Origin of the sequence: uncultured Erythrobacter sp., from assembly GCF_947499705.1 — a bacterium.
Lineage (GTDB): Bacteria > Pseudomonadota > Alphaproteobacteria > Sphingomonadales > Sphingomonadaceae > Erythrobacter.
Genome location: NZ_CANMPJ010000002.1, coordinates 280,874 through 392,068, shown reverse-complemented (window position 1 = coordinate 392,068; position 111,195 = coordinate 280,874). Strand labels below are relative to the sequence as shown.

Annotated in this window: 114 protein-coding genes and 1 tRNA gene (2 of these 115 only partly in view); 43 read left to right on the top strand and 72 right to left on the bottom strand. The window is 60.1% G+C overall.

The features are described from left to right. The 14 genes in view from Q0837_RS14745 to pseB are tightly spaced (at most 50 nt apart) and all read right to left on the bottom strand, a layout consistent with a single transcriptional unit that may run on beyond the window. On the bottom strand, positions 1–694 hold the 5' portion of the coding sequence (locus tag Q0837_RS14745; RefSeq protein WP_298470647.1) for a zinc-binding alcohol dehydrogenase. It extends 299 nt beyond the left edge of the window; only the first 694 of its 993 coding nucleotides appear in the window; it begins with the start codon at positions 692–694; the stop codon falls past the left edge of the window. Continuing rightward, positions 691–1,431 carry a GDSL-type esterase/lipase family protein gene (locus Q0837_RS14740; protein WP_298470645.1) on the bottom strand — a complete coding sequence of 247 codons (741 nt, stop codon included), beginning with the start codon at positions 1,429–1,431 and terminating at the stop codon, positions 691–693. The genes Q0837_RS14745 and Q0837_RS14740 overlap by 4 nt, the downstream gene beginning before the upstream one ends. Continuing rightward, a complete protein-coding gene (locus Q0837_RS14735; RefSeq protein WP_298470643.1) occupies positions 1,428–2,165 on the bottom strand; it encodes a GDSL-type esterase/lipase family protein in 738 nt (245 codons plus the stop codon). The genes Q0837_RS14740 and Q0837_RS14735 overlap by 4 nt, the downstream gene beginning before the upstream one ends. A 13-nt stretch (positions 2,166–2,178) precedes the next feature. Further along, positions 2,179–3,105, bottom strand: coding sequence for a hypothetical protein (locus tag Q0837_RS14730; protein WP_298470641.1), 927 nt, complete (start codon positions 3,103–3,105; stop codon positions 2,179–2,181). Positions 3,106–3,109: 4 nt separating this feature from the next. After that, a complete protein-coding gene (locus Q0837_RS14725) occupies positions 3,110–4,543 on the bottom strand; it encodes an MBOAT family protein (RefSeq protein ID WP_298470639.1) in 1,434 nt (477 codons plus the stop codon). Between the two features lie 50 nt (positions 4,544–4,593). Further along, entirely contained in the window at positions 4,594–5,469 is an 876-nt protein-coding gene (locus tag Q0837_RS14720) for a hypothetical protein (protein WP_298470637.1), read from the bottom strand. Then, positions 5,450–5,977 (bottom strand): GNAT family protein, encoded by a 528-nt coding sequence (locus Q0837_RS14715; RefSeq protein ID WP_298470635.1) that lies wholly within the window; start codon positions 5,975–5,977, stop codon positions 5,450–5,452. The genes Q0837_RS14720 and Q0837_RS14715 overlap by 20 nt, the downstream gene beginning before the upstream one ends. Positions 5,978–5,979: 2 nt before the next feature. Beyond that, on the bottom strand, positions 5,980–7,257 hold the full coding sequence (locus Q0837_RS14710; RefSeq protein ID WP_298470633.1) for a DegT/DnrJ/EryC1/StrS aminotransferase family protein: 1,278 nt from the start codon (positions 7,255–7,257) through the stop codon (positions 5,980–5,982). Next, positions 7,254–8,252 (bottom strand): Gfo/Idh/MocA family oxidoreductase, encoded by a 999-nt coding sequence (locus tag Q0837_RS14705; RefSeq protein ID WP_298470631.1) that lies wholly within the window; start codon positions 8,250–8,252, stop codon positions 7,254–7,256. The genes Q0837_RS14710 and Q0837_RS14705 overlap by 4 nt, the downstream gene beginning before the upstream one ends. Positions 8,253–8,259: 7 nt before the next feature. Then, positions 8,260–9,303, bottom strand: coding sequence for a pseudaminic acid synthase (gene pseI, locus Q0837_RS14700; protein ID WP_298470629.1), 1,044 nt, complete (start codon positions 9,301–9,303; stop codon positions 8,260–8,262). 12 nt (positions 9,304–9,315) lie between these two features. Next, positions 9,316–10,833, bottom strand: a complete 1,518-nt coding sequence (gene pseG, locus Q0837_RS14695; RefSeq protein ID WP_298470627.1) for a UDP-2,4-diacetamido-2,4,6-trideoxy-beta-L-altropyranose hydrolase — start codon at positions 10,831–10,833, stop codon at positions 9,316–9,318. Between the two features lie 5 nt (positions 10,834–10,838). After that, on the bottom strand, positions 10,839–11,537 hold the full coding sequence (gene pseF / locus Q0837_RS14690) for a pseudaminic acid cytidylyltransferase (RefSeq protein ID WP_298470625.1): 699 nt from the start codon (positions 11,535–11,537) through the stop codon (positions 10,839–10,841). A gap of 1 nt (position 11,538) precedes the next feature. Then, the gene (gene pseC / locus Q0837_RS14685) at positions 11,539–12,711 is read right to left on the bottom strand and encodes a UDP-4-amino-4,6-dideoxy-N-acetyl-beta-L-altrosamine transaminase (protein WP_298470624.1); all 1,173 of its coding nucleotides are present in this window, start codon (positions 12,709–12,711) and stop codon (positions 11,539–11,541) included. A gap of 16 nt (positions 12,712–12,727) precedes the next feature. After that, positions 12,728–13,954, bottom strand: coding sequence for a UDP-N-acetylglucosamine 4,6-dehydratase (inverting) (pseB, locus tag Q0837_RS14680; RefSeq protein WP_298470623.1), 1,227 nt, complete (start codon positions 13,952–13,954; stop codon positions 12,728–12,730). Between the two features lie 135 nt (positions 13,955–14,089). Here pseB and Q0837_RS14675 point away from each other — a divergent pair, with 135 nt between their 5' ends. Then, positions 14,090–15,385, top strand: a complete 1,296-nt coding sequence (locus tag Q0837_RS14675; protein WP_298470621.1) for a sugar transferase — start codon at positions 14,090–14,092, stop codon at positions 15,383–15,385. A 3-nt stretch (positions 15,386–15,388) separates the two neighbouring features. On the opposite strand, the gene fabI is transcribed toward Q0837_RS14675, so the two are convergent. The 3 genes from fabI to Q0837_RS14660 are packed head-to-tail and all read right to left on the bottom strand — an operon-like array spanning position 15,389 to position 18,207. Continuing rightward, positions 15,389–16,195, bottom strand: coding sequence for an enoyl-ACP reductase FabI (fabI, locus tag Q0837_RS14670; RefSeq protein ID WP_298471770.1), 807 nt, complete (start codon positions 16,193–16,195; stop codon positions 15,389–15,391). Between the two features lie 8 nt (positions 16,196–16,203). After that, positions 16,204–17,220: a YihY/virulence factor BrkB family protein gene (locus tag Q0837_RS14665; RefSeq protein ID WP_298470619.1), complete on the bottom strand. Its 1,017-nt coding sequence runs from the start codon at positions 17,218–17,220 to the stop codon at positions 16,204–16,206. 12 nt (positions 17,221–17,232) lie between these two features. Beyond that, positions 17,233–18,207 carry a J domain-containing protein gene (locus Q0837_RS14660; protein WP_298470616.1) on the bottom strand — a complete coding sequence of 325 codons (975 nt, stop codon included), beginning with the start codon at positions 18,205–18,207 and terminating at the stop codon, positions 17,233–17,235. 174 nt (positions 18,208–18,381) lie between these two features. On the opposite strand from Q0837_RS14660, the gene pdxH reads away from it, so the two are divergent. Genes pdxH through Q0837_RS14645 form a run of 3 tightly spaced genes read left to right on the top strand, consistent with a single transcriptional unit; the run spans position 18,382 to position 20,779 of the window. Then, on the top strand, positions 18,382–19,050 hold the full coding sequence (pdxH, locus tag Q0837_RS14655) for a pyridoxamine 5'-phosphate oxidase (protein WP_298470614.1): 669 nt from the start codon (positions 18,382–18,384) through the stop codon (positions 19,048–19,050). Further along, complete coding sequence (locus tag Q0837_RS14650) at positions 19,047–19,976, top strand: cation diffusion facilitator family transporter (RefSeq protein WP_298470612.1); 930 nt, start codon at positions 19,047–19,049, stop codon at positions 19,974–19,976. The genes pdxH and Q0837_RS14650 overlap by 4 nt, the downstream gene beginning before the upstream one ends. A 5-nt stretch (positions 19,977–19,981) precedes the next feature. Continuing rightward, the gene (locus Q0837_RS14645) at positions 19,982–20,779 is read left to right on the top strand and encodes a PhzF family phenazine biosynthesis protein (protein ID WP_298470610.1); all 798 of its coding nucleotides are present in this window, start codon (positions 19,982–19,984) and stop codon (positions 20,777–20,779) included. Here Q0837_RS14645 and Q0837_RS14640 read toward each other — a convergent pair. Next, positions 20,770–21,912, bottom strand: a complete 1,143-nt coding sequence (locus Q0837_RS14640; RefSeq protein ID WP_298470608.1) for a serine hydrolase — start codon at positions 21,910–21,912, stop codon at positions 20,770–20,772. The two genes, Q0837_RS14645 and Q0837_RS14640, sit on opposite strands and share 10 nt — an antisense overlap. A 35-nt stretch (positions 21,913–21,947) precedes the next feature. On the opposite strand from Q0837_RS14640, the gene Q0837_RS14635 reads away from it, so the two are divergent. Beyond that, positions 21,948–22,289 carry a hypothetical protein gene (locus Q0837_RS14635; RefSeq protein ID WP_298470607.1) on the top strand — a complete coding sequence of 114 codons (342 nt, stop codon included), beginning with the start codon at positions 21,948–21,950 and terminating at the stop codon, positions 22,287–22,289. Here Q0837_RS14635 and mnmA read toward each other — a convergent pair. Beyond that, positions 22,286–23,458, bottom strand: coding sequence for a tRNA 2-thiouridine(34) synthase MnmA (mnmA, locus tag Q0837_RS14630; protein ID WP_298470605.1), 1,173 nt, complete (start codon positions 23,456–23,458; stop codon positions 22,286–22,288). The genes Q0837_RS14635 and mnmA overlap by 4 nt on opposite strands. 174 nt (positions 23,459–23,632) lie before the next feature. Here mnmA and Q0837_RS14625 point away from each other — a divergent pair, with 174 nt between their 5' ends. The 8 genes from Q0837_RS14625 (at position 23,633) to Q0837_RS14590 (ending at position 32,574) form a co-directional block, all read left to right on the top strand. Next, entirely contained in the window at positions 23,633–24,001 is a 369-nt protein-coding gene (locus Q0837_RS14625) for a hypothetical protein (protein WP_298470603.1), read from the top strand. Continuing rightward, the gene (locus Q0837_RS14620) at positions 24,001–24,300 is read left to right on the top strand and encodes a DUF1153 domain-containing protein (RefSeq protein WP_298470601.1); all 300 of its coding nucleotides are present in this window, start codon (positions 24,001–24,003) and stop codon (positions 24,298–24,300) included. Before Q0837_RS14625 ends, Q0837_RS14620 begins: the two co-directional genes overlap by 1 nt. 106 nt (positions 24,301–24,406) lie before the next feature. After that, on the top strand, positions 24,407–24,673 hold the full coding sequence (locus tag Q0837_RS14615; RefSeq protein WP_298470599.1) for a GlsB/YeaQ/YmgE family stress response membrane protein: 267 nt from the start codon (positions 24,407–24,409) through the stop codon (positions 24,671–24,673). A 209-nt stretch (positions 24,674–24,882) separates the two neighbouring features. Continuing rightward, complete coding sequence (locus Q0837_RS14610) at positions 24,883–26,082, top strand: efflux RND transporter periplasmic adaptor subunit (protein ID WP_298470597.1); 1,200 nt, start codon at positions 24,883–24,885, stop codon at positions 26,080–26,082. Positions 26,083–26,165: 83 nt separating this feature from the next. Next, positions 26,166–29,948, top strand: a complete 3,783-nt coding sequence (locus Q0837_RS14605) for an efflux RND transporter permease subunit (RefSeq protein WP_298470595.1) — start codon at positions 26,166–26,168, stop codon at positions 29,946–29,948. 60 nt (positions 29,949–30,008) lie between these two features. Next, positions 30,009–31,304 (top strand): DUF445 domain-containing protein, encoded by a 1,296-nt coding sequence (locus tag Q0837_RS14600; protein WP_298470593.1) that lies wholly within the window; start codon positions 30,009–30,011, stop codon positions 31,302–31,304. Positions 31,305–31,366: 62 nt separating this feature from the next. Then, complete coding sequence (locus Q0837_RS14595; RefSeq protein WP_298470591.1) at positions 31,367–31,849, top strand: hypothetical protein; 483 nt, start codon at positions 31,367–31,369, stop codon at positions 31,847–31,849. A 71-nt stretch (positions 31,850–31,920) separates the two neighbouring features. Continuing rightward, the gene (locus Q0837_RS14590) at positions 31,921–32,574 is read left to right on the top strand and encodes a sigma factor (protein WP_298470589.1); all 654 of its coding nucleotides are present in this window, start codon (positions 31,921–31,923) and stop codon (positions 32,572–32,574) included. A gap of 9 nt (positions 32,575–32,583) precedes the next feature. Here Q0837_RS14590 and Q0837_RS14585 read toward each other — a convergent pair whose 3' ends face one another. From Q0837_RS14585 to Q0837_RS14570, 4 genes are all read right to left on the bottom strand, one after another. Continuing rightward, positions 32,584–33,513 (bottom strand): energy transducer TonB, encoded by a 930-nt coding sequence (locus Q0837_RS14585; protein ID WP_298470587.1) that lies wholly within the window; start codon positions 33,511–33,513, stop codon positions 32,584–32,586. 92 nt (positions 33,514–33,605) lie between these two features. Further along, the gene (locus tag Q0837_RS14580; protein WP_298470586.1) at positions 33,606–34,490 is read right to left on the bottom strand and encodes a TonB family protein; all 885 of its coding nucleotides are present in this window, start codon (positions 34,488–34,490) and stop codon (positions 33,606–33,608) included. A 67-nt stretch (positions 34,491–34,557) separates the two neighbouring features. Further along, positions 34,558–35,490 (bottom strand): electron transfer flavoprotein subunit alpha/FixB family protein, encoded by a 933-nt coding sequence (locus Q0837_RS14575; protein WP_298470585.1) that lies wholly within the window; start codon positions 35,488–35,490, stop codon positions 34,558–34,560. A gap of 32 nt (positions 35,491–35,522) precedes the next feature. Further along, complete coding sequence (locus tag Q0837_RS14570; protein WP_298470584.1) at positions 35,523–36,269, bottom strand: electron transfer flavoprotein subunit beta/FixA family protein; 747 nt, start codon at positions 36,267–36,269, stop codon at positions 35,523–35,525. 204 nt (positions 36,270–36,473) lie between these two features. Here Q0837_RS14570 and Q0837_RS14565 point away from each other — a divergent pair, with 204 nt between their 5' ends. Beyond that, positions 36,474–37,376, top strand: coding sequence for a DUF6265 family protein (locus tag Q0837_RS14565; RefSeq protein WP_298470582.1), 903 nt, complete (start codon positions 36,474–36,476; stop codon positions 37,374–37,376). Positions 37,377–37,439: 63 nt separating this feature from the next. Here Q0837_RS14565 and sucC read toward each other — a convergent pair whose 3' ends face one another. Beyond that, positions 37,440–38,654: an ADP-forming succinate--CoA ligase subunit beta gene (sucC, locus tag Q0837_RS14560; RefSeq protein ID WP_298470580.1), complete on the bottom strand. Its 1,215-nt coding sequence runs from the start codon at positions 38,652–38,654 to the stop codon at positions 37,440–37,442. A 146-nt stretch (positions 38,655–38,800) separates the two neighbouring features. Between sucC and Q0837_RS14555 the strand changes: the two genes are divergently transcribed. Further along, a complete protein-coding gene (locus tag Q0837_RS14555) occupies positions 38,801–39,577 on the top strand; it encodes a 3'(2'),5'-bisphosphate nucleotidase CysQ (protein ID WP_298470578.1) in 777 nt (258 codons plus the stop codon). Positions 39,578–39,734: 157 nt separating this feature from the next. Here Q0837_RS14555 and Q0837_RS14550 read toward each other — a convergent pair whose 3' ends face one another. Then, positions 39,735–40,430, bottom strand: coding sequence for an OmpA family protein (locus Q0837_RS14550; RefSeq protein ID WP_298470576.1), 696 nt, complete (start codon positions 40,428–40,430; stop codon positions 39,735–39,737). Positions 40,431–40,630: 200 nt separating this feature from the next. On the opposite strand from Q0837_RS14550, the gene Q0837_RS14545 reads away from it, so the two are divergent. Continuing rightward, positions 40,631–41,944 carry a hemolysin family protein gene (locus Q0837_RS14545; protein ID WP_298470574.1) on the top strand — a complete coding sequence of 438 codons (1,314 nt, stop codon included), beginning with the start codon at positions 40,631–40,633 and terminating at the stop codon, positions 41,942–41,944. A 276-nt stretch (positions 41,945–42,220) separates the two neighbouring features. Here Q0837_RS14545 and Q0837_RS14540 read toward each other — a convergent pair whose 3' ends face one another. The 11 genes from Q0837_RS14540 to Q0837_RS14490 are packed head-to-tail and all read right to left on the bottom strand — an operon-like array spanning position 42,221 to position 52,476. Next, positions 42,221–42,631 (bottom strand): DUF3035 domain-containing protein, encoded by a 411-nt coding sequence (locus Q0837_RS14540; protein WP_298470572.1) that lies wholly within the window; start codon positions 42,629–42,631, stop codon positions 42,221–42,223. Positions 42,632–42,633: 2 nt separating this feature from the next. Next, positions 42,634–43,182 carry a signal peptidase II gene (gene lspA / locus Q0837_RS14535; protein ID WP_298470569.1) on the bottom strand — a complete coding sequence of 183 codons (549 nt, stop codon included), beginning with the start codon at positions 43,180–43,182 and terminating at the stop codon, positions 42,634–42,636. Continuing rightward, the gene (gene ileS, locus Q0837_RS14530) at positions 43,179–46,166 is read right to left on the bottom strand and encodes an isoleucine--tRNA ligase (protein ID WP_298470567.1); all 2,988 of its coding nucleotides are present in this window, start codon (positions 46,164–46,166) and stop codon (positions 43,179–43,181) included. The genes lspA and ileS overlap by 4 nt, the downstream gene beginning before the upstream one ends. 53 nt (positions 46,167–46,219) lie before the next feature. Next, complete coding sequence (locus Q0837_RS14525; RefSeq protein WP_298470565.1) at positions 46,220–47,272, bottom strand: glycerophosphodiester phosphodiesterase family protein; 1,053 nt, start codon at positions 47,270–47,272, stop codon at positions 46,220–46,222. Next, a complete protein-coding gene (locus tag Q0837_RS14520) occupies positions 47,269–48,192 on the bottom strand; it encodes a bifunctional riboflavin kinase/FAD synthetase (protein ID WP_298470564.1) in 924 nt (307 codons plus the stop codon). The genes Q0837_RS14525 and Q0837_RS14520 overlap by 4 nt, the downstream gene beginning before the upstream one ends. Continuing rightward, positions 48,192–49,475, bottom strand: a complete 1,284-nt coding sequence (locus tag Q0837_RS14515) for a dipeptidase (protein WP_298470562.1) — start codon at positions 49,473–49,475, stop codon at positions 48,192–48,194. Before Q0837_RS14515 ends, Q0837_RS14520 begins: the two co-directional genes overlap by 1 nt. Beyond that, positions 49,472–49,999, bottom strand: coding sequence for a dihydrofolate reductase (locus Q0837_RS14510; protein ID WP_298470560.1), 528 nt, complete (start codon positions 49,997–49,999; stop codon positions 49,472–49,474). The genes Q0837_RS14515 and Q0837_RS14510 overlap by 4 nt, the downstream gene beginning before the upstream one ends. Beyond that, the gene (locus Q0837_RS14505) at positions 49,996–51,063 is read right to left on the bottom strand and encodes a 5-(carboxyamino)imidazole ribonucleotide synthase (RefSeq protein ID WP_298471767.1); all 1,068 of its coding nucleotides are present in this window, start codon (positions 51,061–51,063) and stop codon (positions 49,996–49,998) included. Before Q0837_RS14505 ends, Q0837_RS14510 begins: the two co-directional genes overlap by 4 nt. Positions 51,064–51,077: 14 nt before the next feature. After that, positions 51,078–51,572 carry a 5-(carboxyamino)imidazole ribonucleotide mutase gene (gene purE / locus Q0837_RS14500; RefSeq protein WP_298470558.1) on the bottom strand — a complete coding sequence of 165 codons (495 nt, stop codon included), beginning with the start codon at positions 51,570–51,572 and terminating at the stop codon, positions 51,078–51,080. Between the two features lie 10 nt (positions 51,573–51,582). After that, positions 51,583–52,269: a 2,3-diphosphoglycerate-dependent phosphoglycerate mutase gene (gene gpmA, locus Q0837_RS14495; RefSeq protein ID WP_298470556.1), complete on the bottom strand. Its 687-nt coding sequence runs from the start codon at positions 52,267–52,269 to the stop codon at positions 51,583–51,585. Positions 52,270–52,326: 57 nt separating this feature from the next. Then, positions 52,327–52,476, bottom strand: a complete 150-nt coding sequence (locus tag Q0837_RS14490; protein ID WP_298470555.1) for a hypothetical protein — start codon at positions 52,474–52,476, stop codon at positions 52,327–52,329. Between the two features lie 90 nt (positions 52,477–52,566). Here Q0837_RS14490 and Q0837_RS14485 point away from each other — a divergent pair. Further along, positions 52,567–52,641, top strand: a tRNA-Thr gene (locus Q0837_RS14485). A gap of 36 nt (positions 52,642–52,677) precedes the next feature. Here Q0837_RS14485 and Q0837_RS14480 read toward each other — a convergent pair. Then, on the bottom strand, positions 52,678–53,625 hold the full coding sequence (locus Q0837_RS14480) for a cupin domain-containing protein (protein ID WP_298470553.1): 948 nt from the start codon (positions 53,623–53,625) through the stop codon (positions 52,678–52,680). Positions 53,626–53,707: 82 nt separating this feature from the next. Between Q0837_RS14480 and Q0837_RS14475 the strand changes: the two genes are divergently transcribed. The 6 genes from Q0837_RS14475 to Q0837_RS14450 are packed head-to-tail and all read left to right on the top strand — an operon-like array spanning position 53,708 to position 58,091. After that, complete coding sequence (locus tag Q0837_RS14475; protein ID WP_298470551.1) at positions 53,708–54,541, top strand: SDR family oxidoreductase; 834 nt, start codon at positions 53,708–53,710, stop codon at positions 54,539–54,541. Between the two features lie 30 nt (positions 54,542–54,571). Then, positions 54,572–55,552, top strand: coding sequence for a thiamine pyrophosphate-dependent dehydrogenase E1 component subunit alpha (locus tag Q0837_RS14470; RefSeq protein WP_298470549.1), 981 nt, complete (start codon positions 54,572–54,574; stop codon positions 55,550–55,552). Further along, on the top strand, positions 55,552–56,538 hold the full coding sequence (locus Q0837_RS14465) for an alpha-ketoacid dehydrogenase subunit beta (RefSeq protein WP_298470547.1): 987 nt from the start codon (positions 55,552–55,554) through the stop codon (positions 56,536–56,538). The genes Q0837_RS14470 and Q0837_RS14465 overlap by 1 nt, the downstream gene beginning before the upstream one ends. A 3-nt stretch (positions 56,539–56,541) precedes the next feature. Then, entirely contained in the window at positions 56,542–56,772 is a 231-nt protein-coding gene (locus Q0837_RS14460) for a lipoyl domain-containing protein (RefSeq protein WP_298470545.1), read from the top strand. 7 nt (positions 56,773–56,779) lie between these two features. After that, positions 56,780–57,166, top strand: a complete 387-nt coding sequence (locus Q0837_RS14455) for a nuclear transport factor 2 family protein (RefSeq protein WP_298470543.1) — start codon at positions 56,780–56,782, stop codon at positions 57,164–57,166. 4 nt (positions 57,167–57,170) lie between these two features. After that, the gene (locus Q0837_RS14450) at positions 57,171–58,091 is read left to right on the top strand and encodes an SDR family oxidoreductase (protein ID WP_298470541.1); all 921 of its coding nucleotides are present in this window, start codon (positions 57,171–57,173) and stop codon (positions 58,089–58,091) included. Here Q0837_RS14450 and Q0837_RS14445 read toward each other — a convergent pair. Genes Q0837_RS14445 through Q0837_RS14435 form a run of 3 tightly spaced genes read right to left on the bottom strand, consistent with a single transcriptional unit; the run spans position 58,083 to position 61,020 of the window. Next, positions 58,083–58,823, bottom strand: a complete 741-nt coding sequence (locus tag Q0837_RS14445) for a class I SAM-dependent methyltransferase (protein WP_298470539.1) — start codon at positions 58,821–58,823, stop codon at positions 58,083–58,085. The two genes, Q0837_RS14450 and Q0837_RS14445, sit on opposite strands and share 9 nt — an antisense overlap. Before the next feature lie 11 nt (positions 58,824–58,834). Then, positions 58,835–59,587 carry an SDR family NAD(P)-dependent oxidoreductase gene (locus Q0837_RS14440; protein ID WP_298470537.1) on the bottom strand — a complete coding sequence of 251 codons (753 nt, stop codon included), beginning with the start codon at positions 59,585–59,587 and terminating at the stop codon, positions 58,835–58,837. Positions 59,588–59,595: 8 nt separating this feature from the next. After that, positions 59,596–61,020, bottom strand: a complete 1,425-nt coding sequence (locus Q0837_RS14435; protein ID WP_298470535.1) for an aromatic ring-hydroxylating dioxygenase subunit alpha — start codon at positions 61,018–61,020, stop codon at positions 59,596–59,598. A gap of 101 nt (positions 61,021–61,121) precedes the next feature. On the opposite strand from Q0837_RS14435, the gene Q0837_RS14430 reads away from it, so the two are divergent. Next, positions 61,122–61,658, top strand: a complete 537-nt coding sequence (locus tag Q0837_RS14430; RefSeq protein WP_298470533.1) for a VOC family protein — start codon at positions 61,122–61,124, stop codon at positions 61,656–61,658. A gap of 115 nt (positions 61,659–61,773) precedes the next feature. Here Q0837_RS14430 and Q0837_RS14425 read toward each other — a convergent pair whose 3' ends face one another. Beyond that, a complete protein-coding gene (locus Q0837_RS14425; RefSeq protein ID WP_298470531.1) occupies positions 61,774–62,583 on the bottom strand; it encodes a LuxR C-terminal-related transcriptional regulator in 810 nt (269 codons plus the stop codon). 136 nt (positions 62,584–62,719) lie between these two features. Between Q0837_RS14425 and Q0837_RS14420 the strand changes: the two genes are divergently transcribed. After that, the gene (locus Q0837_RS14420; protein WP_298470529.1) at positions 62,720–64,342 is read left to right on the top strand and encodes an AMP-binding protein; all 1,623 of its coding nucleotides are present in this window, start codon (positions 62,720–62,722) and stop codon (positions 64,340–64,342) included. A 281-nt stretch (positions 64,343–64,623) separates the two neighbouring features. On the opposite strand, the gene Q0837_RS14415 is transcribed toward Q0837_RS14420, so the two are convergent. From Q0837_RS14415 to Q0837_RS14355, 13 genes are all read right to left on the bottom strand, one after another. After that, positions 64,624–65,118 carry a hypothetical protein gene (locus Q0837_RS14415; RefSeq protein ID WP_298470527.1) on the bottom strand — a complete coding sequence of 165 codons (495 nt, stop codon included), beginning with the start codon at positions 65,116–65,118 and terminating at the stop codon, positions 64,624–64,626. A gap of 112 nt (positions 65,119–65,230) precedes the next feature. Continuing rightward, the gene (locus Q0837_RS14410; protein ID WP_298470524.1) at positions 65,231–66,133 is read right to left on the bottom strand and encodes an SDR family oxidoreductase; all 903 of its coding nucleotides are present in this window, start codon (positions 66,131–66,133) and stop codon (positions 65,231–65,233) included. 124 nt (positions 66,134–66,257) lie between these two features. Then, complete coding sequence (locus Q0837_RS14405) at positions 66,258–67,466, bottom strand: acyl-CoA dehydrogenase family protein (RefSeq protein WP_298470522.1); 1,209 nt, start codon at positions 67,464–67,466, stop codon at positions 66,258–66,260. Positions 67,467–67,482: 16 nt separating this feature from the next. Next, complete coding sequence (locus Q0837_RS14400) at positions 67,483–68,238, bottom strand: ThuA domain-containing protein (protein WP_298470520.1); 756 nt, start codon at positions 68,236–68,238, stop codon at positions 67,483–67,485. A gap of 1 nt (position 68,239) precedes the next feature. Further along, on the bottom strand, positions 68,240–69,001 hold the full coding sequence (locus tag Q0837_RS14395) for an SDR family oxidoreductase (RefSeq protein ID WP_298470518.1): 762 nt from the start codon (positions 68,999–69,001) through the stop codon (positions 68,240–68,242). 21 nt (positions 69,002–69,022) lie between these two features. Beyond that, positions 69,023–70,183: a thiolase family protein gene (locus Q0837_RS14390; protein WP_298470517.1), complete on the bottom strand. Its 1,161-nt coding sequence runs from the start codon at positions 70,181–70,183 to the stop codon at positions 69,023–69,025. After that, positions 70,180–70,605: an OB-fold domain-containing protein gene (locus Q0837_RS14385; RefSeq protein ID WP_298470515.1), complete on the bottom strand. Its 426-nt coding sequence runs from the start codon at positions 70,603–70,605 to the stop codon at positions 70,180–70,182. The genes Q0837_RS14390 and Q0837_RS14385 overlap by 4 nt, the downstream gene beginning before the upstream one ends. 10 nt (positions 70,606–70,615) lie before the next feature. Continuing rightward, positions 70,616–71,704, bottom strand: coding sequence for an acyl-CoA dehydrogenase family protein (locus tag Q0837_RS14380; protein ID WP_298470513.1), 1,089 nt, complete (start codon positions 71,702–71,704; stop codon positions 70,616–70,618). After that, positions 71,701–72,957, bottom strand: coding sequence for a cytochrome P450 (locus Q0837_RS14375; protein ID WP_298470511.1), 1,257 nt, complete (start codon positions 72,955–72,957; stop codon positions 71,701–71,703). Before Q0837_RS14375 ends, Q0837_RS14380 begins: the two co-directional genes overlap by 4 nt. A 101-nt stretch (positions 72,958–73,058) precedes the next feature. Then, entirely contained in the window at positions 73,059–73,439 is a 381-nt protein-coding gene (locus Q0837_RS14370) for a limonene-1,2-epoxide hydrolase family protein (protein ID WP_298470509.1), read from the bottom strand. Continuing rightward, positions 73,436–74,212, bottom strand: a complete 777-nt coding sequence (locus Q0837_RS14365) for a ThuA domain-containing protein (protein WP_298470507.1) — start codon at positions 74,210–74,212, stop codon at positions 73,436–73,438. The genes Q0837_RS14370 and Q0837_RS14365 overlap by 4 nt, the downstream gene beginning before the upstream one ends. Before the next feature lie 3 nt (positions 74,213–74,215). Continuing rightward, complete coding sequence (locus tag Q0837_RS14360; protein WP_298470505.1) at positions 74,216–75,229, bottom strand: NADP-dependent oxidoreductase; 1,014 nt, start codon at positions 75,227–75,229, stop codon at positions 74,216–74,218. Between the two features lie 30 nt (positions 75,230–75,259). Beyond that, positions 75,260–77,410 (bottom strand): molybdopterin-dependent oxidoreductase, encoded by a 2,151-nt coding sequence (locus tag Q0837_RS14355; protein WP_298470503.1) that lies wholly within the window; start codon positions 77,408–77,410, stop codon positions 75,260–75,262. 215 nt (positions 77,411–77,625) lie between these two features. On the opposite strand from Q0837_RS14355, the gene Q0837_RS14350 reads away from it, so the two are divergent. Beyond that, on the top strand, positions 77,626–78,627 hold the full coding sequence (locus Q0837_RS14350) for an NADP-dependent oxidoreductase (protein WP_298470501.1): 1,002 nt from the start codon (positions 77,626–77,628) through the stop codon (positions 78,625–78,627). Here Q0837_RS14350 and Q0837_RS14345 read toward each other — a convergent pair. Genes Q0837_RS14345 through Q0837_RS14335 form a run of 3 tightly spaced genes read right to left on the bottom strand, consistent with a single transcriptional unit; the run spans position 78,624 to position 79,903 of the window. Beyond that, positions 78,624–79,133: a molybdenum cofactor guanylyltransferase gene (locus Q0837_RS14345; RefSeq protein WP_298470499.1), complete on the bottom strand. Its 510-nt coding sequence runs from the start codon at positions 79,131–79,133 to the stop codon at positions 78,624–78,626. The two genes, Q0837_RS14350 and Q0837_RS14345, sit on opposite strands and share 4 nt — an antisense overlap. A gap of 9 nt (positions 79,134–79,142) precedes the next feature. After that, complete coding sequence (locus Q0837_RS14340; protein ID WP_298470497.1) at positions 79,143–79,484, bottom strand: putative quinol monooxygenase; 342 nt, start codon at positions 79,482–79,484, stop codon at positions 79,143–79,145. Continuing rightward, entirely contained in the window at positions 79,484–79,903 is a 420-nt protein-coding gene (locus Q0837_RS14335) for a nuclear transport factor 2 family protein (RefSeq protein WP_298470495.1), read from the bottom strand. Before Q0837_RS14335 ends, Q0837_RS14340 begins: the two co-directional genes overlap by 1 nt. A 128-nt stretch (positions 79,904–80,031) precedes the next feature. Between Q0837_RS14335 and Q0837_RS14330 the strand changes: the two genes are divergently transcribed. Further along, positions 80,032–80,844, top strand: a complete 813-nt coding sequence (locus tag Q0837_RS14330) for an SDR family NAD(P)-dependent oxidoreductase (RefSeq protein ID WP_298470493.1) — start codon at positions 80,032–80,034, stop codon at positions 80,842–80,844. Here the strand turns inward: Q0837_RS14330 and Q0837_RS14325 are convergent. Next, positions 80,841–81,119 carry a ribosomal protein L7/L12 gene (locus tag Q0837_RS14325; protein WP_298470491.1) on the bottom strand — a complete coding sequence of 93 codons (279 nt, stop codon included), beginning with the start codon at positions 81,117–81,119 and terminating at the stop codon, positions 80,841–80,843. The two genes, Q0837_RS14330 and Q0837_RS14325, sit on opposite strands and share 4 nt — an antisense overlap. A 12-nt stretch (positions 81,120–81,131) precedes the next feature. Continuing rightward, entirely contained in the window at positions 81,132–81,920 is a 789-nt protein-coding gene (locus tag Q0837_RS14320; protein WP_298470489.1) for an SDR family NAD(P)-dependent oxidoreductase, read from the bottom strand. Between the two features lie 103 nt (positions 81,921–82,023). Here Q0837_RS14320 and Q0837_RS14315 point away from each other — a divergent pair, with 103 nt between their 5' ends. Next, complete coding sequence (locus tag Q0837_RS14315; protein ID WP_298470487.1) at positions 82,024–83,643, top strand: FAD-dependent oxidoreductase; 1,620 nt, start codon at positions 82,024–82,026, stop codon at positions 83,641–83,643. Positions 83,644–83,751: 108 nt separating this feature from the next. Here the strand turns inward: Q0837_RS14315 and Q0837_RS14310 are convergent, their stop codons facing one another. Further along, positions 83,752–85,032, bottom strand: coding sequence for a cytochrome P450 (locus Q0837_RS14310; RefSeq protein ID WP_298470485.1), 1,281 nt, complete (start codon positions 85,030–85,032; stop codon positions 83,752–83,754). Positions 85,033–85,121: 89 nt separating this feature from the next. On the opposite strand from Q0837_RS14310, the gene Q0837_RS14305 reads away from it, so the two are divergent. Continuing rightward, entirely contained in the window at positions 85,122–85,646 is a 525-nt protein-coding gene (locus Q0837_RS14305; RefSeq protein WP_298470483.1) for a nuclear transport factor 2 family protein, read from the top strand. Between the two features lie 7 nt (positions 85,647–85,653). Here Q0837_RS14305 and Q0837_RS14300 read toward each other — a convergent pair whose 3' ends face one another. Further along, a complete protein-coding gene (locus tag Q0837_RS14300; RefSeq protein ID WP_298470481.1) occupies positions 85,654–86,007 on the bottom strand; it encodes a nuclear transport factor 2 family protein in 354 nt (117 codons plus the stop codon). 120 nt (positions 86,008–86,127) lie between these two features. On the opposite strand from Q0837_RS14300, the gene Q0837_RS14295 reads away from it, so the two are divergent. Together Q0837_RS14295 and Q0837_RS14290 are read left to right on the top strand one after the other, a co-directional pair. After that, a complete protein-coding gene (locus Q0837_RS14295; protein ID WP_298470479.1) occupies positions 86,128–86,667 on the top strand; it encodes a hypothetical protein in 540 nt (179 codons plus the stop codon). Beyond that, positions 86,664–87,044 carry a hypothetical protein gene (locus Q0837_RS14290; RefSeq protein ID WP_298470477.1) on the top strand — a complete coding sequence of 127 codons (381 nt, stop codon included), beginning with the start codon at positions 86,664–86,666 and terminating at the stop codon, positions 87,042–87,044. Before Q0837_RS14295 ends, Q0837_RS14290 begins: the two co-directional genes overlap by 4 nt. 1 nt (position 87,045) lies before the next feature. Here Q0837_RS14290 and Q0837_RS14285 read toward each other — a convergent pair whose 3' ends face one another. Together Q0837_RS14285 and Q0837_RS14280 are read right to left on the bottom strand one after the other, a co-directional pair. After that, positions 87,046–87,576: a VOC family protein gene (locus tag Q0837_RS14285; RefSeq protein ID WP_298470475.1), complete on the bottom strand. Its 531-nt coding sequence runs from the start codon at positions 87,574–87,576 to the stop codon at positions 87,046–87,048. 1 nt (position 87,577) lies between these two features. After that, positions 87,578–89,167: a fatty acid--CoA ligase gene (locus Q0837_RS14280; protein ID WP_298470473.1), complete on the bottom strand. Its 1,590-nt coding sequence runs from the start codon at positions 89,165–89,167 to the stop codon at positions 87,578–87,580. A gap of 88 nt (positions 89,168–89,255) precedes the next feature. Here Q0837_RS14280 and Q0837_RS14275 point away from each other — a divergent pair, with 88 nt between their 5' ends. Beyond that, on the top strand, positions 89,256–89,672 hold the full coding sequence (locus Q0837_RS14275; RefSeq protein ID WP_298470472.1) for a PaaI family thioesterase: 417 nt from the start codon (positions 89,256–89,258) through the stop codon (positions 89,670–89,672). On the opposite strand, the gene Q0837_RS14270 is transcribed toward Q0837_RS14275, so the two are convergent. Continuing rightward, the gene (locus tag Q0837_RS14270) at positions 89,669–90,208 is read right to left on the bottom strand and encodes a nuclear transport factor 2 family protein (protein ID WP_298470471.1); all 540 of its coding nucleotides are present in this window, start codon (positions 90,206–90,208) and stop codon (positions 89,669–89,671) included. The genes Q0837_RS14275 and Q0837_RS14270 overlap by 4 nt on opposite strands. Further along, a complete protein-coding gene (locus Q0837_RS14265) occupies positions 90,205–91,206 on the bottom strand; it encodes an NADP-dependent oxidoreductase (protein WP_298470469.1) in 1,002 nt (333 codons plus the stop codon). Before Q0837_RS14265 ends, Q0837_RS14270 begins: the two co-directional genes overlap by 4 nt. 128 nt (positions 91,207–91,334) lie before the next feature. On the opposite strand from Q0837_RS14265, the gene Q0837_RS14260 reads away from it, so the two are divergent. Both Q0837_RS14260 and Q0837_RS14255 read left to right on the top strand, forming a co-directional pair. After that, positions 91,335–92,282, top strand: coding sequence for an SDR family oxidoreductase (locus Q0837_RS14260; RefSeq protein ID WP_298470467.1), 948 nt, complete (start codon positions 91,335–91,337; stop codon positions 92,280–92,282). 3 nt (positions 92,283–92,285) lie between these two features. After that, positions 92,286–92,750: a nuclear transport factor 2 family protein gene (locus Q0837_RS14255; protein WP_298470465.1), complete on the top strand. Its 465-nt coding sequence runs from the start codon at positions 92,286–92,288 to the stop codon at positions 92,748–92,750. A 3-nt stretch (positions 92,751–92,753) separates the two neighbouring features. On the opposite strand, the gene Q0837_RS14250 is transcribed toward Q0837_RS14255, so the two are convergent. From Q0837_RS14250 to Q0837_RS14240, 3 genes are all read right to left on the bottom strand, one after another. Then, positions 92,754–93,977, bottom strand: a complete 1,224-nt coding sequence (locus tag Q0837_RS14250) for an aromatic ring-hydroxylating dioxygenase subunit alpha (protein WP_298470463.1) — start codon at positions 93,975–93,977, stop codon at positions 92,754–92,756. 136 nt (positions 93,978–94,113) lie between these two features. Further along, positions 94,114–96,537 carry a TonB-dependent receptor gene (locus Q0837_RS14245; RefSeq protein ID WP_298470461.1) on the bottom strand — a complete coding sequence of 808 codons (2,424 nt, stop codon included), beginning with the start codon at positions 96,535–96,537 and terminating at the stop codon, positions 94,114–94,116. A 223-nt stretch (positions 96,538–96,760) separates the two neighbouring features. Beyond that, entirely contained in the window at positions 96,761–98,074 is a 1,314-nt protein-coding gene (locus Q0837_RS14240) for an SRPBCC family protein (protein ID WP_298470459.1), read from the bottom strand. Between the two features lie 133 nt (positions 98,075–98,207). Here Q0837_RS14240 and Q0837_RS14235 point away from each other — a divergent pair, with 133 nt between their 5' ends. Then, on the top strand, positions 98,208–98,987 hold the full coding sequence (locus Q0837_RS14235; RefSeq protein WP_298470457.1) for an SDR family oxidoreductase: 780 nt from the start codon (positions 98,208–98,210) through the stop codon (positions 98,985–98,987). Then, on the top strand, positions 98,959–100,278 hold the full coding sequence (locus tag Q0837_RS14230) for an MFS transporter (protein WP_298470455.1): 1,320 nt from the start codon (positions 98,959–98,961) through the stop codon (positions 100,276–100,278). The genes Q0837_RS14235 and Q0837_RS14230 overlap by 29 nt, the downstream gene beginning before the upstream one ends. 8 nt (positions 100,279–100,286) lie before the next feature. Here Q0837_RS14230 and Q0837_RS14225 read toward each other — a convergent pair whose 3' ends face one another. Both Q0837_RS14225 and Q0837_RS14220 read right to left on the bottom strand, forming a co-directional pair. Then, a complete protein-coding gene (locus Q0837_RS14225) occupies positions 100,287–101,054 on the bottom strand; it encodes an SDR family oxidoreductase (RefSeq protein ID WP_298470453.1) in 768 nt (255 codons plus the stop codon). Beyond that, the gene (locus Q0837_RS14220; RefSeq protein WP_298470452.1) at positions 101,054–101,710 is read right to left on the bottom strand and encodes a glutathione S-transferase family protein; all 657 of its coding nucleotides are present in this window, start codon (positions 101,708–101,710) and stop codon (positions 101,054–101,056) included. Before Q0837_RS14220 ends, Q0837_RS14225 begins: the two co-directional genes overlap by 1 nt. Positions 101,711–101,853: 143 nt before the next feature. Here Q0837_RS14220 and Q0837_RS14215 point away from each other — a divergent pair, with 143 nt between their 5' ends. Genes Q0837_RS14215 through Q0837_RS14205 form a run of 3 tightly spaced genes read left to right on the top strand, consistent with a single transcriptional unit; the run spans position 101,854 to position 105,227 of the window. Then, positions 101,854–103,023, top strand: a complete 1,170-nt coding sequence (locus tag Q0837_RS14215; RefSeq protein WP_298470451.1) for an acyl-CoA dehydrogenase family protein — start codon at positions 101,854–101,856, stop codon at positions 103,021–103,023. A 39-nt stretch (positions 103,024–103,062) separates the two neighbouring features. Beyond that, complete coding sequence (locus tag Q0837_RS14210) at positions 103,063–103,644, top strand: PH domain-containing protein (protein ID WP_298470449.1); 582 nt, start codon at positions 103,063–103,065, stop codon at positions 103,642–103,644. Beyond that, complete coding sequence (locus tag Q0837_RS14205) at positions 103,641–105,227, top strand: PH domain-containing protein (RefSeq protein ID WP_298470447.1); 1,587 nt, start codon at positions 103,641–103,643, stop codon at positions 105,225–105,227. Before Q0837_RS14210 ends, Q0837_RS14205 begins: the two co-directional genes overlap by 4 nt. Here Q0837_RS14205 and Q0837_RS14200 read toward each other — a convergent pair. Beyond that, positions 105,224–105,553 carry a GNAT family N-acetyltransferase gene (locus Q0837_RS14200; protein ID WP_298470445.1) on the bottom strand — a complete coding sequence of 110 codons (330 nt, stop codon included), beginning with the start codon at positions 105,551–105,553 and terminating at the stop codon, positions 105,224–105,226. The two genes, Q0837_RS14205 and Q0837_RS14200, sit on opposite strands and share 4 nt — an antisense overlap. Before the next feature lie 53 nt (positions 105,554–105,606). Here Q0837_RS14200 and Q0837_RS14195 point away from each other — a divergent pair, with 53 nt between their 5' ends. Then, the gene (locus Q0837_RS14195) at positions 105,607–106,614 is read left to right on the top strand and encodes a low specificity L-threonine aldolase (RefSeq protein WP_298470443.1); all 1,008 of its coding nucleotides are present in this window, start codon (positions 105,607–105,609) and stop codon (positions 106,612–106,614) included. Positions 106,615–106,624: 10 nt separating this feature from the next. After that, the gene (locus Q0837_RS14190; protein WP_298470441.1) at positions 106,625–107,545 is read left to right on the top strand and encodes a DMT family transporter; all 921 of its coding nucleotides are present in this window, start codon (positions 106,625–106,627) and stop codon (positions 107,543–107,545) included. 109 nt (positions 107,546–107,654) lie between these two features. Here the strand turns inward: Q0837_RS14190 and Q0837_RS14185 are convergent, their stop codons facing one another. Next, positions 107,655–108,437, bottom strand: coding sequence for an SDR family NAD(P)-dependent oxidoreductase (locus tag Q0837_RS14185; RefSeq protein WP_298470439.1), 783 nt, complete (start codon positions 108,435–108,437; stop codon positions 107,655–107,657). 52 nt (positions 108,438–108,489) lie between these two features. Here Q0837_RS14185 and pepN point away from each other — a divergent pair, with 52 nt between their 5' ends. Further along, complete coding sequence (gene pepN / locus Q0837_RS14180; RefSeq protein ID WP_298470437.1) at positions 108,490–111,156, top strand: aminopeptidase N; 2,667 nt, start codon at positions 108,490–108,492, stop codon at positions 111,154–111,156. After that, a protein-coding gene (pgeF, locus tag Q0837_RS14175; protein ID WP_298470436.1) for a peptidoglycan editing factor PgeF crosses the window boundary here: on the top strand, positions 111,149–111,195 show its 5' portion. The gene runs 709 nt beyond the window's last position; 47 of the gene's 756 nt are visible here — the first part of the coding sequence; the start codon lies at positions 111,149–111,151; the stop codon falls past the right edge of the window. The genes pepN and pgeF overlap by 8 nt, the downstream gene beginning before the upstream one ends.

Genomic DNA, 111,195 nt, shown 5'->3' with positions numbered 1-111,195 from the left:
GGAAGCCGAGGCAAGCGATCGTGCCGTTCTGTGCCGCGACCCGCTGAGCGAGTACAAAGTCGTCCCAGCCGTTGGTAGTCGAGATGATCACGTCGGCATCGTTGCCAAGCGAAGCCGCCTCCTCGCGCGAGACGACGGTCGTCGCTCCAAACTCTTTGGCAATCTTGGCAGGAGTGCTCTGGCCCGACACTGCAACGACTTCGGCCCCAGCGAGCGATGCCATCGCCACCGAAGTGAGGCCCAGCGCGCCCAAACCAATCACCATCACGCGGTGCCCCGCGCGAATATCGCTGCGCAGCACCGCATTGTAGCCAAGATGGAAAAGATAGGCGGAGACCACCATATCGGCGTCGGCGCTGTCGGGCAGTTTGTACAACGCGCCGCTTACAGGTGTCACAAAATGGCTGCGATGCGATTGCAGGGTCAGCACCCGGTCGCCCGGTTCGAATTCATCGACGGCGTCACCGCATTCCAACACCCTCGCGACATTGCAGTACCCTTGCAGTCGCGGATAGACGACGCCGGGGCGCAAAGGCGGATCGCCTCGCCATGCGGCCAGTTCGGTGCCGGGTGAAATCGCGGTGACGATGGTCTCGCACAGGATCTCGCCCGCTCCAGGAGCCTCAAGCGCTTCTTCACGCAAGGCAACCTCTCCCGGCGCTTCGAGCCAGACAGTCTTGGCGGTGATGCTCATTCGGCGGCCTCCGCTTGCGGCTGGGCCGTGATATGCGGCGCGAGAATATCGCGCCACGCCTTGTAGCCCGACACCGTGGGATGCACACCGTCCGCGCGATATTCCGTCCCGTTTGGGAATTCCGCTGCAAGATCGATCAGGACCACACCCTGTTCACGGGCCAGGCGCGCGATCCCTTCGTTCAATGCCGCTTCGGCTTCGCTCCGCTTGCCGGTGCAGATTTCGAGCACCGGCTCGCAGGGAGGGACAGTCTGGATCGTCACGTCTGCGCCTGCAGACTTCAGCCGTTCGATCACGCGAGCATATCGCGTAAGCACTTCATCTATCGGATTGCCGAGATTTAGATCATTGGTTCCGATCAGCACAAAAACGCGTTCCGGCTGAGCGCGCAGGATCGCATCGAGCCTCGCTTCAACCCCGCTCACCGTATCGCCTGAAGCCCCGCGACCAAGGATATCGGCATCGGGGAACATATCTTTCCAAGGGGCCATTTCGGTGATTGAATCGCCGATCATCACGATTTCCGCCTGAGTATCCCAATCGGCCATCGCCAACCCGCGCTCCGTCGCCGGAGTGTTGTCGCGGTAGGCGCCGTCGCCGCCCGAGGCGCTCGTTGTCGTCACGGCCTCATGCAGCGCCTGAACCTGCGCGAACGGGAAAATCTTGTAGGTGCCCGCAGCAAGGCCCCAGACAAATGCGCCCAGCACGACCACGGCGATCACAATGAGCTTGATCATTCGGGCTCACCATCGATGTGAGGCGCGACCAGCCTGCGCCATTCCTCGAAGCCCGCGCTGCCCGGGTGGATGCCGTCGATGCTATAGCGCTTGAGCACGCCGTTCTGGTCCGAAAAGGTCCCGTCCAGATCGACGAAGGTCGCACCCTTGCGGCCGACCATTTCGAGCAGCGACACGTTCAGCTCAGCAATCTGAGCGCGCATCGTCTGATCACAAGGACTGTATTCGGTGTCGCGGCAGGTGATTACCGATTGCACGAACACCTTGGCGCCGCCTTCAGAAAGCCGGTCCACCAAGGCTTCGTAACGCTTGACGATCTGCGGGTTGGTGTTGCGCGCAGCGACATCGTTGATCCCGATCATCACAAACACTTTGGACGGTTGGGCCTTCAGAATGTCGTCTGTCCGCGCCAGTAATCCACCCACCCGGTCTCCCGGCACGCCGCGATTGATGATCGAGGCGTCGGGAAACAGCTCGCTCCAGCGACCGCTCGCCGTGATCGAGTCGCCTGCCATGACGATCTCGGCTTTGGTATCAAGCGCCGAATAGCGCTCGGCAGAGATCGCGGGGACGTCACTTAGCTGGTATTCGGTATTGGCCGTGTCAGCTGCGCCAAAAACCGCCGCCTTGACCGCACGCGCCTGCGGATACGGGAACAGGTCATACGCTCCGGCGGAGAACCCCCAGCCGAACGCGGCAAGCACCAGCGCAGCAAGACCTATCGTGCGAAACATGCGCGCGCCCCTGTCAGTTTGTCGCATATTTCGCAAGCGCAGTGCGCACGTTGCGGGTTTGGACTTGGCGACCCTCGCGACCCAGATGACCTGCCCCGTCGAAGAACAGATCGGCGGCCAGGCAGAAGCGGGAAAGGTCGTGCTGCACGACGACACCCGTGCCGAGTGCGCTCAATTGCGCGGTGATCGCGTCCACCTCGCGCCAACGGCATGCCGGGTCTGGCATGGCAGCGGGAATGTAGAGCACCTCAAACCCGCGCTCGATCAGCTTGTCCTCCACATAGTTCTCAAACCGGTCGAGCTCCTCCGGGGTGATATCCGGCAATCGGTAGTCGCTGAAATCGGGCGGAGACCGGTCGATGGTGAGGTGCGAGGTCAGGTCGCCTACTGCGTTGAACCCTGAGCGACGGTAGACTTCATCGACGGCAGTGTTGCCCGTGATGTGGTGGCGCACCTCCTGATAGGTCCGGTGGATGACATGCGGGACGCATCTTGGCTGGCCGATAAGGCGCCCTAGGTCTTTGCGCAGGTAAACCACATCGCACCAAGGCGCCGAGTATCGTTCGTCCTCGGCAAGGAGTTCAAGTTCCGGCAGCAGCACGATCAGGTCATTTTCCGGGTCGAGATGCGGCGCGTAGAGGTCCATCAGGTTGCGAAATCCGATCCCCGCCTGAATGCCACCATTGTAAACGGGCCGGTCGAGCTCCTGCCCCAAAGTCTCTGCAGAGATCGAGAATGCTGCGCCCGATCCGCCGATCAGAATAATCCGGCCTTCCTCTCCTTTACTCCGCTCCAGCATGGCGATGTGATCGTCGACTGCCGCGAGGTAGCGCCCCTCGCTCACTGGAGTGAACGGGATCGCCTGCCACACGGCGATCAGCGCTGCGTTGAGCAGCACGAATACGCCGATCAGCGCGATCAGGGCGCGTTTGGCGCTCATTCCGTCAGAACTGGAAGTAGATGAAGGCACTGGCTTCCTGTCGGGTTGTGGCGTTGACGAGCACGAGAATGAGCGCGGCGGCGAAGAGGACGGTTTCGGTGAAGTTCTTGCCCGCGCGGCCGAGCCACGCAAGCTTGAGACCCTGATCCAGTCTGGTCTGTCCGCGCCATAGCGCATCGACGGCGAAGGCGAGAGTCACGAACAGCAGACCGAAGCGCTCGCTTTGCGGCAGGCCGAACTCGGTGACCGAGCGCGCGTACATCGTCCAGGCGGTGCCGAAATCAGGACTGCGGAACAGGGCGGAGAGCACGACGAACAGCCCGAATGTGTAGAGCCAGCCCGACAGCTTCAGCCACGCTTTCTCACCCAACGTCACCGCCGCACGCCAGCGCCGCTCCAGCACCAGCAGCACCCCGTGCGCGGTGCCCCAGACAATAAAGGTCCAGTTCGCACCATGCCACAACCCGCTGACGAAGAAGGTCGCAATATTGGCGAGCGCGATGCGGCTTTCGGTACGCTTGCCCTTCCTCAGCTCGGCATAGACATAATCGCGGAAAAACAGCGTCAGCGTGATGTTCCATCCGCGCCAGAGCGCGCTGATCGAACTGGCGAGAAACGGGGTGGCAAAGTTGGTCGAAAGCCGGATCCCCATCATTGCCGCCAGCCCGATGGCAATCGAGGAATAGCCTGCGAAGTCAGCGTAGATCTGGATCGAGAAATACAGCATCCCAAGCAGCAGTTCGCCGCCGCCTAACGTGGCGTGCGCGCTCCAGATACGGTCGACATAGGGCGCAAGATTGTCGGCAATCACGATCTTGAGGAACAGGCCTGCGATGACCAGCCGTACGCCTTGGTTGATTGTCTCCCATGTCGGCTGTGCGAGTGACGCGAATTGCGGGATCAGCTTGCGCGCCCGCTCGATTGGTCCGGCGACAAGCTGCGGGAAGAACGCGACATAGGTGGCGTAGCGGAGCAGGTTCGGTTCGGGCTTGGTGCGCTTGTAATAGACGTCGATCGAGTAGCTGAGCGTTTGGAGCGTGTAGAACGATATGCCGACCGGCAGGATGATATTGAGAGTGGACCAGTCGGCGCTCACTCCGGCGGCAGTGAGGCCTGCTTTCAGCTCGCCTGCGAAGAAATTGAAGTATTTGAAGAGGCCGAGGATCGACAGATTGGCGAACACCGAGAGGTGGAGCCAGCGTTTGCGAGCGGGACCGTCACCGCTGCGCTCCATCCCCCGTGCGGCAACATAGTCGATCAGCGTTGATACGATGATCAGGCCGAGAAAGCGCCAATCCCACCAGCCGTAAAAGGTATAACTCGCGCCGAGTAGCACCGCGTTCTGCACCGCGACCGAGCGCAGGATCAGCCGGTTCGCCGCCAGCAGCGCGAGCACCACCGGGAAGAACAGCCAGAATGTGCCGGTCGAAAAAAGCATGCGCCCCTTGGATCCCTTGGCCTCGCTTTGGCGGATGCCGCCCGCAAAGGCTAGATGTCACAGAGCCTTGTGATGGCCGCGTGCGGCAGGACGCAAGGCGGCGCATGCGGCGGAAGGGCGCTGAAGACGCTTCGCCCGGCTGCGAGCGCGATGACGAGACCAGCGGAGTTCATGCCTACGACCCAGCGTGCTTGGGCGAGGGCGCTGCCCATGTCGTGGGAGGCGTCGAGTGTCGTGCCGGGGTGAGCGCTTACCCATTCGTCGAACTTGCCCGCCGGATCAGACGGGTGAGGGCGAACGCGCACGGTTGTTGTCGCAGGGATGCCCGCCGCCTCGCGCTGCTCCATAAAGTAATCGAGCGACTGAAATTCGCCCGGTGCATCCTTGCCCCAATCACTGCGCGCGGGTTCGAGCAGGAACAGCACATCGCCATCATCCGGCACCGGCCCGGCGTAGAGTGCCTGTTCGGCAAGGTAGAGATTGGGGTGCTGCCAGACTGCCACCGATGGAAAAACCTCGGTCGCGATCCGCGCTGCGTCCCCGTCACCGACCCAGATCTCGTCGGGCAATTGGACAACACCCTCGCGCTCGAAGCGCATGGAATAATTGACCCAGTGATCGATCACGGCGACCGAGCGGATTCCGCCGCGCGCCGCTGCGATCCGCGCGCGGTGTTCCAGATCGCTCGCCCAACCCGTGCCGCTCAGCACGCAAGCGAACCCATTTAGAGCATCGGTGCTGTCGGTGATCGCTACGTCATCGCCAAAGCGCGCTCGCCAGATCGTCAGCGCAGGCCCGGCTGCGATCACTTGCTCGGTCGGTTCGCTCGCCGCGTCCACCCATGCGGCGATCATATTGGCCGCGCCCGCATCATGCACCGCTATCGCTAGCGGGCGGGGCAGCGCATCAATCGGCGAAGCGGGCATAGTGCACGATATCGACGGGCGTCCCATCGACAAGTTCCTGACCCTTGCGAACGCCATCGGGAACCATGCCGGAGCGCTTCATCAGCTTTATCATTCCGCCATTGGCGGCGAGGCATCCGGCGGTGAGCTTGCGCACGCCCGCCACCTCGATCAGCCAGCCGGTCAGCAGGTTCCACGCCTCCTGCCCGTATCCACCGCCCCAGAAATCGCGCGCGCCAATCATGATCCCGACATCGCAGGTGCCGTGGTGGAGGTTGCGATAGGCGGTCATCGTCCCGATTGCGGTGCCGGAAGCTGTGTCGCGCACGCTGACGAAGAGGTTTCGCGTACCGGCAAAGCTGGCGAGATAATCCGCGCAACTTTCGTGGGAGTGCGTGCGGAAGCGCTGATTGGAATAGCGCGTGACTTCCGGATCATTGAGCCAGCCGAGATAGGCGTCAGAGATGTCGCCCGAACCGAACGGGCGCAGGGAGATCTTCTCGCCGAAGAGTTCGAGGAACTCCGCCACGTTCAGCCTTTCAACGAGTCCAGATTGGCCCAGACCTTCTGGAAACCTGCGACGATCTGCGCGACATCCTCGCTCGGCAATTGGTGGACGCATATGCTCAGGCCGAGGAATTCGCTGTCATGCAGTTCTTCGGCGACCGGGCAGGTGCCAGTTCCATAGGCGAAATTCTTGTCCTCGCGCAGGCTCCACGGGAAGCCCTTGGTGCCATAGGCGACCTGCTCGGTGAAGATCGGAAGGCGGTGTATGTTCTGATAGCCCGACATGACTGCTGGCACGCCTTCCGCCTTGAGCGCCTCGACAATTTTCGCGCGCGAGACGCCCAGCGCCTCGGTATCGAGCGTCATGCCGTAGACGTAATAGACATGCGTCGCGCCCTCGGCGACTTTGGGTGTCGTCAGACCTTCCAGCCCGCCAAGCCCTTCGTTCAGCTCTGCCGCCACGCGTTGACGGTCTGCCACACGCTCGGCCAGCTTGTCGAGCTGCACGCTGGCAATCGCGGCTTCGATCTCGCCCATGCGGAAATTGTAGCCGATCATGTTGTTGAGCTGCTCACGGCTGGTTGGTTTCAGCACGCTTTCGGCGTGATTGCGGATCAGCGCCAACCGCTCAGCCAGCGCATCGTCATTGGTGACGAGGATGCCGCCTTCGCCGCAGTGAATGTGCTTGTGATAGTTGAGGCTGAAGCCGCCAATGTCATAGCCGGTCCCGGTGTGCCCTCCATCGCTCATCGCGCCCGGAGCCTGCGCGGTGTCGCCCAGCAGCTTGAGGCCATGTTCGTCGGCAATCGAACGCAACGCGGCGACATCGGCAGTCTGACCGAAAATATCGACCGCCATGATCGCCTTTGTGCGCGGCGTGATGTTCGCGCGCACGCTTTCAGGATCGAGGTTGAAGCTCTCGCGGTCGATATCGGCGAAGACCGGAATCGCGTTCCAGTGCAGGATCGCCATGGCGGTGGCGCTCATAGTCCACGGTGAGGTGATGATCTCGTCCCCCGGCTCGACGCCAATCGCGCCGACCTCGGCAATCAATCCGCTGGTCCAGCTGTTCACGCCAAGCGCATGCTTCACCCCGAAATAGTCCGCCGCTTTGGCCTCAAATGCGCGCACTTCGGTGCCGCCCATAAACAGCTCACCCGGAGCGCCGATATAGGCCGACAACACGCCCGAGCGCACGACACGCGCCGCGGCTTCCTCTTCGTCGCGGCCCATCGATTTGAATGCATCGAATTCGCGCTGGATCAGCGGGGAGCCGCCGTGAAGGGCGAGTTGGTCGGTCATTCGGGGTCTTTCTTGATGGTTTCGAGCGCCTTGAGGCGAATCTCTTCGCAAAATTTGTGCGCTTCAATGGCGTTTTGCGCGGTGCTGGCAAGGCGCGCGCCGGTGTCCAATGCTTCGGCGATGTTGGCGTATGCCTGTGTCATGGCTTCGGGATAGCGCCCAGGCATCCTCTCAGGCAGTCCAAGCTGGCGATATCCGGCGAATGTCTCACTGTCTTGAACCCGTCGCGTTTCGATTCGCATCCCGCCATCGCGCATCGCGATTTCGCCGCGCTCGTAGTTGAGCACAAGTTCGAAATGCGTCACATGCTCGGCATCGCCAGCAATAAGGTGGATCGGCAGGCCAAGGTCGCCAGTGGTGAGCATGGTGGAGACGGTCGGGTCGTCATCCCAGAAATCGCACCATCCCGGTCCGACAGAGTGAACCCGCATCTCGCCGACAAACATGCCGAGCAGATCGACCATATGCGAGCCGTTGTGGACGATACCTTTGGTGTAGGTGCCAATCGCGCTGATGAGCGTACCCCAATCGCCAGCGCGGACTTCCTGTGCAAGCTCGACCAGATCGGGTGCCCAGCGGCGGGTGTAGTTCACGGCCAGCGGGATGCGTGCGGTATCAAACTGCGCCGCAAGGTTTCGTGCCCCTTCCAAATCGGCGGCCAGCGGCTTCTCGCAGAAAACCAATTTTGGCCTCAATGTAAGTGCGTATTCAAGATGCTCCGCATGAAACTGCGTTGGTGACGCGATCACAACCACATCGAAATCACCTGGCTTTGCAAAAGGAGGTTCTAGCTCGCCCAGACAAATGGGAACGTCCCAACGATCCATGAAATCATAACGCGCATCGTCGTCCGTGTCGAAGCAGGCCCAAATGTCAAACCGATCATCCCGCGCGATCGCCCCGGCATGGCTCAGCGGCCAATCATCAGGGGAGCGCTCGGCATCGTACCCACCTGCAATGGCTCCGCAGCCGATGATGAGAACCTTGTACGCCATCCACCGCTTACGCGATCAGGTCCCAGCTGACCGGCGTGCCTTTGGTCAGCGCGCGGTTCACGCGCTTGCCTAGCAGCGTGTCGTAGTGCTTGGGCGCGAGGCCAAAACCGGGGCGTACCGAGCGCAGGTTGGCTTCGGTGAAGGCTTCGCCCTCTGCCATATCTTCAGCGATATAGAGCGAGCGGCGGAACTGGCGTGAGCCTTCCTCGGCCTTGGTGCCGCCATAGGTGACCTGGCCGAGCGATTGCCACGCGCGCTCGGTTTCTTCGCGCAGTGCGAGGAACTCCGCCGGTTCGAGGCTAAAGGTGCTGTCCACCCCGCCATCGGCCCTGCGAAGCGTAAAGTGCTTCTCGATCAGCACCGCACCCAAAGCCGTCGCCGCGACCGCAACGCCGGTCCCCATCGTGTGGTCCGACAGGCCCACTTCGACGCCGAATGTGTCGCGCATATTGGGAATGGTGGAGATGTTCGTGTTCTCGGGCGTCGCGGGATAGGTGCTGGTGCATTTGAGGATGCACAGCTGGTCGTTGCCGGCCTCCTGCGCAGCGCGGATCGCTTCGCCAATATCGATCACGCTTGCCATCCCGGTCGAGATGATCATCGGCTTGCCAGTCGCCGCGACCTTGCGGATCAGTGGCAGGTCGATGACTTCAAAGCTCGCGATCTTGTAGGCCGGGACGTCGAGGCTTTCGAGGAAGTCGACCGCGCTCGCGTCGAAGGGCGACGAGAAGCAATCGAGGCCGTGCTTGCGCGCACGCTCAATGATAGGCCCATGCCAGTCCCACGGCGTGTGCGCTTCGTCATAGAGTTCGTGCAGCCGCCGCCCGTTCCACAGCGACTTCTCATCTTCGATCACAAAGCCCGGCCCGTCGCAATCGAGCGTGATCGTGTCGGCGGTGTAGGTCTGCAGCTTGATCGCATCCGCGCCGCTTTCCGCCGCCGCATCGACGATTTCCAGCGCACGGTCCAGCGAGTGGTTGTGGTTCCCGCTCATCTCGGCGATCAGATAGGGGCGGGCGTCGAGGCCTATTGTACGTCCGTTGATCTGCATGATGCGGGGCCTTTACAGCTTGGCGTGCACGCTGGGCAAGCGGTGCTTTACCCAGGTGGTCGGGGCGGTTTGCGTGTAGCCGCAATGTTCGAACAGGCGCTGGGAGGGGCGGTTCCCTTCCAGCACGGTCGCGTCGACAATGGCGGCGTCAGCGGCGGCCTCGCCTGCGAGCAGCAGATGCGGGCCGAGACCAAGGCCGTGCAGAGCGGGATCGAGATAGAGTGAGACTTCTGCACGCGCCTCTTCGGAGAAATCGAAGCGGATCACACCGACGGGTCGCCCGCCGATCTCGCCAACGAAGAGTTGGCGGGCTGGGTCTTCGAGAACGCGTGTGAGCCATGCGAGGTGATCATCCCACACCAACTCATCGCTCTCGAGCGAGACCGCACGCGTCGCAGCGTCACCGCGCCAGTCGAACATCATACGCGCGTCTTCGAGTTTGGCAGGCCGAACGGCGAGACTCTCTGCGAGAATGCCAAGTGCAGCGCGTGTTGCTCCCAAACCATCGACCAGCTCGCGTGATTTGGCGGCGAGGTTTTGGCGCGCAGGGGCATCATCAATCAGCGCTTTAAGTTCGCCTGCCAATGTCTCAGGCGAGGGGTCGGGTGCGAAGGCTGCGATCCCGGCTTCGGCGAGGAGCGGGGCGACCGACATCTGGTTGGGTGCGACTACGACCAGCAATGTCGGCACGCCGATACAGCAGCGCTCCCAACTCGCGCCACCGCCCGCGCCCACCTGCAGATCGTGGCGGGCGAAGAATGCGGCGAGGTCGGGCAGGTCAAGCGAGAGGCTGGTGTTGGCTCGTGCAGTGATGCGTTCGCGCAAGTCGCCGAGATGCGGGTTGGCGGAAGTGGCGACGACTTCGATCTCGCCTTCGAAGCCGATGACATCCAGCGCATCAAGCACGCTCTGCGAGTGATCCCCGGCATCGACGCCGCCCATAAAGACACCGATCGAGCGCACGTCCTCATTGAATTCATAGCGCGCTGCGTCGGCGTAAGCTGGCCCGAGCAAGCCATAACGCGGCCCGCCGAGCAGTCGTGCCGAGCGGGGCAGAACCTCGGCGTATTTGGCGCGATGGTCGGGTGCGAAAGTGTGGTCGATCAGCAAGTCGCATGCGAGTGCACGATCAGCGAGGTCGTCGATCTGCGCGATCTTGCAGCCGAGCTCGCCGCGAACCGCCTCGTGCCAGCGCGCATCGAATGCGTAACTGTCCAGCACGACCCAGTCCGGCGCGAAGTCCTCCAAGGCTTCGCAGGTGCCGTCGATATCGCGATCAAGCGAGACTTCGGCCCATGCGGAATGCGGCACTGCCGGATCGGGTGTGAAGACGCTGCCAGGCGGGGCGAGCAGCACAGTGCGCTCAAAACCAGCGCCTGCGATCATTCCAACGCTGTCGACGCCTAGCGCGCGGGTGACAAACCGAACCTCTGCCCCGAGCTTTCGCAATGCTTCGGCCAATGACAGCGAGCGTTTCACATGCCCGGTGCCGATTTGCGCCGAGGCATCGACCCGGATGGCGATCTTCATTGCGGTTACTCGCCCGAACCGATGGCCCTGTGCAGAGCCTCGGCGCGGTCCCAGTCTTCGGGCGTGTCGATATCGACCACGCGCCATTCGGGCAGCACGATGGCGCGGCCATTGGCGTGGATGTTCGCGCCGGTCAGCCAGGTCTCTACTGCACCCCAATAGAACTGACCGGCGTCGAAATAGGCCGGTTCGAGGTCCTGCGTCCGGGTGTTGACGTGGCTTGGATCGAAGGGCGCAACAGCGCCCGCATCATCGCGCTTCAACGCGCGTTGGATCGGCGAAGGGAAGCCGGTCACCGGGAAGGTGTAGCCTTCGCCCTTATGCGCGATCAGCAGTTCGAGCGCTTCGGCGAGATCTTCGGTGCGGATGAACGGGACGCCGGGATAGATGCAGCAGGCGTGCTCGAACTCGAAGCCGCGCGTGCGGCAGGCGTTGATCGCATGCTGGATCACCGGGACGGTGGGGGTAATATCGTCGGCGAGTTCGGGCGGACGGCGGAACGGAACTTCGGCGCCGAAATCCTCGGCAATCTGCGCGATCTCGTCATCATCGGTCGTCACGACCACGCGGCTGATCGCTTCGCACGCCTTGGCCGCTTCGATGGCGTAGCCGATCATCGGCTTGCCCGCGAAGGGCTTGATATTCTTGCGCGGTATCCGTTTCGATCCGCCGCGCGCCGGGATAATGGCGATACTCTCTGACATTCTACGCCGCCAGCCTCAGCATAGTCTCAACCACGCGGTCCTGCTGCGCGTCGGTCATTGCCGGGAACAGTGGGATCGACAAAGCGTGGTCGTAATAGGCCACCGAGTTCGGGAATTGCTCGCGGGTGAAGCCGAGCCGCTCATAATAAGGCTGCGTGTGGATCGGGATGTAGTGCACGTTCACCCCGATCTTCGCCTCGCGCATCGCGGCGAACATTTCGGCGCGCCCGATCTTCGCGTCCGCTGTCAGCTCGACCGCATAGAGGTGCCATGATGAAACCCGGTCATTGAACCGGGCCGGGCGCTTGAACGGTCCATCGGCGAGCAGCGCATCATAGCGATCCGCGCGCGCCTCGCGCGCGTCGCGCCATTCGTCCATCTTGGTCAGCTGCGACAGGCCGAGCGCCGATTGCACATCGGTCAGCCGGTAGTTCCAGCCCATATCGACCATTTCGTAATACCAGCCGCCTTCTGAGGCGCGCTGCATCAGGCCTTCGTCGCGGGTCACGCCGTGCGAGCGCAGCAGCCGAAGTTTCTCGGCAAGCTCATCGTCCTGCGTCACGATCATCCCGCCTTCGCCGGTGGTGACGATCTTGACCGCGTGAAAGCTGAACACCGTGGCATGCGCGTGGGCCGATCCGGTTGGCAGGCCCTTGTAAGTCGCGCCGGTCGCGTGGCTCGCATCTTCGAGGATCTTGAAACCGTATGTGTCGGCCAGCGCGCGCATTTCGGACAGGTCACAGGGTAGGCCCGAGAAATCGACTGGGATCACCACGTCGGGCAGCTTGCCGACTTTGTCTGCCGCCTCGAGCTTGGCGGTGAGCAGTTCGAGCGACATGTTGCGCGTCACCGGATCGGAGTCGACGAAATCGACCTCGGCCCCGCAGAAGATCGCGCAATTCGCGCTTGAGACGAAGCTGTTGGGGCAGGTCCAGACCAACGAACCGGGGCCGATGCCAAAGGCGAGACACCCGATATGCAGCGCGGCGGTGGCGTTCGAGACGCCGATAGCGTGCTTGACCTGATGACGCTCGGCAAAGACGCGCTCGAACTCCCCGCCAACCGGGCCTTGCGTCAGGAAATCCGACCGTAGCTGGTCCGTCACCGCAGCAATATCGGCGTCGCTGATTTCCTGCCGACTATACGGGATGAACTCGTGGGTCTCGTCAGCCACTATCCGGCTCCTGGAATTAGTCGATCACCTGTCCGGTGACATGCTCTTTGATCAAGGCGCGGATTTGTTCGACGGTGAGGAAATCTGGGTTGTCGCCGCTCGAATAGGCGAAACCCGGTTCGACCGGTTTGCCGCCGTGATCCTTGCAATAATCCTCGATCGTGTAGTCGGCGCTGACCGGCAGGATCGCGTAATATTCGCCCATATCGACGGTGTTGAAGCTGTCCGAGGCGGTGATCATTTCCTCGTGGATCTTCTCACCCGGGCGGATGCCGATGACTTTCTGTTCGGCATCGGGAGCAATCGCAGTGGCGACATCGCCGATCCGGTAGGACGGGATTTTCGGCACCAGAACTTCGCCGCCTTCGGCATTTTCGATCGACCACAGGACCATCTCGACGCCTTCTTGCAGCGAGATGTTGAAACGGGTCATGCGCTGATCGGTGATCGGCAGCACGCCTTCGTCTTTCTTGGCCATGAAGAACGGGATGACCGAGCCGCGCGAGCCCATGACATTGCCGTAGCGCACCACGGAGAAACGGATGTCGCGCGTGCCCTTCACATTGTTGGCGGCGACGAACAGCTTGTCGCTGCACAGCTTGGTCGCGCCATACAGGTTGATCGGTGCCGCAGCTTTGTCGGTCGACAGGGCGACCACCCGGCCGACCCCGCTGTCAAAGCAGGCTTCGATCAGGTTCTGCGCGCCCAGCACATTGGTCTTGATGCATTCGAATGGATTGTACTCGGCGGCTGGCACCTGCTTGAGCGCTGCGGCGTGGACGACGACGTCGATCCCTTCGAGAGCGCGCTTTAGCCGAGCTTCGTCGCGCACATCGCCTAGGAAATACCGTAGCGCCGGGTATTCGGAGCGCGGAAACAGCTGTGCCATTTCGTACTGCTTCAACTCATCACGCGAATAGATCACCAGCCGCTTGATATCGGGGTAACGCTTCAGAACCGTGCGGACGAACGCCTTGCCAAAGGAGCCGGTGCCCCCGGTTACGAGAACAGATTTGTTATTCAGCATGTCGGTTAAATGCTCGCCGGTCGGATTGAAGACGCAAGTAAAGGCCCGTGCGGCCTGATTGGCGGCCCCTTTACAGCCCGGCCCTGTACCAAGGCAACCGGATATTTCTGGCGGCTGGCTCCGAATTGGCGGCGAACAACCGCCTCCGAAATGGACCAATTGCGGCCTGCCGAGAGCATCATGCGGCAGAGCGAAGATCACCCGGAGAATCGTCATCGTGGTGAAGGGATTCAGCGCGACAAGCGTTACCAGAGCGGAGGCATGCCGCCCTTGCTAGCCCCCTAATCCCCGTTTATGGGCGGTTTTTGGGGCCTGATGGGAAACATCAGGAAAGGTGTAGGTACAAAAATAATGATGATCGAGCCGATCACACCCGCGGCACGCATGCGTGGCCGCAATGACCCGATCACGTCCTTCATTCGATATGGAGTGGCGTGGACGGTGGTCGTGTTTGTACCGCTGATCGCCTACGACCTGCTCGGCATCACCGAAGCATTTATCGATCCCACTATGATCAACACCGGCATCGCGGCAACTGTCGCACTGTTTTTGGGTATGTATCTCGCGGGCCGCGTGCTCGATCTGCCGGGCACACGAGGCACTGTGCATGGTGTCCCGATCATGTGGACTAGCTTTATCCTGGTCGTGATCGTGATGTTTGCCTTTCGTACAGATTACAGCCGCGTGATGCTGGGATATTCGGCGGCGGTTTCCACGCTGATCGCGATGCAATTGCGCTGGAGCAATCGTACACATCGCCAGCAGCCCTTCTACCTCGTCCCGTTCGGCAAGGCGATGCTGATGGAGGACGTGGAAGGCTTTCCGGTGCGCAAACTATCGCGGCCTGAAATCCCCGCCGACCGTGCTGCCAATATCGTCGCCGACTTCCGCGCCGACCTGCCCGATGAATGGGAGCGCCTGCTGGCCAAGGCTTCGCTCGCCGGGGTGCCGGTGTACCACTACAAGCAGCTGACCGAGTCGCTCACTGGACAGGTGAAGATCGAACATCTGTCCGAAAACTCGCTCGGTTCCCTGATCCCTAACCAATCCTACACTCCGATCAAGCGCCTGATCGACATTGTCGGCAGCCTCATCGCGATTGTGCTGACCTTGCCGATCATGATCTCTCTAGCGATCGCAATCTGGCTCGAAGATCGCCAATCGCCGTTTTTCGTCCAGAGCCGCACTGGCATGGGCGGCAGGCCGTTTCGGATGTACAAATTCCGCTCGATGACAAGTCGGGCTGCCCCAACCGGCGATGCCGCGCGCGAGGATGCGATCACTCAGGATGAGGACGCGCGCGTCACCAAAATCGGCCGCTTCATCCGAAAGTTTCGGCTCGATGAGCTGCCGCAGCTGTTCAACATCCTCAAAGGCGAGATGAGCCTGATCGGACCGCGGCCGGAAGCGAACGCGCTGGCGGAATGGTACGAGGACAACCTCGCATTCTACTCATATCGTAACATCGTGAAGCCGGGGCTGACCGGCTGGGCGCAGGTCAATCAGGGGCATGTCGCAACGCTCGATGATATCGACATCAAGCTCCAGTACGACTTCTACTACATCAAATACTTCTCGTTCTGGCTCGACGTGCTGATCGTGATGCGTACGATCCACACCATCGCCACAGGCTTCGGCTCAAAGTAGAAGTTACTTCTCCAGCGCGATATCCGGCGCGTCTGCCTGCTTCATTCCGACAACATGGTATCCGGCATCGACATGATGCGTTTCACCTGTGACGCCCGATGATAGGTTGGACAGGAAGTACAGGCCCGATCCGCCCACATCGTCAATCGTGATTGTCCGGCGAAGCGGTGCGTTGAGTTCGTTCCACTTCAGGATGTAGCGGAAATCGCCGATCCCGCTCGCCGCCAGCGTCTTGACCGGCCCGGCGCTGATCGCATTCACCCGGATGCCTTGTGGTCCAAGGTCGTTGGCGAGGTATTTCACGCTCGTTTCCAGCGCGGCCTTGGCGACGCCCATCACGTTGTAATGCGGCATGACCTTTTCGGCGCCGTAATAGGTCAGCGTCAGGATGCTGCCGCCATTCGGCATCATCTCCGCCGCTCTTTTTGTCACAGCGACCAGCGAATAGGTCGAAATGTTCATCGTCATCAAGAAATTGTCGAGGCTGGTGTCGACATATTTCCCGCGGAGTTCATTCTTGTCCGAAAAGCCTATGGCATGGACTACGAAGTCTATCGTGTCCCAGCGCTCTTTCAGGGCGTCGAAAGCTGCATCCAGCGAATCCATGCTCGACACATCGCATTCGAAGGTGAAGTCGCTGCCCAGTTGTTCAGCCAGGGGCTTCACGCGTTTCGCCAGAGCCTCGCCCTGATACGAGAATGCCAGCTCGGCCCCGTGTTCGGCGAGTTGCTTGGCAATGCCCCATGCGAGCGACTTGTCATTGGCGAGACCCATGATGAGCCCGCGTTTGCCGTGCATTAATTTGGGCATCTGATCGCTCATGCCAAATTCTCCCTCTCGGTATCTTCGGACGTATTGGCGTCCGGTTCCGCCAAAGCGGCGTTCAATTCAGCTCCGATAACGAGTCCCAATCCAACCAGCCAGAAAAAGAACAGTGCGATCATGATCCCGGCGAGGCTGCCGTAGGTCAGATTGTACGTGAAGAAGCTGCGCAGGACTGCGGGCATCACGCTCGATACGCCAAGCCACCAAAGCGCCGTAAACACCGCGCCGGGCCATTTGGGATAGCGCCGTTTCCGGTACTCTTCAGGCGTCAGGGTATAGAACAGCATGTAAAGCGAGCCGAACAAACCTAGCGCGGGGACGATCCGCGAGAGCCGCAATGTTCCGATAGCTTCGGCAAGCTGGGGCAGGCGCGCATCGATCACCTGCTGTGCCGTACCGATGGCGACCTGCGCAAATAGACTGGCCATCAGCAGGATCATCGCACCTAGGATCAGGCCTGCCGACAGCAGGCGGTACTTCCAGAAGGCATGCCGTGCAGTCGTGCCATAGGCACGGCGCAGAATGTCGCGAATGGTCTCGATCAGGCTCGAAACGGTCCAAAGCCCGATGCCCGCGCCGAGCCAGAGCAGCCATCCAGAGCGCGCTTCGGCAGAGTTTTCGGCGACCGGTCTGATCACTTCGGATACGGTTGGCGGCGTCGCGACCAGCACTGTCTCGATCAGCGCCGCAGATTGTTCCCTGCCGCCGATCAGCTCGAACAGCGCCGCGCCGAGAATGAAAAACGGAAAAATCGCGAGCATCGAGAGGTAGGCGAGATTGCCCGCGTGGATAAAGCCGTCATTGTACGATCCCACCGCTGTGCGGCGGACGACTTCGAAAAAGCGTGTCCCAGGACCGAGTGCGCGCGCAAATTTCTGCTGCCAACTTAAGACTTCGGGCTCTGGCTTTTTGAGATGCTGAGCTAGAAACGAATGCCGCCTGCGGGCCTCAGGCGAAAGCGAGCGAATTTCGCGCGGGTCTTGCGGGCGATAGTCCGATGGCGCACCCATCCGGCAGCGCCCTTACAGGCCGAATTTCTCGCGAGGCCGCGCCGGATCGACCCAGTCACCGAGCTGTTCTTCCAGCTTTTCGATGTCTTCTGGCAGCTGAATCTCGAGGTTGACGAGCTGATCGCCGCGTTCACCCGGCTTCTTGCCGTGCTTCGTCCAACCCTTACCGCCCAGCCGCATCACCGTGCCGCCGCTGGTGCCTGGCTTGATCGTCAGCATCACTGGGCCATCGACGGTCGGGCATTTGACCTTCGCACCGCGAATTGCCTCGCTCAGCGTGATCGGCAGGTCCATGCGAATATTGTCGCCGTCGCGGTGGAAGAAGGGATGCGCGCCGATCTCGATGATTACGATTCCGTCGCCGCTGCCGCCCGGACCGCTATGGCCCTTGCCACGCAGCCGCATTTGCGTGCCATCGGTAACGCCGACCGGCAGTTTGAGATTGATCGCCTTGCCATCGGCCAGCGTAATGCGCTGATCGCGCCCTGCGGCTGCATCGACGAAGGGCACCGCGAGACGGTACTGAATATCAGCGCCCTTTTTCTGCGGAGGAGGTGGAGGCCGCTGGCCAAAGCCGCGCCGTGCTCCATTGTTCGGAGATGGGCGTGCGCGTCCGCCGCCAAACAATCCCTCGAACAGGTCGCCGAGATCCATATCGTCGGTGTTGAAGCCGCCGAAGTCCTGCTGACTATGGCCGCGTGGAGCGCCAGCGCCGGCATAGCCGCGCCCGCCCATTCCGCCCATTCCGGCAAACGGATTCAGCGGATTGCCTTCCGCGTCGATCTCGCCCCGGTCGAACTGAGCGCGCTTGTCCTTGTCCGACAACAGATCATAGGCTTTGGTCACATCCGAGAACTTCTCGGCAGCCTTGGGATTTTCCTTGTTGCGGTCTGGGTGCAGCTGCTTGGCAAGCTTACGATACGCGCTCTTGATCTCCTTTTCTGAGGCCGTGCGCGTTACGCCAAGGGTGCCATACGGGTCTGCCATGGTGTTTTAGCTAGGTGAGACGGTGCCGAGGTGCAAGCGTGCGTTGTAAGGAACAAACAGCTTGGGTTAACCAATTGGCGATTCAAGACCGGCCTGCGGAGACATTCCGCTGGCATGCGGGCATTGCTGGCCCATATAGCGTGGACGGTTCCAAAGCGTCTCAGGTGAAACGATATGAGTGATGTGACCACCCACCCGCAAAGCCTCGACACATCGCAGCTTGCGGATAGCCAGATCCCGAGTGGTTCTGACCCTTATGTCCTTTTCGACGAGTGGTTTGCGCTCGCACAGAACAGCGAGCCCAACGATGCCAACGCGATGGCGCTCGCGACCGCCTCTGCGGACGCAGCGCCTTCGGTGCGGATGGTTCTGCTTAAGGGTCATGGTCCCGGCGAGAGCGAGAAAGGTGGGTTCACCTTTTTCACCAACGCCGAGAGTCGCAAAGGCAGCCATATCCGCGCCAATATGCAGGCTGCCCTGCTGTTTCACTGGAAGAGCCAGCGCAAACAGATTCGCATTGCCGGCCCGCTCTTCGAAGTGACGCCCGAGCGCGCGGACGCCTATTTCCATTCTCGTCCCTACAAGAGTCAGGTGGGCTCTGCGGCAAGCGATCAGTCACGCCCGCTTCCGGACCGTCAAACCTATATAGACCGGGTGAAGACATTGTGGGCTGAGCATGAGGGCGCAGGTGAAGTGCCGCGTCCGGCGCACTGGACCGGCTTCACACTGGTGCCGAACGAGATTGAGTTCTGGATGGACCGCGACAATCGGCTGCATGATCGCCGCCTTTTCACGCGCAAAGCGGATGGTTCCGGCTGGACCGACACACTGCTCTATCCGTGACCGATAAGGCGTCTTTGACGCGCAGCGCGGCCTATGCGTCGATTGCGACGGCGCTGTTCTTGGCTGGGCTGAAGCTGTGGGCGACGGCGCGCACCGGATCGACGGCCATGCTGGGCAGTCTGGCGGATACAGCGCTTGATCTGGTGGCATCGATTGCAACTCTGATCGGGGTCAGCATCGCAGCGCAACCGCCAGACAAGAAGCATCGTTTCGGACACGGCAAGGCGGAATCGCTCGCTGCCATGTTCCAGGTGATCCTGATCGCGCTATCGGCGGCAGGGATCGGCTTTCGTGCGATCATTGCGCTGATCGAGGGACAGCGAACCAGCGCGGCGGAGGAAGGGATCGCCGTTTCGGTGATCGCAATCGGCGCGACGCTCGCCTTGATCGCATGGCAGCGTCACGTGCTGAGCAAAACCGGATCGGTCGCGATCCGCGCCGACAATGTGCATTATCAGTCCGACCTGTTGCTCAACGCCGCCGTCATCGCGGCGCTGGTGGTCGATCAATATATGGGCATCACAGGCGCAGACCCTCTCTTCGGACTGGCCATTGCGGCTTGGCTGCTCTGGGGCGCATGGGGCACGGCGCGCGAAGCGGTCGACCACTTGATGGACCGCGAATGGCCTGAAGAAAAGCGGCTGAAACTGGTCGAAGTGGCAGCGCGTCACCCAGAACTCGACAGCCTCCACGACTTGCGCACGCGTACCAGCGGCACGCGCGATTTCGTCCAGTTCCACGTCGATCTGCCCGGTGAAATGACGGTCGAGGAATCCCACGAGATCATTGAGCGGGTCGAGGACGACCTTGTCGCTCATTTCCCGGACATGGAGCTGCTCATCCATATCGACCCCGTCGGCCACGTTGATGAGCCGGACAATCCAATGGCCGAGAAAGACGAATTCGACAGGTTGGAGAAAGAGTGATGCCGGTGGGCCAGCCTCCCATTCCGTATTGGCATGTCGATGCGTTCAGCGCCGCGCCGTTTGGCGGCAATCAGGCTGCGGTGATGGTGCTCGAGGAATGGTTGCCTGACGATGCCCTGCTGGCGATCAGCGCTGAGAATATGTTCGCAGCGACGGCATTTGTGGTTCGTGACGAGGCGCGAGAGGCCGACTGGGAGCTTCGCTGGTTCACACCAACCAATGAAATCGCACTCTGTGGACACGCGACACTGGCGACGGGGCATGTGCTGCTGAAGCGGGATGGGGGCGAGGGTGTCGCCTTCCGTACGCGCATGTCCGGCATTCTTGAGGTTCGTCGGAATGGCGATACCTATGAGTTGGCGCTGCCGGTGATCCACACTCAGCAGGCTGAATATTCCGAGGCCGTCGCGCTGCTGGGGAGCGAGCCGCTCAGCGTCCACCGCAACGAATCGCGCTACAATATATTCGAGTTTGAAGACGAAGCCGCAGTGCGCGCACTGGCACCTGATTTTGCCGCGCTAGCCAAGCTCGGAAACGATCAATTCATCTGCACCGCTCCGGGAAACTCAACTGACATTGTCAGCCGGGTGTTCGTTCCGGGTGGCGGAGCCGACGAAGACAGTGTCACCGGCTCAGCGCATGCGGTGCTGGCTCCTTTCTGGGCCGAGCGGTTGGGCCGCAATTCCATGACTGCGCATCAGGCAAGCGAGCGCGGTGGTGATCTGACGATTCGAATGGATGGGGAGCGCGTGTGGCTAGGCGGACCTTGCGTGACGGTGGTTGAGGGTGTGTTCTACCTCTGAGGATACAGCGCAATCACGTCCGCCGCCTGTTGCAGCATCGGTGGGCGCTCTTCCGAAGTCGAATGGCCAAGCCGCACCAAAGTCACGCGCTGCTCGGGCGAGACCAGCACATATTGTCCCATATGACCGATCAGTGAGAACAGGCTTGCCGGCGCGCGCTCAGGGAACAGCGGATGTCCCCATTCTGCGCCCTCTTTTCCCAGCGGGCGGTTGAGCCATGTCTGATAGCCATATTGCTGCGCGGTTGGGCTGGGTTCCACCATCGCTTCGATCCAGCGGCTGGGGACCAGTTGTTCGCCTTCGGGCGATTGCCCGTCGAGCCGCATGAACTCGCCGAATTTCGCATAATCGCGCGCGGTGGCGTGCATCAGGCTGCCACCGATGAGTGTGCCTGCCGCATCGTATTCGGGGACCATCGATGTCATGCCAAGCGGCGCAAAAAGTCGCTCTTCCAGATAGTCGCCGACCGCCTTGCGTCGCGCTTCAGGATCATCGCTCTCCGTCAGCGCCCGCGCCGCAATATCCGCGAGAATGACGGTGGTGTTTGAAGAATACTCGAAACGCTCGCCCGGTTCGGCCTCGAGCGGTTGTTCCTTCGCCCACTGCGCCATGTCGTCTCTGCCATCAAGGAACAGCATCCTGACTTCGCTCGAGTCGTAGGGCGGATCGCCCGCCTCGGTGTGACGCAGGCCTGAGCGCATTTGCAGTAGGTGACGCAAAGTGATCTCTGCGCGCGGATCGCCAGGGCGCTGCCACATTGGCACTGGCGCGGGATCGTCTACGCTCAGCTTGCCGTCTGCGACCAGCATGCCGACCAGCACGGCGGTGATCGTCTTGGCCATCGACCACGAGATGAAGCGCGTTTCGGCATCATAACCTTCGCTATAGCGCTCGGCAGCGATCTCTCCGTCCGACATCACCACTAGCGCACGGGTTTCTCCGAGTCCTTCGAGCGTGAATAGCTCGTCCACTTCGCGGGCCAGTTGGTCTTTCGGTGCGCCTGCCTTGTCAGTGACGGCAGCCAAGGCTTCATCGGTCAGCGGAGCGGGTCCGGCCGGCGGAGCGCTGCCGCAAGAAGCAAGACTTGGCAGGAGCGCCAATCCGGCGATAAGGGATATCGGGCGATGCATCATCGCGCACTCAATTCCCCAAGCTTTTCGGATTGGCAATGGCAAAAGCAAAGCGTTCGACCTCTTCCCGCATCGGCCTGTGGCTTCTGTTGCTGATCGGCGTCGGATTAGCGGGCGCGGCCTATGCCTATCGCGAGCCGATCAACGGCTACGCTTCGGTTGGCACGTCCTACGCGGCGCGAGTGGCATGTTCCTGCCGCTTTGTGGCCGGGCGCAGCATGGAGGATTGTGAGAAAGACAAACTGGGCGGAATGGAGCTCGTCACGCTTTCAGACGATGTCGATTCCAAGAGCGTCACTGCGCGCTTCCCGCTCGTAACCTCGAACACAGCCATCTACCGCGAAGGCTATGGCTGCGTCCTGGAGGAGTGGGAAGGCTAGCTCGCCACAGAAGTGGTGGAGTCGATCCAACCGCCACCAATGACGCGCTCACCGCAATAGATCACCGCCGCCTGACCGGGGGCAACGCCAAATTCCGGGTCGGCGAAATGGAGCGTGGTGCTCGCATTGTCGCCCAGTGGACCGTCGAGTGTGATTGGAACCGGCTTGGCTAAGCTGCGGACCTTCGCAGTCAGTGGCTCATCAGGAAGCGGACCAATCCGATTGGTTTCAATCACCACCGCGCTTTCCACCGCGAGCATGCGTTTCGGGCCGACGCGAACCTCACGGGTCTTGGCATCCAAACCAATCACGTAGAGCGGCTCTGGCTGGCCGCCGATGTCCAAGCCTTTGCGCTGTCCGACGGTGAAATGGATGATCCCTTTGTGCTCGCCGAGCGTTTCACCATTAGCGGCGTGAACAATCGCTCCCGGCACGCCGCCTTCTGGGCGCAGCTTGGTCACGATCTTGGCGTAATTGCCATCGGGAACGAAGCAGATGTCCTGACTATCGGGCTTGGCCGCATTGCGTAGCCCCGCAGCTTCCGCAAGTTCGCGGACCTGCGTTTTCGGCAGCCCGCCGAGCGGGAAGCGGATATAGTCGAGCTGCTCCTGCGTCGTCGCATAGAGAAAGTAGGACTGGTCGCGCGCCGGATCGACCGCGCGGTACAGATGCGGACCACCCTCGTCGGTCTCGACCCGACGGACATAGTGTCCGGTCGCAAGGCAATCTGCGCCAAGCTCGCGCGCCATGCGGAACAGGTCGGTGAACTTCGGCCCCATATTGCAGCGGATGCAGGGGACGGGCGTGCGACCGGCGAGATATTCGTCGGCAAACTGCTCGACCACATCTTCGCGAAACGCGCTTTCATGGTCGAAGACATAGTGCGCAATGCCCAACCGGTCGCAGACATTGCGCGCATCGCGGATATCGTCGCCCGCGCAGCATGCGCCCTTGCGGCCAGTCGCCGCGCCATAATCATACAGCTGGAGCGTAATGCCGATTACTTCCGCGCCGGTGTCATGCGCCAGCGCCGCGACTACCGACGAATCGACCCCGCCGCTCATCGCGACCACGATCCGGCATTCGGACGCAGGACGCGGCAGGTCGAACAGGCTGGCCGTATCAAGCCCGAAGGTCGGGCTGGGCGCGAGAGGTGAAGCGGTGTTCATGCGAGGCGCGCATATAGGGAATGCGCTGGAATTGTGCCAGTCTTGCAGGGCGCACCGAGGGTTGGGTCGTCAATTTTGCTCCCAACCACTTGCCATTGAGGCCAGCGCTTTTCCTAAGGGGTGGTAAATTCCAGTTTTACTACATCTTGACCAGTGCGCCCTATCAGAGTCGTCATGTTTGAGAATCTGACGCCTGTTTCCAAAGTTTCGAGTGGCGATTCCGTCCCCGGCGATTTGCTGGTCGGAAGCCGCGACCGCGTGCCCGGCCAAGGCGGTGACGCGCTGCGCGCCATCGAATGGAGCGAATTGACCGCACGGCTGAACGCTGCGCGCGATCTGCGCCGCGTGCTCAGGCGCGATTCGCGTGTGAATATCGATGCCACCGCATCGAGCTTTGGCGATGCAGCTGCCACCTATTTCCAATCGCTCGGAGAAAGCGAACGGTCCGTTAACCCTGATGCTTTAGGTGGCTCTAAAGCTTCTTGCGCCACTGTCAGTGAACCAGATGGTGAAGCGGCAATAAGCGATGCGAGAGACGTTTGATGATTGAAAATCAGGACATTCGGCCAGCACAAGTGATCGGCCCGCTCGGCGAACCGCTGACGATCGATGATTTGCCGTCGCCCAAGACAAAGCGCTGGGTCGTCCGCCGCAAGGCTGAAGTCGTGGCCGCCGTTAATGGCGGGCTGCTGACCATCGACGAAGTGCTCGAACGCTATAGCCTGACTCTCGAAGAATTCGCATCGTGGCAGCGTGCCGTCGACCGTTCGGGCATGCAGGGTCTGCGCGTAACCCGCATTCAGCACTACCGCGACCTCTACGAACGTCAGCTTAAGTACTGAAAAATCAATAAGTTGATCGACTGCCAGTAAGAAAGCTCTCTGGAACGTTTCTAATTTTCTCCCGTTGGGATAGGTGAAACCACCGATTCAAGGAGGAAATTCGGATATGGGATGGATTATTGCGCTTATCGTTGGCGGCGTAGCCGGCTGGCTCGCTAGTTTGGTTATGAACCGCGACGCGTCGATGGGGATTTTTTGGAATATTGTCGTGGGCTGCATCGGTTCGATCGTCGGCAACATGATTGCCGGCCCACTTCTTGGGATTAGCGGTAGCGTTCAGGAGTTTTCGCTGATCGGTCTTGGTGTTGCTGTACTTGGTGCCGTCGTCCTGTTGGGCATCGTCAACCTTATTCAACGAGGCCGAGTACGCTAATCGTACCAACACAAATCCAATCGAGAGACTGGAATAGGGGGCGACGCAGTGGTTTGCTGTGTCGCCCTTTCAATTTCGGCAAGTAGCCCTTCGTCTAGGCTCAAAGTCATCAGTCGAACCGCGGATTGCGTCGGATCGAACCCAGGCCTAGACCGCTTGCACCTAGTGAGTTATATCTGTAATACACCCTTCGCATTTGAGGGAACGGTATGAATTTCGAGACCACCATTACGGCTGAAGCCGCTGACAACGTCGCTGCCGATGTGGATGGCGGTGTGCTTGGCGCGCGCGGTGAGCGCTCCGGCGTGTCGCGCTGGCTGCTGCTGGGCGGGATCGGAATCCTTGGCCTGCTGCTGGCGATTGCCGCCTATTTCGCCATAAGCACTGGTGAACCGGTCGCGGCTGGTGATGAAGATTCTCAAGCACCTGTGGTGACGGTTATCGCACCGGGCCAAACCACGGTCTCGGGCATGATCGAAGCTCCGGGCACGATTGCTGCTCGCCGTGAAATGCCCGTCGGTGTGGTCGGTGAAGGCGGTCAGGTTCGATCGGTTCGCGTCGATGCGGGCGATTGGGTCAGTGCCGGGCAAGTGCTGGCCGTGATCGACCGTTCGGTACAGACTCAGCAAGTTGCGGCACAAGCGGCCCAGGTTGAGGTTGCCCAAGCCGATGCAGATATCGCGCAAGCCAATCTCGACCGGGCATTGCAGTTGGTGGAGCGCGGGTTTGTTTCGAAAGCCGATGTGGACCGGCTGACGGCAACCCGCGATGCGGCTGTCGCACGTGTCAAAGTTGCCAAAGCGCAATTGCAGGAACGGCGCGCTCGTAATGCGCAGCTCAACATTGTCGCTCCGGCATCGGGTTATGTTCTCTCGCGCAATGTTGAACCGGGCCAGACTGTTAGCGCTGGCACTCCGGCTCTGTTCAGTATCGCTCGCGGCGGCGAGATGGAAATGCTCGCCAATCTGAGTGAAGTTCAGCTCGCCAGCCTTTCGCAAGGCGTTTCGGCTAGCGTCGTCCCGACCGGTTCGGACAAAGAATTCAACGGACAGGTGTGGCAGGTCTCGCCGGTCATCGATCAACAATCCCGGCAGGGCACCGCGCGCATTGCGTTGTCCTATGCGCCGGAGCTTCGTCCTGGCGGTTTTGCAACGGCGCGAATCAACAGCGGCACCCTGACAGCGACAGTGCTTCCCGAAAGTGCGGTCCTCGCCGATGATGAAGGCGCGTTCGTCTATGTGGTGAATGACGAGAACAAGGCGACCCGTCAGGCGGTAACGACCGGAATGGTCACTGCGCAAGGCATCGCGATCACTGAGGGTCTTTCGGGCACTGAAAGGGTCGTACTGCGTGCAGGCGGGTTCCTAAATCCAGGCGAAACGGTCAATCCGCGCCGCCAAGAAAGTTAAATGCCATCCGCCAAATGCCATCCGAACGCGTGTTCGGACCGTATGGTAAAGGGTAAGCGACGCGAGAAACAGGCAAGGTCACTATGAACTTTCGTAATCTATCCGCCTGGTCGATCCGCAATCCTGTGATCCCGTTGGTGATGTTCACCGCGCTGCTGTTCGCTGGATTGGTCAGCTTCTCGCGCATGGACGTGACCAACAACCCGGATGTCGAATTCCCCGGCGTGCAGGTTTCGATCTCGCAGCCCGGCGCCGCGCCGACCGAGATTGAAAACCAGATCACGCAGCGCGTCGAGAGTGCGCTCAATTCTATCAATGGCGTGAAATCGATCAACTCGACGGCGCGCGAAGGCAATTCGGGCACTTTTGTCGAGTTCGAGATCGGGACCGATCCTGACGACGCAGTCGTGGAAGTGCAGAACGCGATTTCGCAGGTCCGTGGCGCATTGCCCGACGGTATTCTGGAGCCGCGCATCACCAAGGCCGAGGTCGCAGGCGGATTCCTTGGCATATACGCGGTCCAGGCTGACGACATGACAATCGAGCAGCTCAGCTGGTTTACCGACGACACCGTGGCCAAACAGCTCAGCAACATTTCCGGCATGGCAGAGGTTGGTCGCTGGGGCGGGGTTGATCGCGAGATCGAAGTGATTCTTGACCCTGCCAAGATGCAGGCATTGGGTGTTACAGCCTCGCAGCTTAACTCGGTCCTGCGACAGTCCAACATCGATGCAGCGGGTGGCCTCGCTGAAGTGGGCGGTACGCGGCAGTCGCTCCGCGTTCTTGGCAACAATGACAGCGCCTATGAGCTCTCGCAGCGCCAGATCCAGCTTGGCGGCGGCCGCACTATCCGCCTGGCCGATGTTGCGACCGTCCGTGATGGCTTTTCGGAGCGGACCTCGATCGGCGAGGTTGGCGATAAGGAAGTCGTCAATTTCTTCATGAGCCGCGCACGCGGCGCCTCAGACGTCACCGTCTTCGACGAAGCAAAGGCGAAGATCGCGCAGATCGAAGAAGAAAATCCAGGCGTCAAATTCATCCCGCTGTTCAACACGGTCAAGTACACTGAGAGCCAGTACAAGAGCTCGATGGCAGCGCTGATCGAAGGCGCGCTGCTTGCGGTTGTGGTGGTGTTCCTGTTCCTGCGCGACTGGCGTGCGACGTTCATTTCGTCGGTCGCGATCCCGCTATCCGCCATCCCGACTTTCTTCTTCATGGACCTGCTCGGGTTTAACTTGAACTTCCTCTCACTGCTCGCGCTGGCGCTAGTCGCTGGCGTGCTGGTCGATGATGCGATCGTGGAGATCGAAAACATCGTGAGACACATGAGGATGGGCAAAACCGCCTATCAGGCAAGCATCGACGCCGCCGACGAAATCGGCCTGCCAGTGGTTGCGACCAGTTTCTGTATCGTCGCGGTGTTCCTGCCCGTTGGCCTGATGCCCGGAATCTCCGGCCAGTTCTTCCAGAACTTCGGCCTGACTGTGGTGATCGCGGTGCTGATGTCATTGGCGGTGGCGCGAATGATAACGCCCTTGATGGCGGCCTATTTCCTGAAGGCCGATGGCCACGCAAAGCACGGTGAAGGCCCCTGGATGGACCTCTATATGCGCGTGCTCGCTTGGACCCTCGACACCGGCAAAATGGCAGTGCGCCGTGCCGGACTGGCAAGCCCGCGTTCGCGCTTTCTATACTCGCTCTCTCTGCTTCTGACCGTCATCCTGGTGCTTGCAACGACGGCTATGGCGCTGTTCGCAGCCTTCGGCGCGATTTCAGGCCTCGATATCCCGTCCCAAGTGGCATTGGCGGTTTCTGAAGATTCCAATTCCTTGCCCTATTTCCTTGCGTCTAAGATCTTCGAAATTCTGCAGGTCGTGGTGGCCAGTGGGATCGCGTTCGTCGCCGGTTGGTTGGTATTCCATGCCCTTACGCTACCCAACCGCCTGATACGATCCGATTGGAACGTTGCCAGAGCTATCGGATTTGTCCTGACAGCGATTTATCTGCTTCTGGCTTTCGCCTTTGCGATCGGGCTGATGTACGCAATCTTCAACGCGTTTGCCGCACCGCCGCCCGATCCAGTCCCAGGAGAAATCGCCGAAACACAAGGATTCGATCCGTTCTCACTGACGTTCGGGCAGTATGTTGTGTCGATTCTCGGTCTGCCGGTCACTGCGGGCATTCTATATCTGGCGTATCTCGGTGTAAGAGCGAGTACCGATTCAGCTCGTTACATGACAGCGCGGTTCTATGACCACCGGGTTTGGATGCTCGGCGTCGGTTGGTTCTCCTTACTGGTGACGATTCTGCTGTTTGGTCAGATCCCCGGACAGTTCCAGCCGTCGATCGACGATTCGAACAGCACCGTCGATATCGAGATGGTGCCCGGTACGACGCTGGCGACAACGCAGCGCGTGACGAAACAGGTCGTCGCGATCCTCGAAGAACAGCAAGAAGTCGAACTGATGCTTGAGCGGACGCGCATCGGCAATGCGAGCATCTACATTACATTGAAGGATGACCGCGAGCGCTCCTCGATCGAATTCGAACGCGAAGTCGGCCCGCTGCTGCAAGACATCCCTGACGCCCGTGTGCGTTTCGAATCGCAGAGCGGCGGATTCGGTTCCGGCCGCGATCTGACCGTGATGCTCGCAGGCTCCGACCCTGAATTGCTGGAGCAAACCGCAACGACTTTGGTCGAGCAGATGAAGTTGATCGACGAGCTGGTTGCACCGCGTATCAGCGCCGACCTCAACCGCCCGGAAATCATCATCACCCCGCGTGAACAGATTGCTGCCGAACTGGGTGTCACGACTGTCGCCCTGTCGCAGACAATACGGATCGCGACCCTGGGCGAGATCGAGCAGAACGCCGCACGGTTCTCATTGTCGGATCGTCAGATACCGATCCGCGTGAAGCTTTCCGAAGAAGCGCGCACTGACATGACCACCATCGAGAATCTTCCAGTCCAGACGATCAATGGCGGTACAGTGCCGCTAGGCCGAGTGGCGAAGATTGAATTCGGCTCCGGTCCGACCGCAATCCAACGCTATAACCAGAACCGCCGCGTTCTGATCGGCGCCGATCTTGCGAGCGGAGTCGTGAAAGGCGAAGCCCAGGCGAAGGTCAATCAACTGCCGATCCTGCAGGAGCTCCCAACCGGAGTGATCCGCGATGTTGTGGGCGAGGATGAGTGGCAGCAGGAAATGCTGGCGAACCTTACCGTGGCGATCATCGCCGGGGTACTCTTGGTGTTTGCCTGCCTCGTACTGCTCTACAAGCGTCTGATGAGCCCGCTGGTCAACATGACCTCGCTCGCTCTGGCGCCGCTTGGCGGTATCCTGCTGCTGTGGCTGGTTGGCATGCCGCAAACCATGCCGGTCTATATCGGCATTCTGCTGCTGCTGGGTATTGTCTCGAAGAACTCGATCCTGCTGATCGACTTCGCCATTGAGGAGATGGCCAAAGGCACCGAAAAGCTCGAATCGATCATGGAAGCGGGGCACAAGCGTGCTCAACCGATTGTGATGACGACTGTCGCGATGACCGCCGGGATGGTTCCAACCGCAATCTCTCTGACGGGCGATGGGGCTTGGCGTCAGCCGATGGGTATCGTCGTGATTGGCGGCCTCATCATGTCAACGTTGCTGACCCTTATCATCGTTCCGGCAGGCTTCAGCCTTGCCGATGGTTTCGAGCGGCGCGTTGGTCCGTGGCTGCGCGACAAGATGCTGACCTACAAGCCCGGCGACGACACCAAGCCCTATGGCCCCGGCGCAGGCGAACCGTCGCCCGACGTGCCGTACCCCGGTAAACCGGCGACCCCTGGATCGCCTATCCCGCCGGGGGCCGAACCAGCGGAATGATTCCCGCCATCTTTGGTTGGGGCGTGACGCTGGGCAAATGTCGAGGCTATTAGGATGGATATGGCTTCGTCCGCCCAATCCGTTCCGCTAAAATTTGGCGGCGAGCCGCTGACGGCTGATCGTGCCCGGCGCATGAGCTGGACTGCGACAGGCCTGCTGGCCGCGATGGCGGTGTTGTTCTTCGCCACGCATGGCCTGCTCGGGAGTCACCCAGCCTGGGGCTATGTGAACGCCTTTGCTGAGGCTGCGATGGTGGGCGGGCTGGCGGACTGGTTTGCGGTCACTGCGCTGTTCCGCCACCCGCTTGGCCTGCCAATCCCACACACGGCAATCATACCCGAGAACAAGGACCGCATTGCCGACACTATGGCGCAGTTTCTGCGCGAGAATTTCCTGACGCCTGCTGTCGTTGCACGGCGTATGTCGGGGATGAATGTCGCGCGCGGCGTGGGCGAATTTCTCTCCAGCAGCGCTGACGATCCTTCAGGGCCTGACGCGCGCTCGCGGATCACCGGCGGCGCGGCAGAGATGTTCGCCGAAGTGCTCGAGTCCCTCGACCCTGACCGGCTGGGAAATCAGGTGCGGTCGGGCCTTGCATCACAATTTGCGAAGATCGATGTTTCTCCGCTTGCCGGACGGATGCTCGAAGGCGCGATTGCTGATCGTCGGCACTTGCCTTTGATCGATGGCATGATTCGCTGGGCGGGTCTGACGCTGGAAGACAACGAAGAGACGGTGCGCGACATCATTCGTGCCAGAGCCAACGCGGTGCTGCGCTGGACCGGCTTGGACGAACGCATCTCCGGCTCGGTGCTGGACGGTCTATACAAACTCCTGGCCGAAGTGCTGGTCGATCCCGAACACCCGCTGCGCCACAAGATGGAAGAGGGGCTCGAAAAGCTCGCGCAGGACCTTCAGCACGATGAGGAAACGCGCGAGAGAGTTGAATCGATCAAGCGCGACCTGCTCGAAAACCCCGCGCTGGCTGAATGGTGGATGGGCGTTTGGGAACGCATTCGCCGGTCGCTGATCCGCCGCGCGCGCGAATCCGATAGCGGGTTGGGCCAGGAAATGCGCAAAGGGCTGGGTGAGCTCGGCGGCGCGCTTAAGAAAGATGAGCGGCTGCAGGTACAGATCAATCGGTTTGCGCGCCGAACCGCAGTGGGCGTCGCCACCCGCTATGGCACCGAGATCGTCACGCTGGTGTCGGACACGGTGAAGCGCTGGGACGCGACCACCATCACGGGGCGGATCGAGAATGCGGTGGGCCGCGATCTCCAGTTCATCCGCATCAACGGAACGCTGGTCGGCGGCTTGGTCGGCATGACCCTGCACTTCATCGTGAGCTTTCTCTGACCACCACCTAGGTAGTGATCCCGGATAGAGAGCCGGTCCTTGCGACCGTTCTCACATGGGTCATGGAAGATTCGACCGACAATCCGTCACCGCAGACGATCACGCTTGCTGCGGGCGCGCAGGCCGTGATCAACGGTGCATTGGTCACCGCAAAGGGACCTTGCGAGCTCGAAATCGGCGCGGGGTCATTCGTTGTGACAGGGCGCGCTCTCGATCGCATGCCGACCCCGCTGCGCAACCCGCGCGAGGAGTTGTATTTTTCAATCCTTGAAGCGAGCACCGATGACGAGCGTTTCGTCGAAGCCCGTTTCCGGCTTTTCAGCCTGCTAGCCCAAGTTGTGCAGCATGATCGGTCTTATCAAGGCCAGCGCGAATGCGCCGCCTGCGCTGCCGCCCTGATGGCGGGCAATTCTGCCGAAGCGGTGCGCTGCGCAGCACGGCTCGCATCCGAACGTTTTGACGAGGGGCCGCGTGGCTCTCGGTTCGAGCGGCGCAGGTCGCGCAGAAAGCTGGGTGAAGTCGGCGGCAGAGACATAAGGATTTAGCCCTAGCCTCGGCGCAGGCTGAACGCAGCGGCTTCCGACTATCTCCGGCCCTACACGGGATGGAGTGGGACGTGCTGATTGAAGCCAGACCTCTAAGTGCGCTGAGCGCTCAGATTGAAAAGACAGCAAGCCGCCTTTCAGCCAAGGTTTCGCTTGGGCGGGCGGATCACAGCCGCCAATTCGAAGGGCTGATGGCGTTGTTATCTGCGCGGATCGCCGGGCTGGTTCGGCAGTATCGGCTTGGCGATATGCGAGAGGATGCTCAACAGGCCGCCGCGATTGGTGTGCACCGGGCGCTCGAAACCTTTGATCCGACAAAAGCCAGTTTTGCGACTCACGTGACGTGGCAAATTCGCGGCGAACTTCAGAGCCTGCGTCACCGTATGCGTTTGGATCACCGCGTCAGCGCGAAAAGCGCCGGGGCAAAGACAGTGTCGCTTGAAGCGCTGAGTGATGGGCTCGGTGACTCTGCAGTTTTTGAATTTGTCGATGAAACAGCGCTGAAACGCAGCGAACGCGCGGCAAGCGATGAGATGGCCACCGCATTCATGGACCGACTGCTTGATCAACTCGAAGCCCCGGAACAGGAGCGGGCGTTGCTGCACGACCATCTGTTCGACCGCGAGCCTACAAATGAAGCGCGTTCGATCCGCACATCGGAGCAGCGCCGCCAGATTGTCCGGCGAACTTTGCGAAATTGCGCGAAAGTGGCTGCTGCTGCCTAGCGCGCGGCTTCAATTCAGGCGGAATGTCACTCTGGTCGAGTATTGCGCGACCAGTGATTGTCCTTCGGCATTCAACGCTGGATTGAATGTTGCATGCCTCAGCAGCAACAAACAGACCGTATCGTTGAAAGATGTCAGGCCTTCCACGGCGGTGACTTCACAGTAGCTTGGACGGCCGGTCTTGTTGATGGTCAGCCTTACAGAAACGCTGGCCTCTTCTCCCGCTCGGATCAGATATTTCGGGTAACCTTCCTGAATGATTTTTGCCCAACGCGCGACTTCGGTTGGTTGCGGAGGGATCGCCGCCAGTGCCGTATTGCGTGTGATTGCATTCGCGACCTTCTCTGCGCAAAGCTGAAGCTCTGCGAGCGGGTCGGTCAGCGATCCGGTTTTCAGAACGATCGGTTTCATGAGTGCTCGGCCAAGTCGAAGTTCGGTAATCGCTGCCAACCTCTCTGGGGTCATTTCACTAATGGTAGTTGGAGCACGCGGTGCGCCGGGCAGATATGTCTCCGATTGTTCAGCCTGTTCGGGCAATTCACTCTCCAACCCCAGCAGTGCCCGCTCTTCCATCGTCGGTGTAAGCCGCAATCCGAATAGGGAAACCACTGGTCGGCCCTTGCTCGATTTGGCGGCGACGTAAGCGCGGAAATATTCGGGTTCGGGCGCGAATTGGACCGCAATGTTCGGGCCATAAGGATTGCGCATCGGCCGCCCGATGGCTGTCAGATTGTAGGCCGGGGCTTCACCGCCCTGGTCCACCCACAAGGTCACCTGATCCTTGTCGGCACCAAATGTCCGGCTGATCCGGCATTTGTCTTCATATTCGCGCAGTTTCCATTCGGCATTGGGTTCAAGCGAGAGCGGCTCTGCCGTTGCAGGAACAGCGCCAATGCCTGCGATCATCACGATCGCGATCAACGATTTACGAAACCACATAGAAGCAACCCCCACCGCGCAATCTAGCGCGGCGGCAGTTCAACGCAACATGCGGCTTCTCGGAATTCGCGCATTGCTGCCGGAGTGGCGGCCTAGTTCATACGATAGGTGATTGTGGTGGTGTGATAAGAACGAAACGGGTTTCCATCGGCATCGAGAGCCGGTTCGAATTCCGCCTGCACCATCGTTTTGCAGGCTGGCGATTCCAGCGCATCCTGAATGGTCGCGTTGTTCACGACGCATTCGGTCACCTTTCCTGTCTCATCCACGATCACGCGCATTTTGAAGATTCCCTGCTCGCCTTTGTTTAGCGCGCGGCGCGGGTATCTCGCTTCGATCCGGCTGCTAACAAAGGCGAGATTCTTAAGCTCAGGCATGCGTTTCGCGGTCAGGTGCTTGTCGACGTCCAGTCCCCAGTCCCGGACCATGTTCTGCGTGCACTTGTTCATGACCTTGAACGTTTCACCCAGCGGCCCGGTTTGCAGACGGACTTTCTGGCTGCCTTGCTGAAGGGCGATGTACTTGACCCTGTCACCCCTTACTGGATCGAGTTGAGGCAGAGCGCCTGAGGCCGATTCTTTTTTCGACGAATCGTCCGTGCCGCCTCTGACGTTCATCGAGGAAAAGATCAGCGCTGGTCCGTACCCTTCCACATCGCCTTTGAATGGCTTGGTCCGCTTGGGTTTTTGTTCATCGAAGAAGCGAACGCTCGTGCGGCGCAGACTTCGGAAGCGCTTCAATCGCTTTCCAGAGACTGTGAGACCAAGGCCATTCGCAGGCCCGGATTGTTCGAAGAAGATCAGATGTCGGTCGTCACCTTCACCGAAGAAACGGGCGAGCCGGCACTTGGTCTCGCCGAAATCCACGTTCCACGGGCTGGAAGGAAGGAGAGTGTCGGTCGGATCATCGGCTGATGCAGGGGCTGCGGTGAGCCCTACCGATGCAGCAGTCAGAGCGAAAAACAGACGAACGCGCATAAAAAGAAGCCTCCGCCGCGCAATTTAGCGCAGCGGAGGCTTCTGACAATATTGAGTTTTTCTGAAGTTAGCCTAGCGCGCCGGTCAGCTCAGGCACAGCGTTGTAGAGATCGGCGACAAGGCCGATATCCGCGACCTGGAAGATCGGGGCGTCTTCATCCTTGTTGATCGCGATGATGACTTTGGAGTCCTTCATCCCCGCAAGGTGTTGAATCGCGCCAGAAATGCCGATCGCGATATAGACTTCCGGAGCGACAATTTTGCCGGTCTGGCCGACTTGGTAATCGTTAGGCACGTAGCCTGCATCGACGGCAGCGCGCGAGGCGCCGATGGCTGCGCCGAGCTTGTCGGCGAGCGGGGTGATGATGCTCTCGAAGGTTTCGCTGTCTTTCAGCGCACGTCCACCGGACACGATGACCTTGGCGCTCGTCAGCTCTGGCCGCTCGCTCTTGGCGATTTCAGCGCTGACGAAGCTGGAAATACCTGCATCGCCCGGACCGGCTGCGTCTTCGATGGCAGCGGAGCCGCCTTCGGTTGCAGCCTTTTCAAAGGCAGTACCGCGTACCGTGATTACCAGCTTGGCATCGCTCGTTTCAACAGTTGCGATGGCGTTGCCGGCATAGATCGGGCGGGTGAAGGTCTTGGGGCCTTCGACCGAGAGAATGTCCGAAATCTGCATCACATCGAGATGCGCGGCGACGCGCGGCGCGATGTTCTTGCCGCTGGTGGTCGCAGGCGCGAGGAAGGCGTCATAGCCATCCATCAGACCAGCAACGAGCGGTGCAACATTCTCTGCAAGCGCATTGGCGTAGGCGGCGTCATCCGCCTTCAGCACCTTGGCAACGCCTGCAATCTTGGCGGCAGCTTCGGCAGCCCCGCCGCAATCATGGCCAGCGACCAGTGCGTGGACTTCACCCAGCTTTCCAGCAGCGGTGACCACTGCGAGCGTCGCATCGTTGACGGAGTTATTGTCGTGTTCGACCAGAACCAGAGTGTTCATAGTGTCTATCCTTTTTCTGACTGGGCCGCGAATTACGCGATCCCCAGTTCCTTGATCTTGGCGACCAGAGCAGCGACGTCTTCGACCTTTTCACCGGCCTGACGAACGGGTGGTTCGGAGACGTTGGTGGTGGTGTGGCGCGGCGCGATATCGACACCGAAATCGGCTGGTGTCTTTGCGTCGAGCGGCTTCTTCTTCGCCTTCATGATGTTTGGCAGCGAAGCGTAGCGCGGCTCATTAAGGCGCAGGTCGGTGGTGACGATGGCGGGCATCGTCAGTTTCACGGTTTCGAGACCGCCATCGACTTCGCGCTTCACGGTCACGGCATCGCCATCGACTTCAACAGTGTTGGCAAAGGTGCCTTGCGGGCGGCCCATCAAAGCCGCGAGCATCTGACCGGTCTGGTTCGAATCGTCGCTGATCGACTGTTTGCCGAGCAGGATGAGACCGGGTGCTTCTTCCTCGGCGATTGCCTTGAGGATCTTGGCGACGGCCAGCGGTTCAACTTCCTCGTCGGTTTCAACCAGGATCGCGCGGTCTGCGCCCATGGCAAGCGCAGTGCGGAGCGTTTCCTGCGCCTTGGCCGGGCCAACTGACACGGCGATGATTTCTTCGGCCTTGCCCGCTTCCTTGATCCGGATCGCTTCTTCGACAGCGATCTCGTCAAATGGGTTCATGCTCATTTTGACGTTTGCGAGGTCGACGCCCGAGCCATCGGCTTTCACCCGTGGCTTCACGTTGTAATCGATCACCCGCTTCACGGGGACGAGGATTTTCATGGGGATTCCTTCCTGTCTCAAACTCTCGCGGCCGCCCTAGCTCGCGTTTACGTAAACGTCAAGCAAACGAGAGGCAGCAAGATTCTTTTCATGTGTCTGTCGAATTGCCGTCTCGCGCTACGTCTACCCTGCGTCAACCCTCCTAATTGCGATGCTTGCCTTAGAGTTGCATCGGAGGGAATGTAAGTGACGGGAGAGCGTGCAATGAATGCAATCGGACACGTATTGGGGGCTGTCTTCGCGGCGTTAGCCCTTGCCGGGACAGCGGCAGCGCAGGAATCGGCACCGGAAACCCGGATCGGCGAGAAGGGCTTCGAATCGCGCCCCGCCACTCTCGATCAGGTGGATTGGCTGGTCGGTCAGTGGGTCGGTGAGGGCATTCAGGGCGCGCCTGCGATGGAAAGCTGGTTGCCACCCTCTGGCGGGACCATGGTCGGGACCTTCGTGCAGGAGACCACCGATGGCGCGATCATGTTCACCGAGCATATGTATCTGATGCAGGAGAACGGCACGCTGGTCCTGCGGCTAAAGCACTTCAACGCCGACCTGACCGGGTGGGAAGAGAAGGACGATATGCTCACGTTCCGCCTCATTGCGGTTGAGCCCTGCGCGGTGTTCTTCAATGCTCTGACGTTGCGCTGCGCTGATCCGGAGAACCCTGGAAGTGGCCTAGTCGCAGCAGTTCGGATGAAGAGCGAAAAGCTCGAACCACAGGAGCTCATCTTCAACTTTCGCGCCGCTGAGCGGTCGACCGGATCATACGATTGCGATGGTACGACTGTCGCTATCAACGATTGCCTCGGTGACGTGAGTGATCGCGCCAAGCTACGTCAGGCGCGTTACCTTGAAGCGGCGCTAGGCTCGAACGACAACGACAGTGCTCTGGCCGATCAGATCCGCGAATCCGATATTGCCTTCAACTTGTACCGTGATCGGGAATGCATCGCGGTCTACGAAGCTTGGAAGGAAGGTTCGATCCGTAACGCGATGACTTTGCGCTGCATGATCCGCCTGACCGACCAACGCACGCACGATATCTGGCGCAATTGGCTGACCTATCAGGATAGCAGCGCACCGATATTGCCAGAGCCAGCGCCGACGCGTTGATACGAAAAAGCCGCGCCAGTTGAAACGGGCGCGGCTCTAAAAATTTGATGCGATGATTACGGCTTAAGCCGCCTGCCTCACCTCGGCGACGATCTTCTTCGCGGCGTCGCCCAGATCGTCAGCTGGGACAATCGGCAGGCCGGAATTGGCGAGGATTTCCTTACCCTTGTCGACATTGGTGCCTTCGAGACGGACGACCAGTGGCACGTCGAGCTCGACTTCCTTGGCCGCTGCAACGATGCCTTCAGCGATGGTGTCGCAGCGCATGATCCCGCCGAAGATGTTCACCAGAATGCCTTCGACAGCGTCATCGGCGAGGATGATCTTGAACGCTGCCGTCACCTTCTCGGTCGTCGCGCCGCCGCCTACGTCCAGGAAGTTGGCCGGGAACGCACCGTTGAGCTTGATGATATCCATCGTCGCCATCGCAAGGCCCGCACCGTTGACCATGCAGCCGATATTGCCGTCGAGCTTGATATAGGCGAGGTCGTATTCGCTAGCTTCGACTTCAGCAGGGTCTTCCTCGGTCTCGTCGCGCATTTTTTCGATTGCCGGGTGGCGATAGAGCGCGTTGCCGTCGAAGCTCATCTTGGTGTCGAGCACCAGCAGATCGGCATTGCCCTCTGCGTCAGGCTTGGTTTCGACCAGCGGGTTGATTTCGAGCATCTCACAATCGCTCGCCATAAAGGCCGTGTAGAGCTGGGCGGCGAGCTTCTGGCACTTCTTGTTCAGCGCACCCGACAGTTTGAGTGCGAAAGCAACTGCACGGCCATGATGCGGCATGAATCCCTGTGCCGGGTCGATCGTGATCGTGGTGATCTTCTCAGGCGTTTCGTGGGCGACGTCCTCGATATCCATCCCGCCTTCGGTCGATGCGACCATCGCGACACGGCCAGTCGCGCGGTCCACCAGCATGGCGAGGTAGTATTCGCTTTCGATATCGACGCCGTCTGTGACGTAGAGGCGATTGACCTGTTTGCCCGCGTCGCCGGTCTGGATCGTAACCAGCGTGTTGCCGAGCATTTCCTTGGCGTGGCTTTCCACTTCGTCGAGCGAGAAGGCGAGGCGGACACCGCCCTTGGCATCCTCGGGCAGTTCCTTGAACTTGCCTTTGCCGCGTCCACCGGCGTGAATCTGCGCCTTAACCACATAGAGCGGTCCTGGAAGCTGCTTGGCCCCGGCAACCGCTTCCTCGACGGTCAGCGCCGCGTGGCCCGCGGGAATGGCAAGCCCGTGTTCCTTGAGCAGTTCCTTGGCCTGATATTCATGGACGTTCATTGCAGCGTGATCCCTTTAGAATTTCCGATGTCCCGCCTCTTCGTCGTGCGAGGGCAGGTATACCGGGGAGAAGTTTCTTAGCGCTGCCTAAGCATGGTTCGCAGCGCTTGAAAAGTGGCAAGCGTGCCTCCACCACAGAGCCTCGCATGATTGATAGGAATCGCCTTCAGGAGATAACCCGGGAAGCGGGTAGAATCGCGTATTCGCGCTGGCCCGGTGCCGGGCATGAGGTTGCGTCCTGGGACAAGACGCCCGGCAACCCTGTGAGTGAGGCGGATCTTGAAGTCGATTCGTTCCTTCGGCGCGAGCTCGGTGCACTGCTGCCATCAGCAGGGTGGCTTTCCGAAGAGACGGCTGATGATCCCGCTCGGCTCAAGAACGATCTGATCTGGCTGGTTGATCCAGTCGATGGCACGCGCGATTTCGTGCGCGGACGTGATGGCTGGGCGGTTTCAGTCGCGCTTATAAGCGCGGGGCGCCCGTTGATCGGCATCCTAGCGGCTCCGGCGCGGGGCGAAGAATGGTGCGCGGTGGCGGGACAAGGAGCAACTCTCAACGATGCTGCGATCAACGCCAGCACGCGCGACAGTTTCAGCGGATCGCGCATCCCGATCGACCAATTGCCGAGCGTCGATTCGGATCTCGTGGTCGTGAACAAGCCGAACTCGATTGCCCTGAGGATCGCGATGGTCGCTGCAGACCAAGCCGATCTCGTCGCGACGTTGCGTTGGGGCTTCGAATGGGACGTCGCCGCCGCCACATTGATCGCACGTGAGGCAGGTGCGCAGGTCTCCGATGCGTTCGGCAAGCCGTTAGGCTACAACAAGCGCGATCCCCGAGATTTCGGCGTATTGGCCTGCTCGCCCGCGATCCACGGCGAAGCAGTGGCGCGGCTGGCTGACCGGGCGAATCAACTGAAGTAGCATCAAAACGGGTCGCCGAATGGCGACCCGCAAGCCCGGAGTCGAAGTCTAAGACGCAGACGTGCGAAGCACACCTGCAAGGGCGCCCGCAGCGATGCGATCTTTGATCGCAATGAGCGAGGATACTACACGCCCGGATGGGCGTGCGGAAAACATACTACTGCGCGCGCGCGGCGGCCACGTCTTCCTGGCTGATCGGGATGATCTTGATTTCGACCCGGCGGTTAAGCGGTTCGTCCACGCCATCTGCGGTCTTCACGCGAAGGAAGTCGTAGCTTTCGCCATATCCCTGTGTCGCGAAGCGGCTGCGTGCCACGCCCCGTGCGGCCAAGTAATCGGCGACCGATTGCGCGCGTCGCTCTGACAGGCCCTGATTGAGCGCATCCGAACCGGTCGTGTCGGTAAAGCCGTACACATCGACCAAGCTGTTTGGATATTTGATCAGGCTGTCCGCCACCGAATCCAGCGTCGTGTAAAAGCCCGGATTGATGTCGGCTGATCCGCGCGCAAAGGTTACGCCATCGGGCAGGCGGACAAGGATGGCTTCGCCGTCGCCGACTTCCTCGACATCGACGCCGGTCCCTTCGACCTGCTCGTCGAGTTCCTTGATCTGATCATCGAACTGTTTGCCAATCACGGCGCCAGCGGAGCCGCCAATCCCTGCGCCGATGATACGCGCGGCATCGCCGCCGATCGCACCGCCAAGCAGATAACCGAGGGTGCCGCCCAATGCCGCGCCAATGCCGGTGCGCGAGACTTTCTGTTCGCCGGTATTCGGATCTGTGACGCAGGCGCTGGTTCCCATTAGAGCCAGAGCGGCGGTGCCCGAAAGCAGGATGCGTGATGTTTTCATTATTGGTCCTCCTCAGTTGAGAATATCATACCTTATCAAGGCATGACATCGCGTCTCGTTCCATATCGTTGCGCTTGAACCTGCGCAGTTTGCGTCAGGATTAATGACTTGTAACGGAGTGTTGCCTGGATCGCGCTGAACCGGGATGGGCCGAAACGAAGCGGCTGGCAAGGCGCTGCAATTGTGCTAGCGCATGCGGCGTGACACCGTTTCCCTGGGCCGACCTGTTTATCATCGCTGGGCTGATCGTGCTCAATGGCGTCTTCGCCATGTCCGAGCTTGCGATCGTTTCTGCCAAAACCGCTCGCTTGAAAGCGCGAGCCGAGGATGGCTCTGCTAGCGCCAAAACCGCGCTCGCTCTCGCAGCAGAGCCGGGCAAGTTTCTCTCAACGGTGCAGATCGGGATCACGCTGATTGCGATCATCACGGGTGCATTCTCTGGCGCGAGTCTGGAGGGTCCGGTCGGCGAGCGTCTCGCCGCACTGGGCGTGCCAGCCGATATGTCGGGAGATGTCGCGTTTGTCACCGTGATCGCGCTGACCACGTATTTCAGCGTCGTGGTGGGAGAGTTGGTCCCCAAACAGCTAGCGCTGCGCGCAGCAATCCCGATTTCGTTGGTGATGGCGCGGCCGATGGCGCTGCTCGCCAGTATCGGTGCGCCTCTCGTGTGGCTGCTCGATACGTCGTCTGCCGGGATTATCCGCCTGTTCGGCATCCGATCGAAAAAGACCAGCGCTGTGACCGCAGAAGAGCTGCAGATGATCTTCGCCGAAGCAACCAATTCGGGCGTGATCGAAAGCGATCAGCACCAGATCCTGACCGGCGTTGTTCGGTTGGCCGAGCGTCCCGTTCGCGAAATGATGACTCCGCGCACCGAACTCGACTGGATCGATGTCGATGCGGACGATGCAGCCATCAGAGCGGCGATTGAGGAAAGCCCGCATTCGATGCTGCCGGTGGCGGAAGGCTCGCCAGATTCGATCCTGGGCGTGGTCAAAGTGCGCGAAGTGCTGGGTGCGATGGTTTCAGGGAAGCCGGTTTCTCTCAAAGACATGTTGCGCAAAGCGGAGGTCGTCCCGGATCAGCTGGACGCGATGGATGCTCTACGCGTGCTGCAAACCTCCGACATCGCCATGGTGCTGGTGCATGATGAATACGGTCATTTCGAAGGGATTGTGACCCCGGTCGATCTGCTCACCGCGATGGCAGGGAATTTTGCAAGCGATCAGGACGAAGGTGATGCGCCGCAGGTGATCGAATGCAGCGATGGCTCGCTGCTCATTTCCGGCGCATTGTCAGCTGACGCGCTCGCTGACCGGTTGGGGTTGGACTACGGCGATGACCGCGAATTCGGCACGGCAGCTGGCTACGCGCTATCGGTGCTGAAGCGCCTACCGGTGGAAGGCGATCATTTCAGCGATCAAGGTTGGTGGTTCGAGGTCGTCGACATGGACAACCGCCGGATCGACAAGATCTTAGTGAAGCAGGAAGTGGTTGAAGAAGAGTCTTTGTGATGCGCAGCCCATCCGGGCTGCGATTTCCTCGCTCATGCGACCTAAAGGTCGGGTGGCGCTCCGCGCCGTCTTCGACTCCGCTGCGGGCGCCCATGCAGGTGTGCTTCGCACGTCTGCGTCTTCGACTCCGGGCTTGCGGCCGCTACGCGACTGTTTTGTGCATGGTCACGGCAGTCAGAGGGCGACTGCCCGACGCGGCTTATGCCGCGAAGCCAAGCAGCGCGGATGCGCTGCGCCCGGCGCTTGAGAGCTCAAAACAAATAAGCTTATTCCGGGTTACCCCGGAATAAGCGTCTGCGCCGAAGCTCCGTCGCCTTCCGGTGCGGCGATGATGTCGCGGGTTACTCTGCCTTTGGCTACGGTGTTAGTCGCCGGGTCACCGATGGTCGAGCGGATGCTCGGCGCGGCGCTGCCGGCGCGGTCCAGCGTGCTCGTTTCAATCTGGCTGCGCGGAGCTGGCCCGCCAAACAACGCTTCGAGTGCTTGCTCAGCAGCATTGTTGTCCGCCGGGCGCGGCGCGCCAGGGGCGGGGGGGGTCAGGCTGAAATCAGGTGGAACCACCAACGGCGCCTGACGCTGCACGGCCATTTCATCTGGGCGGTCCCGATTGAACAGGCCGCTGCCACCGCAGGCGGCGAGCATTGCAGCGCCCGAAGTCAGCAGGATCACGGATTTCAGATTACGCATTTCTAACTCTCCACGGGCCGCTCAGCGGGCGGCTCTTCAGTGTCTGTGTCATCATTGTCGCGCAGGAACAGGCTGCGGGCAAGAATTATGACGACGCCGATGGTGATAGCTGCATCGGCGACGTTGAAAACGAGGAACGGGCGGAATGTCCCCCCAAAGGCTGTGATGTGAAAATCGGCATAGTCGATGACGTAGCCCAGGTCCCAGCGATCACGGATATTGCCGATCGCACCGCCCAATATCATGGCGAGGCCAAGGATATCGCCAAGCAGTTTCTCACGCATCATCCATACGAACACGACCAGCGCAATTGCGGCGGTAAGCAGGACCAGCGCCCAGCGCATTTCCATGGTGCTCGCCTGGAACATGCCAAGCGACATTCCGCGATTTTCGACATAGGTGAGATCGAAGAAGGGCAGCAATTCGATATTCTTCACCACCCGCAGGTCGAGCGGCTTGATCACATACCATTTCACTACCTGATCGATCAGGCCGATGAACAGCGCCAATGCCAGTCCGATCATGCGGTTGCGGGTGAAAAGACCGCTCATGCCGCTGTCTCATCCAGCTTCGACACGACACCATCGCAGCGCCCGCAAAGCGCGCCGTCTTCGGCCACGTCGGGCAGCAGACGCCAACAACGACCGCATTTTGCATCAGTGGATTTGGAGACTGTCACTTCGTCCGCTTGCCCGCGCGTCACTGTCCCGGTGATGAACAATTCGGCGAGCTGCTCGTCGGATACGCCTTCAGGCACCGCGCCGGCAGGCACCGTGACGACGGCTTCGTTGCTGGAGCGGATGACCTTGTCACGGCGCAAAGGTTCGATCGCTTCGGTCACGCGTTCGCGCAGGGCGCGCAGTTTCGACCATTTCTCTTTGTCAGCAGGCACCGCTAGCACCGGAGGCCATTCAAGCAGGTGGACGCTGCCGACGTTTCCATCTTCGTCTGGCTCGTCATCCTGGGGATAGCGCGACTTCCACACCTCTTCGGCGGTGAAGACCAGCACCGGCGCGGCGTAGCGCACCAGAGCGTGGAACAGCTGGTCGAGCACCGTGCGATACGCGTTGCGAGTGCTGCTATCTCCGCCATCGCAATAGAGCACGTCTTTGCGGATATCGAAGAAGAATGCGCTGAGATCTTCGTTGCAGAAATCGACCAGCAGGCGGGTGTAGGTGTTGAAGTCGTATTCCTCAGCCGCTTTGCGCAGCTTGCCGTCCAGATCGCTCAGCAGCGAGAGGACATACACTTCCAGCTCGGGGATTTCCCCGGCGTCGGACATATCGCCGATGAAGCCGTCGAGCGCGCCAAGCAGGTAACGGAACGTGTTGCGCAGCCGGCGGTATTGGTCGCCGACGCCTTTGAGGATTTCGTCGCCAATCCGGTGGTCTTCGGTGAAGTCAACCGAGAGCGCCCAAAGCCGGATGATGTCCGCCCCGGTCTGCTCCATCATCTTCACCGGATCGATGGTGTTGCCGAGCGATTTCGACATTTTCTTGCCGGCCTTGTCCATGGTGAAGCCATGGGTCAGGACTTGGTCATAAGGCGCACGGCCGCGCGTGGCGCAGCTTTGCAGCAGCGAGGACTGGAACCAGCCGCGATGCTGGTCGGAGCCTTCGAGGTAGAGATTGGCGGGCCATGTCAGGTCGGGCCAGCGCCCGCTTTCGAGCACGAAAGCATGGGTGCAGCCCGAATCGAACCAGACATCGAGGATGTCCATGACCATCTCATATTCGTCAGGATCGTAGTCCGCACCGAGGAATTCGGCTTTTCGTGCCTCTTCCCAAGCGTCTACTCCATCAGTGCGGACGGCCTCCACAATACGGGCATTCACCGCTGCGTCTTTCAAATAGCTATTGTCTTTGTTCACAAACAGCGTGATCGGCACGCCCCACGCGCGCTGACGCGACAGGACCCAGTCGGGCCGCCCTTCGACCATGGCACCGATACGGTTCTGGCCCTTGGGCGGTACGAACTCGACCCGCTCGATTTCGGCCATCGCGCGGGTTCTCAAGGTATCCCGCTCACCCTGAGCCTGTCGAAGGGTGTCGTTGCCCGTGGCCGCCGCTTCGATATCCTCGATACTCGCCGAATGGAGCGAAGAGGGTGTCGCTACCGGCTCGAGCTCCTTGTCCATCGGCACAAACCATTGCGGCGTGCAGCGATAGATCACCTTGGCTTTGGAGCGCCACGAATGCGGGTAGGAGTGCGCGTAATCGGCAGAGGCGCTGAGCAGCGCGCCAGCTTCGCGCAGGTCAGAGCAGATTGGCCCTTCGGGTGCGTTGAAGGGCTTGTTGATGACCGAGCGGCGGCGCTCCTTACCGTCTGCGTCTTGGTCGTCGGCTCCGAGCCATGCCCAATCGTCGCGATAACGGCCATCGTCCATCACGGCGAAGACGGGATTGATGCCGTTGGCCTTGCACAGATCGAAATCGTCCTCGCCGTGGTCGGGCGACATATGGACAAGGCCGGTGCCGCTCTCGGTGGTGACGAAGTCGCCTTCGAGGAAAGGGCGGGGTGTCGCGTAGAACCCGCCGAGATGGTGCATCGGGTGGCGGGCCTTGGTTTCGGCTAGGTCCGATCCCTTGCCTGACCAAACGTTTTCCAAGTCTGTAAATGGAGCCAAGCCCATTGCGACCCTCTGAGCAAAGTCGGGAACTAGGTCTTCCGCAATCAGGTATTGTCCCAGAGTTCGTTGAGAGCTGGCATCTTCGGCTGAATCTCGCCCAATGATATCCACCAGAACATACTCAACATCCGGCCCATAGGCCAACGCTTGGTTGACCGGGATCGTCCACGGGGTCGTCGTCCAGATCACCGCATGCGCGCCGACCAGTTCTTCGATCGGGCTTTCAGTGATCTCAAACGCCACATCGATCTGTGGCGAATCCGTCAGGTCTTCGTATTCAACTTCAGCCTCGGCCAAAGCGGTCTTCTCAACCGGAGACCACATCACCGGCTTGGAACCCCGATAGAGGTTGCCAGCTTCCGCGAACTTCATCAGCTCGGCAACAATCGTTGCCTCGGCCTGGAAATCCATGGTGAGGTACGGATTGTCCCAATCACCCATGATGCCGAGCCGTTTCAGCTGCTCGCGCTGGGTGTCGACCCATTTCTGCGCATAGGCGCGGCATTCGGCGCGGAATTCCTTTGCGGGAACCTCGTCCTTGTTCTTCTTTTTCTTGCGGTATTGCTCTTCGACCTTCCACTCGATCGGAAGACCGTGGCAATCCCAGCCGGGCACATAGGGCGCGTCCTTGCCCATCAGATTCTGCGTGCGGCAGACCATGTCTTTCAGGATATGGTTGAGCGCGTGGCCGATATGCATGTCGCCATTGGCGTAGGGCGGGCCGTCATGGAGGATGAACTTCTCGCGCCCCGCGCGGGCCTCACGCAATTTCTCGTACAGCCCGATCTCGCGCCAGCGCGCCTCAATGCCCGGTTCCTTCTGCGGAAGGCCGGCTTTCATCGGGAACGCGGTCTTCGGCAGGAAGACCGTATCCTTGTAGTCGCGTTGTGTGCTCTCGTCAGACATAAGGCGCGTCCGTTAGGACATCTCGTGCGTGCGCGAAACCCTCATTGCGCGGCCTATTGCGCGTTTCGGCGCTGTTCGACCGCCGCCGCACCTGCGTCGATCTCTTCCTGAGTGCGATCGTCGAACCGCTGGATCAGCGCCGGAACGATGGTGAAGGCGTCCTCTACCCAGACATAGCCGTTGAACGTATCGGGGATTTCGGTGAGCTGTTCGGGCTGGGTCAGGCCCCGTGGCAAGTTGTCAGCAACTGGGCCGATGACGATCACTTCACCGCCATATTCCTCCATCCGCGCGATAAGCCGGTTCGGCCAACCCCAGAACGCCCATTGGTAGTTGAGCGGGACGAGCAGCGTCTTGCCCCGGCAACTCTCGGGCAGGTAACCCGACCAGCCGATCTTCACATAATCTTCCGAGCAGACGCGGGCTTCCTGCGGGCTCCATGCCCAGGCATCGGGATAGAGTTCGCGGATGCGGTTGATCGGGTCGGGATGGCCGTAGAAACCATCGCCTGATTTGGCCGGGTCACGACCGATTGCGGCAAACTTTTGTGCAAGCAGATCGGCTTCGGCGGGGTCTTTGGACTTGAAGTTGATCATCAAGCGCCCGCGCAGCGGAAGGGCACGTGCGACCTCTTCGAAAGTCGGCATGGCGCCCACGAACTCACCCTCGCGAAACGGATAGGTCTCGCCGCCATCGGCGGTGTAGCCATAGCCGATATCGAGCGCTTTCAGCTCTTCGAGCGTAGCATCACGAGTGTCGCCCGTGCCGTCTGTCCGGCAATCGAGAGTCCAGTCATGGAACACGACCAGCTCGTCATCCTTGGTGGGAGCAATGTCGACTTCGACCATCCAGGCCCCAAGTTTTTGTGCTCGCAAGACACTGGGGACGGTGTTTTCGAGATAGCGATGATAGGGTTCGTAGATCCGGTCCGCTGTACATGTGTCGCGCTCGACGCCAGTCTTGTCGTACATCTGGTACAGCCCGCGATGGGCGATTAGTTTGGGTGCGCCTTTCGGATCGGGCGCGAGCCAGCTGGCATTGGTGATCGACAGGATCAGCATCAGGACGGCCAAAACGGTCCCGCCCCACAGCAGAGCTTTCTTCATCCGAGCAGCCGCCGCACCTCGGCGCAATCCGCGTCCATCTGCGCGATCAGATCCTCGAGCGTGTCGAACTTGGCTTCGCCGCGCAGGAAGTGGTGGAAGGCAACTTCGATTTCCTGCCCGTAGAGGTCGCCCGAGAAATCGAAGAAATGCGGTTCGAGCAGTTCCTTTGGCGGCTGGAACTGCGGGCGGACGCCGATATTGGCCGCACCTTTCAGTTCTTGCCCGGTGGCCAGGATTTTGCCCGTAACCGCATAGACCCCGTATTTGGGGCGAAGGTAGTTGTCGATCACGATGTTGGCGGTGGGATAGCCAAGCTTGCGCCCGTTCTTGTCGCCATGCTCGACGATGCCGCGGATCGCGAAGGGGCGGGTGAGCAGCTCAGCGGCGAGCTGCGGATCGCCATCGCGCAGGGCTTCGCGGATGCGGCTTGAGGAAATCACGCCGTCTTGCTCGACCGCTTCGACCACGCGCGATTGCAGACCAAGTTCGCTGCCAAGCGAGCGCAGTAATTCGACATTGCCCTGCGCGCCTTTGCCGAAAGTGAAATCGCCGCCGGTCACCACTCCATGCGCGCCGAACCGTTCGATCAGGATTTCGCGAATGAAGGCTTCCGCGCTGGTCCCGGCGAGTTCGCCGTCGAAGTGGAACACCAGCATCGCGGTCGCCCCGGCGGCGAGATAGAGTTCCTGTCGCTGTTCGAGAGTAGTCAGCCGAAACGGCGGAACATCGGGCTTGAAAAAGCGCACCGGGTGAGGGTCGAAGGTCGCGATGATCGAAGGACGGCCCTCGGCATGGGCCCAGTCAATGGCCTCGCCCGCTACTGCCTGATGCCCGCTATGGAATCCGTCGAAATTGCCGAGCGCGATCACCGCGCCGCGCAGCGCCTCAGTGATTGGTTCGCGGTGATCCAGCCAGCGCATCAGGACGTCTCCTCTGCTGCGACGAGCGGCTCAATCCCCTGCTCGATAACGCGCATGGCGTTCTCGCCCATCACCTTGCGGATATCCTCTTCGCTGAAGCCTGCGTCCATCAAAGCTTGGGTGATATGCGCGAGGCCCGCCGTGTCGAAGCGAACCAGCACGGTGCCGTCATAATCACTGCCAAGTGCAATGTGATCGATCCCGACCAGATCGCGCACATATTTCATCGCCCGTACGATCGCCGCAGGCGACGTGTCGCACACCGCGCCTTCCCAATATCCGATCCCGATCACGCCGCCTGTCGCCGCGATACCGCGAATCTGTTTGTCGGTGAGGTTGCGATTGCCGGGGCATGTGCCCTGAACGCCGCCATGGCTGGTGACGACCGGGCGGCGCGCCATCGAAATCACTTCGGCAATGCAGGCATTGCTGCAATGGGCGAGGTCGATGATCACGCCCATGTCTTCCATCTTGTCGACAGCCTCGCGGCCCAAGTCGGTCAGACCTCCCTTTTCGACCCCGTGGGCCGATCCGGCGATCTCGTTATCGAAGAAGTGGGTGAGGCCCGCCATCCGCATTCCGGCAGCGTAGAGCTTGTCGATGTTCGCGATGTCGCCTTCGAGATTGTGCAGACCCTCGACACTGAAAAGCCCGCCAACGGGTGCCGTGCCGCCATTGCGCGCGCTCCTGAGCGATCGCAGATCACTGGCGCTTTGGACCGTTCGCAACTCGCCTTCCGACGCGCCTGATGCATTTATCAGCTTTTCTGCGTGATACAGCGAGCGCTCAAGTAGCGAATTCCAGGTCCGCATCGGCTGCAATTGCCCGATCACCAGAGCCGTTACCTGATCACTGTCGCCGCTATTGCCGTCATAGTTCATGTCTTCCGGCGTCTTCGTCACGCTGGAGAAGATTTGCAGTGCGACATTGCCCTGCTGCAATCGACCAAGATCGACATGGCCCCAATCCACGTCTTCGAGCAGATTGCGCTTCCACAGCAGCGTATCGGCATGCAGGTCCACAATCGTGAGCGATTTGTGCAGCGCAATCGCTTCATCGGACACGGGCGGCAAGAACTCTGCGCTGACGCGGTTCATTGCACGATCTGCTTCGGTTGCGGCATCGCCGTTGGCTGAAGCGCTTGCCTGCGAATCGCCGGATTCCGCTGGTGGACTTTCAACGCGGTTTACGCTCCGCTCGAATATCGTCGGAGCGAACACGAAGAAGCCAATCGCTCCAATTACGATCAGTCCGAGCAGGCCTAGGATGATTTTGCGGATCATGCGGCTGCACACTCAGAATCGCGCCGATAGGTCACGAACGAATATGCCGGCCTGTCGCCTTCAGCCGGGTGATCTTCGTGTGCCGCGACTTCCCAGTCTGACCCGAGCGGTTTCATGAAAGTGTCGCCGGGATAGTCGGCGTGGATTTCAGTCACCTCTATCCGGTCTGCCAGAGGGCGGAACACGTCATAGATCGCTGCACCGCCAACCACAGTGATCTCGCCCGTATCGTTGTCCTGAGCGGCCAGCTTCAGGGCTTCATCGGCTGAGTGCGCTATCTCCGCTCCGGCGGAATTCCATCGTTCGCGCCGTGTCAAAACGATGTGGCGACGCCCGGGCAGCACGCCAGGCAGACTCTCAAACGTCTTGCGCCCCATGATCATCGGCCGCCCTTTTCCATCTGGGCCCATGGTCAGCGCCTTGAAACGCTTGAGATCGGCGGGCAAACGCCAGGGCAGGGTGCCTTCGTGCCCAATCGCGCCATTGGCGGCACGGGCGTAAATCAGGACGATTTCGTGACTCACGGTGCCTTGTGGCTCACCCGCGTGACGTGACCCATCTTGCGGCCTTCACGCACTTCGCTTTTGCCATAGAGGTGGAGGTGCGGCTCGCCTTCTTCGGCGAGTATTTGATGCGCGGTCAGGGCCTGCTCGCCGACGATGTTGCGCATGTCGATGCTGGCAAAGCGGGTTTCGGTGCCACCCAAAGGCAGACCGGCAATCGCGCGGATGTGGTTTTCGAACTGGCTCGTGGCTGCGCCTTCGATGGTCCAGTGCCCGGAATTGTGCACGCGCGGAGCCATTTCGTTGAAGACCGGGCCGGATTTCGTGGCGAAGAATTCCAGCGTCAACACCCCGACATAGCCGAGCGCATTGGCGACCTGAGTGGCAATCTTGCGCGCCTGATCAATCTGCGCCTCCACCAGCGGTCCGGCTGGCAGGACCGAATGAGCCAACATCCCGCCATCATGAGTGTTCGCGGTCGAATCCCAGATACGGATTTCGCCGTCGGCCGAGCGGACTAGGATCACAGAGAATTCCGTCTCAAACTCGACCATGCCTTCGTAGATGCATGGGCGACCAGGGAAACGGACGCCTGCGGCTTCACGGCGACTGGCAATGCGCCACTGGCCTTTGCCATCATAGCCATCGCGTACCGTTTTCAGGATGCCGGGCGTGCCAACCTGATCCACCGCCCGCATCAGGTCTTCGTCGCTTTCGACCCGCATGTAAGGTGCGCAGGTGCCGCCGAGCTCTTCGACGAAGCGCTTCTCGTTCAAGCGGTCTTGCGCGATCTCAAGCGCTTTGGGCTGCGGCGCAAGCATGCGTTGCGGGATCGCAGCGACCGCCGTGAGCGGCACATTCTCAAACTCCCAAGTCACCACATCGCAGCGGCTGGCAAAGGCCGCGAGCGCGTCCTTGTCGCCCCAACCGTTCTCAAAAAAATCGACACAAGCCGCGCTCGCGACATTGTCGCCAGCCGGTGCGTAGCCAATGCAGCGATAACCCAACTGGATCGCAGATTGCGCGAGCATCCGGCCAAGCTGGCCGCCGCCCAGAATGCCGATGGTTGAGCCGGGCCTGAGAATGCTAGATTCTGGCATCAGTCGACTGGAACTTCTGTCACGGCGGCGCTCTTCGAAGCGCGCCAATCCTGCAAGCGTTCGGACAGATCTTCATCGGCCAAGGCAAGGATCGCCGCCGCCATCAGCGCCGCATTCTTCGCTCCGGCTTCGCCGATCGCCAGCGTTCCAACGGGGACACCGGCGGGCATCTGCACGATAGAGAGCAGGCTATCCATTCCTGACAAAGCCTTGGACTGCACGGGCACTCCAAGCACCGGCAGATGCGTCATCGCCGCAATCATTCCTGGCAGATGCGCTGCGCCACCAGCGCCTGCGATGATCACATCGAAGCCTTCGCCCTCTGCGCCTTTAGCAAAGGCACTCATCCGGTCCGGTGTACGATGGGCGGAGACGATGCGTGCCTCATGCTCGACTTCCAGCTCGACCAGAATGTCGGCGGCGCATTTCATGGTCGGCCAGTCTGACTGGCTACCCATGACGATGGCTACTTTTGCCCCCCCGTCTTTTGGCATCCGGCGATCCTCAGCTGTCTTTCAGGTAGTACCGTTCGCCCGGCACCATGTTGTCGTCGAAGTCATAGATGATCGGCTGCCCGGTGGGAATCTCCAGTCCGGTGATGTCCTCATCCGAGATGTTCGACAGGTGTTTGACCAGCGCGCGCAGGCTGTTCCCATGCGCGGAAATGATCACGTTTAAGCCACTGGCTAGTGGCGGCAGAATGTTCCTATCCCAATATGGAAGAACCCGCTCAATCGTGAGCTTCAGGCTCTCGGTGTAAGGAACATCTATGCCTTCATAGCGCGGGTCGGCACCGGGGTCATACTCAGCCCCCGGTTCCATTGGTGGCGGCGGGGTATCAAAGCTGCGACGCCAGATTTGCACCTGTTCATCGCCATGTTTCTCGCGCGTCTCCTGTTTGTTGAGCCCGGTCAACCCGCCGTAGTGCCGCTCATTGAGATGCCAGTTTTTGACAATCGGCATCCAAAGTCGCCCCATTTCTTCGAGCGCGAGATTGAGAGTTTTGATCGCTCTAGTTTGGACTGAAGTGAAACAAAGGTCAGGGACGACACCTTTTTCTTTGAGCAATCGCCCTGCCGCTTTTGCTTCGCCAACGCCCTTCTCGGTGAGATCGACATCCCACCAACCGGTGAAGCGGTTTTCGAGGTTCCACTGGCTTTGGCCGTGGCGGACGAGGATGAGCTTGGGCATTCTATCTCCGTGTCTCCGAGCGGGCGGCTATGGCACGCCAAAAAACGAAACGCTGCGTTAGCCCTCGCTATCGCCCTTGGGAACCCCGCTTTCGCCCGATTCGCTCGCCTGCGCGCGGCTCTGTGCTTTGCGCCGCCGAAGGTTCTCACGCAGTTTTGCTGCCAGACGCTCCTCTCGCGACAGATTCTTGCCCTTCTCTTCATTCATACGAAACGCCTTGGCGGTAGGGGCTGCGCTCTTCAAGCCCCGCTTGACATTGGGCGCGCACGCGACAATAGCGCGCGCCTGTTTCGGTTGGCCGCGGTAGCTCAGTGGTAGAGCGCGTCATTGGTAATGACGAGGCCGAGAGTTCAATTCTCTCTCGCGGCACCATTCTCTCTAAAAGCTCAGATCTCGAAGAGATTACCGTCAAAGCAAGTCGTCAGGCGCTTTGGCGAATAGCTGCCCAAATTCTGTGACGTGCCGTTTTTGAGCCCGCTCCTTCATCAGGGAGCTGGCAGTTTCCTGCACGAATTGTGCATCGCTGGAATTGGCGAACAGCTCTGCCGCTGCCGCAAAGCTGCTGACGATCTCGCCATCTGTATCCGCCGCGAGCACACTCGCGCGCAGCTCGGGTTGCTGTTCAGCCCACACTTTCGCAATGTTTTCCATCACATCCATCCATGTCAGCGGCTGTAATGCGACAACCAGGTGCAACGAGTCCTCGTTTGAAGACTTTGCATGATGCAGGAATCCGCGTGGTATGAACATCGCTTCGCCCGGAGCGATCGAATACTCGGCCGGTTCGATAAAATCTCCATCTGACGATTGAATCATCGATGTTCCCGGCATCAAATTTGCGATTTTTGGCTGGGTATCGATCAGCCAGTCCTTTGACCCGTGCAATTGCATCGCGATCACGTCGGTCGGATCGACGTGTTTCGGGGTCGAATGGGCGTTGGCAGGCGAATACATCGCATAGACCCGCGCAGCGAAATAGCCGGTCGCCGTCATATCGCGCACGAGTTCGCGAATAGGCTGAACCATGCGATCGATACTATGGACGTAAATGCTGGTTTTCTGTGCCTTCAACCGCATCAGCGCGTCAAGCGTCAGGACGCCACTTGGCTGGATCGCGCTGGACCATGCCTCTTTGGAGCGGCCTTTGCGATCATTCAGGAAGAACTCAATCTCATTCTCGCTGCGCCACAGCCGGTCGCGCAAGAGCTCCATGAACTGCGTCATATCGAAGCCGAGACCCAGGAAAGTCTCATCCTCGATTTTCGTGACCCGCTGATCGAGATGGCACTCGATCACCTGCCTGGCCGAATCCGGCGTGAGAATTCGCGAAAACAGCTCATGGGAAAGTAAAGCCATGCGTTTGTTTTGATCCAAACCTCCTCAAGTGCAAGGCGAATTGCGCCCTCACCCAAGGCAAAATCGCTTCACACCCCCACTTTTGACGATACGCGCCGGGCGATCGCTCGGCTATCGCATCACCAACGGCAATCAGTTGGGAGACAACGCGATGGATCTGGGACTTACAGGCAAGAAAGTCATTATGAACGGCGGTGCGCACGGGCTTGGCCTTGCATCGCTGCGGCACTTTGCTGCGGAAGGCGCGGATGTCGCGTTCTTCAGCCGCAAGGAAGACAAGATTGAAGCCGCCAAGAAAGAGATCGACGCGGCTGGACCGGGCAAGGTTCATGGCGAAGTGTTCGATATGGCAAGCGGAGCCGATGCCTATAAGAAATGGATCGGCGATGCAGCGGATGCCTTGGGCGGCTGCGATATCTTCGTTCACATGGCAAGCTCTTCTGGCACAGGCGGCACTGGCGATTGGCAGCAGGGTCTCGACATGGACATCCTTGGTGCGGTTCACGCTATCGAAGTGCTCACCCCGCATCTCGAAGCATCCGACAGTGGATCGATTGTCCTGATGTCTTCGACCGCCGCACTGGAAACATTCGTGGCGCCGCAAGCCTTCAACGCTTTGAAAGCCGCGCTGATCACCCACGGCTCTCAGCTCGCGCAGGCGATGGCACCGCTGGGGATCAAGGTGAATTGCGTCTCGCCCGGCGCGATCTATTATCCCGGCGGGAACTGGGAAATGATCAAGGATGCGGTGCCGCCGCTCTACGAAGGCACGCTGGCGAAGATGCCAATGGGCCGCTTTGGAGAGCCGGAGGAAGTGGCCAAGACCGTGGTCTTCGTCGCCAGCCCAGCCTGCCCGTATATGACCGGCGCCAATGTCGTGGTCGATGGCGGCTTCACGCAGCGCGTCCAGTTCTAAGCACGTTCACCAACAGGAAGGCCCCACTTTATGGCTGAGATCGCCAAAGAGATCGAGCGCGACAAGCTGCTCGATATCTACACCCGCACGATGAAGGTGAACCGCACCGACGAGAAATTCCGTGAACTGCTGATGCAGGGCAAGGTTGCGGTGATGTATTATTGCGTTCGCGGGCAGGAGCTTGTTTCGGCCGCTGCGATGGCAGCGCTGGAGGACGACGATTACGTTGTGTGCACCTATCGCGGGCAGGGCGAGCAGACGGCCAAGGGCATTCCGATTGAAAAGTGGTGGGGCGAATGCCTCGGCAAGGCGACCGGCACGTGCAAGGGCAAGGGCGGCACCATGCACATCACCGATCCCGACACCGGGATCATGGTGACAACCGGTGTGGTGGGTAGCGGTCTGCCGATTGCCAACGGGCTTGCGATGGCGAGCCAGAACAACGGTGATGGCCGCGTGACGCTGGTGAGCTTCGGCGATGGCGCCGCCAACATAGGCGGATTTCACGAAGCGATGAACATGGCCCAGCTCTACAAGCTGCCCGTGATCTTCCTGTGCCAGAACAACCGCTATGGTGAGCACACCGCCTATGCTGACCACACTGACAGCACCGACATTTCGAGCCGCGCCGGTGGTTACGGAATGAAAGGCATCAAGGTCGACGGAAACAACGTCAACGAGGTTTACCCGGCGATGGAAGAGGCCGTGGAGCACGCCCGCTCTGGCAAGGGGCCGGTGCTGGTCGAAGCCATGTGTTACCGGATGATGGGCCACTTCTTTGGCTCCGATTTCTCTTACATGCCCCCTGAGCATCTGGAAGAAATGCAAAAGGAAGACCCGCTGCCCAAGCTGCGTAAGGTCATGCTGGAACGGCAGTTCACCGAAGAAGAGCTCGATGGGATCGTCGCCAAGATCGATGCCGAGATCGACGCGGCGGTTCAGCACGCGCTCGACGCGCCGCTGCCGGACACCGATGAAATCCATAAAGATGTGCTTGAGGAGACCGCGTAATGGCTGAGATCACCATGACCGAGGCCCTCAACAAGGCCATTGACGAAGCCATGGCCGAAGATGACGGCGTGTTCTGCCTGGGCGAAGACGTTGCAGCCAAACAAGGCGGCGGGGTGTTCAAGATCACTTCCGGCCTCACCGAAAAATATGGCGAAAACCGCATTCGCGCAACGCCGATCTCGGAAACCGCAATTATTGGTGCGGCAGTCGGCGCAGCGCTTGCGGGCCAGCGCCCAATTGCAGAGATCATGCTGATGAACTTTGTCGGCGTCTGCATGGACCAGATCGTCAACCACGCGGCGAAATTGCGCTTCATGTCGGGTGGTCAGACGCCGTGCCCGATCGTGATCCGCACCACGACTGGCGTGGGCGTGGGCTTTGGTGGGCAGCACTCGGATATGCTGGAGGCGTGGTTCGCGCACGTCGCTGGGATGCATGTGGTGACGCCAAGCAACGCTGCCGATGCGCGCGGCCTGATGCGCTCTGCCATCGATGCGAATGACCCTGTGGTCTTCATCGAAAACATCCTTTGTTATGGTCTGAAATCCGAAGATCCCGGACCCGGATACCGTGTGCCTTTGGGCAAGGCGGCGGTGGCCAAGGCGGGCTCCGACATTTCGCTGATCACCTATGGCCGCACGGTGCTCGATGCGCTTGAGGTCGCGGGTGAGCTGGAGAAGGAAGGTGTCAGCGTCGAGGTGATCGACCTGCGCACCATCGCTCCTTACGATGAGGAAACAGTGCTGGCGTCGGTCAACAAGACTGGTCGCGCTATCACTCTGCACGAAGCGGTTCGCCCCTTCGGAACCGGCGCTGAGATTGCTGCCAACATTCAGGAAAAGTGCTGGGACAGGCTGAAAGGTCCGGTCCGCAGGATTGGCGGAACATTCTCCGCCGTGCCGTTCGCGACGCATCTTGAGCAGGCCTGGATCCCGCAAAAGAGCGACATCGTTGCGCAGATCAAGGCATCGGTAGGGAAGGTCTGAGAATTGGCTGAAGAAATCCGCATCCCCAAGCTCGGGATGAGCGCGACCGAAGTGACCTTGGCTGAATGGATGTTCGGCGATGGTGAGACCGTGTCAAAGGGCGACATCATTTACACCGCCGAAACCGACAAGACGACGGTCGAGATTGAAGCGCAGGCGGGCGGGGTGATCCGCCCGACCGGTGAGGAGGGCCAGCAATACAAGGTCGGCGACCTCGTCGGCACAATTGAATAGCGTCGCCATGTCTACCCCGCGTGAAATGCTGTCAGCCGTTTATGCAGCGGCGGGTGCGCGCGATTGGGAGACGGTGGAATCCCTGATCCATCCGGACTTCGTGCTGTACGAAGCCGAGTGCCTACCGTTTGGCGGCGAATGGCGCGGCAAGGATGCGCTGCAACGCTGCGCGGCGGCGATGTACGGCACGTGGGCTGAGGCGAAGGTCGACATTCACGACATCACCGGCGGGGATAGTCATGGGGTGACGGTCCTGACGTTGACCATGACGTCAAAGCGCACCGGCGAGACCTTCAGTCAGACGGTCAATGAATGCGGCGCATTCGAAGACGGTTTGCTGAAGGAATTGCGCATCCATTACTTCGATGCGGCTGAGGTCGCAGCAAAGGTTTGACGCCATGACAATCGAGAGAGTCTGCGTCCTTGGCGCGCCCGCCGATCAGGGGCAGCCTCTGGTGCAAGCATTGTTGGCGGAAGGGTTTGACGTCACCGCTGGCGTCCGGCGCGACAATGCATTGGCAGACACACCGTTTCCCAATCTGCCGACCGTTCATGCGGATATCACTGATGCGGATGCGATGGCGAACGCCTTTGCCGGCCAGGACGCAGCAGCGTTTCATCTGCCCTTCGAGTTTGACCGCGCCCGTGCAGCCAGTTTCGGCGCCGCGATTGCCGAAGGGGCGAAACGCGCGGTTCTGAAAAAGATCGTCTTCAATACAGCCTGCTTTGTCGCCGATCACGATCTCGACCTGTCCGCTCATGATGGCCGCCGCGATATCGAAGCCGCGCTGGAAGCAACCGGCATCCCGTGTGTGTTCATCGAGCCGACCGTGTTCATGGACAACCAGTACCGGATCTGGACCCGGCCGTTGATCATGCGCGAAGGGATCTTTGCCTATCCGGCGAAGCCCGACCTCAAGATCAATTGGGTGTGCCTGGAGGATGTTGGACAGGCGATGACACGGGCGCTGATGACGGATGCGGCAGACGGAATGCATGTGCCGCTGGGCGGGCCAGAGGCGCTGACCGGAGACGAGGTTGCCGCCAATCTATCCGAGGCGATTGGCAAGCCGGTGCGGTTCAAAAGTCTCGCGCCGGAGGAGTTCGCTGCCGGGATGAGCGAGTTGGTGACCGGATCGCGCGAAGTGCAGCCGCTCAGCATCTATGACGGCATGGCGAAGTTTTACGCGTTCTATAACTCGCAGCCCGTTTCGCCGCTTTTGGTCGATCCGCAAGATGCCCGTGACCTGCTTGGCATGCAGCACACCTCGCATCTCGAATGGGCCAGCGCAAAAGACTGGATAGCCGGGCTAGGGTAAGTCCGTCTCGGCGATAATCAGGCGATAGCCCAGATCGAGTTCGTCCCTGTCGCGCAAGTGACCGTATCGGCGTTCCCACTCCCTACTCTCCAGATCATCGCGCAGTTTGGAGAGTTTCTCCTCAACGCTGTCGATGGCCCAAAATGAAGAGCTGCCCTTGCGTATTTCCGGATCAAGGTAGGCTTCGGGATTGCGCCAATGGGCATAGAGGAACCGATCGGTGCAATCATGCGGGATCGGGACGGGCGTGACTGAAATCGGGCCCAGCCATTCTTCGTATTGCGGCATTTGCGGCATTTGCCTGTCATCGAGCTCCGCGAGCTCTGACAGATAGTCGAGCAGCCAGATGTCCCGGAAGGCAGGGTCGAATGTTAACAGCACAATCCTGCCGCGCGTGACGCGCCGCATCTCGCGTAAACCGGCCTGCTGGTCGGGCCAATGATGGACCGTCAGCACCGCCATGCTTGCATCGAAGCTCTTGTCAGGGAACGGCAAATCTTCTGCGCTGGCCTGAACGACATCGGCCTTGCGCGGGTGTTGCTCGATCATTTCGGTGGATGGCTCCACTGGCGTTACAGCCCGATCGGTCGGTTCGTATGATCCGGCTCCGGCCCCGACATTGAGCACCGATTGCGCGTCTCCCAATGCGCTGTAGATCGCTGTGCCGATGCGCGGATCAGGGTGTCGCAGCGCCGAATAGCCGCGCCCAATCGTATCGTATTTCGTGCCCATACCGCGGGTGCCTACAAAGTCTGCCCGTCATCCAGCACGAAGTCCGCGCCGGTCACAAACTCCGCCGCGTCAGAGCAAAGGAACAGCACGGGGCCGTCCAGCCCTTCGTCCGCCATCAACCGACGCTTGGGGAAGCGGGCGATCTGCTTCTTGCCGAGATCAGTGTCGAACCATTCGTCGTTGATCGCGGTGCGGATGTAGCCGGGGGAAATCGTGTTCACACAGATTCCCGCGCGCGCCCATTCGCGGGCCATGCTGCGCGCGGCCTGCACTACGCCTGCCTTGCTGGCCGAGTAGGCAACCAGGCCGGGTGAGGGTTCGAAAGCGGTGATCGAGGCGACCATCACGATCCGTCCCTTCACATTGCCCGCTGCGATCATTCGCTTGGCACCTTCACGTGCGGTCAGGATCGCGCCTTTGAGGTTGATAGCGAGTGTGCGCTCAATCTCGTCCTCGGCCATATCGTTGATCATGCCTGCGCCATCGACGCCGGCGTTGGCGATCACCGTGTCGATGGTCCCGAAGGCTTGCTCGGCAGCGTCGAAGCCCGCGACCACGTCTGCGTTGCGCGCGACATCCATCTCTACCGCTGCGGCTTGTGGTCCGATTTCAGCAGCCAAAGCCTCGAGCCGATCCTTGCGCCGCGCACCGAGTGCAACATTTGCTCCATTCGCGGCGAGGATGCGTCCAAAGCGGGAACCGAGACCCGATGACGCGCCAGTGATAAGCGCAGTGCGCCCGGAAAGATCGACAGAGATGCTCATGGGCTGAGCTACTTAGTCGCTGGCAATTCGCCGTCGATATATTTCTTCAGCGTGGTCTGGAAATGTCGCACCCGGCTATCCTGATACGCGCCGAGTTCCATGATCCCGTTGCCTGATGCTTTCATCCCTGTCTGGACATGCGGTAGGTTGGCCATGTCCTGATCAAACACGCCTGCGAGCGCCTCACCCATAACATCCTTGGCCCAGGCAAACGGCTGATCCTCGGGAATTGTCACCTTCTCAACCGCGCGCGGACGCTTTTCGCCTTTTGGGGTCGGGAATAGCAGGCGGATTTCCATCACGCACCAATCAGGCGTGTCGCCGGGCAGCCAACGATAGCAAAGGGTTGGCAGATACCCGATCCACGGGGCGAAGTTGGGGAAGATGTTGTACGTGAAATTGTCGAGAATTTCGGAATCCGATTTGTCCGAGTAATCGTGGCCATAGGCCTCGGTGAAGCCCGACCGGCTTGCCTCGGCCAGCAGCTTGCGCGCCTGCAGCGGATCGCTTTCATCGACCTCGACGGTTTCTTCGCTAGCGGCGTAGCGGCGGTTGGTCTCGGCGTCCGAGCCGCCTGAAAACTCGGCCATCTTGTCGAGAATATACTGCTGCGTTTTACCTTTGAGGTGCGGGCTAAGCACCCCGGACGGTGTGATGGCTCGATTGAAGTTATCGCCGATCAAATCATACCTTGTGTTGGCGTCGCCAAGGAACGGCAGAAGTTGCGGATGGGTGGTGACCGAATGCCACGCCTCCATAAATGCCTCGGCGGTGGCCTTCCAGTTGGCCGGGATTTTCCGCGCGACCCACATGCCGGTGTAGCGGTTTTCCATGTCGTAATTGTCGTAGTGATCCGCCGCCGGGCCAAGCCAGGTCTTGAAGTCGGGCAAATCGGCATTCTCGGTGATCATCACGAAGCCCTGCCACAGCTCGACGCGGACTTCGGGCAGGCTCATGTCCTTGTCTTCAAGATGCTTGAAGTCCCAGTCGCACGGAATTTCTTTCAGCGTCCCATCGGTCTTCCAGGTAAAGCCGTGGAAGGGGCAGCGGAACTGCGTGGTGTTGCCGTCTTCAGTGCGCAGTTTGCGTCCGCGGTGCAGGCAGACATTGTAGAAGGCGCGCACGCTGCCGTCACGCTGGCGGGTGATCAGGAAGCTCTTTTCATTGATCTCGAACACGACCGTGTCGCCGGGATCGGGCAGCTCATCCTCGCGCGCCGCAAACAGCCAGACATTCGGCCACAGCTTCTCGCGCTCGAGCGCCGCGAACTCCTCGCTGACATAGGGTTCGATCGGCAGCGGATCGTTCGGCATGTCGATGTTCGTTTCTTCGAACAGGTAATCCGGCGGCGTTCGCGTGTCGCCTTCGAGCATGTCGGTGTAGGTCATGCCCGGGCAGCGATCTTGGCGTTTGATGTCTTTGATCTCGTTCATGGCGGGTCTGATCCTGATTCCTCGCACTTTGTGCAGTGTTCGCGCCGAAGAATATCACACAGGTTTGCCTTGAGGTCACACTATCGGATTGGAGAGGATGAATGGCGCAGGCCAATGGGATCGCAGGGCTCGGCGAAGTGATGCAGCTGGCCTTTGTGCCGAAGGATTTCGACGCGGCGGTCAAGCATTGGACCGAAGTGATGGGAGTTGGCCCGTTCTTCCTGATGGAAGGCATCCATCTGGAAGGGATGAAATATCGCGGCGCGCCAACCGATGCAGTGTTCGACCTCGCGCTGGCCTATTGGGGCGATCTTCAGATCGAACTGATCCGCCCGCGCGACACTCACCCGTCGATCTATTCGGGTGAATACGCTGACCTAAATGACGGCCTGCACCACGTCTGCATCCTCGTCGACAATATCGAGGAGGCCTACCGCGTCTGCGGAGAGCAAGGCGCAGAGGTCGTGATCGAAGGCGCGCTCGGCGATAGCAAGGTGATCTATGTCGACCCGGGTTCAGGGCCGGGCGGGTTGGTCGAGATCCTCCAGCAAGGCGAGGGAGGTCCCGGCCTGTTCGCGATGATCAAACAGGCCGGTGAGGGCTGGGATGGGAGCGAGCCGCTTAGAAGCCTAGGCTGAGGCTTGGTCGCGGAGCACGGCGGCAAAGCCGCCGCAAGGGCGACCGCCCGCCCGCAGCGATGCGGCCTTTAGGCCGCGTGAGCGAGGAATTCGCGCGCCGGATGGCGCGCGGAAATCAAGAATTCGCCCCCAGATACCCCAGCTGACCGGCTTTGAAGATCGTCTGCGCGCGGTTCACGCTGTCCAGCTTCTCGCCGGCACGGTGGATGTGGTAACGGATCGTGGCGTGGCTACGTTCAAGGATCATGCTGATTTCCTTGTCCGTTTTGCCGATCGCGGCCCAGCGCAGGCATTCCACCTCGCGCTTCGACAACACACAATCCGATGGAATGCGCCGCTTCGTCCGATGTGCCTGCACATAGCCTGCGACAAACCGGCGAGTGACCTGCGCGAACAGTGAGCCGAACTCAACGAATTCTTCCGACAGGTCCTCTTTCTCACGGTCCATGCTGATGAAGCTGTTGGCGGAGATCTGGCCGAACGGCAGGTGGACCGGAATCACGATCGCAGCCTTGCAGAGCGAGCGCTTTTCGAAATCGGCTAGGTCGAGCTCGTCGAGATAGGAATTGCGCCAGCGGGTGTTGAACCCGTGCTGGTTCACCCAGAACGGCTCGCTTTCATACCGGCACGCGCGCGGTAGAGGCGAATGCAAGGCGAGGCGATGATCTTCCCACCAGCGTGATCCGTCATCCAGCCAGCGGAAGATATCCGCATTCAGGATCGTACCGTCGGCATCGACCATCGGTTCCTTGGATGAAATGTCATCGCACACCGCGATCTGCATCCCGCGTTCTTGCGCCATTCGGGCAAGCGCAACGGCTGCATCGTGAATGTCCTCAGGACAGGTGATGGTGACCTGCTCAAGCAATTGCTCGAGTTTTTCGCGGCCCTGCGGCGTGCGCAGTTCGACTACGTTCGTGGCCATAATCTGGCTCCTCTCCTCCTCAACTTCCCGTCCGCGCCAGCCTACCCTATTTCTTCTGATTCGCCTCATACTTTACGCAGGGGCATTGAGGGTTTGTGCTGGCTACGCCAAGCGCACTCTAAAGGAGATTCAGGCGATGGTATGGCAAGGTGAGAATTTCGGTGTCGCTTTGAAAGCGTTGGCGAACTCGATTGAGCCGGATCGTCCGGCGCTGATCCATGGCGAGAGGGTAGTAAGTTGGAGCGAACTCGACGCCGAAACCGATGCTATCGCTGCAGGATTGCGGGCTCGCGGGCTCAAGCCGGGCGATGTTGCCGGGCAGATGCTTCGCAACAGTCCCGACTACATTCTCGCCTATTTCGGCTGCATCAAGGCAGGCGTCACGCCGGTCAATGTGAACTACCATTACAAGGCACGCGAACTGGCCGACATATTCGAGCGTTTCGAATTGAAGGCTCTGTTCACCGAGAGCGACTTTGCCGAGTCGGGCGCGGCCGCGATGCCGGACGGCGCGCTAACTGTCGATGTCGGGGACGAGGATTGGGCAGCATTGCGGTCAACTGCGTTGCCTGCAGATTTCGCAGTTCATGACGATCCGCAAGCTCTTTTCCTGACCGCGACCGGCGGGACCACCGGTATGCCCAAAGCGGTGATGTGGCCGATGGTAGAGGCGTGGCAGGCGTTCAGCATCTCGGTGTGGCAGACCGGCATGGGCGAGCCACCCTTCATCGCGGAGTCGCTCAAGAAACAGGTCGAACGCGCGGCCACAATCAGCCCCGACCATCCGGGCAGCGCCTCACCGCTCCTGCTGCTCAGCCCGCTGATGCATGGGGCAGGGCAATTCACCGGGGTGATCCACCTGCTGAAAGGCGGCACTTTGGCGCTGCTCCCGGCGGAGAAGTTCGACGCCGATCTTGCGCTCGACGAAGTCAAGCGTCTGCAAGCGCGCGGCATCTTCATTGTGGGCGACGCCTTCGCGCTGCCACTGGCTGACCGGCTGGATGCGCGCGGCGATGGCGAAGATCTGCTCGCCAGCCTGCGCACGATCACGTCGTCGGGCGCGGTGTTCTCCGAAGGGTTCAAGCAGCGTCTGATCGCGCATCACAAAACGCTGGTCATCATCGATGCGCTCGGATCGAGCGAAAGCTCTGGTACCGGGATCGTCATTACCACCGCCGCTGGTTCGACCGGCGGCGGCAGATTCCAGCCCCTGCCGGGCCGCGAGACAAAGCTGTTCGACGAAAACCTCAAAGAGATCGCACCGGGTGAGGACGGCGTCGGCATCGTTGCGCGCACGGGGCCCCTTCCGCTCGGCTATCTCGGCGAAACCGAGAAGAATGCGCAAACCTTTCCCGTGATCGGCGGCAAGCGCTGGCTGATGACAGGCGACCGCGCCCGCTGGGGTGCGGATGGCTCGATGGAGTTCATCGGCCGCGACAACATGTGCATCAACACCGGCGGCGAGAAAGTCTTCCCCGAGGAAGTCGAGGCGGTGTTGCTGGAGCACCCAGCTGTTAACGATGCGCGCGTCGTCAGCCTGCCCGACGAGCGTTTCGGAAGAAAGGTCGTCGCAGTGGTCGAGCCCAAGGGCTGCGCGCCGGACGCATTGGAAGAAGCGCTCGACGGCCATGCCCGCGAGGAACTGGCTGGGTACAAGATCCCGCGTCTGTATGTGTTCACCAACGGCTCGCTACGGCTCAACAATGGCAAGCCGGACTACAAAACCGCCCAACGGCTCGCGGATGAGGCCGCGAGGTAGCGGCGTCCCGTCGCGACATTTTTCAAACCACAGAAATCGGAGCGTGCATGCCCGCTATTGGGTGGGGGCGGACAATCTCTTCTTCTAAGAGATGGACGTCTTCCTCTGGACATCCAGTTCACGGACTACCGATGTCGTGAGCTTCCATATCGCCGCTTCTCAAGAGCACCATGTAGCGTGGCCACCACCTAGAGTACCCCAAAAACTACATAGAGCACTCCCAGGCAATTGCTCTCGAGAGTTCACGCCAAATTGGCAGCATCGTGATGCTTGATTGACAATCAGCATTCCCCAAAAAAGACGCCAACGTTCGAGCGCAGCTGCGTATCAGAGATCAGTTGATCATCCGCGTCGAAAACTTGCGCAGATATCAGTCCTCGACCCTCTTCGAGATCATACGTTGTTTTGATGCCGTCGCCGTCGAAGCAAGTGTATTTTGTTAGTGCATCTCTCTTTGAAATGATCCGGCACTTGCTTTGGCCATCACTCCAACTGGTTCGATCCTTGCCAGTGGGGATAGCCATTCCCAAAAACCAATGTGCGCCATCTATATATTTGGTAGACGATGAAACCGGGTTGGCACTCGTATCGGACGGCGCTGAAGTTTCCAGCAAAAAAACGTCCTCTTGGTCAACGTAGATCGTCAAGAAGGTATTTTCGACCGTATCCTCATAGACTGCTGCATTATTTCGGTTCGCTTGGTCGCATTTGTCGGCATCAGAGTTACAGCTTGTGGTCAAGATCAATATACCAACCCAAAGATAACTTGCCTGCATAGGCTTGAAACTAGCTGCACAAACATACGACCGCAAATGGGTCGTGATCCGAAGGACTGGTTTTGGTTCGAGATCGGTAGAAGCCGTCCCCGAGCAAGCCGCGCAACAGCCCTTATCCCTTCACCCGGTCCGCCTTGTCCTTGGCGTTGGTGCCTTTGATCATCTGGCGCATCATGTCCCACTCATTGTCGCCCATTGCGTGCAGCTGCGGGTAGAACGTGCCGCCATTCGCCTGATAGCCTGCGCCGTCGATCGCGATGGTCTGGCCGTTCACATATTCTGCGCCTTGGCCCATCAGGAACACCGCGAGGTTCGCGAGTTCGTGCATCTCTCCCGCGCGGCCCATCGGGTTGAGATCATTCTTGGAATTGCCGCCTTGCCCCCCGGGGGAAAGGCGGGCGCTCATGCCCTTGGTCGGGAAGAGGCCCGGCGCGATTGCGTTGAAGCGCAGGCCATAGCGGCCCCATTCGGTCGCGAGGCTCTGGGTCATGGCGTGGATCGCTGTCTTTGACATAGCCGATGGCACCACGAACGCGCTGCCTGACCACACCCAGGTGGTCAGGATCGAAAGGAAGCTCGCAGTCTTCTTCTCCTCGATCAGGCGCTTGCCGATATCGAGCGTCACGTAAAATGTTCCGCGCATCACGATGTCGGCGATGGCGTTGAAACCGTTGACCGACAGGTCTTCGGTGCGGCTGATGAAGTTGCCCGCCGCGTTGTTGACCACGCCGGTCAGCGCGCCGCCATCGGCCCAAATGCTATCCACCATCGCATGGATCGCATCGGCATCGCGGATGTCGCAGGCATGCGCGACAACCTTGCCGCCATGCGCTTCCATCAATTCCGCAGCGGTTTCATCCAGCTTGTTCTGCCGCCGCCCGCAAATGTAGACGGTCGCGCCCAGCTTGAGGAAACCTTCCGCCATTTCGCGGCCCAGCCCGGTGCCGCCGCCGGTGACCAGAATGCGCTCATCAGCCATCAGGCCTTCGCGGAACATCAGCTTCGATACGTCCATCAGTCGTTTCCTCTCAAATCGTCATTGCGAGCCGCTGAAAGCGGCGCGGCAATCCATGGCCTGCCGTTTCTGCTGCTCGCATTGGTCCATGGATTGCTTCGCTTCGCTCGCAATGACGAGCAAATCAAAGCCCCAGAACTGTCTTTGCGATGATGTTTTTCTGCACTTCATCCGACCCGCCAAAGATCGTGGCGGCACGGTTGTTGAGGTAGCGGCCCATCGCGGTCTGAGCGAGTTCGCTGCCAACCGGCTCCGGTGCCTCGTTGCCATAAAGCGGGCGCTCCAGCGGCAATTGCAGTGCATCGGGGCCGAGTAATTCGAGCCGCAACGTGTCCACCTCCTGTCCGATATTCGCGCCAAGCAGTTTGACGAGAGATGTTTGCGGACCGGGCGCGCGACCCTTGGCCAGTTCAGCAAGGATGCGCAGTTCGGTGAACTCCAACGCTTCTGCTTCGAGCCGCACGCGAGCAAGCCGATCGCGGAAACGGGCATCGTGCGCGATGGCTCCGTTCACGCCCGAAGGCTGTGTTTTCGCCAGCTCTGCAAGTTTGTCGATGCTCTGAAGCAGTCGCGGTGCAAAGCATGATCCGCCGCGCTCGTTTTCAAGCAGGAACTTGGCGATCGACCAGCCCGCTCCATCTTCGCCGATGCGGTTTTCGACACTCGTGCGCGCGTCCGAGAAGAACACTTGGTTCACCTCGTGGTCGCCCGACATCGAGTGGATCGGCGTCACTTCGATTCCGTCCTGATCCATCGGCAGCAGCAGGAAAGTGATCCCCGCCTGCTTCTTGCCCGAACTGTCGGTACGGACGAGCGCGAAGATCCAATTGGCGTGGTGCGCGTGGGTGGTCCAGATCTTCGATCCGTTGACGACATATTCGTCGCCATCCAATCGAGCCGAGGTCTTGAGCGAAGCCAAATCGGACCCGCTGCCCGGCTCTGAATATCCCTGACACCAGTAATCGTCGCCCGACAGGATTCGAGGCAGGAAACGCGCTTTCTGTTCCGGCGTGCCGAATTCGCAAATCACCGGGCCGACCAGTCGCAATCCGAGGATCGAAATCGAGGGAGCGCCTGCGAGCGCGCATTCCTTTTCGAAGATGAACTTCTGCGTGGGCGTCCATCCGGTGCCGCCATCTTCCTTGGGCCAATGCGGTGCAACCCAGCCCTTTTCGGCCAGAATACGGTGCCATTCCATCCCGATATCAGGCTCGACGAACACACCTGGAGTGCGCCGTGCGCCATCGCGCAAACGATCGGCCAGTTTGTCGGCCAGAAACCCGCGCACTTCTTCTCGAAAGGCGATGTCTTCGGGTGAGAAATTCATATCCATGGGCTGCGTCCCTAGCTCAATCTTCCGCTCGCATCGCCCAGCCGATCGAACGGCGGAGCATGTCGTAATAGACGTCGTAATTCCACGCGCACATCTCCTTGTGCGGGTAGAAATCCTGCATTCCCGGCAGGTCGTAGTGGCCCCGGCAATGGCCCAGCGTGTTGTAGACGATCCGCCCCTTGCCGATGTCGCGGGTGTAGAGGATCGGCACGTCAGTCTTTTCCCAGTTCGCTTTGACAAAGCCGGTCGCTTCGCCCTCAAACGTGGTCTGCATTAGCGTGTCAATTTCAGCGGTGGTCTTCGAGAGATACAGTTCGTCGACGACCTCGAAATCCTCGATCCCGCGTGTGAGTTCGTGATCTGTGTTGACCACGTCGACCTTGAACTGGCCAATCGGTGGGTGTGCGACGAATTGAGTGCCCAGCATTTCCATCACGTCGGGCCGATCATCAGGTGCATCGACAAGACCTTCTTCGGTGAAGACAAGGATCGAGTTGGTGCCGTGCAGCGCGAGCCATTTGCCGCCGCCTTCGACCCAGGCTCGCACTTGTGCAGCTTGCTCCTCGGTCGGCATCAGGTCGCAGGTGTAGGTGATCAGGAAACGGCATGCATCGAGCCGCTCCAGCCCCGAATAATCCGCCGCGACGGTGGTGCGAATATGCGGATGCTCGGCAAGCAGTTTCAGGATTTCGAGCCGCGGGTAGTCGATATCGTGATACTTGCCCGCAGCGATAAAGTGCGCGTCGATCCGGGTTGCTGGTTGTTCGCTCATATTAGCTCCTGATCGATCCGCCGCCATCGACTGTGAAGTCACAGCCGGTGGTGAAACTCGCATCATCGCTGGCGAGGAAGACGACCGCCTTGGCCACTTCCTCCGGTTCGCCGATGCGGTTCATCGGGTGGGTCGCGGCGAATTGCTCCTCGACCACTTCGGGTTCGGCCATGCCTGAGTATTTGTAGCGGTCATACATCGGCGTGCGGATCGCGCCGGGATGCACCATGTTTGCGCGCACCGGCACGCCGCGTTCGGCGCAATCGAGCGCGATGGAGCGAGTCAGGCCAAGCAAGCCCGCTTTCGAGGCGCTGTAGGCAGCCACAAACGCGGCTGCGCGGATGGCAATCATAGAGCCGATATTGACGATGGCCGCCGGCTCGCCAGATGCCTCCATCACTGGAAGCGCGGCGCGGCAGCCCAGGAATGGCCCTTCAAGATTGATATCGATGGTGCGCCGCCAACTATCGAGATCGACGTCGACGACGTTGCCGGGTTCCGAGATGCCAGCGATGTTGCACAGCACGTTGAGCTTGCCGAAATGGTCCTGCGCGGCCTTTACGGCGGCATGCCATTGGTCGAGCTCGCGAACGTCAAGTTCGAAGGCCTCGGCATTTTCGCCCAGCTCGTCAGCCAGAGCGCGGGCCTTGTCGATCTGTACATCGCACAGCAGCACCTTGCCGCCTTCGGCGACGATCATCCGGCCGACCGTGGCTCCGATCCCCTCTGCACCGCCTGTAACGAGTGCGACTTTGGAGTCCATTTTCCCTGGCATCTTGCTCAATTAACGCTCCAGTATCGCCACGGCTGAAAGGCCCGGTGCGCCATAGACATGGCTGTATCCGGTCTTCGGTGTGTTTGGTACTTGTCGCTCCCCGCCGCGCCCACGCAATTGTTCGACGTTTTCGTAGACTTGCCGCAATCCTGATGCGCCGATCGGTTCGCCGCACGCCAGGCAGCCACCATCGGTGTTGACCGGCAGTTTGCCATCCGTGTTGGTCCAGCCTTCTGCCAGCCACTTTTCCTGATCGCCATCCGCGCAGAAGCCGTTTTCGGCCATGTGCATGATTTCCGCGCCGCTTTCGGTGTCCTGCAATTGCGCGACGTCGATATCTTCGGGGCCGATGCCTGCACCTTCGAACGCGGCTTTTGAAGCGAGCACGGTGGGCTTGCCGCCTTCCTTGATGCTCACGCCGGCCTGAAACACCTCGAAACTGTCAGGTGGCCGGGTTTTCACAGCAATCTTGGCGATCTTGACGCTTTTACCCGGACCAAGCACGCCCAGTTCGCGGGCCTTTTTCTCGCTTGCCAGTATCAGCGCAACGCCGCCCTCTGCCGGGGCGCAGAACATGAACTTGGTCAGCGGATCGTTGATCATCGGGGCGTTCATGATCGTTTCGAGATCGATCTCGCTCCGCCGCCAGGCATGCGGAGTTTTCGCGCCATTGCGGAAGGCTTTTTCCGCGACCCGGCCTAAAGTCTCACGGCTGATCCCGTGCAGTTGCATGTAGCGCTGAATCTTGAGCGCAAAGAACTGTGTCGTCAGCATCATCCCGGTCTGGCCGTACCAGTCTGGCAGGCCATAATCGGAAGGCTTGGCATTGAACGCCCCGCGCGGATGCTTGTCGAAGCCGACTGCCAGCGCGAGATCATACATCCCGCTCGCAATCGCTTGCTGTGCGGCGGAGAGGGCGCTGCCGCCGGTCGCGCAGCCATTGGCCACATTGGTGAAGGGGAGCGAGGTCAGGCCAAGCTCGTTGACCATGATATCCGCGCTGCCCGCCGCTGCCGATCCGCCATAGGCGCATTCGATATCGGGCCATTCCAGCCCAGCATCGGCCATTGCCTCGCGCACGGCGAACACGCCTTGTTCTCGCCCGGAGCGGCCTTCGGTCCGACCAAACGGATGGATGCCCGCGCCGATGATATAGACGTTCTCACTCATGCGGCCTGTTCCTCGGCTTGGGTAATGGGTCGGAAGGCGTAGGTGTCATGCGTCGCGTTGAACGGGACGATGCAAAACTCGACCGGCATGTTCAGCGACAGATCTTCAAGCAGAGAATCGACAATCCGCGCTTCGACGATCACTTCGCCGGGTAGTTCGACATAGCCAAGCAGGAATGGCTGGAAATCCGGCGGACCTTCGTCGGGGCCAGAGCCGGGGCCTTCATAGGGCTCTTTTGGAAGAAAGCCCTGCGTGGTCCACGACCACAATGTGCCGGTGCGCGAAAGCTTATGGGGTTCAACGTCCTTTGCCGCGTCGCCCTGAGGCATAGGGAATACGATCTCACCCGAAGGTAGCCTCCCGCCCATCAAGTGCGGCTGTGTGTCATCGCTCCACAAGTCCGGATCGATCTTCTGGCCCATTCTAGTCTCCTCAGGCCGCCAGCGCGTATTCGGCGAGTACGGAATCTGTGTCGCCAAACAGCCGTGCGAGCACCATGACGCGCTTCATCGCGTGGCCGATCGCCAGTTCATCGGTGATCCCCATGCCGCCATGCATCTGCACCGCCTCGCGCGCGACTGCGTCGATATTCTCGCCGATAAACGCCTTCGCGCCCGCTGCAGCGCGCTGCCGCTCGGCGGTTTCACTGCGGTCGATCAGTGCGGCGCGATAGAGCATCGAGCGCGACTGTTCGATCTTCGCATAGGCTTCCACCAGCCGGTGTTGCAGAGCTTGAAAGGATCCAATCGCAACGCCGAATTGCTCGCGCTCTTTCACGTAAGCCAGCGTGTCGTCGAGCAGTCGCTGTCCCAGACCGACCATCTCTGCCGCAGCATAAAGGCGGGCATCGCTGACGATGGCTGTCAGGATGTCTGGAGCGATGTTGAGCTTCGCCGTTGAGGATACACCGACCCGCGTCAGCTTAAGCTCACCGGCAATGCTGCCATCCGTCAGGCGATAGGCACGGACCTCAAGTCCTTCGGTGTCGCGCGGCACGAGGAAGCAGGTGGTCTCGCCATCCAGATCGGCGGTGACGATGAACAGGTCGGCCAATAGCGCGCCCATCACGAAGGTCTTCTCGCCTGTCATTGCGAAGCCGTCGCCTGAAGTCTCAGCCTTCAAACTTTTCGCTGCGAGGCTGTAGCGCTGCGCCCGTTCGGCCCAGGCAAAGCTGGCGATCTGTTCGCCGCCGAGCACTTTTTCGAGCGGGCCTTCGGCACTGCCAGCGCCCAACAATAGAGCGGGCAATACACCGTGTTCGAGCCACGGATCAGGTGAGTTGGCCTTGCCAAGCGCCTCCGCAACCAGAGCGAGATCGACCGGAGAGCCGCCCATGCCGCCCGCCTCTTCCGGTGCCGCCAGAGCGATCAGACCCATTTCGGCAAGTTCCTGCCAACGCGCCCGGTCATATCCTGTCTCGGACAGTCGCAATTTGCGCCGAGCCTCTACATCGATAGGGGCGGAAAACCGCTCCACGCTGGAGCGAAACAGCTCCTGTTCTTCGCTTAGGTCGAAATTCACGCGCTCTTCCTCGAGAACGTGATGGGCAGGCGCGTTACCCCGCGCAGCAGGATGTTGGGGAGGATCGTGATACCATCCTCATCGGCGACCGCGAAATCGTCGAGCCGCTCCAACAGCTCATCAAACGCGACCAGCATCTCCTTGCGACTGAGCATGTTGCCCACGCACATGTGCGGCCCCTTGCCAAACGCCTGATGCGCGCGCGCATTCTTGCGCTCGATATCGAATGCGTTCGGATTTTCGAACTTCTTGGGATCGCGATTGGCAGCGGCATAGCGCAGCTGGACAACGGCGCCCGCCGGAATTGCCTGACCGCCCAGTTCTGTGTCCTGCTTGACGATGCGCCACATGCCCGCAGTTGGCGTTTCGTAGCGCAGTGATTCCTCGACAAGATTGCCGATCAGCTTGGGATCGCGCCCACCTGCCGCTGCCTTGGCTTTTTCCATCTGATCAGGGTTGCGGATCAATTGAAGCAATCCGCCTGCCAGTGTCGATGTCGTCGTCTCATTTCCCGCGACCATGAATTGCTGCATGATCGACATGATCTGCGGATCGGTCAGCGGTTCTTCGCCTTCAACCCGAGCCTCGACCAGATCAGCCAGCAGATCGTCGCCGCCATTGGCGCGGCGATCGTCGATCTTGCCTTTCATGTAGTGCTGATATTCGACCAGTGCGCGGGCGCATTCCTTTTTTCGGTCGTGGTCGACCATCTGGCTGAACCGGTCGACGGCCGCGTCTGACCATTCCTTGACCTTCTTTGGGTCCTTATCGAGCCCAATCTGCCCCGCGATCATGAACACCGGCAGCGGGATTGCGAATTCCTCGACAAACTCGCATTCGCTCTTATCCGCAAACGCTTCGATCAACGAAATCGACTTTTCGCGCATCGTGTCTTCGATCGCGTTCACGCGCGGCGCGGAGAAAGCGAGGTTCACAAGCTTACGATTGCGGGTGTGGACGGGAGCATCGGCAGTGAGGAGAGTGGCTTCGTCGGGCCAGCCTTCGGCGAGGATCGCGTTGATCTCCTCGTCTTCTTCACGCCCCATCAGGACACTGAAATCGTTTGAGAAAACTGCGGGCTTGGTGTTCGCCTCGTTGCACAGATCATAACTGTAGACGACGTAAGTGTTCATCTCCGGCAAGTGTTCGATTGCGATCCCTGCGTCATGAATCGCGCTGTAATAGTCGAACGGGTCGATCAGCGTTTCGGGCGCGAAGACGCTCGCGTCTTTGATGGATTCTGGCTTGTTCATGACGGCGGCTCTCATCCCAACGAATTAGGTTGCAAGCCTAGCCACATGCACCGGGGCGATGCGATGCGCGAATGTGTTAGGATTGACGGGCTTTTGCGGCCTCAGCCTTCGGCGAGATCGCCAAACTCGCGTACGAATTCAGCGCTGTCGAAGTAATCGCGCCATTTCGCGATCTTGCCGTCATCGTTCAGTTCGAACACGCCCATCACTTTGATGGTGCGCTTGCGGCCTTTCATCTCGAACCAGTCGGTGCGTTCGGTCAGGACGACACTACCATTGGCTGCGATGTGATGCGTGTCGAAGCCGCAGGCCTCGACGCCCGGGAACGCCGCCATCTTGGCGCGGACCTGATCGATGCCGTTGACCGTCGAAAGTGGCATGTCCGACCACTCGATGTCCTCTGCCATGAAGGAATAGATTTTCTCGAGATCGTATTCGTCCCATGCGGCGATGAAGGCGGTGATGGTTTCAATCGGGGTCATGGATTTTCTCCTGCGATGAAATCGAGGGCATTGGTTAGCATCTGGCGAACATGCGGATTGGCATAGGTCTGCGGTGCATCGCCAAACTGGAGGTAGACCAGCGGCGCATTCGCCACCTGCTTGTGCCAGGCGACGAGATTGCTGCCCGGCGGATGGTCCCAGCCATCGTTGGAGTAAAGTGTGCCCGAAATGCCTTGCGCGGCGGAATAGAAATTGTCGCGTGTGAATGTGTAGTCGGAGCGGACCAGCGGGGTAACGTCATCCTCGAAAATCTCGGCGAGATAAAGCTCGTCAACGACCCGGAATTCGCTCGGCAACCCGGCGGTCACCGGATGATCGGCGACAACCTGCGCGGCGTAGTCGACGTCGTGGCGATAGCCGGAATCGAGCGTAGCTTTTCCGCGCACTTCGCCAGGAGTGTAGAGGAACCGCCCGCCTAGCATTTCGTGCCATTCGGGCCAGTCAGCCCATCCGGCCAGGGCATGGTGCATCGCTACCGCGCCGCGTTCGGCCTCGAACCGCTCGACGATAGCGCGGCGGAACGCTTCGGATGGCGGGCGCGAGGTCACCCATTTGTCGGCGAAGGTGTATCCGCCCATGTCATAAAACAGCACCGCGTCGGCTTCCAAAGCGCGGCCACCCGCGACCGCTTCCTCGGCTTCGGGGTGCATCAGGTGCGTGATGTCCCACTCGCCGAGCGCGCCAAGCAGTTCCGCAAAGGGTTCACGCTCATAAGCGTGGCCACCGGACAGGACTAGGAGGTCGCGGGCCATGTTTCAGGTGGCGATTTTCAGGATCATCTTGCCTTGGTTCGATCCAGCAAACAGCCGCATGAAACTGTCGAAGGCGTGCTCCAATCCTTCGTCGATATGCTCTTCGCTCGCGAGCTGACCGGCGGCCGCCCATTCGCCCATTTTTGCCGCGCCTTCCGGGAAGCGTTCGACATAGTCCATGACCAGCAGACCCCGGATCGAAGATCGCGTAACGATGAGGTTCCACAGATTGCGCGCGCCGCGTGGGGGCGTGTTGTATTCGCTGATCAGCCCGCACAGCCCGACGCGGGCATAGAGGTTGAGGTTCATTAGTCCGGCATCGAGGATTGGTCCGCCGACATTTTCGAAGATCACGTCGACCCCATCGGGGCATGCTTCACCGATAGCTGCGGTAAGGGCGGCTTCGTCTTTCCCCTTGTAATCAATCGCTGCGTCGAAGCCGTATTTCTCGGTGAGCTTGGCGCACTTTTCGGGGCCGCCCGCAATCCCGACTGCGCGGCAGCCGTGGATTTTTGCAAGCTGTCCAACCAGCGAACCCACTGCGCCAGCTGCGCCGGTGACGAGAACCGTCTCGCCCTCTTTCGGCTCGCACACTTCAAGAAACCCGAAGTACGCCGTCATTCCAACCGCCCCGAAGATCGAGAGATAGTTGGTCACGCTTGGCACCAGGCTTGGGTCGATGGGCTGGGTGAAGCCGCCGACCTGGCTGATCGAATAATCCTCCAAAGCATTGAGGCCCATGACCCACTGGCCTTTCTCAAAGCCTTCCGCTCGGCTCTCTTCAACAACGCCAATCGTGCTCGCCCGCATCGACGTGCCGAGCGGGACCGGCGGCATGTAATTCCCGCCAGCATCCATCCACCCGCGCATCGCCGGATCGAGTGAAGCGTAGTGATTGCGTATCAAGAATTGTCCGTCGGCCAGATCCGGTGTCGGCTCAGTGATCAACTCAAAATCTTCGGGGACCGGCTCGCCATCGGGGCGACGCTGAAGGAGAAAGCGCCGGTTATCGGGCATGGGAATTCCTTTGTGTTGAGTGATATGAAATCAGGCAGCGACCAGTTTCACCGGGATCGCGCTTTGCAGGCTCTGCCCGGTGATCGGATCGAAATCGACGACTTCGCTGGTCAGACGGTTGGTCGAGGAACCACGTGTCCGCACGTCCTCTTTCGACGCATCGGCATCGCCATAGGCATGCGCCATGGAAACCAGACCCCGGCGCACCTTGTCGCTGGCTTTCACCACGCCATGAATGGTCGCATGCGGTGATGTGATCTCGACTATCCCGCCTTCCTCCAGTCCCAGCTGTGCCATATCATCTGGGTGGATATAGGCCGGGTTGGTCGTCGTCTTTTCCTGCAGCTTCTTGAGTGGGTGACCGATCGAGTTGAACCGAGTCTTTGACCGGCGGCTGATCAGTTTGAATCCATAGCCTGCACGCGCGGTCGGGTTGCTCGCATAACGTATCAGCTCACCCGGCATGTCGCCGACATTTAGACCAAAGCGGTTGAGCTCACTTTCTTCGACAGGTCCGACAACGGGATGCTTGTCTTCATAGACCACCGCCGCGCCGCCTGCTTTCTGAGCGTCCTTGCGAACCTGGCTCGGCGGGACAATGCATCCGGCGGTCATCAGATCAAGGAAGGCCTCTTTCGACGGCTTCTCATCCATCGGCAGCGGTCCACCAGCCAGCTCCATTGTTACGCCAAGGTGATGCGCGAGCGTCCAGAACATCTCGTATTCGTCGATCACATCGCCCGGCGGAGTTGCGATGGCCTCGACATACCGGGCGTAAGCTTCTTCGTGCCACCATTCGGAAAGGTTGGTGATGTCTTCGCGTTCAAGGCATTGCGAGGGCGCGAGAACGACATCGGCGCGCTTGGCACTGGCGCTCATCCACGGATCGATCTGGACGAACATTTCAAGATGATCGAGCGCGCGGGTCATCTTTGCCTGATCGGGAAAGCCGACCACCGGATTACCGCCGACAGAGATCAGCGCACGCACCTGTCCATCGCCGGGGGTCAGGATTTCATCGGCCAGCACATTGCACGGCATCTCAAAACCCAGCTGACCAAGCCCTCGAAAGCGCGACTTGGCCATGCCTTCCGCGCCAAACATCGGCACATCCGGTCCAACCTGAGCGCGGCGCGGCCCGTTTATGTTGGTGAAGACGCCGGGGATCGCGGCCTTTTCGCCTTCCTGCTTGAACCGAGCGCACACGGTGTTGAGGCAAGTGACAAGATATTCGGTCAGCGTGCCATTGCCCGCCATTTCAGGCCCGGTTCCCGTGACCGCGCAGCCCTTCGATCCGCCTGCAAACATGCGCGCTGCCGCGACCAATTGGTCAGAGTCGACCCCGGCGCGCTCGGCGGCCACATCAGGCGTGAACGCCTTTACCGCCTCGGCCAGTTCCTCGAACCCGTCGACATGCGCGGCGACGAAATTGCGGTCGTAAAGCTCTTCGGAAATGATCACGTTGAGCATGCCCGCGAGCAATGCGGGGTCTTCCCCCGGCTTCACCGGTAGGTAGATATCCGCGAGCCGCGCCACGTCGCTTTCGCGAGGGTCGGCGACGATCACCTTCATCCCGCGTTCTTTCGCATCGCGGATACGGCGCGAGGGGCTGAACGGTGGGACGCCGCCCGGCGGAGAATAGTGCGAGACGATCGGATTGTTCCCCACCAGCAGGGAAACATCGCTTTCGGAAAAGGTGTTCATGCCGCCCATCCACTTGCCATAGCGCGCGGTGGTGAAGACCTTGGCTGGCTGATCGAGCGTCACCGACGTGTAGAAATTGCGCGTACCGATGGCCTGCGCAAAGCTGAGCGAGGCGGCCATCGCGGCGCTGTTCTGGTATCCGCCCGATCCCATGAACACTGCGACGGAATTGGGCCCATGCTCATCGATAAGGCGGCGAATCTCACCGGCCACATGGGCCAGCGCATCGGGCATCTTCGTGTCCTTGAATTCGCCATTCGCATCTCGCACCAGCGAGTGGTGCAGGCGATGGTCGGCGTTGTGGGAATCCGGAAGTTCGCGCCCCTTTAGGCAGGTGTAGCCGCCGAACGCCGGATCATCGGGATCGCCGCGTACCTCGAGCACTTTGCGTCCCCGCGGCGTGGTCTCGACATCGACCTCCATCGCGCAATTGGCGTGGCAGAAGCGGCAGAAGGTCTTGTGAGTTTCGACACCCATCGGGATTCTCCTTTGAGCGTAGAGATACCACAGCGCCTGAATGCAGCGACTGATACTTTTGTCCGTGGAGGATAGGCTGCGTGCGCCCCATTAGCCTGTTCGTCACCCTGAATTCATTTCAGGGTCCATCCCCTGCGCCAAGGCTGCCAAAAAGGTGGCTTGATGGATGCTGAAACAAGTTCAGCATGACGAGTATTCTTGATGGAGAGACAGTCATGCCCACCACAACTCGCCAATGGCTCTTGAATGGTCACCCACGCGGACGCGGGATCGAGGATGGCGATTTCAAGCTGGCCGAAACCCAGCTTCCCGATCCGGGCGCGGGCGAGATGCTGCTCAAGACGCATTACCTTGGCTTCGATCCGGCGATGAAAGGCTGGATGGAGAACATCGCTGATTACGTCGCACCAATGAACATTGGCGATGTGATGCGCGGCAGCGGAATTTGCGAAGTCGTCTCGAGCAATGGCGGCAAGTTCGCAGTGGGTGACATGGTGTTTGGCACGACCGGGTGGAGCGAGCATCTTGTTTCCAACGGCGAAGGTCTGACCAAAGTCGACACCACCCTCTCACCAACTGCGGTGCTTTCGGTGCTCGGGACAACTGGGCTGACGGCCTATTGTGGCCTGTTCAAGATCGGCAAGCCAGTCGCAGGCGACACCGTGCTGGTGTCCGGTGCGGCGGGCGCGACGGGCAGCGTGGTTGGCCAACTCGCAAAGCTCTCCGGGTGCCGCGCCGTTGGCATCGCGGGCGGGCCGGAGAAGTGCAAATGGCTGGTCGAAGAGGCGGGCTACGACGCCGCGATCGATTACAAGGCGGGCGGCGTGAAGGAGCAGATCAAGCAGCACTGCCCGCGCGGTGTCGATGTGATCTACGACAATGTCGGCGGGGCGATCCTGGACGATATGCTGGCTAACATCGCGACGAATGCGCGTGTTGTGATCTGCGGCGGTATCAGCCGCTATGAATCCGGCGGAACACCGACCGGCCCGGGCAACTACTTCAACCTGATTTTCCGCCGCGCGAGCATGGCTGGTTTCATCGTGCTCGACTGGGCAGCAGAATTCCCTGCAATCCGTAAGCGCCTTGAAGGCTTCGTGCAGGATGGCCGCTTGAACTATCAGGAGGACATTCAGGAGGGTTTTGAGAACGCTCCAGAGACCCTGAAGCGGTTGTTTGTCGGCAAGAACCGCGGAAAGCAGATGCTCAAACTTTAGAGCAAGTCTTCGGGCTGATTCACATTGAGCAGCGGCGGGTCGAGCGTGATCCGCCGCGCACTCACATGATCGGCGAAGCGATAGAGCGAGCGCCTGCCGTCCTCGATGAACTCAACAAGGTCGGCTGCGATTGTAACCGGCCACAGACCAACAACCGGCTGGCTGTCCACGATTGCCGCGCCTTCGCCTGACAGCTGCGCCGCCAGATCGGCAGGGATGTTCGGCGCGTCCACTCCGGCGGAAAGGACATGGATGAAGCCATGCGTTTCCGCGAAACCTAGCGCGGCGTTGAGCCCGCCCAGAGGCCCGATCCCGGCCTCCGGCTGATCCGGGATGCATCCGAAACCCGGCTCTTCACGGCCACATACAATCAGCGCTGTGGTTTGCGTCCCAAGCGCATCGGCCACGCGGTCGATCAGCCGTACGCCGTCATACAGGGCATGCGCCTTGTCACTGCCAAACCGGCGCGCTTGACCGCCTGCGAGGATGGCCCCCAGGATTCTCAAAGCGCTACCTCAATCAAACGCCTCGGTCGCCTGACCTTCTGCGTTATAGACTGGACCTTCGGCATCGACGCGATATTTCTTGCTGACCGCGTTCTCGATCCCGAACGAGCCAAGGTGGCCAAGCATACCGGCATAATGCTTGTTGGCGAAGTGGCTGGCGAGCGCCTCTTCGCTCGTCCATTCCTCGAACACGTTTACGCGTTTGGGATTGTTGAGGTCGGCGCTCCAATCATAGTGAAGACATCCATCCTGCGAAAGCGCGCCCTCGATGAAGGGCTGCGCGGTTTTCAGCGCTTCCTCCCGCTTTTCAGCGGGCAGATCGATCTGAGCGGCAATAACGATCTTGGCCATCAGGCTGTCTCCTCTGCGGGGTTGTATTCAGCGATGATCTGAAACGCGCGCTTGGTGTAAACCCACGCGCCGTCGCGTTTTTCCAACTCATCGATGTAGAGGCCGCCGATCATCCGTGTGGAACCGTCTTTGCCCTTTAGAACTTCCTGCGTCTGCACCCGCGATGTGGCTTTGTCCCCATCGACTTCGATTGCAGCGGGAACGCAGCTGAAACTGACGGCGTCGAAGTTGGACATTGCGCCCAGCCACATTTCCACGATGGCCTCACGCCCTTTCAGGTTCATTCCCATGAAGTCCCAGTCTGCGTCGTCAGCCCAGACCGATCCCCATGTCTCGGCATCGAAGCGCACGACGCCATCGCCATAGACCTCGTGCAGTTCGCGGATCGCAAGGCGATCCTCCATCGGTCCTGTGAACATGGCTTTCTTCTCCTGATCAATATGCTGCGGCTATCGTGCGGCGAGCAGGCGCGGACAATGGACACTTTTGGGAAGGGTGGAGAGGGCGCGCGACGTGTAACCACCCTTCAAAACCAGAGGAGATCACGATGGGACAGCTTCAAGGCAAAAGTGCAGTGGTGCTTGGTGCAGCGAGCGCGGGCAATATCGGGCAGGTGATCGCTCGTCTCTTCGCGAGCGAGGGCGCAAAGGTCATGGTTGCCGGACGCCACGAGGAGCCGCTCGCTGCACTCGCCATCGAAATCGGCGGCAGCTACGCGCTATGCGACATCACTGATCACGGTCAGGTCCATGCTATGGCGCAGAAGGCCAAGGCGGAATTCGGGCGGGTCGACGCCGCGATCAACTGCGCGGGCTGGGGGTTGCTGTCGAACCTGCTCGAAACAACCGAAGAACAGCTCGACCAGATCACCGATCTGCAGTTCAAAGGTGTGCATCACTTCCTGCAGGCCTTCGTCAAAGTGATGAGCGAACAGGAGCCAACCGGGGGATCGCTTATCTCGCTCAGCTCGGCGACGACCAAAGCGCTGATCAACAATCACGCGGCCTATATCGGCACCAAGCGCGCGGGCGAGGCGATGATCGAATGCGTTGCTAATGATTTCGGGCATCTCGGGATCAAGGCAAACAGCGTATCGCCAGCCTTCACCGAAAGCCCGATGACGGAAGGTGCGTTCGCGACCCCCGGACTCGTCGATGCATTTCTACCGCGCTATCCGCTGGGTCGGCTGAACACGTCGGATGACGTCGCGCATGCATGTCTATGGCTGTGCACCGATCACGCCTTTGTCACCGGTCAGAATATCCAGCCCAATGGCGGAGTGACCATCCGAGGCAATCCGCAGGCAAAAGACATTGAAGCTGCGGTGGGTGCGGCGATGGCGAAGATGCAAGAGGGTTAGGAGCCGATCTCGGATTGTTCGGACTGCCAAGTGTCGATGACGGTTTTGGCGTCTTTTAGGCCAAGTCCCGTATCGGCGCGCAGGATCTTGATCGCTTCAATCTTGGCGTTGCGGCCGAGTGCTTGCTCGATCTGCTGCGCGGCGCTGCTTGAAATGGTCGATCTGTCAAAGTCGAGCGGCGTGGATGGAGCGCGATAGATTCGCGCTGCGAACAGGTAGCCTGCGACGAACACTGCCAGCGTCCAAATTGCAAAGGTCCAATTGATGTCGTCCATGACGGCTACACGCTAAAACTGCGCCGTCCCGCCATCGACGCTGATCATTGCGCCGGTGATCCCTGCACCCTCCTTGCTGGCGAGCAGCATCGCGACCGCAGCAATTTCATCGACCGTGTTGGGGCGCTTGATCGCGGCTTCCTGCGCGAACATCGTGATCATCTCGTCGAACTCCATCCCCATCGCTTTTGCAGTGGCGGGGCCGTTGTTCTTGATGATGTCGGTGACGACGAGGCCGGGGCAGATCGAATTGACTGTCACACCGGCCTCGCCAACTTCGCGCGCGAGCGATTTGGTGATCCCGTTCACCGCATGTTTGGCGGCGGTGTAGGCGGTGAAGACCGGCTTGCCGTGCTTGCCCTCCATTGACGACATGTTGATCACGCGGCCATCGCCTTTCTTGAGCATTTCCGGCAATGCTCGGCGGGTCGCCCAAAAGGTGGAATAGACATTCCACTTCATCGCCTCGTCGAACGCTTCGTCGGACAGATCGACCATCGGCTGGAGATCCCCTGCACCGCCAGCATTGTTGACGAGAATGTCGAGCGTGCCGAACTCCTCGATTGTTTTGTCGATGAAGCCTTCCACGTCCGACTGGTTCATCACATCGCCCGCGACAAAGATAGCCCTGTCCGGTCCGGGGCGATTGACGCGCAATTCCTCAATGACCCGCGCGCCTTTCTCCGGATTGCGCGCGAACAGCGCGACTTTCGCACCTTCGGCCATGAACGCCTCTGCAATCCCGCGTCCAAGACCTGCGGTGCCCCCAGTGATGGCTGCGACTTTTCCTTCGAGTTTCATGGCGTGTCTCCCTTTGACCTATGCCTAGCGGCGTGTCGCAGCGTGCGCACCCAACCAAAATGACGAGTTGCCGCTTAGTGCTTGCAGCGTCCTTATGCCCGGCATGACCGACACAGACATTATCATCCTTGGTTGTGGTCCCGCTGGAATGACCGCCGCGCTGGCCGCGCATGAGGCGGGGGCTGGAGTTACTCTGATCGAGCGGTTTGATCGTGTCGGCGGCACTGGAGCAATCTCGGGTGGTGTGATCTGGGTGCCGGACAATCCGCGTCAGCGCGCCGCCGGAATGTCCGACAGCCGCGAAGAGGCGCTCGCCTATTTCCGCGCGCTGGACCACGGCGACCTGGTGGACGAGACGCTGGAGGCTTTCGTCGATACCGGGCCTGAGGCGCTGGCATTCCTCGAAGACGCGGGCGCGATGAAGGTCGCTCTGCTCGAAGGGTACCCAGATTATTATCTCGACCGACCCGGCGCGAAGCCGGAAGGCGGGCGGGCGCTCGACCATGATCTGTTTGCATTGGGCGAGTTGGGCGATTGGGCCGGGCGCATCACGGCGATTGAAGAGCCCAAGCCGATGATGCTGCGCGAAACACCTTTGGGCGGGGGCAGCGGAGTGGTCCCTCCTGAAGAACTGCAGCGGCGCATGGCAAACAATGAACGCGGCTTCGGTCAGGCGATGATCGGTCGGTTGCTCAAGGCTTGTCTCGACCGCGGGATCGAACCGATCCTGAATGTCGAGACCAAGCGATTGGTGAAGGACGAAGGCCGCGTCACCGGGATCGAAGGGCTTCGCGACGGCCAGCCTTTCCAACTGAATGCACGCAGCGGGGTTATAATCACTACTGGTGGGTTCGAATGGGATGAAGACAAGCGCCAGACCTTCCTGCGTGGGCCAATGGACGCGCCTGCGAGTCCACCCACTGCCAGCGGCGAAGGGCTGAAGCTGGCGATGGAAAGCGGTGCTAAGCTCGGCAATATGACGCAAGGTTGGTGGGCGCCGACACTGGTGATACCAGACAATCCTTGGCCCAATGGCGAACAGCGCGCTGCGCCGGTGCTGATCGAACGCACCGTGCCGCATTCGCTGATGGTCAATCGCAAGGGTGAGCGGTTCTGCAACGAAGCGGCGAATTATTCCGCACTGGCGGGCGCGTTCCACCAGTTTGATCCGCAGACATACGACTATCCGAACCTGCCCGCATGGCTGGTGTTCGATGAGGATTATGTGGAGCGCTATCCGATTGGTCCGCGCCTGCCGGGCCAACCGGTGCCGGAGTGGGTGACACGAGCGGAGACTTTGGTGGAACTGGCTGAGGAGATCGGCGTCTTGCCGGGTGCCTTGGCGGCGACGGTCGCGCGGTTCAACGCCCATACCGAGGAGGGTCGCGATCCCGATTTTGAGCGCGGCACCAGCGCCTACGATCACTTCTATGGCGACCGGTCGCGCGAAGGAACTGCGGTTACGCTCGGCCCGGTTGCCCGCGCGCCGTTCTACGCTGTCGAGATCCGCATGGGGCTGCTCGGAACCAATGGCGGGGCGAGGACCGATGGCCAAGCGCGAATCCTCGGCCATGATGGAGAGCCAATTGCCGGACTGTACGGCGCGGGCAACGCCATAGCATGTCCGACGGGCGGAATTTATGCGGGTGCTGGCGGCACGCTCGGCCCGGCTTTGACGTTTGGGTACATTGCGGGGCGGACTGCGGCGAAAACCAACCGCTAACTCGTCATTGCGAGGAGCCGAAGGCGACGCGGCAATCCATCTTCTGGCCTCGCTTCTGGGCGAAACTGCAGGAGATGGATTGCTTCGCTACGCTCGCAATGACGAACTTCAACGTTTGGCCTCAAACTCGATATGCAGTTCCTTCAAGGAACGCAGCAGGAAGTGCGGGTGATAGGTGAAATCATTCTTGCCCTCGGCGAACCACATGTCCTCGAACCGGTCGACTACAGCGGTGAAACCCCAGATCAGCTCACGCCGGGCTAACGGCGCGCCGAGGCAGTGATGCGTGCCTGAACCAAAGCCCATGTGGCCGCCCGCCTTGGGCCGGTCGAGATCGAGCTTCTCAGGACATTCGAACGCGCGTTCATCGCGGTTGGCGGCGGCGAAGCGGATATTGATCATCGCGCCTGCCGGGATTGCGACCCCCGCCAGTTCCGTATCCTCAGCGACAAACCGCATCAGCGATTGCACCGGGCTTTCCAGCCGCACGACTTCCTCGATGAAGGTGCGCATATACTTGTCCGGATCGGATTTGAGCTGTTGCCAGACGTCCTTGTTTTCGATCAGCAGCTTCATTCCCGCAGCGAGGGCATTGGTGGTGGTCTCGCTGCCGCCGACAAAAGTGTCCGCCATCATTTCAGCGTGGAGTTCGTTGTCGGTCAGCGGACGGCCCCATTCCTCGATCACGGTGTTGACCAGAACGCTGATCAGGCTGTCGTCGGGATGCTCACGCAGCCGCTCGAATATCGGCTGGAAGTACTGCTGCGCCTCGATCTCGCGGTCGACCATTTCCATGTGCTGATCTTCGGGGAGCATCAGTGAGATGCGCTGGAAGAAGGCGTCGGTCCAGCGCTTGATCCGCCACATATCCTCGGGTTTCGCTCCCATCTGCTCGCCGATGATGAACAGCGGCAGCGGGACGCAGAACTGCTTGACCCATTCGCAATTCCCGTCCGCCGCAAACCCATCGATAAGATCGTAAGCGAGGTTCTCGACCAGCGGATCGATTTCCTTGATCCGGCTCGGTTTGAACGCCTGGTTGAACATCGCACGCATCTGTTTGTGGTTCGGGTCATCGCGCCCGTTCAGTGTCGGGGCGGGTACCCAGCCTTTCTCCGCAAAACGCGCCGCGACCATCTCTCCGCGCTCGATATTGCCCGCGCTGGCCCGGAAAGGTGTGTCGGCCGAGGAACTGGGAAAACGCTGCGGCTCCATCAACACTTCGCGCACGTGATCGTAGCGGCTTACGACATACATTTCAGTGCCCGGAATATTGTAGACTGGGGCATCATCGCGCAGGTGTTTGTAGGCGTCATACGGGCATTGCTGGACTTCCGGATCGAACAGGTTGATGCTCACGTCGTTTTTGCTGCCTTCAAGCGTCGCCATCGTCCGCACTCCCGAATTTGTCTATGTCGCGCGCAGCACATCGTCGCGATACTCGCGCTGCACAATTAGTGGATTGGAGAGGAGGCACGATGGACCCTGCACTTCAGGAACTCATCGACAAGCAGGCAATTGGGGATGTGCTCCAACGATATTCGCGCACGCTCGACTGGCTCGATGATGATGCGCAATCAGGCTGTTATTGGCCCGATGCTGAGGTCGATTACGGCTTTTTCAAAGGACGAGCGGCGGAATTTCTGCCGATCGTGATGGAGGTTGAGCGCGGATCGGACAGGCGCTGGCATATGCTCTCCCAACCGCTGATCGCGTTTCAGTCGCCGACATCTGCGAGCAGCGAATGCTACGGCATTTTTGCAGGCTCGAAGCGGCAGGAGGACGGGACGCTGGCCGGCAATCTGTATGGTGGGCGTTATCTCGATGAGTGGGAAAAGCGGGATGCAGGAGGTGGCGACGAGTGGCGGATTTCGTCGCGCACCTACCTGCTGGACTGGCAAAGTGACCTGACGGATCAACCGGGTTTCGAGCCCAATCCCGACTTTCCATTGCCGACCGCCAAGATCAGCGAAAGCGGGCATCCTCTCTACCGCCCGCTTTAAGTTCGGATCACTCTTCGGCGGGCGGGTCCATGTAGTCGCGGTAATAGGTCAGCTGACCGTTCGCGACCTTGTAAATCCCCACACCACCGCGCGATCCCTCCGGTGAATGCATGGTCCAGCGCGCCCATACGGCGTGATCGTCTCCGCAGATCTCGTCGACAGTGAAGTGGATCTTACGTTCTCCCATTTCACCGACCATTTTGGTCATAAAGCCAAGGATCGCATCGCGGCCCTTGTATCGGCCCCAAATCGGATCTTCGAGTAACGCATCCTCGGCAAACAACGGAGCCAGTTTCGTGTAGTCACCTTCGTCTTGAATCGCCCAGAATTGTTCGATCACGCACTGTGCTTCGCCTGCCATAATGTGCTCCTTTATCATCGAAGAGAATGGCACGAGACGGCGCGCGGTCTCCCCTGCGAAAATCGCGAGGCCTCGCATCGAACGGGTTAGGGTATCCTGCCCGGCACAGGAGAAAGACTTATGTCGACGACCCCGCGCGCATCCTCCGCGATTCCCGGCGAACCAGCTCATCTCGGTTCGGTGCTGATGCACCATCCGGCGATGGCGGAGCGGTTCTTTGAGCTTTACGGCACATTCTGGGATTCCGATGTGCTGTCTGCGCGGCTTAAAGAGGTCGCTCGCATGCGCAATGCCCGCATCACTGAGTGCGGGTTCTGCCGCAATGTCCGCTTCGACAAGGCGGTGGGTGAAGGACTCGGTGAAGAGATCGTCGACGACATCACCGATGGATACGAGACCTCCGACAAACTGACCGATGCTGAGAAGGCCGTGCTCAAATTTACCGATGCGCTGATTTTCGATCCTGACCTGCTGACCGGCGATGCGCGAGCGGCGCTGCAAAAGCATCTCAGTCCTGAGCAGATTGCGGAGCTAGGCATGGGGATCACCTTGTTCCTGGCACTGGCGAAGGCGCTGATCACTATGGGGCTGGAGCCGGAGGTCATGGAGCGGACAGTGCTTCCGACGCCCGCACCGACTGAGCGGGAGGCTGCAGAATGAACGGCCCCGTCGCACAAGCTGTTTCCGGCAACCCTGCTTTCGCGGAGCAATATACCGGCTTCCGCAATGCCGCGCATGAGGCGCTGGGCAAGGCTCTGAAAGCGCAGGTCCGCCATGCGGTTGCGCAGGTTCACGGCCTTGAGTTTGCTCCTGGCGATTCCGCAGCGCCAGTCCAGTCTGACGATGAAGCTACGCAAATCTGTGTTGCTTACGCCCGCCGGATCCCATTCGAGCATACGGCGATCACGGATGCACAGGCCGCGCAAGTGGTCGGGGCGATTGGTGAGCCGGGTTATGTCGCGCTGTCCGTGGTTGCAGCGCTGGCCGATGCAGAGTGCCGTGCGGCGATGGTCGACCTGCCCGGATTGGCTGCGTGAGCTAACCGAGCTCGCGCACGGGCTCGCTGCCGTCCCATCCTTTCGCGGCGTCTTTCACCATTGCGTAGAATCCGCGCAGTCCCTCATCGCCTGCGTACAACTCGATCATATGCCCAAGGGTCGCGCTTGCATCGACGAATGCGAAGTCGGTTCCGAACTCGGTGGTCGATAGCTGCGCGAGCGGCATTTCTGCCGCTTCGAATTCGGCAATTGCGGCTTGCAGATCATCGACCCAAACAGCGGTGTGGTGCAGGCCATGTCGCCCGGAATCCACCGGATAGAGATCGTGGCACGCGCTGGGATCGGAATTATGCTGCTGGAGAAATTCGATCATGACATCGCCCCATTGGCCATAGGCGGATGAGTGATCGAACGGCTGCTCGGTCCCGCGATAAATGCTGCGGGTCAGCGGAATATGGCGCAGCGTGAAGAACGGGCCGGACCCGAAGCTCGCGGAATGAGCGCGCGCGGCTGCGTCGATATCGGGAACGAAATAGGCAACCTGACGGATTGGAAGGCTGGCGGCACCCATCTCAGTTCACCGCCCGGTCCTTGCCCTCCCAATAGGGCGCGCGCAGTTCACGGCGCAGGATCTTGCCAGAGGGGTTGCGCGGCAGGGCCTCGATGAAATCGACCGATTTGGGGCATTTGTACCCGGCGATGTGCTTGCGGGCATGAGCAATGATTTCCGCCTCGGTGAGTTCCTCGCCGTCTTTCAGCACTACGCAGGCTTTTACCGCCTCGCCCCACTTCTCATGCGGCACACCAATCACCGCCACGTCGGCGATTTTTGGATGGGCATAAAGCGCGTTTTCAACCTCCGCCGGATAGACGTTCTCGCCGCCCGAGATGATCATGTCCTTCACCCGGTCGTGGATGTAGAGATAGCCGTCCTCGTCGAGATACCCGGCGTCCCCCGTCCGCAGCCAGCCATCTGGATCGATCGTTTCTTCGGTGGCGCCCGGATTGTTGTAATAGCCACGCATATTCTTGGTCGACCGTGTGGCGATTTCGCCAACCATGTTTGCGGGCACCTCTTCGCCCTCTTCGTCGATGATCTTCACCTCAACGCCGGGCAATGGCGTGCCGACACTGCGCATCTTGGGCGAACCTTCGGGCACGTGATCTTCAGGATCGAGCGCGACAATGGTGCCGCTGGTCTCGGTCATGCCGTACATCTGCACAAACCCGCAGCCGAGCACCTCCATTGCCTGTTTCATCAGTTCGAGCGGGATCGGTGAGGCGCCGTAGGTGATGTATTTGAGGCGGCTGAAATCGACCTCATTCACGCGCGGGTGATTGAGCAGGATCTGGATCGCAGCTGGCACGAGGAAGATCTTCGAGATGTTGAAATTCTCGATCAGGTCCAGCGCCTTGGACGGATCGTATTCTGGCAATACGATCGCGTTGGTCCCGGCAATCATGGTGGTGATCCCGGTGCCGGTCCCGCTGATATGAAAACACGGCATGGCCAGCAATGTGACGTCGCCTTCGACCGGCTCCTGCCACTTGCGAATCTCGGCATCGTAGGCCGGGTCGCGGCTGGACAGGATCGATCCGTGGGTGATCACCGCACCCTTTGGTCGCCCGGTGGTGCCCGAAGTGTAGAGCTGCAAGGCATCGTCATCGAGGCCGATATCATCCATCACGGGATCGGCCGGGAAACCATCGCGCCAGATCCGGTAGTCGGTGCCGGTATGATCCGGAGCGTCGATGCCGATCACCTGCTCGACCTTGGGCGTCTCGCTGCGAACCTGCGCCAGAACATCGGTAAAGCCTTCGCCGACGAACATGACACGTGCTTCGCAATTGCCGAGGATGTAGGCGACTTCGGGCGGGGCCAATCGCCAGTTCACCGGCGTCATCACTGCCCCGATCTTGGCCGCGCCCAGCAGCGCCTCGAAATAGAGCGGGTGGTTTTTCCCGAGGTACGACACTCGGTCACCCTTGCTCACACCCAGTGCACTCAGCGCATGCGCGACGCGGTTGCTGCCTGCGTTGAGGTCCGCAAAGGTGATAACCTCGTCATCAAAGGTGAAAGCCGCAATATCGCCCTGCAACCGAGCATGTTCGCGAACGATGTCGCAGAAAGAGGATGCGGTTAGCTCTGTTTCCTGTGCCATGGCGCAGGAGCGTAGGCTCGCGTCCGGCGCGTGTCATTGGCACAATTCATAGCCGTCGTTTCGGCCAGCTGTGGTTTAGAGTTGGATCATGGACCCAACATCAATCCCACAGGGCTTTGTCCCGGCTGGCTTCTCACCCGGCTTTCTCGATCATGGCGGGCCGTACTTTCTGTGCGAGCAAGGCGAAGGTCCGAAGATCGTAGGCCTGCGGATCGAGTCGCATCACATAAATTATCAGGACGCCGCGCATGGCGGGGTGATCTCGACATTCGCCGATGTTGCCCTGAGTCATGCGGTCTATGAGGCGGAGCGCCCACGTTTGAGCCTGTCTACGATCACTCTGGGCGTGAATTACCTCCACGGCGCAAAGCTCGGAGACTGGCTAGAGGCTCATGTGCGAATTGATCGATTGGGCGGCCGCACGGCTTACACGTCGGGAGAAATTCGCCGCGGCCAGGAGCCGATAGCAACGATGACTGGAGTGTTCGCTATCAAGCGCACTTAGCCGAGCCAGCGCGCGACCACTGGCGTCGAAGGGTCGCGTTCGTCGTGATAGCCAGAGGCACCCTCCGGCGTGTCAGACAGATCGACACCTTCGACCACGCGAAACTCGCGCCAATCATACAGTCCAGTTCGCCGGGCAATGCGCCACTCACCGCCGCGTTTTTCAAACCTGTCGACGTAACGCCCCGCAACAATCGCGGAGTATATGACGCCTTTGTCCGGGAACACATCGGGCATCGGGAAACCCGGCGGGACAGTGTGCATCGCGGTCATGTAGGTTTCGGTGTGGCACGTGTCTGGCCCGTCGAAACCGAACTGCAACTGTCCAAGCTGATGCTGGGTCGCGAGGCACGGGTCGATCAGAGCACGCGCTTGTTCGACAAAGCTACGCCAGTCGCCGACGATCTCACCAAACTGAAACTGTGCATCGTCATGAAACAGATGTTCCATCATGCCCCAGCGGCGGCGGTCGATCGCATGGGCATAGGCGGCAATCACATCGGTGATGGCGGCGCGATCTTCGAGGCGCATATTCATGTCTCCAACTCCACGATAACCTTGCCGATATTGCTGCCGGTGAAGAGTTTTGCGTAGGCCTCAAGCGTGTTTTCCAAGCCGCGCGTTACGTCATAGGGCATTCGCAATTTGCCGGCATCTACCCATTCGCGCAGCCGTGCCGTCAGCCTTTCGCCCTGATCCATGAAGTCGGGTGAGAAGAACCCTTCCACCCGCAACCTGCGCATCAGCACCTGGTCGAATTCCTGCGGTGAGGTGCGGCTTCCCGAGCCATAATCAGCGAGCAAACCGCAGACCGCGATCCGCCCGTAATGACTCATGCGGATCAGTACCTCGTCGAGGATCGGCCCGCCGACATTGTCGAAATAGACATCAAAGCCGCCCGCGCTATCGAGCTGTTTACCGACGTCGCCGCCTTTGTAGTCGATTGCTCCGGCGATGCCGAGGTCTTCGGTCAGGTACCGGCATTTCTCGGTGCCCCCCGCTATGCCCCAGGCTTCGCAACCGAGTATTTTGGCAATCTGTACCGCGAGGATTCCGGTCGCGCCCGCAGCAGCGGAGACCAGCACGCGTTCTCCTGGTTTTGCTGCACCGGTCTGTTCCATGCCCCACAGCGCGGTCCACCCATTCATGCCAAGCGGGCCGAACCATGCGCGTTTGTCATCGACGCTTGGGTCGAGCCTGACTGCTCCTGACATCATCGCATCGACTTGGCTCATCTGGCCCCAGACGCCAAAAGCGCGCACAAGATCACCTTCGGAAAATCCTTCGGCCTTTGAGCCGACAACTTCTCCAACAACCAAGCCGGTCATTGGCGCGCCGACGGGCAGAGGCGGTTGGTAGCCGTCTTCGCGGTCTGTCAGCCACAGCCGCGTGCCAGCATCCATTGAAAGCATCGCGTTGCTGATGCGGATTTCGCCATCGGCAAGTTCAGGCAATGGCTCTTGGACCAGCGCCAGTGCGCCTGCGAAATCGGTCCCTTCCGGTCGGCGTTCGATGCGCCAGAATTGGTTGTTCATATCAAGCCTTGTCCGGACCATGCGCCGCTACGGCAATCGGCGATTTCGCTAGGGCGCTATCACTTTGGCGCGGTGCATGCCGCGGGTACGAAACCTAGTCTTTTCTCAAAGAACACAGGAGAGAGACAATGGCACTCATAACAGTGATTGGATCGAGCGGGCGGCAGGGCATGGCGCAGGTTCGGCAGGCTCTGAAAGCGGGCTATGACGTGCGCGCGATCTCGCGGCAGGAAGACCCGTTTGGAGGTGCCAAGATTGACGGGGTCGAGCGTGTCGAAGTGCGCCCGATGGACCTGTATGATCCCGCGACCTTCAAGGACGCGCTCGAAGGATCGGATTACGTTTTCTACACGCATCCCTTGCAGGCTCGTGCTGATCGCGCTGTGCTGGTGGGCGACCTAGGCAAGGCTGCTGCCGAGCTGGATGTGAAGCGGCTGGTGTGGAACACATCGAGCTGGATTCCCGACAAGCCCGGCGATCCGTTCACCTATGCGGGTAACACGCAAGGCATCAACGCATTGTGGCGCTCAGGTTGCCCCGGAACGGTGTTCGGCAGCGTGCTGTTTATGGACAATCTCCTGACCAATTGGGCGCGGCCCTTCATCGTCAATGAAGGGCGCTATGTGTACCCGCACAACCCCGAGCTTGAGGCGAACTGGATCAGCCTGGATGACGTGGCGAAGTTCATGCTCGCAAGTCTTGAACGCCCCGACATGGAGGGCGCATGGCTCAACATCGGCGGGCCGGAGCGGCTGGTTGGCAAGCAGGTCACCAAGTACCTATCCGCCGCGCTCGACAAGGAAATCGCCTACGACCCGTGCACGCCGGAAGAGTTTGGCCGGTATCTGGTCGAGGCTGCGGGTGACACGATGCCGGAGGAAATGCGCGAGGAGTTCGCCAAGGGCATTCAGGCGTTTTACGAGTACAACAACGAAGCGCCGACGCGGCCGTTTAAGGTGGACATGGATCACGTTTACGAACGCTTCCCCGAACTGGATGGCAAGCTGGAGGACCTCGGCACGTGGACCAAGCGGCAGGATTGGGGCGAAAGCAACTTCCGGCCTGCGTTTGGTTGAATCATGAGCGCCCTCCGCGACGCAAACATCGCCATTGGTGAAGCTTTTTACCGGGCGCTGGAAGTCGGTGATTTCGCTGCACTGGCCGAACTGCACAGCGACGATGTGGTGTTCAATCTAGTTGGCAGCACACCGGTCTCTGGGCGTTGGGAAGGCAAGGATGTGTGTTTTGGCCCGGTGGTCGCCGATGGAGTGATCGGCAAACTCCAGCCGGAGACGATTCAGTTCTCCCGCGAATGGCGGATCATGTGCGCCGATGACAATCGTGTAGTCGGCCTCATGAAAGGCGGAGGCATAGGCACGAACGGTCACGAATACGCGCAGACATACTGTCAGATCATGACCATTCGCGGAGGCAAGATATCAGAGCTGCACGAGTTTTTCGATACAGCTCTGGTTGAGCTTGTACTGAATGACAATCCTACTGCGAATGGGCCGAGCGAAGTGGCGAAGCCCTTCGTGTTCTAAGTCTTACCCTGCGGCCTCGCGCTGCTCGGGTGCGAACAGGTCCAGCAGGTCGCCGTCCGACGCATTGATCAGCTTTTCGACCCATTGGTGGAAGACCTGTCCGCCGCGCTCATTCTTGCCGAACAGCACTTCGGGCAGCAGCCCTGATTGCAAGGCTTCGTGCTGGCGTTTGCCGGTGGCGTAGTCTTCGTCGCGCACCACGACCTCGAGGAAGTCGAATTGCTCGTGCGCTGATTTCACGTCCGCCTCGGTTTCGGGCTGGTTCTCCATCACATAAAACTGCGTGGTGTAGCTTTCGCCGACCGTGTCGCCAGGGAACAACTGGCTGATCATCGCCCCGCGCTGCCCGCCGCCATAGAAACTTGCGATCGAGATGTGCGGGAAGATTGTCCACACGCCCTGGGTCAGCGCATCATCGGGCAGTTCGTCATCGGACATTTGCGACAGGTCCAGCATCTCGTCGCTGCCTGTCTTCTGCGCGAATTTTGATGGGCTGGAGAGCCGCTGATGCGGGCCCCAGAAGAAGTAGTTGGCGCGGTTGAAGAAGTCCGCCCCGAACGTGTCCTTGTGCAGCACTGGCAGGTGGTAGAAATCGAGATAGCCATCATAGGCTGTCTTCCAGTTTGGCCCGGACAAGGTGCGCTGCGCGAACAGGGTCCAGTCCTTGAACCCGAACGCGTCGAGCAAATTCTCGTACCCGCCGAGATAGTCCGGGATCGACAGCTGCGATTTGGGGTCGAGCGTGGCCCAGATCAGACCTGCACTTTCGTAAACCGGAAAACGGTGCAGGCAGTGCGCGGCTTTGTCGATCGCGCCAAAATCCTGAGGAGATGCCACACCCAAGAGCGCGCCATTCTGTTTAAAGGTCCAACCGTGGTAGCCACACGTGAAACGACTGGCATTGCCGGTTCCGCTCGCCAGCGGGTTGCCGCGATGGGTGCACATGTTGAGATAGGCGATGACTTCGCCGTCTTTCTGCCGCGACAGCAGCAGCGGCACGCCGCAAATGTCCATCGCCTTGTAGTCACCCGGCTCGGGCAGCTCGCACGAAGGCGCGACCATCAGAGGCAGGCGCCGGAAGATGTTCTTTTTCTCCAGCTCGAACAGTTCCGGATCGGTGTAGGCGCTGGCCGGTACGCGCACAACTTCGTCCGCCAATTCCATCGTATCCGCTTCGCCATGCGCAATCAGGCTGCGGGTCATGGTGATCAGTTCTTCGCGTGACATCTCGTGTCTCCCATCGAATTCTTGGTCCAAGAATGCGCCTGCCCGCACCCCTGCGGCAATGGTCAATTTTGCCAGACCCCAAGAAGAAGGGGCGGACCAACCGGCCCGCCCCCTCTGCTGTCAAAGGCAGGCGCCTTTAGAACTTGAAGCGGACTTCGGCGAACACCTGACGGCCACGGTTCTGCGTCAGCACGAGGTCGTCACCGCCCGCGGGAAGGAATGGCCGTCCACCCGAAGTGTTGACCCAGATTTCATCAGCGAGGTTGTTGCCTACGACCGACAGCGTCCACTTCCCATCGGGATCGCCAATCGAAACAGCCGCGTCAAACGTGACGTAGCTGTCCTGACGGAAATCGGTCGGTGTGGATTCGTCGGTGAAGTAGCTGCCCGAATAAACGACGTTACCGTTCAGACCGAACTCCAGCGAATCGCCAACCGGGATGAACCAGTCGAATGCGGCGTTGCCCGACCATGTTGGTGCGCGTGACGCCTGACGACCATCGAGGTCGAAGCCCTGCTCGGTCACAAACGTGTCACTGAACTCCGCATCCAGATACGCGACGTTGCCCGACAGGCTGAGACCATCGACCGGCGTCCGCCATCTCCATTCAAGATCGACACCAGCGGTGGTCACTTCACCAGCGTTCAAGGTCGAAAACTGGATCGCGACCGCGTCAAAGTTCTGAACCTGCAGGTTGTCGAACACGTAGTAATAGGCCGTCGCGTTGAGCGTCAGAGTGCGATCACTGAACTGTGATTTGATCCCGATCTCGCCACCTTCGGCCGTCTCCGATTCAAAGATCAGAGCGCTGAAATCGCCAGCAGCCGCTGCCGCGCCGAGGCTGGCGGTTGGCAGGGCGGAGTTGTCAACGCCGCCGGATTTGAAGCCAGTCTTGTATGACGCGAAGATGTTGATGTCGTCAGCCGCCTGATAGCGCAACGTCACTTCCGGTGAGATGTTGTCATCCTGGAAATCGATCGGGCCTGAGAAAAAGCCGGATGAGAGGAAGGCGCCGCCGCCTGAAAGGAACGCATGCACAAACGGAAGACTGATGCGCTGCGTCTTGTTCTCGTCAGTGTAGCGAATGCCGCCTGATAGCTCGAGATCATCGGTTATGTCGAAGATGACACTACCAAAGAACGAGACCGCTTCGGTTTCGGTTTCATGCCGCCGATCGTAGTCGGTCGTAAAGCCCGTGATGGGGTCAGGAGCGACGAACGCGATATTCGCCGCGAGCTCTGCCGTGTCAAACAGGAAGTCGCGGGTTTCATAAAATGCGCCGACCATGAAATTGAACGGGCCGTCGAGATCAGATGTCAGGCGGAGTTCCTGACTGAACTGATCGAGCTTGTTGTTCGGATCAGAACATCCGACGCCAGCTGGGACGCCAGGGGCGAAGATGCCGCCATAGGAATAGCAATCATAGTCGGTCGCATCGAGGCTCAACAGCCCGGTCGTTGAGGTCAATGTCAGCGAATCGCTGAGATCCAGGTTCCAAAGCAAGCGCCCGAACATGATGTCGGTTTCGCCGAATGGCACCCCGTTGCGACCCGCCGCCAAGGATGGGGTCGGGATCGATGCCGAAACAGCAGCAGCTGCGTCGGGCAAGAACTGCCGCTGGTCGAAGGCGTTGCAATCATACCCGGGATTGATGATCAGCCCGCCGCCCAGCAGCACGATGTCATCAGCCACGCCGTTCGCGCCGCAAGAAATGTCGCCATGACTGATCGCGCCGTCATTCTCGTTGCGGACATATTGCAATTTGAGGTTCGCATCGAACCGGTCATTGTCGTCGTAAGCGAGCGTTACACGGCCCACAAAATTCTTCGCAGAACGAGCGTCGCCGTGAACGGTGGGTGTTCCAGGCTCAAGCAACAGGAATTCGTCAATATCGTTGTATTGCGCCGCGATGCGGATGCCCAGATTGTCGGTAATCGGGCCGGAGATATAGCCGCCTACCGTGTAGCCCTTTTCCTCAAATTCATATTGAGCGCTTCCGCCGATCTCCCAATCTGGCGTCGGATCGGCTGACCGGATGGCAAAGACGCCTGCGGATGCCGATTTACCGAAGAAGAGCGATTGCGGCCCCTTCAGAACGTCAATTTGCTGGGTGTCGAAGAAACCGGCCTGGACGAGGCGCATGCTTGAGACTTGCACGCCGTCAAAGTCGAACGCGACCGCAGAATCGAAGGAAGACGAGATGTTCGACGAGCCCACGCCGCGAAGGCTTAGTTGCCCGCCGGAGCCAGACCCGCCAACCTGGACATTCAATGACGGGACGCGGCTGACCACGTCCGCGACCTGATCGACCCCGTAACGTTCAAGAGTTTCGCCGCCGATCGCGGTGACCGTAACGGGCACTTCCTGAAGCGTCTCATCCTGACGCCGCGCCTGCACGATAATAACGCGTTCGTTACTGTCTGCGCCCTCTGCAACTTCGTTGTCCTGCGCCGATGCGATGCTGGGCATGCCGATCATCGTTGCAGCAGCGGCGCTGCCGAGCAGGGCCCGGCGCAGTACGCGAGTGCCAGCGGCATTGCGGGTGTGAAGTCTCGTCATATTGCTCTCTCCCTTTCGAGCCTCGACTCGGGTCGAGCGCCCGTATTCCCCAACCCAGCTGGCGCTTCGTGAAAGCGCCTTCCGGTATGCCTCAATGTGTATGGGGGAGGGATTCAGTGCTCATCTAGCAAAAGCGCTAGGAAGTGCGACAAAGTGAGGTATTATCGCCACATGATTGCGGGAAAACAGCTTTTCCGTAGCGTAATTGTGCGTTGCAGCGCGATTACTCGGCGGCTTCGCGGCCCACTCCTTCGCCTGCTTCCATCTGCGTAACGCGCGGATCGTTCGGCCAGACCCACTCCTCACCGATCACAGGATCGACTCGCAATTCTTCGGGCACCTTGTTGATGCCAATCATGCGATCACAGGATTGGTGGAACGAGTAGATGCGGGCTTCCTGGTAGGACAGCGGTACGCTTTGAAAAGCGGAGCTTTGCATCGATTGCTGGATCGCCTCGCCGAACTGCGTGTCTTCCAGGATGATTGGGCTCATCTGGCGACCGTTGGACTGAGTGCTATCAGGTACGGTCCATAGATCGGGCGCTGGCCCATCGCCCCAGTCGAGCGCCATCGTCACCAGTTCAAGCCGTGTGGTGTTCAATGAAGTCGGCCAGAACAGCAAGGGTGGCACGAAATAGTTGGAGAGCGGCGAAACCCAGTTCGGGAAGAGCGTGTAGCTCTGCGTATGCGTCCGCCCCAACTCGCCAACAGTCTCAATCTGTTGCCATTCGGGCGGGCTGTCGACTGCGCGAACATGTTCGCGATCGGTCGTGCGCGGCGGCGGCGCCAGCATTCGGGCATGGCCGTTCGGATACATCGTGTTGAGATTGCGTTTGCTATCGACGAGTGGCGCGACCGTTTCGGGATGAATGAAGGGAACATGGTAGACTTCCATGTTGGCCTCCATCGCGACCTTCCAGTTGCAATTCAGTTCGAACGAATGACGCGCGGCCAGTTTCACTTTGTCGAAGGCGAACTCGTCCCACTCGCGCATCAACGGCCCGAGCCACTGCGTCAGCGGCATGGCGTCAGCGTCGAAGTTCACAAAGATAACGTTGCCGAGCATTTCACACCGCACCGGCAACAGACCCCGGCACGACAAATCGAAATCAGGCGGAAAATCCTGCTTCTCAGGCACGCCGACCAGCGAGCCATCGGTCTTGTAGGTCCAATTGTGATAGCCGCACATCAGGCGCGACGACTTACCGAAATCCTCTGTCACAACCGGCGCGCCGCGATGGCGGCAGGTGTTATAGAACGCGCGAATTTCGCCATCCATACCGTGCACGATGACAATCGGATCGCCAGCATTGTGCCAGCGCATGTAGCAGCCCGGTTCCGGGATTTCGTCAATATGGCCTGCAAACAGCCAACTTTTGCGGAAGATATGCTCGCGTTCGAGCGCGAAATATTCTGGCGAGGTGTAGCGCGCAGCGGGCATGTCGGGCAGCTTGGGAAAGCCATACGGAGGCGCAGTTCGGCTGCCTTCCCAATCCATCAGCGCTCGCAGCTGTGCGACTTCTTCTTCACTGATCATCGCTCATCTCCCGACCGGCAGAATAACGCAGCGAACCGTAATCGCGACTGGCACTTTTCTCATCGCTTTAAACAGTGGTGCGCACGCGATCCGGCAATAGTCTGCACGCACAAATATCTCTGGGGAGAGAGTAATGGCAGGACGCGTGGAGGGCCGGGTTGCGCTCGTAACCGGCGGCGCAATGGGGCTGGGGAAGGCCGATTGCGAAAGGCTGGCGGCCGAAGGGGCCAAGGTGATCGTGACCGACCGCGAGGTCGAGATGGCGCACCAGGTAGCCGATAGCATTGGCGGCGATGCAATGGCGCTCGATGTGACCGATGAACAGCAATGGAAAGACGTGATGCACGCCGTTCAGGAACGTCACGGCGGCCTCGACATTCTGGTCAACAATGCCGGGAACGTGATCTTCGAGAATATCGAGGATTGCTCGCTCGATCATTTCAAGCTCCACCTCGATATTCACGTGGTCGGCACGTTTCTGGGCTGCAAATATGCTCTGCCGCTGATGAAGAACAGGCATGAGAAGGTCGGTGGCGGCGGCTCCTCAATCATCAATATGGCATCGACCGCAGCGCTGATGGGATACGGGGCGATCCCGGCCTACACGGCCGCCAAGGGCGGGATCAGTTCGATGACCCGCTCGATCGCAATCCACTGTCAGGACGAAGGCTACGGCATTCGCTGCAACGCGCTTGCGCCGGGCGGGATCGAGACGCCGATGGTGATGGAAGTCTCCGGTCGTGCAGGCGAGAACCCGATGGATATTCCCGCAGGGCCACTGCCGCAGGATGGATTGGGCGATCCTCGCGATGTGGCGGGATGCGTCCTGTTCCTTGCGTCGGACGATGCTCGGTTCCTGAATGGGCTTACGATCCCGGTGGACAATGGCCTCGACGCCCGACCTCACCACTGATCCGGGCAACTCAGAAGGCGGCGAAAGCAACTGGTATCGCTGGTATGTGCTCGGCCTGCTGACACTGGTCAGCATGTTCTCGATTGCCGACCGGCTTGTCTTTGCAATCTTGCTCGAAGACATAAAGGCTGAATTCGACTTCTCGGACACCCAGATCGGATTGATTGGCGGCCTCGCTTTTGCCGCCACTTACGTAATCGTCGGCTTTCCCGCAGCACGACTGGCTGACAGGTCGGTGCGCCGAAACATCGTTGCAGGCGCAATCACGTTCTGGAGCGCCATGACCGCCCTTTGCGGATTGGCGACGGGGTTCTGGACATTGTTCCTCGCGCGCACCGGGGTCGGTGTTGGCGAAGGCTGTTCTGGTCCAGCTTCGCAAAGCTTGGTCGCGGACTATTTCAAGCGCGAAGAGCTGGCCAAAGCGATGGGCTTTCTCACCATCGGCGCGACGGTGGGCACAGCCAGCGGATTGCTGGTCGGCGGGCAATTGAATGAACTGTTCGGTTGGCGTTGGGCGTTTGTTCTGATGGGCCTTCCGGGAATAGTAATCGGCGCGATTGTCTATTTCACGATGCGTGAGCCGCGGCGTGGCCGCCATGCTCCCAAAGACGCGCAGATCGAGCAGCAGCCATTGTTCCAGACCGCGCGCGTGCTTGTCACCAATCGGGTGTTCATGGGGCTTGCTGTCGGTTGGGCGGTGCAGATCATGATCGGGTACGCGCTCGCAGTCTGGATGGCTGCGGTGATGATGCGCAACTTTGAACTTTCGAGCGGCGATGTGGGCATATATCTTGGCCTCACGTTCCTGATCGGTGGGATACCTGGTCCGATCCTTGGCGGGTATGTCGCAGGCTGGCTGACCCGCCGCGATGAGAGATGGCGGGCCTGGCTTCCGGGCCTGGTCAGCCTGGGCTGCGTATTGCCGCTGGGATTGAGCCTTTCATCAAGCACATTCTGGCCGTTCCTGATCTTCTTCGCCTTTGCCTACGCAGTCTATGTTGCCAGTCAGGCACCGATCCTGTCGGGAATTCAGGCGGCGGTTGAGCCGGGGCAGCGCGGTTTTGCGGTGGCGATTGCATTGTTCTTCAACAATCTCGTCGGGCAGGCGCTGGGTCTGTTCGTGGTCGGCTGGGTCAGCGACTGGCTCGCGCCGACGCAAGGCACACTTTCACTGACCATCGCGGTGTTTGCGGTCTGCCTGGTGTCCGGCATCATCGCGATGGCGGTATTCGCATGGACCGCCGCGCAGATGCGCTCGTCGGGTTATCTTGACAGGATGGCGACGGACTAGAAGCCCGCCTAAAACCCGGGGTGGATCGCCATCATCGCGCCATCGACCAGCAGCTCCGACCCGGTCATATAGGCGCATTCATCAGACGCGAGAAATGCAATCGCCGCAGCGGTTTCAGCAGGATCCGCCAGACGGTTGAGCGGTGATGTTGCGGCTACCGCTTCTTTCAAGCCCGGCGTGACATTCTCGGCATGGTCCAGAATGCCGGTATCGGTCGCGCCCGGAATTACGGTGTTGCAGCGGATATTGTATCCTGCCTTTGCGCAATGTGTGGCAATCGATTTGGTCAAAACCCGCACCGCGCCCTTGCTTGAACAATAAGCCACGTCAGACGGCAGCGCCGCCATTGCCGAGGTCGAACTGATATTGACGATCGAACCCGAAGACCCTCCGGGATTGTCCTTCATGGCTTTGATCGCGGCGCGGCAGCCAGCCATCGTTCCCTTGATATTGATGTTGTAAATCCGGTCCCAGGCTTCGTCCGTGACATCTTCAATAGAGAGCGCTGATACTGTCCCGGCATTGTTCACCAGAATGTCTAGCCGCCCCCATGTGCCGACGGCCTCCGCTACGATCACGGGCCACGGCGACATTTCGCCCACATCCTGTGCAGCAAAGCGTGCGCCCTCACTATCGCAAAGGGCTGCCCCGCCTTGCTCGTCAATGTCCGTGCCGAGCACCTCCGCGCCGTCGGCTCGCAGTCTTCGAACTGTCGCTGCGCCAATACCGTTGGCGCAGCCGGTGACGATTGCGACCTTCCCCGACAGGTCCGGCACTATTCGGTGTCCTGCCAGACCTTGGCGCTCTCGCGGCCATTATGATGATCGACGAAGCGCGCTAGATTGCGGGTCCCTTCGGGCAGTTTCCACCCCACTGTGAAGCCGAAATTGGCGAAGCAGAACACAAGCAAATCGGCAAAGGTGAAACGCCCCAGCGCAAAGTGGTTGCTGTCACCCAGCACCGTGTCGAAATAGCGCCACTTCTCATCGGAGATTGCCGATAGCTCTGCGCCCGCTTCGGGGCTGACGACGCTCATGCGCGGCTCGAACATCGGACGGCCAGCGCCTGCACGAAAGCCCATGGTCATCGGAACCACCACTTCCTGATCGAACAGGCGCGCCCATTTGCGCACTTCCGCGCGCTCGGCAGCGGTTTCTCCAAACAGGTTCGGATCAGGGTGCAACTCTTCGATGTATTCGCAGATCGGCCAGCTTTCGGTGAGGCAAGTGCCGTCATCCAGTTCCAGCGTCGGAATCGTGCCGAGCGGATTCTTTTCCAGATACGACTCATCCTGCCGGTTCTCACCGGTGATGATGTCGTAGTGGACGCGCTTCACCTGGCCTTCCAGCGACCCTTCCTCGATCCGTTTCTCGATCAGGAACATTCGCACCAGGCGCGGATTGGGGCCCAGGCTGGAATGAAGGGTAGTCATTTCTCTCTCCAGAGTTCTAGTGGCGCGACGCCTATATGCGTGGTCTGTATGCGAGCTATACGGTCACGTCGCCCTCCTAAATGCGCTAGGGGCCTAAATCCACCAGGGTACAGCGCAACACCACAGCGAGCTAAAGATCATCCATGGATTTTAATCTGACCGACGAGCAGCGAGAGCTGCAGGAGACCGCCCGGAAGTTCGTTCGGGCCGAATTGCCGAGTCTGGCGCGCGACATGGAGGAAAGGGACTATCCGGTCCCGCACGACATGCTCAAGACCTATGGCGAGATGGGGTTTCTCGGGGTCAATCTGCCGGAGGAATATGGCGGGCTGGGCCTCGGCCATGTCGAGGCGCTGATCGTGCTGGAGGAATTCGCACAGGTTTCCAACGCCGTAGCCTTCCCCGTTTTTGAAGCACTCACAGGGCCGGTCCGAACGATTGATCGCTTTGGTTCGCCTGAGATGAAGGCACGCATCCTGCCCGAAGTGATCAAGGGTGAGAAGATCGTTGCGGTTTCGATGTCGGAACCCGATGCCGGAACCGCGCTAACCGACCTGACGACCAAGGCGGTGCAGGACGGCAATGGCTACGTCGTCAACGGCTACAAGCGCTGGACCAGCGGCGGCGGGCATTCCGATTACTATGTCACTTATTGCCGCTTCACCGATGAACCCGGTGCCAAGGGAATTGGCGCGATCCTGCTCGAAAAGGACATGGAAGGAATGCAATTCGGCAAGCGCGAGGAGTTGATGGGCTTTCGCGGCATTCCGACCGCCGACTACGCCATAGACAACGTGAAAGTGCCGGGCGAGAATGTGATCGTCGGCGCCGGCGGGTTTGGCAAGTTGATGAGCGCGTTCGGGCTGGAGCGATGCGGCAATGCGACGCAGAGCCTTGGTGTGGCGGCGGCGGCGCTGGAACAGGCGCTCGAATACACGCAAGAGCGGGAAGCCTTCGGCAAACCGATCGTCGATTTTCAGGCGGTTCAGTTGAAGATTGCTGAAATGGCGATGAAGGTCGATGCGGCGCGCCTTCTGATCCACCGCGCGGCGGCAAATGCCGCGATCCAGGAAGATGGCTTGCCAACCGTCTACGAAAGCTCGCTCGCAAAATGCTACGCCAATGAGATTGTTCGCGAGGTTGCGGCGCTCGGCATGCAGGTCATGGGCGGCTACGGCTATCACAAGGATTACGGCATGGAACAGCGCCTCCGTGATGCCTATGCCTGGGGGATCGCGGGCGGCGCGATTGACGTGCAGAAGACCAATATCGCAGCGGCCATGGTGGGCCGACGATTCAATCAGCGCGGTTAGGGCTTGCGTGGGCGCGCTGTGTTGCTCATCTAAGGCAGTATGCAATCGACCACGCCAGACAACCCTGACCGACTGACGCAAGCACTAACGGGAGAGGGACCCGACGCCGCTCTGCGCATGCAGCCGGGTACGGCGGATGTCATTCCCGATCCCGAGGGTGATCTCACCAAGGTCCATCCGAACTACAAATCCGCGCTGCGGCTGCAGACCATCCTCTTCGCAATCCCGTTCCTTATTGGATCATTGATCGCGGAAGCGGCGATTCCTGACGATGTGTTGCCGCCCGGCGTGATCGCCGGACCGGTGTTGTTGCTGGCGGTGTTGTTGGTGATCCGCGTACCGGGCCGCAGGTTCAATGCGCGCGGCTACGATATGAGCGATGACAGGCTGCGCGTGGTGCGCGGCATTTGGTGGCATTCCGACACGGTCGTACCGTTCGGCCGCGTGCAGCATATCGATGTCGATCAGGGGCCGATCGAACGGTTCTTCGACATCGCTACGCTCACGCTGCACACGGCCGGCAATCACAATGCTTCAGTGCATCTGCCCGGCCTGCAGCAGGACCTCGCCAAGGACATGCGCGAGGATATCCGCGCGCATATCAAGCAGGAGAGCTTGTGAGCGCGACCCTCGACTGTGAACCCATAAATCCGGCGGGATCGGCCTCAGCCGAGGAGGCCGGGCTAAGGACTCATCCCAAGAGCTTTATCATCCGCGGGCTATCGATCCTGTCACAGCTCATCATCCCGCTCGGGATCGCATCGGTGACGATTTTCGATGACGGCAGTGTGGGCGATGTGCTGATGTTTGCGGTGCCAGCGGTCTCGGCGATCATCGGAATCAATTTTGCCTTCGCCTATCTCGGCTGGAAGCGCCTGACCTACACCGTTGGCGAACAGGATATCCGGGTAGAGAGCGGCGTGCTGAGCCGTTCGGCGCGGTCTGTTCCGTTCGAACGCATTCAGGATGTGAGCCTTGAAGAGCCACTGCTGCCAAGGCTGTTCGGGCTGGTGATCGTAAAGTTCGAAACCGGGGCAGGGGCAGGCGAAGATATCAGCCTGTCCTATCTCTCGGGCGAGGAAGGAGACCGGCTGCGGCAATTGGTGCGCCAACGGCGCGACGGTGAGGTGGCGACCGGCTCTGAGGAGAGCGCAACGGGTGCTGAAGCCATTACAGAACCCGAAGCGCAGACGCTGTTTGCCATGGACCCGCGACGCCTGTTGATCTTCGGCACGTTCGAGTTTTCGCTGGCGGTCTTTGCGGTCCTTGGCGGCCTGTTTCAATATGCCGACAGCTTTGTCGACTTCGAGATTTGGGACCCGGAACTGTGGGAATCGTGGCTGTCTGAACAGGGCACTTTTTTGTCGAGCTTTGGTGCCTACGCTCAAATATTCAGCGCGGTTGCTGGGTTGATTGCGGTTTTCGTGATCGGTTCGGCGACCGGGCTGATCCGGACATTCACCCGCGAATGGGGTTTCCTGTTGGAGCGTACCGCGCGCGGATTTCGGCGGCGGCGGGGGCTATTCACCAAGACCGATGTCGTGATGCCAGTGCACCGCGTGCAAGGGGTCAAGATTGGCACCGGATTGCTGCGTTATCGCTTCGGCTGGCATGGTCTTCGGTTCGTCAGCCTCGCGCAGGATTCCGGCGGTGCGAATCACGTTGTCGCGCCGTTCGCAAAAATGGACGAGATCGCCCCCATCGTGGCGGAGGCGGGATTTCACCTTCCGGATGAGGATACCGACTGGCACCGCGCAAGCGAGCGTTACCGGATCGATAGCGCCATTATCGACTCGGTCTTTTTCATTCTCGCGGCCATCATCGCGGGCACCGCAACGTCGATCTTCGCTCCTGATTGGGTGCCATTGGCGGTTGCGATTCCACTGGCCTTGGCTGTCTTGGGCGCGGCAGCAGCGCTGTATTCGTGGCAGTTCCACCGCCACGCCATCGATGCAGATCAGATCATGGCCAACAAAGGTTTGTTCGCGCCTACGAGCCAGCTGGCGACGCGCATGAAGCTGCATTCGGTCGAAATCGCGCAAGGGCCGATTTCGCGCAGGCGCGGCTATGCGACGCTGCATCTTGGCTTGGCGGGCGGTGAGTTCGAGATCCCCGGCGTCCCGATTGAGCGAGCACGCGAAGTGCGCCGTGAGGTCATGACGACCATTGCTGCGACGGACTTTTCCCAATTGGAGCAGGCCTAGGCTTTAAGGTCGGCCCAATCCGGGTTCTTTGCAAATTTCGCAGCGACGTAGGAGCATTGCGGGACGATCTTGAACCCCTGCTCGCGCGCGTCCTGCACCAGCCGTTCTACCAACCGCGCCGCAATCCCGCGCCCGCCGATCGCATCGGGAACGATCGTGTGCGTCGCGACCCGCACGTCGCTTGCAGCACCTTCCAGCGAACCATTCGTGCGCGGCTCCCATTCCAGCGTGCCTTGATGGACCTCGCCTTCGACTTCCGCGATATACTTGCCGCCCTGCCCTTGTGCGTGGTGCGTGATCGTGACCTGATCTGCCGTGTCGCTCATCTGTCGCTGCTCCTTCTTGCCATAAACGCGAACGGGACTAGAGGCGTTCCTAGATGACCACACTCAAACCATTTCTCTCCGACAACGCCGCGCCGGTGCATCCCAGAGTCTGGGAAGCGATGCAGGCCGCTGATAGTGCCGACAATCCCTATGATGGCGATGCGCTTTCAGCAGAGCTCGACACGCGCTTCACTGATTTGTTCGGACGTGAATGCGCGGGACTGTGGATCGCTACAGGCACGGCGGCCAATTGCCTCGCGCTGGCGACAATGGTGCAACCGCATGGCGGAGTCGTTTGTCACGAAGAAGCGCATATCGAAGTCGACGAAGGCGGCGCACCGGGTTTCTACCTCCACGGTGCGAAGCTGATGCTGGCTCAGGGTGAAGGCGCAAAGCTGACGCCTACAGCCATCGCCGCGTTGATCGACCCGATCCGTGATGATGTGCATCAGGTTCAGCCGCATGCCATCGCGATCACGCAGGCCAGCGAATATGGCCGCAGCTACACACCCAGAGAACTCGCGGCACTGGCTGAATTCGCCAAGGCGCGCGGACTGGGCCTTCATATGGACGGCGCACGATTTGCAAATGCAGCCGCGTTTCTAGGCGGAGACGCGAGCGCGGCCGCTGGCGGCGTTGATAGTCTGGCCTTCGGTTGCATCAAGAATGGCGCGATGAGCGCGGAAGCGGTTGTGCTGTTCGATCCCGAGCAGGCCGACCTCGTCAAATATCGCCGCAAGCGTGCTGGCCATCTGCAATGCAAGGGCCGCTATCTCGCCGCGCAAGTGCTGGCGATGCTGGAGGACGATTTGTGGCTCGACAATGCGCGCCACGCCAACGCCGCAGCAGCAGAGATTGCGAGTGGCTGTGGCGATCGTCTGATGCATCCGGTCGAAGCCAACGAGCTGTTCGTGCGGCTATCGCCGGAAGAGCGCGAGGCATTGCGTGCGCAGGACTTCGCTTTCTACGACTGGGGCGATGACGCCGCGCGCTTCGTGACCGCATGGGACACCAAGGCCGAGGATGCAGCCGCCTTGGGCAAGGCAATCGCCGCCCTATGAGCATACAAACGTGAGCGCCGCTCAAGCGCCGATGCTGAGCTGGCGGGTAATACTGCCATTCATCCTCACCGGTTCGATCTGGGGATCGACGTGGTTTGTCATCACCGGGCAGATCGACGGTGTGCCGGCCGCATGGTCGGTGTTTTACCGATTTGCACTGGCGACGCCCGCGCTGTTTCTGGTCGCATTTCTGATGAAGCGGCGTTTGCTGCTCTCACGGCCTGAACACATGCTCGCCGCCTTGGTCGGAATTTTCCAGTTCAGCGGCAACTTCCTGTTCGTCTATCACGCCGAATTGTTCGTGACTTCAGGCATCGTCGCGATGATGTTCGGTCTTCTGATGGTGCCCAATGCCTTGTTCGGCAGGGTCTTCCTTGGCGAGCGCACCCATCGTGGGTTCTGGATCGGCAGCATGATCGCCATCATCGGCGTTTCGTTCCTGCTTGTGCACGAATGGCGTGCCAATCCCGATGCCGGGGTTGTGGGAGGTAACGTGGCGCTTGGCATCGGGCTGGCTTTGCTGGGTATCCTCGCCGCATCCGTCGCCAATGTCATTCAGGCCAATCCGACAGGGCGCGCCGTGCCAATGGTCAGCCTGCTCGCCTGGGCGATGCTCTATGGGACGGTGTTCGACCTCGGCTTTGCAGCGCTGACTGCTGGGCCACCTCCGCTGCCGACCAATCCCGAATATTGGGCCGGGATCGTCTATCTCGCGCTGATCGGATCGGTGGTGACATTCCCGCTGCACTACAATCTCGTGCGCGAGATCGGGGCAGGGCGCACGGCTTACAATTCGATCCTGACGATCTCGGTCGCGATGCTGATCTCGACCCTGTTCGAGGGGTACCAATGGACGTGGCTGACCGCGAGCGGGATGGTGCTCGCGGTGATCGGGATGGTGCTGGCCCTAAGGTCGAAGCAGCAACGATAATGTCTCGTCATTGCGAGCGAAGCGAAGCAATCCATGGCCAGCCCTTGCACCTCGTCGCAACTTGCCGGTCCATGGATTGCCGCGTCGCTTCGCTCCTCGCAATGACGAGCTACAGGAGTGAGGCGAGTCCTTCGATGTAGGTCGGGAACTTCGGTCGCCATCCCAAAATCCGCTTTGCTTTGCCATTCGCGACCCGGCGGTTCTCTGAATAGAACCCGCGCGCCATTTCAGACAGGTTCGCTTCCTCCAGCGTTTCCAACTTTGGCAATTCGACGCCCAGTAACCGGCAAGCATGCTCAGTCACAGCATTACCGCTTGCGGGCAGATCATCGCCAAGATTGTAGGCTCCCGGCGGCGCGTCTTGCCGGAATGCCGCGACGACTCCGCTGACGATGTCATCGACATGCACGCGGCTGAACACTTGTCCCGGAAGGTCGATCCGCCGCGCGCGGCCGTCCTTCACCCGGTCGAGCGCGCTGCGGCCCGATCCGTAGATCCCCGGCAGGCGGAACACCCGCGCCTCGATTTCCAGCCAGCGCGCATCGGCATCGGTGCGTGCGTTGCGACGGCCCGTTCCCGTGGGTGAGGTTTCATCGACCCACGCGCCCTGTTGGTCGCCATAGACCCCGGTTGAGGAGAGGTAGCCTAGCCGTTTGCCCGCAATGTCCTCTGAATAGGTGTCGAGGACGGCATCGCCGCCGCTCTTGCGATCCGGCGGAACCGAAGACAGCACATGGATGCACCCGGTCAATGCCTCGCGCACCGCGGCATGGTCGTCGAAATCCACGTTGCCCGCGCTTCCGGTGGCATCGACTTCCCAACCGCGCGCGCGCAAGTCCGCTGCGATCCGCTTTGCCGTGTAGCCAAGGCCAAAAATGAACAATCGCGCCATGTCGGCCCTACTGCCGCTGGACGCGGGGCCAAATCAATCTAAATCGGTGCCCATGGATATCGCAACCTCCCCGACAAACCCCGAAGGCAACCCCGAACTTGCGGATGCCGCTCCGACGCCAGCCGAGCCGCCGGTGATCCTGCGAAAGGATTATGCGCCCTATCCGTGGCTGGTCCCGCAGACGAAGCTCGCCTTCGATCTTGGCGTGGAGCAGACCCGCGTGATCGCGACCCTGTCGGTCGAGCGGAACCCGGCGGCGGACGCGACCCAGGAGCTACGTCTGAATGGTGATGGCCTGACTGTCGATCGAGTGACCGTCGACGGTGCCGAGGTGAACAGTTGGGTGATGGATGGACCCGATCTGGTCATCACGCTGCCCGGTGAGCGTCACGAAGTCGCGATTGCAACCACTATCGATCCGAGCGCCAACACCACGCTCATGGGTCTCTATGCCTCGAATGGCATGCTCTGCACGCAATGCGAGGCAGAGGGTTTTCGCCGCATCACCTTCTTCCCCGACCGCCCCGACGTGCTTTCGACTTACACTGTGCGGATGGAGGGACCGAAGGCTCAGCTCCCGATCCTGCTCTGCAACGGAAACAAGGTTGCCGAAGGGGAAGGCGAAGGGGGAGCGCACTGGGCCGAATGGCACGACCCATGGCCCAAGCCGTCCTATCTGTTTGCGCTGGTGGCGGGCGATCTGGTCGCCAATTCCGCGCCCTTCACCACGATGTCCGGCCGCGAAGTCGAGTGCAATATCTGGGTCCGCGCCGAAGACCTCGAACGCACCGATCACGCGCTGGAATCGCTTCACCGCTCGATGAAATGGGATGAAGAGACCTTCGGGCGCGAATATGATCTAGACCTCTACAACATCGTCGCCGTCAGCGATTTCAACATGGGGGCGATGGAGAACAAAGGGCTAAACGTCTTCAATACGAAATATGTGCTGGCTGACCCCGACACCGCAACCGATGGCGATTTCGACGCGGTCGAGGGCGTCATTGCGCATGAATACTTCCACAACTGGTCGGGCAACCGCATCACCTGCCGCGACTGGTTCCAGCTGAGCCTGAAAGAGGGTTTCACCGTGCTGCGCGACCAGCTGTTCTCGCAGGATATGCGCGGCGAAGCGGTCAAGCGGATCGAGGATGTGCGCATCCTGCGCGCCGCGCAATTCCCGGAAGATGCCGGGCCGCTCGCCCACCCGATCCGCCCGGACAGTTACCGCGAGATCAGCAACTTCTACACCGCGACCGTCTACAACAAGGGCGCCGAAGTCATCCGCATGATGCGCTCGATGGCGGGCGTGGAGCGTTTCCGCGCAGGCACTGATCTCTATTTCGACCGCCACGACGGCGAAGCGGCGACGTGTGAGGACTTCATCACCGCCATGGAAGACGGCGCGGGGCTCGAGCTCGCACAATTCCGTCGCTGGTACCGGCAGGCAGGCACGCCGCGTGTCGAAGTCAGCCAGGAACTTGGCGATGGTGGCCTTATGCTGACACTCAAACAGACAGTCCCTGACACGCCTGGACAGACCAACAAAGGCGCAATGCCGATCCCGCTGCGGGTCGCGGTGCATTGCCGAGAGACTGGTGCGATCGGCGAAGAGCAGCTCGTGATCCTCACGCTCGACGAGGAGACCTTTACGCTTCCGCTCGCTGGGCCGGTTCCGGTCGTGTCAATCAACCGCGGCTTTACGGCGCCTGTCCTGATCAAACGATCACTGACCCGTGAGGATCTCGTCTTCCTCGCCGCGCAGGATGATGATCCGTTCGCACGTTATGAGGCTCTGCAGGAACTGGCTGTGCAGCATCTCGTCGCCGCGGCTTCGGGCGAACTTGATGAGGCGGGACGGGCAGCGGGCAAAACCGCTATCGGCGATGCGTTCCGTTCGATCCTGATGGACGAGGCGCTCGACGATGCGATGCGCGGTGAATTGATGATGCTGCCGAACGAGACATATCTGTTCGAAGCGATGGCGACGGGCACGCGAAAGGCCGACCCGGGCGCAATTCACCGCGAGCGCGAGCAATTGAAAGCGGCGCTCGGCGTGACACTCAAGCGCGAGCTGGAAAGCCTTTACGCCCGCATCGTCGATGTACCGTTCAATGATCCCGCCGGTCGCGGCGCGCGCAAGCTCAAGACGCAAATCGCCGTGCTGTTCGCCGCAAGCGAACCCGAACGCGCTGCCATCATGGCGTCTCGGCTGTTCGACGAGGCCGACAACATGACCGACCGCCAAGGCGCGTTGATGGTGCTGTGCGGGCTGGAATGTGCCGAGCGTGAAGAGCGTCTGAAGGCGTTCTATGACCGCTTCGAAGGCAATGCGCTGGTCGTAGACAAATGGTTCACTTTGCAAGCACTCTCGCTGCACCCGGATGTCATCAATCAGGTGAGCGCGCTCGCCAATCATCCGGACTTCACGATGAAGAACCCCAACCGCGTGCGCTCGCTCTACATGGCGTTTGCGGGCAATCCGCAGGGCTTCCATTCCGTTGACGGAGCTGGGTATCGGATGATCGCCGATGTCATCATCGCACTCGACCCAATCAATCCGCAGACCGCCGCTCGGTTTGTGTCGCCGCTTGGCAAATGGCGGCGGATCGAGTCAATGCGAGCTGGGCTGATGAAAGCTGAGCTAGAGCGGATTGCCGCGGTTGAGGGGTTGTCGCGCGATACATTCGAACAGGTCTCGCGCAGCCTCGATGGCTGATACATTCGACATTGAGCGCGCCGATGCGCTTGCTGATTT

Excerpts from the sequence above, each read along its gene's own strand:
- Q0837_RS14740 (WP_298470645.1), bottom strand. The coding sequence starts at position 1,431 with ATGATCAAGCTCATTGTGATCGCCGTGGTCGTGCTGGGCGCATTTGTC.
- Q0837_RS14735 (WP_298470643.1), bottom strand. The coding sequence starts at position 2,165 with ATGTTTCGCACGATAGGTCTTGCTGCGCTGGTGCTTGCCGCGTTCGGC.
- Q0837_RS14730 (WP_298470641.1), bottom strand. The coding sequence starts at position 3,105 with ATGAGCGCCAAACGCGCCCTGATCGCGCTGATCGGCGTATTCGTGCTG.
- Q0837_RS14725 (WP_298470639.1), bottom strand. The coding sequence starts at position 4,543 with ATGCTTTTTTCGACCGGCACATTCTGGCTGTTCTTCCCGGTGGTGCTC.
- Q0837_RS14720 (WP_298470637.1), bottom strand. The coding sequence starts at position 5,469 with ATGCCCGCTTCGCCGATTGATGCGCTGCCCCGCCCGCTAGCGATAGCG.
- Q0837_RS14710 (WP_298470633.1), bottom strand. The coding sequence starts at position 7,257 with ATGACCGACCAACTCGCCCTTCACGGCGGCTCCCCGCTGATCCAGCGC.
- Q0837_RS14705 (WP_298470631.1), bottom strand. The coding sequence starts at position 8,252 with ATGGCGTACAAGGTTCTCATCATCGGCTGCGGAGCCATTGCAGGTGGG.
- pseI (WP_298470629.1), bottom strand. The coding sequence starts at position 9,303 with ATGCAGATCAACGGACGTACAATAGGCCTCGACGCCCGCCCCTATCTG.
- pseG (WP_298470627.1), bottom strand. The coding sequence starts at position 10,833 with ATGAAGATCGCCATCCGGGTCGATGCCTCGGCGCAAATCGGCACCGGG.
- pseF (WP_298470625.1), bottom strand. The coding sequence starts at position 11,537 with ATGTCAGAGAGTATCGCCATTATCCCGGCGCGCGGCGGATCGAAACGG.
- pseB (WP_298470623.1), bottom strand. The coding sequence starts at position 13,954 with ATGACGATTCTCCGGGTGATCTTCGCTCTGCCGCATGATGCTCTCGGC.
- Q0837_RS14675 (WP_298470621.1), top strand. The coding sequence starts at position 14,090 with ATGATGATCGAGCCGATCACACCCGCGGCACGCATGCGTGGCCGCAAT.
- fabI (WP_298471770.1), bottom strand. The coding sequence starts at position 16,195 with ATGCCCAAATTAATGCACGGCAAACGCGGGCTCATCATGGGTCTCGCC.
- Q0837_RS14665 (WP_298470619.1), bottom strand. The coding sequence starts at position 17,220 with ATGGGTGCGCCATCGGACTATCGCCCGCAAGACCCGCGCGAAATTCGC.
- Q0837_RS14660 (WP_298470616.1), bottom strand. The coding sequence starts at position 18,207 with ATGGCAGACCCGTATGGCACCCTTGGCGTAACGCGCACGGCCTCAGAA.
- pdxH (WP_298470614.1), top strand. The coding sequence starts at position 18,382 with ATGAGTGATGTGACCACCCACCCGCAAAGCCTCGACACATCGCAGCTT.
- Q0837_RS14640 (WP_298470608.1), bottom strand. The coding sequence starts at position 21,912 with ATGATGCATCGCCCGATATCCCTTATCGCCGGATTGGCGCTCCTGCCA.
- Q0837_RS14635 (WP_298470607.1), top strand. The coding sequence starts at position 21,948 with ATGGCAAAAGCAAAGCGTTCGACCTCTTCCCGCATCGGCCTGTGGCTT.
- mnmA (WP_298470605.1), bottom strand. The coding sequence starts at position 23,458 with ATGAACACCGCTTCACCTCTCGCGCCCAGCCCGACCTTCGGGCTTGAT.
- Q0837_RS14625 (WP_298470603.1), top strand. The coding sequence starts at position 23,633 with ATGTTTGAGAATCTGACGCCTGTTTCCAAAGTTTCGAGTGGCGATTCC.
- Q0837_RS14620 (WP_298470601.1), top strand. The coding sequence starts at position 24,001 with ATGATTGAAAATCAGGACATTCGGCCAGCACAAGTGATCGGCCCGCTC.
- Q0837_RS14615 (WP_298470599.1), top strand. The coding sequence starts at position 24,407 with ATGGGATGGATTATTGCGCTTATCGTTGGCGGCGTAGCCGGCTGGCTC.
- Q0837_RS14610 (WP_298470597.1), top strand. The coding sequence starts at position 24,883 with ATGAATTTCGAGACCACCATTACGGCTGAAGCCGCTGACAACGTCGCT.
- Q0837_RS14605 (WP_298470595.1), top strand. The coding sequence starts at position 26,166 with ATGAACTTTCGTAATCTATCCGCCTGGTCGATCCGCAATCCTGTGATC.
- Q0837_RS14600 (WP_298470593.1), top strand. The coding sequence starts at position 30,009 with ATGGCTTCGTCCGCCCAATCCGTTCCGCTAAAATTTGGCGGCGAGCCG.
- Q0837_RS14595 (WP_298470591.1), top strand. The coding sequence starts at position 31,367 with ATGGAAGATTCGACCGACAATCCGTCACCGCAGACGATCACGCTTGCT.
- Q0837_RS14585 (WP_298470587.1), bottom strand. The coding sequence starts at position 33,513 with ATGTGGTTTCGTAAATCGTTGATCGCGATCGTGATGATCGCAGGCATT.
- Q0837_RS14580 (WP_298470586.1), bottom strand. The coding sequence starts at position 34,490 with ATGCGCGTTCGTCTGTTTTTCGCTCTGACTGCTGCATCGGTAGGGCTC.
- Q0837_RS14575 (WP_298470585.1), bottom strand. The coding sequence starts at position 35,490 with ATGAACACTCTGGTTCTGGTCGAACACGACAATAACTCCGTCAACGAT.
- Q0837_RS14570 (WP_298470584.1), bottom strand. The coding sequence starts at position 36,269 with ATGAAAATCCTCGTCCCCGTGAAGCGGGTGATCGATTACAACGTGAAG.
- Q0837_RS14565 (WP_298470582.1), top strand. The coding sequence starts at position 36,474 with ATGAATGCAATCGGACACGTATTGGGGGCTGTCTTCGCGGCGTTAGCC.
- sucC (WP_298470580.1), bottom strand. The coding sequence starts at position 38,654 with ATGAACGTCCATGAATATCAGGCCAAGGAACTGCTCAAGGAACACGGG.
- Q0837_RS14555 (WP_298470578.1), top strand. The coding sequence starts at position 38,801 with ATGATTGATAGGAATCGCCTTCAGGAGATAACCCGGGAAGCGGGTAGA.
- Q0837_RS14550 (WP_298470576.1), bottom strand. The coding sequence starts at position 40,430 with ATGAAAACATCACGCATCCTGCTTTCGGGCACCGCCGCTCTGGCTCTA.
- Q0837_RS14540 (WP_298470572.1), bottom strand. The coding sequence starts at position 42,631 with ATGCGTAATCTGAAATCCGTGATCCTGCTGACTTCGGGCGCTGCAATG.
- lspA (WP_298470569.1), bottom strand. The coding sequence starts at position 43,182 with ATGAGCGGTCTTTTCACCCGCAACCGCATGATCGGACTGGCATTGGCG.
- ileS (WP_298470567.1), bottom strand. The coding sequence starts at position 46,166 with ATGTCTGACGAGAGCACACAACGCGACTACAAGGATACGGTCTTCCTG.
- Q0837_RS14525 (WP_298470565.1), bottom strand. The coding sequence starts at position 47,272 with ATGAAGAAAGCTCTGCTGTGGGGCGGGACCGTTTTGGCCGTCCTGATG.
- Q0837_RS14520 (WP_298470564.1), bottom strand. The coding sequence starts at position 48,192 with ATGCGCTGGCTGGATCACCGCGAACCAATCACTGAGGCGCTGCGCGGC.
- Q0837_RS14515 (WP_298470562.1), bottom strand. The coding sequence starts at position 49,475 with ATGATCCGCAAAATCATCCTAGGCCTGCTCGGACTGATCGTAATTGGA.
- purE (WP_298470558.1), bottom strand. The coding sequence starts at position 51,572 with ATGCCAAAAGACGGGGGGGCAAAAGTAGCCATCGTCATGGGTAGCCAG.
- gpmA (WP_298470556.1), bottom strand. The coding sequence starts at position 52,269 with ATGCCCAAGCTCATCCTCGTCCGCCACGGCCAAAGCCAGTGGAACCTC.
- Q0837_RS14490 (WP_298470555.1), bottom strand. The coding sequence starts at position 52,476 with ATGAATGAAGAGAAGGGCAAGAATCTGTCGCGAGAGGAGCGTCTGGCA.
- Q0837_RS14480 (WP_298470553.1), bottom strand. The coding sequence starts at position 53,625 with ATGGCTTTACTTTCCCATGAGCTGTTTTCGCGAATTCTCACGCCGGAT.
- Q0837_RS14470 (WP_298470549.1), top strand. The coding sequence starts at position 54,572 with ATGGCTGAGATCGCCAAAGAGATCGAGCGCGACAAGCTGCTCGATATC.
- Q0837_RS14465 (WP_298470547.1), top strand. The coding sequence starts at position 55,552 with ATGGCTGAGATCACCATGACCGAGGCCCTCAACAAGGCCATTGACGAA.
- Q0837_RS14455 (WP_298470543.1), top strand. The coding sequence starts at position 56,780 with ATGTCTACCCCGCGTGAAATGCTGTCAGCCGTTTATGCAGCGGCGGGT.
- Q0837_RS14450 (WP_298470541.1), top strand. The coding sequence starts at position 57,171 with ATGACAATCGAGAGAGTCTGCGTCCTTGGCGCGCCCGCCGATCAGGGG.
- Q0837_RS14445 (WP_298470539.1), bottom strand. The coding sequence starts at position 58,823 with ATGGGCACGAAATACGATACGATTGGGCGCGGCTATTCGGCGCTGCGA.
- Q0837_RS14440 (WP_298470537.1), bottom strand. The coding sequence starts at position 59,587 with ATGAGCATCTCTGTCGATCTTTCCGGGCGCACTGCGCTTATCACTGGC.
- Q0837_RS14435 (WP_298470535.1), bottom strand. The coding sequence starts at position 61,020 with ATGAACGAGATCAAAGACATCAAACGCCAAGATCGCTGCCCGGGCATG.
- Q0837_RS14430 (WP_298470533.1), top strand. The coding sequence starts at position 61,122 with ATGGCGCAGGCCAATGGGATCGCAGGGCTCGGCGAAGTGATGCAGCTG.
- Q0837_RS14425 (WP_298470531.1), bottom strand. The coding sequence starts at position 62,583 with ATGGCCACGAACGTAGTCGAACTGCGCACGCCGCAGGGCCGCGAAAAA.
- Q0837_RS14420 (WP_298470529.1), top strand. The coding sequence starts at position 62,720 with ATGGTATGGCAAGGTGAGAATTTCGGTGTCGCTTTGAAAGCGTTGGCG.
- Q0837_RS14415 (WP_298470527.1), bottom strand. The coding sequence starts at position 65,118 with ATGCAGGCAAGTTATCTTTGGGTTGGTATATTGATCTTGACCACAAGC.
- Q0837_RS14410 (WP_298470524.1), bottom strand. The coding sequence starts at position 66,133 with ATGGACGTATCGAAGCTGATGTTCCGCGAAGGCCTGATGGCTGATGAG.
- Q0837_RS14405 (WP_298470522.1), bottom strand. The coding sequence starts at position 67,466 with ATGGATATGAATTTCTCACCCGAAGACATCGCCTTTCGAGAAGAAGTG.
- Q0837_RS14400 (WP_298470520.1), bottom strand. The coding sequence starts at position 68,238 with ATGAGCGAACAACCAGCAACCCGGATCGACGCGCACTTTATCGCTGCG.
- Q0837_RS14395 (WP_298470518.1), bottom strand. The coding sequence starts at position 69,001 with ATGGACTCCAAAGTCGCACTCGTTACAGGCGGTGCAGAGGGGATCGGA.
- Q0837_RS14390 (WP_298470517.1), bottom strand. The coding sequence starts at position 70,183 with ATGAGTGAGAACGTCTATATCATCGGCGCGGGCATCCATCCGTTTGGT.
- Q0837_RS14385 (WP_298470515.1), bottom strand. The coding sequence starts at position 70,605 with ATGGGCCAGAAGATCGATCCGGACTTGTGGAGCGATGACACACAGCCG.
- Q0837_RS14375 (WP_298470511.1), bottom strand. The coding sequence starts at position 72,957 with ATGAACAAGCCAGAATCCATCAAAGACGCGAGCGTCTTCGCGCCCGAA.
- Q0837_RS14370 (WP_298470509.1), bottom strand. The coding sequence starts at position 73,439 with ATGACCCCGATTGAAACCATCACCGCCTTCATCGCCGCATGGGACGAA.
- Q0837_RS14365 (WP_298470507.1), bottom strand. The coding sequence starts at position 74,212 with ATGGCCCGCGACCTCCTAGTCCTGTCCGGTGGCCACGCTTATGAGCGT.
- Q0837_RS14360 (WP_298470505.1), bottom strand. The coding sequence starts at position 75,229 with ATGCCCGATAACCGGCGCTTTCTCCTTCAGCGTCGCCCCGATGGCGAG.
- Q0837_RS14355 (WP_298470503.1), bottom strand. The coding sequence starts at position 77,410 with ATGGGTGTCGAAACTCACAAGACCTTCTGCCGCTTCTGCCACGCCAAT.
- Q0837_RS14350 (WP_298470501.1), top strand. The coding sequence starts at position 77,626 with ATGCCCACCACAACTCGCCAATGGCTCTTGAATGGTCACCCACGCGGA.
- Q0837_RS14340 (WP_298470497.1), bottom strand. The coding sequence starts at position 79,484 with ATGGCCAAGATCGTTATTGCCGCTCAGATCGATCTGCCCGCTGAAAAG.
- Q0837_RS14335 (WP_298470495.1), bottom strand. The coding sequence starts at position 79,903 with ATGTTCACAGGACCGATGGAGGATCGCCTTGCGATCCGCGAACTGCAC.
- Q0837_RS14330 (WP_298470493.1), top strand. The coding sequence starts at position 80,032 with ATGGGACAGCTTCAAGGCAAAAGTGCAGTGGTGCTTGGTGCAGCGAGC.
- Q0837_RS14325 (WP_298470491.1), bottom strand. The coding sequence starts at position 81,119 with ATGGACGACATCAATTGGACCTTTGCAATTTGGACGCTGGCAGTGTTC.
- Q0837_RS14320 (WP_298470489.1), bottom strand. The coding sequence starts at position 81,920 with ATGAAACTCGAAGGAAAAGTCGCAGCCATCACTGGGGGCACCGCAGGT.
- Q0837_RS14315 (WP_298470487.1), top strand. The coding sequence starts at position 82,024 with ATGACCGACACAGACATTATCATCCTTGGTTGTGGTCCCGCTGGAATG.
- Q0837_RS14310 (WP_298470485.1), bottom strand. The coding sequence starts at position 85,032 with ATGGCGACGCTTGAAGGCAGCAAAAACGACGTGAGCATCAACCTGTTC.
- Q0837_RS14305 (WP_298470483.1), top strand. The coding sequence starts at position 85,122 with ATGGACCCTGCACTTCAGGAACTCATCGACAAGCAGGCAATTGGGGAT.
- Q0837_RS14300 (WP_298470481.1), bottom strand. The coding sequence starts at position 86,007 with ATGGCAGGCGAAGCACAGTGCGTGATCGAACAATTCTGGGCGATTCAA.
- Q0837_RS14295 (WP_298470479.1), top strand. The coding sequence starts at position 86,128 with ATGTCGACGACCCCGCGCGCATCCTCCGCGATTCCCGGCGAACCAGCT.
- Q0837_RS14290 (WP_298470477.1), top strand. The coding sequence starts at position 86,664 with ATGAACGGCCCCGTCGCACAAGCTGTTTCCGGCAACCCTGCTTTCGCG.
- Q0837_RS14285 (WP_298470475.1), bottom strand. The coding sequence starts at position 87,576 with ATGGGTGCCGCCAGCCTTCCAATCCGTCAGGTTGCCTATTTCGTTCCC.
- Q0837_RS14280 (WP_298470473.1), bottom strand. The coding sequence starts at position 89,167 with ATGGCACAGGAAACAGAGCTAACCGCATCCTCTTTCTGCGACATCGTT.
- Q0837_RS14275 (WP_298470472.1), top strand. The coding sequence starts at position 89,256 with ATGGACCCAACATCAATCCCACAGGGCTTTGTCCCGGCTGGCTTCTCA.
- Q0837_RS14270 (WP_298470471.1), bottom strand. The coding sequence starts at position 90,208 with ATGAATATGCGCCTCGAAGATCGCGCCGCCATCACCGATGTGATTGCC.
- Q0837_RS14265 (WP_298470469.1), bottom strand. The coding sequence starts at position 91,206 with ATGAACAACCAATTCTGGCGCATCGAACGCCGACCGGAAGGGACCGAT.
- Q0837_RS14260 (WP_298470467.1), top strand. The coding sequence starts at position 91,335 with ATGGCACTCATAACAGTGATTGGATCGAGCGGGCGGCAGGGCATGGCG.
- Q0837_RS14255 (WP_298470465.1), top strand. The coding sequence starts at position 92,286 with ATGAGCGCCCTCCGCGACGCAAACATCGCCATTGGTGAAGCTTTTTAC.
- Q0837_RS14250 (WP_298470463.1), bottom strand. The coding sequence starts at position 93,977 with ATGTCACGCGAAGAACTGATCACCATGACCCGCAGCCTGATTGCGCAT.
- Q0837_RS14245 (WP_298470461.1), bottom strand. The coding sequence starts at position 96,537 with ATGACGAGACTTCACACCCGCAATGCCGCTGGCACTCGCGTACTGCGC.
- Q0837_RS14240 (WP_298470459.1), bottom strand. The coding sequence starts at position 98,074 with ATGATCAGTGAAGAAGAAGTCGCACAGCTGCGAGCGCTGATGGATTGG.
- Q0837_RS14235 (WP_298470457.1), top strand. The coding sequence starts at position 98,208 with ATGGCAGGACGCGTGGAGGGCCGGGTTGCGCTCGTAACCGGCGGCGCA.
- Q0837_RS14230 (WP_298470455.1), top strand. The coding sequence starts at position 98,959 with ATGGCCTCGACGCCCGACCTCACCACTGATCCGGGCAACTCAGAAGGC.
- Q0837_RS14220 (WP_298470452.1), bottom strand. The coding sequence starts at position 101,710 with ATGACTACCCTTCATTCCAGCCTGGGCCCCAATCCGCGCCTGGTGCGA.
- Q0837_RS14215 (WP_298470451.1), top strand. The coding sequence starts at position 101,854 with ATGGATTTTAATCTGACCGACGAGCAGCGAGAGCTGCAGGAGACCGCC.
- Q0837_RS14210 (WP_298470449.1), top strand. The coding sequence starts at position 103,063 with ATGCAATCGACCACGCCAGACAACCCTGACCGACTGACGCAAGCACTA.
- Q0837_RS14200 (WP_298470445.1), bottom strand. The coding sequence starts at position 105,553 with ATGAGCGACACGGCAGATCAGGTCACGATCACGCACCACGCACAAGGG.
- Q0837_RS14195 (WP_298470443.1), top strand. The coding sequence starts at position 105,607 with ATGACCACACTCAAACCATTTCTCTCCGACAACGCCGCGCCGGTGCAT.
- Q0837_RS14185 (WP_298470439.1), bottom strand. The coding sequence starts at position 108,437 with ATGGCGCGATTGTTCATTTTTGGCCTTGGCTACACGGCAAAGCGGATC.
- pepN (WP_298470437.1), top strand. The coding sequence starts at position 108,490 with ATGGATATCGCAACCTCCCCGACAAACCCCGAAGGCAACCCCGAACTT.